Below are 114,091 nucleotides of genomic sequence, written 5' to 3' on the forward strand. Positions count from 1 at the left end.
AGCCGTTTTCCAAGCGGTCCTTGACCACGGCGAGCTTAACTTCGTACGAATAGGTGTGATGATGCGAACCGGCATTGAGAACGGCGTCGGCACCGCCCACGGCATACGCGCGGGCCCACTGACGAGCCGTGGCTTGGGGAATGCCAAGCTCCGCGGCGAGAGCGCGATGACCGACCCCCTCTTGGAGGATCTCGACGGCGCGCTGCCTAACCTCGGGCGCATGCGTGCGAGTCCTAGTTGCTTCCGACATACCTGCCACTTCTTAGCCTTAACCGTTAATCTGCTTTCTTACGTGCAAGTTAGATAGTAGCATTTTACTGTTTGCTCAAAGCAGTTAATTAAAATAGACGCGGCGTTATCTGGGCATTTGGCACCAAATTACGACATTTCTTTATCGATTATTTACGCTGGTAGCTGACTCGCAGCTAATCGTCATTCGCTTGTCAACAAAATTGGCATCTCTTTATGTCCTTTGGTATAGAAGATATAGTTATTAACCCCTCCCCCAATAATTTTGAGTAATCTGCAAGGCAGCAGACGTCCTCACTCCTCATGATTACCGCGCATTGCCATCCACCGGAGCAAAACAAAAGGGCGGGACCTGCTGCGCTTGCAGGCCCCGCACCGATTGACACCCGACGGGACGCAGTCGGGCGAGGCGGATCCGTGCTACCGCCCCGCTTGGCCGCGAAGTTAACTACAGCTCGTTGGCCGCGTGATATGCCGTGCGGATGGCGCTGGCAATGTCGGCGGTGCGCTCGCCCGAGCAGTCGCCCACGCAGGTCACGGGCACCGTTACGCCGTCCAGGTCAAACATGTTGGCCTTGGAACCCACGGCCATCACCACGTAATCGCAGGCGATCTTCACCGGCTCCTCGGCGCCGTCTTCGGCGGTACGCACAGCCTCCACGCCCTCGTCGGTAATGGCGGTCAGGCGGGTCTTCACGTGCTGCTCCACGTTGTGCTCTGCAAAGTCGCTCATAATCAGCGGCAGAATGGTCTCGGACTCGCCCGCGGCAATCTTGTCGAGCATCTCCACGATCGCCACCTCGCAGCCGTGCTGCAGCAGATACTCGGCAGTCTCGGTGCCCACCAGGCCACCGCCAATGACAGCGACGCGGCCGTTGAGCTCCGCCTTGCCGGCCAGCACGTCCCAGCTCGAGACGACCTTCTCCGAGTCGGCGCCCGGAACGGGGATGACCACGTCGTGCGCGCCCACGGCCACAATCGCGGCGTCGGCGGCGTTGAGGTCCTCAGCGGTAGCGGCATGGCTGAGCTCAACCTTCACGCCCAGGCCAGGCAGAATCTTCTCGTAGTACTCGACCGAGCGCATGATCTCGTCCTTGCGCGGAGGCGCAGCCGCCAGCACAATCTGGCCGCCCAGATGATCGCTCGCCTCGTAGACGGTCACGTCGTAGCCGCGCTTGGCCGCCACGCGCGCGGCCTCCAGGCCGGCGATGCCGCCGCCCACCACGGCGATCTTCTTGTCGCCCTCGCCCGGCTTGATGGCGATGGTCGCCTCGTCACCGTTCTCGGCATTAAGCACGCACGAGATGTACTTGCGGTTTTGAATCGCGTCGACGCAACCTTTGTTGCAGTTGAGGCACTCGCGGATGGGCTCACCCGTGGCGGCCTTCAGCGCAATGTCGGGGTCGCACATGAGCGAGCGGCCATAGGCGATGATGTCGGCGGCGCCGTCTTCCAGAATCTTCTCGCCGGCCTCGACCGAAACCACGCGGCCCACGGTTGCCACCGGCACGGAGACCAGGGCCTTGACGCGCTCGGCCACGGGCAGCGTCCAGTTGTAGGGCATGGCGCCCATGGGCGGAATGGTGTCGCCCATGTTGCCGGTGTGGTTGGCCTGTGCGACCTGGATCATATCGATGCCCGCGCCCTCGAGCAGCTTGGCGAACTCGCAGGCCTCGTCGGGCTGTAGGCCGCCCTTGCCGCGCGGCGTGCCGTCGGGGTTCTCCATGATCACGGGGAGCTTGTACTCCACCATCAGCTGCGGCGCGGCTTCCTTAATGGCAGCGACGACCTCCAGCGCGTAGCGAACGCGGTTCTCGAAGGAGCCGCCGTACTCGTCGGTGCGCTGGTTGAGGATGGCCGAGCACAGCGAACCCACCAGACGATCGCCGTGGACCTCGATGGCGTCGATGCCGGCCTGCTGCGCACGGGCGGCCGAGGCAGCGATGGCCTCCTTGATCTGGGTGAGTTGCTCTACGCTCGCCTCGTTCACAAAGTGCTGCATGTCGTGATGCAGCTTGGCGTAGGCCTGGTTGCGGATCTCGTTGGACTCGGCCATCTTGGCGGCAAAGGTCTCCTCGTCGCCGGCGGCCTTGGCCTCCTGCGCGGCCTTGGCGGCAGCCATGGAGCCCATGACCATGCGGCCGACACCGGGCACATCGTACTCGGGGTGGAACAGCTGCAGCGCGACCTTGGCGCCGTGCTTGTGGACGGCATCGGCCAGCGCCTTAAACGTGGGGATCTGGGCGTCGGTTGCCAGCTTGGGCGTGGGGCTTGCGGTCATGACGGGAGCAACGTCGCCGATGACGATGTAGCTCACGCCGCCACGGGCCAAGCGCTCGTAAAAAGCCAGGCTGCGCTCGCCGATGGAACCGTCACGCTCCTCGTAGCCGGTGGTCAGCGGCGGAAACATAATGCGGTTCTTGAGCTCAAGGGGGCCAACCGTAATGGGCTGGAGCAGCTTGGATGCAGGTGTGGTCATGGACATTCCTCTCTTGTAGGCGCGGCGGCGATGATGCCGCGTAGTTGTCTAGAGGATATGGCATGGGAGCACGGCGGCACAACGGAAATCGGCGAATATCAGGTGGCGGCAGGTGGATGGGGCAGAGCGGCCCGTCGGTTCGTCTCAATCTGTAACAGTTACTCGGCAAAACCGGGTCTTACTGTTACAGATCGAGATATTCCCCTCGACCCAACCTCAACAATCTCAATCTGTAACAGCTAGACCCACTTTTGACCCCTACCTGTTACAGATCGAGACAAACCAAACCCGCCTGCTAGAAAATCTCAATCTATAACAACAACTCGGCAAAATCCGTCCCTCGTGTTACAGATTTAGACAAACGAAGACCGTCCTGCCGAAACATCTCGATCTGTAACACCTAGCCGCCCAAATCGGGTCTAGATGTTACAGACCGAGATTTTGTTTGAGAGGCCAAGAATTGGACCGAAAACACGGTCCCGCAATAACAAAAAAGCTCGCCGGCTAGGCCGACGAGCTGCAAGTTCTTGGTCGCGGGGGCAGGATTTGAACCTACGACCTCCGGGTTATGAGCCCGGCGAGCTACCAGACTGCTCCACCCCGCAATGTCTGGGCGCCTCATGTGCGCAAGGAAGAATATTACGTGGGAGTTCGGTAAACGGCAAGGAAAATCTCGTAGAGCATAATTCCTTCATATTTAAACCCCTCAGCCCCTATCATCGTAAACGAATCGCAGCCGAGCGCCGTCGACGGCGCGTATACAATGGTGCGCGTCCTTTTATGCCAACACCGGGAGTAGACATGCTGCTCGCTATCGATATGGGAAACACGCAGACGGCCATGGGTCTGTTTGACGGAGACGAGCTGGTGCAGTCGTGGCGCATGCCCACTGACCGTTCCTATACCGCCGACGAGATCCACGTGCGCCTGATGGGCTTCTTTAAGATGTACGACCTCTCGCTCGACGCGGTCGACGCGATTGCCTTCGCCGGCGTGGTGCCGCAGCTCTCGCGCGAGTGGCACACCGTGGCCGACCGCATCGCGGCAGACGCCATCGTCATCGGCCCGCAGACGGCAGCCGTGACTAAGCTACGCGCGGCACGCCCCCAGGCCGTGGGTGCCGACCGCATCGCCAACGCCGTCGCGGCCGAGACCTTCTACGGCGCGCCAGCGATCGTGGTGGACTTTGGCACCGCGACCAATATCGACGTCATCGACGAGGACGGCTATTACATTGGCGGAGCGATCGCGCCGGGCATCCGCATCTCCATGGACGCGCTTGCCGCCCGTGCCGCCAAGCTCGCCAGCGTGCCGCTCGAGGCGCCCGAGCACGCCATCGGCCGCGACACCGAGGAATGCATCAAGGTCGGCGCCGTGATGGGCGCCGCCGCCATGGCCGAAGGCCTGGTCGCGCGCATGAAGCGCGAGCTGGGGCGCGAGGACGCCACCGTTATCGCCACAGGCGGTCTCGCCGGCATCGTCGCCGGCTCGACCGATGCCTTCGACGTGGTAGACGGTCAACTCACCATCAAGGGCATCTGCGAAATCTACCGCCGCATGCAGGAGCTAGGATAGAGCAGGGGCTTAAGTCGAGCACGTCCGATGCCACAGCCCCCGCAAACGTTCGCCAAGCCTATTCCTCAAAATCGAAAAATTTTCAGTTTTGAGGAATAGGTCCGAGGTGCTACCCCGCAGTCACGCAAAGCCCTCCCCGGTGCAAGCCGAGGAGAGCTTTCGTTGTCATCGTTATCTTTGAGCGCGGGCGCCTCGCGTTACAGTCCGCGAATTCGTACAGCCTCGGGCGGAAACTCCTGCTCGCCGGCATCGGTCTTGATGGTGGCGCGACCCCAGATGTCCAGGCCCGCAAACACACCGACCGCAAGCGGCAAGCCGTTGGGAGACACCGCCGCAACCTGGCGGCCCAGCAGCGGCACCATGTCGAAGTACTCGCCCAGCACGGGAGCCAGCGGCCCTGCGGCGCCCTGCGGCGTGTTGGCAACAACCGCCCAGGCGTCCACGCGGGCCAGCATGGCGGCGGCCAACTCTTCGACCAGCGCTTCGTCGGCCATATCCACGCCAAGCTCGCTCAGCGCCGCACGCTCAATATCAACCGTCACCGCGGCAAACATGCCCGCAGCACCGGCACCGCCGTTGACAGCGACGCGCGCGAGCGACGTCTCAAACGCGGGCGCGCCGCACACGATGTCACTCGGCCACTGGATGCCCACTTTGCCGGCAAGCCCCAGGCCCGGCGTTGCGGCCGTGCCCGCGAGCGCGTCCATCATACCCATTGCGGCCACAAACGGCAGGCCGTGGAAGGCGTGCATGTTCACATCGGGGCGCACGACCAGCGAAAACATCAGCGATGCATCGCCCGCGCTCCACGCGCACCAGCCCGCGGACATGCCCTCGCGGCCCGCGTCGCGCGCCGCGTCGAGCTCGGTGCCAGCGGCAACAGCATTCATCTCGATCATCTACATACGCCCCAATTCGCCCACGATATGGCCCACGCGGTCCTCGGGCTCCTTGACCTCGACGCCGTTGTAGCGGAAGAACCGCGCCGGGTCGTGCATCAGGTCCTCGAGCGGCACCAGCACAAAATCGCGTTCGCCGATCAGCGGATGCGGCAGGCGCAGCTTTTTGCCGCCGTGGGTCTCGCCGTCCATCCACAGCAGGTCCAGGTCGATGGTGCGCGGACCGTTGGCCTTGGCCTTTTTGGAGCGGTCGCGTCCCAGCTCGGCCTCGATCTTCATGAGCTCGTCGAGCAGCACCAGCGGCGCAAGCTCGGTCTTGATCTCGATGACGGCGTTGGCAAACGCGTCCTGGCGCGTCTCGTAGGCAGGCTCGCTCTCGTAAATCTTGGAGGAGTTAGACACGCAGGTGAGTGGAATCTCGGCGATCATCTCGCGTGCGGCGCGGATGTTGTCGCAGCGATGCCCCAGGTTGGAGCCCACGGCCACAAACGCGCGGCGCGGCTGTGGCTTGGCAACCGCCCAGTAGCCGTTCAGGAACTGCGCAAAACCCGCGGCGTCGTGCACGCGCACGATGTTGGCACCGGCCTGGATGGCGCCCAGGCACACGCCAAACGTGGCGGCATCGCGCTCGGCGGCCTCGGTCACGCCCGAGACGGCGCCCACAAAGCGCTTGCGCGACACGGCGCACATGAGCGGATAGCCCAGTGACGCCATCTTGGCAGTCTCGCGCTGGATGACGATGTCCTCGTTAGCCGACTTACCAAAGCCCGGGCCAGGATCGATGCAGATGCGGTCGCGCGACACGCCGGCATGGATGAGCGTGCGGGCCTGGTCGGACAGAAAGCCCATGACGCGGCGCATGATGGGCGCCGAATCGGGCAGGGTGAAGCGGCGGAGCTGCGAGGTGGGCACATAGGCTTCCTCGCGGCGGGCGCTGCGGCGCATCATGGCGGCCAGGCGGTCATTGGACTCCGATGCGGCCTCGGTGGCCTCGGGCGCAGCCTCGGGCGCGGGCGCAACGGTCTCGGCGGCAGCGGCCTGCTCGGCGGCCGGCGTCTCCTGCCCCAGCTCGGTTGCAGACTCGGACGTGGGCTCCGGTTCGCCAAACGGCAACGAGGGCTGCACCACGCCGCCCGGAAGCTTGGCCTCAACCTTGGGCTCACCCAGCAACTTGCCGCGACGGCGGCGAGCCGGCTTCTCAGCCTCACGCGCGGCCTCGGCAGCCGCCTCGCGCGCCTTCTCGGCAACAAACGCCGCTGCCGAGGTATCGAGCTGCACCGTTGCGTGCGTGCGGGCGGGCGCGGCGACCTCGCCGGCATGCATCACGATGACGCCGCAGGTGCTCGTCTTAACAAACTCGACCATCTTGGGATCGGTGAAGCCGGTCACGTCGTTGACGATCGAGGCGCCGCAGCGCACGGCCGCCTTGGCAACCGCCACATGACGCGTGTCGATCGAGACGATGGCGCCCTCTTTGGCCAGCGCGCGCACCACGGGCAGCACGCGGCGAGCCTCCTCGTCGGGGTTGACCGGGGTAAAGCCAGGGCGCGTGGACTCGCCGCCCACATCGATGATGTCGGCACCGGCGTCGAGCATCGCCAGGCCGTACTCGATGGCGGCATCCGGGTCGAAGTGCTCCCCGCCATCGCTAAACGAATCGGGCGTCACGTTGAGGACGCCCATGATGCGCGGACGGTCAAAGCTGAGCTCATACTTTCCGCACCGCCATGTCTTGCTGTCGTTCGCCATGAACATCCTCCTAAAATGCCCACGCCGCCGAGCTTGGGGAGCTGGCGGCGGGGTCGCTTTGCACTCAGTCTTTCTATTGTATCCGCGCGCGCGGGCTAGAACGCAAACGCGGCCGCGATGTCGCAAGAAATCAGCAGGTCGGCATTTGCATCCTGATCGGTGGGAGCAAGATTGCAAATGGCCAGCGTATCGCCGGTAAAGTAACGCGTAAGGCCCGCCGCCGGATACACCACGAGCGAGGTCCCGCCCACAATGAGGGCATCGGCCGCGGCGATGGCGGCAACGGCGCCGGTCAGCACGTGCTCATCGAGCGGCTCCTCGTAGAGCACCACATCGGGCTTGATGCGGCCGCCGCACGCGGGGCACGCAGGCACGCCCGCGGCGTCCTCGTGCTCGCGCGAGCAAATCCACTCGGCGCTATAGACCGCGCCACACGACTGGCAAATGTTGCGATGGACCGATCCGTGCAGCTCAAACACGCGCCGTGAGCCGGCCATCTGATGCAGGCCGTCGATATTTTGCGTCACCACGGCATTTAGCTTGCCGGCGCGCTCCAGCTCGGCCAGCTTGGTGTGGCAGCGATTGGGCTTGGCGCCAAGCGCGATCATCTTGGTGCGGTAGAAGTCGAAGAACTCGGCCGGATGCGCCTCGTAAAAGCTATGCGACAGCATGGTCTCGGGCGGATAGGCAAACTGCTGGTGATACAGGCCGTCCACGCTGCGGAAATCGGGGATGCCACTTGCCGTGGAAACACCAGCGCCGCCAAAGAACACCACGCGCTTGTGGGTATCGAACAGCTCCGCCAGCGCGGCGGAGGCCTGTTTGGAGTCCGTTATCGCCTGCGTCATATGAGTCCTCCGTCCTTGTTGGTCGGGCAACGTCGGGCGACATCCCGGCATGCGGCCTTTGAGTCAGCACGTGCGGAGCCCACCCCGCCCCTGTTGCGCTAATCTTAAGCCTGCAAACCCCGTCGAAAGGACACCATGCCTCAGACTTACACTTTCGCCTCGTGGAACGTCAACGGCCTGCGCGCCGTGCTCAAAAAGGACCCGAGCTTTATCCAGATCGCGCAAGAACTCGACGTCGATATCCTGGCGTTGCAGGAGACCAAGCTGCAAGAGGGCCAGGTCGATATCGACCTGCCCGGTTATCACCAAACCTGGAGCTACGCCGAGCGTAAAGGTTATTCGGGTACTGCGGTCTTTAGCCGCCAGGAACCGCTGCGCACGTTGCACGCCGATGCGCTGCTACCCTACGCTAGCGAGGGCGAAGCGACCGAGCTCGTCGCCCAGGCCGCAACCGAGGGCCGCGTCTGCGCGCTCGAATTCGACAAGTTTTGGTTTGTCGACGTCTATACGCCCAACGCCCAAAATGAGCTCGCGCGCATCGATGTACGCATGGCCTGGGACGATGCCTATCGTAGCTTTTTGAGCGCACTAGAGCGCGAGACCGGCAAGCCCGTGGTGACCTGCGGCGACTTTAACGTGGCGCACGAAGAGATCGACCTTAAGAACCCCAAGTCCAACCGCGGTAACGCAGGCTTTTCGGACGAGGAACGCGGCAAGTTTACCGAGCTGCTCGACGCCGGTTTTACCGATACCTGGCGCGCGGCAAACCCCGACGTCGAGGGCGTCTACAGCTGGTGGAGCTATCGCTTTAATGCCCGCAAGAACAACGCCGGCTGGCGCATCGATTACTTCCTGGTGAGCGACGCAATCGCCGGCAATGTGCGCGACACCGGCATCCGCGGCGACATCTTCGGCAGCGACCACTGCCCCGTCACCCTCACGCTAGAGCTCTAGCCCCAAGTAATTCCTCTAGGGGACAGAGGAAAACAGATCATGTGACCCCTCTCCCCCTATAAGTTGCGGTGGAATAGTTCCTGTTTGGGCAGCAAATAGCCAAAAACAAGAACTATTCCACCGCAAGTTCGTGAGGGAACGCGAAATGCCCTACAGCCCGTATTTCACGACGACACGGTTAATGCGACGGCACCAAGGCTTGTACAAGGCGGCCAAGAACACGCAGGTCGCGAGGCCGTGTGTGATATCGAACGGCACTGCCGTGACAAGACGCGCCACGGCTCCCGCCCACGTGAGCGGCTGCACAAAACCAATGATGTCATACGCGTTGATCACGACGCCATAGAGCAAGCCCGACGCAAAGCCGTACGCCAGTAGCGCCGGCAATCGCACGGTGCCGTCGGCGCGGTCGAACGCGCCCGCATGCGCCAGCGCGCCGCCAACATAGCCAACCAGACCCCAGGCATACATCTGCCATGGCGTCCACATGCCCTGTCCAAAAAAGAAATTGCTGGTCAGCGCTGCCAGCGCACCAACCATGAAGCCGTTGCGTCGACCCAACGTCGCCCCCGCGATAATGGCGATGGCACTCACCGGTTTAAAGTCGGGAATGGGCCCAAACAGGATGCGCCCCGCCGCCGCCAGCGCCGCCAGCACCAACGTGGGCATAATCTGGCGCAAACCCGGACGAGATGCCTCGTAACCCGCAAAGAACAGCGCGAGCACGAGCGCCACCACAACCAGCATGGCAAGCGCTGCCTGCTCAATGCCTGCCAGCAATGCTGCGGCCATTACCGCCGGCACCGCCAACAACAGCGGAATCTCAAGTTTTGTGAGTAGGCGCGAGGCGCGAAAATCCGCCATCCCATCACGCCCTATAGAACACGTTGTCGGCAAAGAAGTCGGCCGGGGACTCCATGCAGGCAATCTCACCGTCAAACATCATGGCAACGTCATCGGCAACCTGCTCGGCAAAATCCAGATCGTGCGTGGCCATGATGACGGTGCCGCCAAGCTTCGCATGGTCACGCAGGGCGCGGGCGATGATGCGGCGGCTCTCCAGGTCCAAGCCCTTCGTGGGCTCGTCAAGCAGCAGCAGCTCGGGGCCGATCAGCAGCAGCTTCGCCAGTGCGAGCAGCTGGCGCTGTCCGCCCGAGAGGTCGTAGGGGTGGCGCGTCTCCAGGCCGTCCAGCCCCAAGCTCGCCGCGCGCTCCCGCGCCACGGTCTCGTCATATCCGCAGGCTGAAGCCCATTCCATCAGCTCGTCGCACACCGTCTCGGCAACCAGCAATGCTTTGGGATTCTGAGGCAGCAACGCCGCCGAGGCCGCTCCGCGCACCATGCGGCCGCGCTGCAGCTTGGCGGTCTTCGCCAGCACCGAGAGCATCGTCGACTTACCGCATCCGTTGCCGCCCACGATCGCATGCACCGCACCGGCCGAAAACGCCACGTCGAGCCCACGCAGCACCCAACCGCCCGCTCGATCGTAGCGAAACCAGCCTTCCGACAAGGTGGTAGCCGACCCGCCGTACATTTTTTGGAGTATTCTGCTTCCATCCGTGCGCGGGAACGCTTCCGAGCCGTTCTCGAGCGACGTTTGCGCCACAAATTCGGACGATTTGTCCAATTCCAAACTTTTTTTCGCGCTCGATACGTCCCCGGGCGGCTCCAGAGAGCCCAAATTGTCCTCACGTCTGCTGAATACTCCGTTTTTTGCACATCGGATGGCACCCCACCCCAACATGTCGTCGGAAAACAGCGATTCTCGGCGTCCCAAAGAAGCCATATCCGCCACCTCGCGCACGCGACCGTCCTCAATCCGGTACGCACACGTCGCGTATTCGAGCATTGGGCGCGGCTGATGCGTCGCCACAACAACCGTGCAGCCCAGCTCGCGATTCACACGAAACAGCGCGTGCAGGAAATTCTTCTCCGCAACCGGATCAAGCTGAGACGTGGGCTCGTCGAGTAGCAGCACACGCGGACGCAGCGCCAGGACGGCGGCAAGCGACAGCAGCTGCTTGCGGCCACCCGAAAGCGTATCGGTATCACGATGAAGCCAGTCCTCCAGACCAAAGAAATAGCTGGTCTCGGCAACACGGCGGCGCATCTCGTCGCGCGACACACCCAGATTCTCTAGGCCAAACGCCATCTCGTGCCACACGGTCTCGCACACAATCTGGTTCTCGGGATCCTGAAACACATAACCCACGCGCTCCGCCGATGCCCGCACATCCATGTCGGCGACGGGCTCGCCCAGCACGCGCAGTTCGCCAGTGCGCTCGCCCGCTGGAGCGATCTCGGGCTTGAGCAGCGACAGCAGCGTCGACTTGCCCGAACCGGTACCGCCAACAAGCAGCGCAAACGCACCTTGGGGAACAGACCAGTCGAGCCCCTCGAGCACCGCAGCATCAGCATCGGGGTAGGCAAAGCTCAGGCTCCGCACCTCAATCGCCGGCGCGGCCGAGCCATATGCCACACCCGCCGCCGAGCTCCTATCCAACCGAGCCATCAGCCAAACCTCTTCTCATCAATCGCGTGCAACGCGCAAGGCAGCACCATCCAGGCAACGTACACGACATAGCCCGGCCACGGCGCCGGCACCGAGAGCTGCGGATAAAACGAATACTGCGTCGTCGCGGTCCACGCCACCGCCACCGCGGCAGCACCAAACAGCGCGAGCCCGACCAGCGCGGCAACGTCGCTGCGCCCCAGTCGATACCGCGCATACGTCGTACGACGCGTCGCGGCACCCCACCCGCGCGAGCGCAGCGCGTCCGCGCGCTCCAGCGAATCTTCCATGCCCCAGCCCATCAACACGCTCGACGCCCGCAGGCGCGAGCGCACGGGATCGGCCGGCGCACGCCCCGGTACATCAATCGCGCCCTGCACCGCCAGCACCGTGCGGCCGCGGCGCAAAAACTGCGGGATAAGCCTCATGCACATCGAGATCATGAGGGCAATCACCGGTGCGGCATTGCCCAGCAGCGCGAGCACCTTGTCGTATTCGAGCATCGACGCCGCGGCCTCAAACCACAGCACGCTCGCCACAAACAGTCCGCCCATGCACAGGCCATATACCATGCTCTCCAGATACACCGCGCGCATACCAATACGGAACAGCTCCGTCGAGCCCGAGGCGCTAAACAGCGGATTGACCAGCGCGATAATCAAAATCACCGGCAGCTGCCAGCGAAGCGCCCCCAACGTGCGCGCAGCACCGCGCGTCGCAAGCCCGTACGCCAGCCCGCCCGCAAGCGACAGCGCAATCAGCACCGGCTGCATCGAGAACATGGTGAGCCCCAGCGTCAGCACTATATAGAGTGCCGGCACAGCCGGATGCGACATCGAGAACGCCGCGACGGGCTCGCCGCCAAACTCCTCTTGTATGTTGTTCACGGGCACCCCCGTCCCCTCGCTCAAACGATAGCTCCGCAGCACCGCCAACGCCGCACGCAAGCAGCACAAACGTCACGCCGTCGGCACCGACATCGGCCCTCACGCATCAATCGTTACGCGCTCAACATATGCCTGCGGTATCATATTGCGCCGTGTATCGTTTCCAAACACACGTCTCTATAACGTAACAGGAGATCACATGGACGCAACCGCAATTATCCTCGCTGCCGGCGAGGGCACCCGCATGAAGTCGAACCACTGCAAGGTTTCGCACAAGATCCTGGGCAAGCCCATGGTTCAGTGGATCGTCGACGCCACCATCAAGGCCGGCTGCAGCCGCGTCGTGGTCGTCATCGGCAGCCACGCCGACGAGATGCGCGCCCTCATCGACGGCGCCTACGCCAGCAGCGCCACCAAGGTCGAGTGCGTCGAGCAGACCGAGCGCCTGGGCACCGGTCACGCCGTGAAGGTCGCGCTCGAGGCCTGCGGCATCACGCAAGGCCCCGTCGTCGTGCTCAACGGCGACCTGCCGCTCATCACCGCCGACACCGTCGCCAAGTTCGCACAGACCGTCGCTACCGGCAAGCTCGCCTGCACCGTCATGACCATGACCCCGCCCGACCCCTTCGGCTACGGCCGCATCAAGCTGGGCGCCGACGGCCAGATCGAGCGCATCATCGAGCAGAAGGACTGCACGCCCGAGCAGGCCGCAACGCTGCTGGAGTGCAACGCCGGCTGCTACGCCTTTGACGGCGCGCAGCTCGCCGCCCACATTAACGAGATCGGCAACGACAATGCGCAATCCGAGTACTACCTGCCCGACATGTTCGAGATCCTCAAAGGCCATGGTCAGGCAGTCTCCATCTTCCACTGCGACGACTACCGCGACGGCCTGGGCGTCAACAGCCGCATCCAGCTCGCGCAGCTCACCGCTATCGCGCGCGACCGCATCAACGAGCACTGGATGGCCGAGGGCGTCACGTTCATCGATCCCACGCAGGCCTGGATCGGCCCCGACGCCGTTATCGGCCGCGACACCGTCGTGTGGCCGCAGACGCATCTGATCGGCCACGTCACCGTGGGCGAGGAGTGCCAGCTCGGTCCCAACAGCCGTCTCACCGACACCACCGTCGGCAGTGGCTGCACCATCGATGAGACCATCGCCATCGAGGCCGTCATCGAGAACGGCGTCGACTGCGGCCCGCGCGCCTACCTGCGCCCGGGCACCCACATGCTCGACGGCTCCAAGGCCGGCACGCACGTGGAGATCAAGAAGTCTACGATCGGCGAGGGCTCCAAGGTGCCGCACCTGTCCTACATCGGCGACACCACCATGGGCTCCGGCGTCAACGTGGGCGCGGGCTCCATCACCTGCAACTATGACGGCGTGCACAAGCACAAGACCGTCATCGGCAAGGACGCCTTCATCGGTTCCGACACCATGATGGTCGCGCCCGCCCAGATCGGCGACGGCGCGCTCGTGGCCGCCGGCTCCGTCATCACCGAGCCGGTCCCGGCCGACGCACTTGGCCTGGGTCGTGCCCGCCAGGTAAACATTGAGGGCTGGGCCGCCGATTACCGCCGCCGTCTGCACGAGGACGACGAGGTATAACGTTTTACCAAGCATCTAAGGAGCTGTTCCCATGGGGGCGGCTCCTTTTTCTATCGTGACCTGCGCAACCGGATGAGTGGTCGGTTCGTGTCCGTTGACGGTAAAGACGTTATCAAGACCCGATTAACCCCGTCGCGCGGTTACAATGCAACAAGGCATCTATATGGCATTCGATATAAAGGAGAAGGGTAATGCCGATTAATGATCCCGAGAAGTCGGAGAATATGCGCAAGTCCATCCGCGTGTATTCCGGTTCCTCCAACCGTCCCCTCGCTCAGAAGATCGCTGAGTACCTTGGGGTCGAGCTTTCGGGCCTTACGCTAAAGCAGTTCGCCAATGGTGAGATTTACGCCCGCTACGACGAGACCGTCCGCGGCGCCGACGTCTTCCTGATTCAGTCCGTGGCCGGCGGCAACGTCAACGACATGCTCATGGAGCTGCTCATCGCCACCGACGCTGCCAAGCGCGCATCCGCCCGCTCCATCACCGCCGTCATCACCCACTACGGCTATGCCCGCCAGGACCGCAAGGCCGGCCCGCGTGAGCCCATCACCGCCCGCCTCGTCGCCAACCTGCTCGAGCGCGCTGGCGTCAACCGCATCATCACCCTCGACCTGCACCAGGGCCAGATTCAGGGCTTCTTCGATATCCCGGTTAACCACCTGTCCGCGCTGCCGCTGTTTGGCCAGTACTACAACGACATGCACTTCGACACCGACAACCTGGTTGTCGTCTCCCCCGATGTGGGCCGCGCCAAGGCCGCCAAGAAGCTGTCCGACATGCTCGGCTGCGACCTGGCCATCGCCCACAAGGGCCGTCCGCGCCACAACGCCGCCGAGGTCATGGGCATCATCGGTGACATCAAGGGCAAGACCTGCATCATCAACGACGACATGATCGACACCGCTGGCACCCTGTGCGCCAACGTTAAGGAGCTCAAGGCTATGGGCGCTGGCGATATCTACGTCTGCGCCACCCACGGTATCTTCTCCGGTCCGGCCATCGAGCGTCTGAACGACGCCCCGATCGTCGAGTGCGTCGTCACCGACGCCATTCCCGTCGAGGTCGGCGGCAAGATCAAGACCATCTCGGTCGCCGAGGAGTTCGCTCAGGCCATCTCCGCCGTTTACCACGAGGAGCCCGTCTCCACGCTCGTCGGCGGCGACTTCGCGCTGTAGTCGCATCGTCCTTGTAACCCGGCGCATCGCCGTCGGAACAGAAGAAACCCCCGCGCTCCCCCTTGCTTCGCAAAGGTCGCGCGGGGGTTTCTTCTGTTCCGACGGCTCGCTCTGCCGCGGCCGCGCTTTTGTCTGGTGGGATTTCGCTGAAGCAAAGCCTCGCCTTCGGCGGGCGTGGTAGCCTTTGTCGTTGATTGAACTATTTGTGTAACGGAAGGACAAATATGGCAGCTGCACAGCCGCTTAAGATTCGCATGGTTGCCGGACTTGGCAACCCTGGCGAGGAATATGCCGAGACCCGTCACAACGCTGGTTTCAAAGCAATCGACGAGCTGGCCCGTCAGGCCGGCGTCACGTACTGGAAAAACCAAGCAGGCGCCGAGGTCGCGCTCATCAACATCAACGATCCCGAGGAAGAGGGCGGTAAGCGCCAGATTGTACTGGTCAAGCCGCAGTCGTATATGAATACCTCGGGTGGCCCCATCTCCAAGCTCTGCCGCGAGTACAAGATCAAGGCCGAGGAGCTGCTCGTAATCCACGACGAGCTCGATATTCCCGCCGGCGACGTCCGCGTTAAGGTGGGCGGCGGCCACGCCGGTCACAACGGCCTGCGCTCCATCATCGACAAGATGGGCAGCCGCGACTTCAGCCGCATCCGCACCGGCATCGGCAACCCTCCCGGCAAGATGGCCGTCGCCGACTACGTTCTTAAGCAGCTGCGCGCCCGCGAGGCCGAGGATTTCCAGGACACCTGCGCCCGCGCGGCCGACGCCGCCGGCCTGGCGATCGTGCACGGCGTGGTCTATGCCCGCGACCATGTCAACGGCGCCGCCTCCGCCAACGGCAAGCACTAAAACCTATCATTTAGGAACAGGTTTATTTTGGCAGGTTTTACCTGCGGAAACGCCCCAGTTGCGGCATCGCAATCAACCGCGCGCCGACATACATGCATAGCACCCCAAAGGGGGCCGGCCTCATCACAACCCGAGGCCGGCCCCCTTTGCCGTTTTACCTGATAAAACTGACCAAAATAAACCTCTCCCCTTTGGTAGGCCAAAGTGGATAAACCCTGCTCCCAACAGCCGAAGACACACGTAAGTGACATGTCCATGAGGGTATAATTTGCACCGTATGTCTGCACAACGCCTGTGCGCGTACGGTTTTATTCGGGCTACCGTCCATTTCCGTGGAGGCACGGTTCGGCGGCCCTAACAAGAGAGGGGTTCTATGTATAAGATCCTGGAGAAGACGCAGTTCTCGGAGAAGGTGTTCAAGTTCCGCATCGAGGCGTCTGCAATCGCCAAGCATGCGCACGCTGGACAGTTCCTCATGGTTCGCGCCAACGAGACGGGCGAGCGCGTCCCGTTTACCCTGGCCGGCTGGAACGGTGACGAGGGCTGGGTCGAGTTCATCTTCATGGTGATCGGCAAGACCACCGAAATGCTTTCCACCTACGAGGCCGGCGAGTCGCTGCGCGACGTCGTGGGCCCGCTGGGCGTTCCCACCGAGATGGCCGAGGGCCCCTGCGCCGTCATTGGCGGCGGCGTCGGCCTGGCAATTGCCTTCCCGGTCGCCAAGCACCTGGTCGAGACCGGTCACGAGGTGCACGCCATCATGGGCGCCCGCACCAAGGACCTCCTGCTCATGGAGGACCAGTTCCGCGAGCTCCTCGACGAGGACCACATCCACATCACCACTGACGACGGTTCCTACGGCGAGCAGGGCGTTGTTACCGCTCCGCTGGAGCGCCTACTGCAGGACAAGGCCGTGAGCCAGGTCTTCTGTGTCGGCCCCGTTCCGATGATGAAGTTCTCGACCCTCACCGCCCAGAAGTACGACACCCCCATCACCGCGTCCCTCAACCCCATCATGGTTGACGGCACCGGCATGTGCGGCTGCTGCCGCGTCGAGGTGGGCGGCGTGACCAAGTTCGCTTGCGTCGACGGCCCCGACTTCGATGCCACCCTGGTCGACTGGGATGACCTTCGTGCCCGCCAGGCCGCTTACCGTTCCGAAGAGGGCGAGTCCCTCAAGGCCTATGAGGAAAAGAGCTGCGCATGCCACTAGTTAACGGTCGTTTCGTTGCCGATATGAAGTCGCCCCGTACCCCCGATAACGAGGAGCCGGCTGCCGAGCGCGCCTGCGACTTCCGCCCCGTCGACAAGGGCTTCACCGAGGAGATGGCGCTGGCCGAGGCCGAGCGCTGCCTCAACTGCAAGAAGCCGTTCTGTGTTGAGGGCTGCCCCGTCAACATCAACATCCCCCGCTTTATCGAGCAGATCCGCGCGAAGGACTTCGGCGGCGCCCTCGATACCATCCGCGAGGACTCCATGCTTCCCGCCATCTGCGGCCGCGTCTGCCCGCAGGAGAACCAGTGCGAGGGCAAGTGCATCCGTGGTAAAAAGTCCGAGCCCGTGGCCATCGGCCAGCTCGAGCGCTTCCTGGGTGACCGCCCCGAGCTCGCCTCCACGCCCAAGATGGCTCCCAAGAACGGCAAGAAGGTCGCCGTTGTCGGCTCCGGCCCGTCCGGCATCACCTGCGCCGGCGAGCTCGCCCGCAACGGCTTTGACGTCACCGTCTTCGAGGCCTTCTTCACCGGCGGCGGCGTGCTGGTCTACGGCATCCCCGAGTTCCGTCTGCCCAAGGCGGTCGTCAAGCGCGAGATTGACGGCCTGGAGGACATGGGCGTCAAGTTTGAGTACAACTCCGTCGTGGGCAACATGGCCACGGCCGAGGAGCTGTTCGAGCAGGGCTTCGACGCCATCTACGTGGCGACCGGCGCCGGCCTGCCCAAGTTCCTCAACGTCCCCGGCGAGAACCTGCCCAACGTCTTCTTCGCAAACGAGTACCTCACCCGCGTGAACCTGATGAAGGCCAACAAGTTCCCCGAGTACGACACCCCCACCAAGCACGGCAAGAACGTCGTTGTCTTTGGTGGCGGCAACGTGGCTATGGACGCCGTCCGTACCGCCAAGCGTCTGGGCGCCGAGCACGCCATCATCGCCTACCGTCGTACCGAGGACGAGATGCCCTGCCGTCGCGCCGAGCTGCACCATGCCAAGGCCGAGGGCGTCGAGGTTCTGCCGCTCGTCTCCCCGCTCGAGTTTGTCGCTGGCGAGGACGGCTCCGTGTGCGCCGTCAAGGTCCAGAAGATGGAGCTCGGCGAGCCCGACGAGTCCGGCCGTCGTCGCCCGGTGCCCATCGAGGGCGCCATCGAGGAGATCCCCTGCGACGTCGCGATTTCGGCTATCGGCACCAACGCCAACCCCTTCGCAAAGAAGATCGGCGGCAAGATGGAGCTCAACAAGTGGGGCTACATCGTCGCTGACGAGGAGACCGGCCAGACCACCGATCCCCGCATCTGGGCCGGCGGCGACATCGTCACCGGTGCCGCTACGGTCATTCTGGCGATGGGCGCCGGCAAGAAGGCTGCCGCTTCCATCACCAAGAGCCTGCTGGGCGAGTAATCACCTGCAGCGCTAGCCACCAAACGGCAAAGTCCCCGTCGAGCACACGCCCGGCGGGGACTTTTTCTATGCCGATCGCCCTACCACCGCAAAGGTGCCTGTCCCCCTTGCGGTGGTTTTGGTCGGCTAGCCTTCGAGCTGCGCCACCTTGTAGCGGTAGGCTGCGGCGATGACGTCCTTGCAGCCTTCGCGGCCCAGCTTGGCGCGGTTGACGACGATGTCTTTACCGCTCGTCATCTTCCACTTGCCGGCGCTATAGCGCTTATAGAACGCCTCGCGCGCCTTCTGCTGCTGTTTGACCAGCTTGGCGCCCTTCTTTTTGTTAAGGCCACGCTTCTTGCGCACAATCTCGACGCGGTCCTCAAAAGGTGCGGTCACCAACACGGCAATGTGGCTGGGGTTGTTACGCAGCAGATAATCGGACAGACGACCTTCGATAATGCAGCTCTCGGTCTCGCCCAGATCCAAAATCACCTGGCTCATCTTTTGGAACAACTTGTCCGAGTACGAACGCGCGTCATAGCGGTCAGGCAGAAACGCCATGTTCTCCACGGCCAGGCGCTCGTCGTAGGCAGCCATCTTGTCGAGCGACTCACCCGCACGCAGCGACGCGCGCACCAGCAGCTCGTTGTCATACAGCGGAATCCCCAGCTCATTGGCGAGGATACGGCCAATCTCGTGGCCCTCGGCGCCAAAGTCGCGCGCGATGGTAATGACCACGGGACTCTTCTTGTTCTCCAGATCGCTCATCGCGATTCCTTTCTAACAAATGAGAAATAGGCGATTCCTGATTCCCATTTTGTCACTTACGACCGTCCTGGTTTCCCAAGTGCGGCAGATTGCCCCGAAAGAGGAGCGCCGCGTACCAAATGTACGCAAGCGACGATTGAGGGGCAAGGTGCCGTGCTTGGGGAAGCAGGACTACGCTGCCACGATACGACGTTGATACGCTCGGACCAGCAGCGAGATACCAAAGTTGAGCACAAAGTACATCGCAAACACCAGGCCGTAGAGCATAAGCACCTGCGACAGGTCGATCGCGTGGGCCATCACCACGTTTGCCGTGTACATGAGCTCGGCCACGTTAATGCCCGAAAGATACGAGCTGTCCTTAATGACGGTCGTGCACTGGCTAAACAGCGCCGGAATGATCGTCTTAAACGTCTGCGGCAAAATGATGTAGCGCATGGTGGCAAAGAAGCCGAAGCCCTGGCTCTGCGCTGCCTCAAACTGGCCGCGCGGAATCGAGTTGAGGCCGCCGCGCACAATCTCGGCCATAACAGCGCTGGTAAACAGCGTAAAGGCGATGGTCGAAATCACAATGTCCAAACCCTGCACCGTAAAGTAGATAAACAGGATCCACAGCAGGTTTGGCGTGCAACGGAACAGTTCGATATAGGCGCTCACCAAAATACGGAACGGGCGGGGCGCATAGCTCTTAACGAGCGCCAGCACCGTGCCAAAGATGAGCGAGAAAAAAATCGACAGCGCCGAGATCTCGATTGTCTTAACAAAGCCGCCCCAAATGTAGAGCAGGTTGGTCGCGTTGAAGATTTCCATGCGCTAGGCCTCCTCTACGTTGTCGAGCCCCAGCTCGGCCAGGCTCACGCCGCGCGGACGCTCCTTGGAGCGGCGCTCGAGCCACTGCACCAGCATGGCGAGCGGAAAGCAGATGATGAAGTACATAAGGCAGCAGACGATGTATCCCTGCAGGTAACCGTACAGACTCACAAAGTTGTCGGAACGGTACATAAGGTCGCCGCCGGCCACGAGCGCCAGCACCGACGTGTTCTTGACCAGGTTGAGCGACTGGTTACACAGCGGCGGCAGAATGATCTTGAATGTCTGGGGCAGCACGATGTACCAGTATGCCTGCGCACGGGTGAAGCCCTGGCTCTGGGCCGCCTCCATCTGGCCGCGCGGAACTGCCTCGATACCAGTGCGGATGACCTCCGAAATGTAGGCCGCGTGATACAGGCCCACACCCAAGAAGCCCAGCACGAACGGCGCAATGCGCACCGGCTGGTCGGCACCGGTTATGGCCTGCAAAAACTGCGGACCGGCCATGTACATAAAGAGCACCTGCACGGGCAACGGGGTGTTCTGGTAAAACTCCACGTACACGCGGCTTATGGCGCGCAGCACGCGCGAGCGAGTGGTAGAGAACACGCCCAGTAGCGTGCCCAGCACCAGCGACAGCAGCAGACCGGCAACGACTACCTGTAGCGTCACGCCAAAGCCCTCCCAGAAGGGCCCCATGTTTTGAAATGTCGTCGACCAACGGTCGGCGTCAAATAATCCTTCGAGCATTTGATTCCTTCCTTGGACGATGCGCCTATACAAGACCCCAGGTCTTGACCTCTTGGTCGAGCCAGCCGTCGGCCAGGCGATCGCAAATCACCTGATCGACCACGGCCGAAAGGTCGCAGCCCTTCTTGGTCGCCACGCCGTAGCCCTGCTCGCCAAACTTGACCTCGGGCTGCAGCAGCTCAACGGTCTCGTTCATGTAACCGGCCAGCGTGGAGCGGTCCATGGCAAAGACGTCGATATTGCCGGCGTCGAGCGAACTCTTGATGATGGGATAGCCGCTAAAGGCCCTAAACTCGGGCTTGCAGCTAAAGCCGTTGTCCTTGATCATCTGCTCGATCAGGCCCTGCGTGGTGGCACCCTGGCTCACACCAATGACCTTGCCATCCAGATCCTCAATCGAGGTAAAGCCCGAACGCTTCTTGACCATGAGTCCCACGTAGTCGGTGCGGTACGGCGTCGAGAAATCCCAGCTCTTCTTGCGCTCGTCGGTGATGGTGTAAGTCGCCGCGACAACGTCAAGTTGGCCGTTATCGATCAGCGGGCCGCGCGTCTTGGGCGTTACGTCGGTAAACTCGACAAGCTCCTGGGCGCGGGCCTCCTTGTAGCTCACGCCAAAGACGGCAGCGGCGATCTGGTAGCACAAATCGACTTCCATGCCCTCAAAGCGGCCCTTGGCGGTGTCGTAATAGCCATAGCCGGGAACGTCCTTCTTAACGCCGGCATTCAGATGGCCACGCGACTTGATGGCCGCAAGCTTGGACCCCTTGTCGGAGCCCTCGCCGCTGGTGGAGTTGCCGCAACCGGTAAGCGCGGACCCCGTCAGCGCAAGCATACCGGCGCCCGCCAGCTTCAAAAAGTGACGGCGCGACACGGCCGCCCTCGTCATATCCGTCATGTCCATCACCGCGCCTAGTGCAGAATCTTGGACAGGAACTCGCGGCAACGCGGGTTCTCGGGGTTATCGAAGAAGTGCTCGGGCGTACCCTCCTCCAGGATGCGGCCGTCCTCCATAAAGATGACGCGGTCGGCCACCTGGCGCGCAAAGCCCATCTCGTGCGTCACGCAGATCATGGTGATGTCCTCCTGCGCGAGCTCAATCATAACGTCCAGAACCTCCTGGACCATCTCGGGGTCGAGCGCCGAGGTCGGCTCGTCAAACAGGATAATAGGCTGCTTGGTGCACAGGGCACGGGCGATGGCGATGCGCTGCTGCTGACCGCCCGAGAGGTTCTGCGGATACTCGCCGGCCTTATGCGCCATGCCGACGCGCTTGAGCGCGGCGATGGCGACCTCGGTCGCCTCCTCCTTGCTCTTCTTTTGCAGCTTGATGGGCGCGAGCGTCAGGTTGCCGAGCACCGTCATGTTGGGATACAGGTTGAACTGCTGAAACACCATGGAACTATACTTGCGAGCCATCTCCAGGTGATTCTTTTTGGTGAGCGGCGTACCGTCGATGACGACCTCGCCCGACGTGGGCTCCTCCAGATAATCGACGCAACGGATGAGCGTCGACTTACCCGAGCCGGAAGGCCCGATCATTACGAGCTTCTCGCCGCGCTTGACGGTGAGATTGATATCTTTGAGCACATGCAGGTCGCCAAAGTACTTGTTGAGATGCTTGATCTCGATCATGTCTGCCATGAATGTCCCTTCCCTGCGTTTACACGAGTTGAACTATTGTACGGAAAGAACCGCGTTTCCGCAGCCCACACTACATTCCCGTAAAGAACCCGCAACCTTCCACCCACTCATTGGGGACAGGTTTAAATGAGTACCCGCTCATTGGGCACTCATTTAAGCCTGTCCCCAATGAGCACCGCCCAGCAAAAAAGGGGCGCGACCGCAATGGTCACGCCCCCTCAGCCTCAACTGTGTACCGCTCGGCCCTTACGCAAGCTTTGCTCCGACGATCTTTGCCGCGGCCGGCTTGTCGAAGTTGCCGCCGGTGGCCTTGCCGAGTGCACCCATGACCTGGCCCATCTGCTTCTTGGACGTAGCGCCCAGCTCGGCGATAACCTGCTCGATCAGAGCCTCGAGCTCCTCGCCCGAAACCTGCGCGGGCAGCAGGCTCTCCAGAATCTTGACCTGCTCGTTCAGGTTGTCGGTACGCTCCTGGTCGGTGCCGGCCTTGATGGACATCTCCAGCGTCTCACTCGTCTGCTTAATCAGACGCTTAATCATGCTGTTGACGTCTTCCTCGGTCACGTCGCGGCGCTCGTTGACCTCGATATTCTTCACCTCGGCCTTAACCTGGCGAATGATGGACAGGCGAACCTTGTCCTTGGCCTTCATGGCCGCGATCATTTCCTTCTGCAGCTCTTCGTTGGTCATCTGCAAATCCTCTCTAATAGCGTGGGCGGCGCTCGCGCGAGCACCGCCCCATGATTACTCAGTCGTCGACGAATCGTCGGTCGAGCTCTTGGTGACGCCCTTCAGACTCACGTTATAGGGTACGTCCTTGGGCATGGGGTTGACGGTGATGTCGGCATCCTTCTTGTACTGCTCCAGCCACTCGCTGTACGCGGTGCTGGCCGCCTGCGTCTTCACCACGTTGGAGACGTACTTTTTGATGTCCTTGGGCACCTGGTTGATGTCATCAACCTGATTATCGACATGGAAGTAGTCGGTGCACTTGATGATGTGGTAGCCATAGGTCGACTCGACGACTTCGCTCACGTCGCCCTTGTTGAGTCCCTCGAGCGCCGTCTGGTAGCTGTCGACAAAGGTGGTGAGCTTATCCCAGCCCACATCGCCCTTCTTCTCCTTGGAACCTGTGTCCTCGGAGTACTGCTCAACGGCGTCCTCAAAGCTCAGCTCACCGGAGTTGATCTTGTCCAGGCACTCCTGCGCCTTGGCCTTGGCGGCAGCCTTGTCCTCGTCGGAAGCGTCGGAATCAACCTTGATCAGGATGTTCGACGAGCGTCGGGCATCGTTGTAGCTGGACAGGTTTTCGTTGATGTAATCGACAATCTCGCTGTCCTTGGGCTTGCTTGTGGGCGCTACCGCATCCTTGAGTTTCTGCTGCGCCAGACTCTCCTTGAGCGAGTCCTTGTAGGTGTCCTCGGTATAGCCGTAGGTCTTGAGGGTCTTCTTAAAGGCCTTGGCACCGCCCGCGCTCTTGCACGCGTCCTTCCAAGCCTTCTCGACCTCCTCATCCGACACCGTCACGCCGTTCTCCTTCTGTGCCTGTTGAAGCAGAATCTGCTGCGTGTAGGAGTCGATGAGTTGCTTGCGGTACTTCTTGGGCGTGAGGTCGTTGTCGACCAGATACTGCGCCCAGTCCTTGTCCTTGGTGTAGCCGTAGGACGTGCGCATGCTCATGATCTGCTTGGTCACGGTGTCCTCGGTGAGGTTGGTGCCGTTGATAGTAGCAGCAACACCGCCGGTCAGCTTGTAGCCCGAGGTGTCCTCAGCCCGCGACATAAGGCCGGAGCACGCCATCGCCGAGACGGAAAGCAGCATCGCCAGCACGCCGATGACCACCAGGACGATCTTGACGGTCTTAGACACGTACGTCTTGCGCTGCTTCTTGCGAGAGCTGGAGGCAGCGCGAGCCTGCTGCTCGGGCGTCGGCGCGGCCTCGGAGTTCTTTTTCTTATTTGCCATAGTCGGCCTTTCGCATAACGAATCGAACAAACGCCATTGTGTCACAACGCGGCCCCCGCGGCACGCTTGGTACATTGGGGGCAGGTTAATCTGCACCATTTTGGTGCAAAGGGGGCAGATGCGGCACTTGGCAGTTGGGGACGTTCTTTATGTGCCGGCAGTTAGGGACAGTCCCCCAAGTGCCGACAGAAAAGGAACGTCCCCCAAGTGCCGACTCAGCCCCACCTTAGAAGTGGCGGCGGATGGCGTCGACCATACCCTGGGGCGTGGTCTGGCCGAGCACGTCGGCTGCGGCATCGGCACCCATAAAGATGTTCATGAGCGCTTGCAGGGCCTCGACTTGGCCGCCCGGCTCGGCAATGCCCAGATTAATGACGATCTGCGCCGGCACCGGAGCGCCCATGCCAGCCATAGCGTTAAATGTCACGGGCGCGGCGGGCTTCACCACCGCGATATAGGGCTTGGCCACAAACCCCGGGTCGGTGTGCGGGATAGCGATGTTGGCCGCCGGCATGGCAAGGCCCGTGGGATAGGCATCTTCACGCGTGCGGACGGCGTCGAGCCAACCGGATGCAATGTAGCCACGTGGTGCAAGCTCGCCCTCAAGCCGCGCGAACACCTCATCCGGCGTCGCACACTCCCAATCAAAAAACACCAGCTCAGGCGTAAACAGCGCTTCGTTATCCGCCATGCGCTCACCTCTCTCTCACCTAGCCATCGGGGACGTTCTTAAATGACTAGTCGTTAAAGAACGTCGCAGGTGACTACCCAAAACAAAGGGTGGCCACGTGCGCCTTGGCGCCAATGACCACCCTGACTACTCGGCTAAATTGTACTGTGCGCCGCTAGCCGCGAGGCGCGTCAATTGCGACCTTGCCGCTCTCCAGCACGTGGACGCGGCCGTCGGCGAGCATTTGCACGACCTCGGGATACAGCACGTGCTCAATCGCGTGGATGTGCTCCTCGAGCGTGTCGACATCCCAGCCCTCCTCAACAGCCAGCGCACGCTGGGCGATGATGGGACCGTTGTCGTAGATCTCGTTGGCAAAATGCACGGTCACGCCAGTTACCTTGACGCCGCGCGCAAAGGCATCGTCAATCGCATGCGCACCGGTAAAGCTCGGCAGCAGCGCCGGATGCAAGTTGACCACGCGGTTGGGAAACGCCGCCAGCAGCGGCGTGTGCACCATGCGCATGTAGCCGGCCATGACCACATACTCGCAGCCGCGTTCGAGCAGTTCGTGCGCGATGATCTCGTCGGCGGCGATGGGGTCGGCGTAGACATCCTTAGACAGCGTGAGCGTCTGGATGTCCGCGCGCTCAGCGCGCTGCAAACCCTTAGCCGAAGGACGGCTCGACACCACAAGCTCAATCGAAGCGTTGAGTTTGCCGGCAGCGATCAGATCGATCAGCGCCTGCAGGTTGGTACCCGAACCGCTGATGAGCACACCGATCTTGAGCGGCTCGGCCGTATCGGTACCGGTCGGACGGGTATAGGGCACAAAATCCAGGCCCTCGGCAGCAGTCATCTGCTCGTTAGCGCTCATCGGAGTACACGACCTTACCGGAGCCCTCGACGCACTCGCCCACGCGGAACGGCTTCTCGCCCAGCGCGACCAGGGCCTCGGTCACGGCAGCCTCGTCCTCGGGGGCGACGATCAGGCACAGGCCAACGCCCATGTTGAAGGTCTTGCATGCCTCGTTGGGCGCGAGCTCGGCCTGGCGCGACACGTAGGTGATGACGGGCGGAACGTCCCAACCCATCTCGGCGCCGTTGCGGGTGACCACGGCGTCGACGTCGTCGGCAAGCGCGCGGTTGAGGTTCTCGGTAATACCGCCGCCAGTGATGTGGGCGATAGCGTGCACGTTGGCGCCGCCGCGCAGCAGCTCCAGAATCGGCTTGACGTAGATGCGCGTGGGAGCCAGCAGGGCGTCTGCCAGCGATGCGCCGCCGAGTTCCTCGAGCGGACGGCTCAGCTCCTCGGCCTTAGCGGCGGCCTCGGGCGTGCCCGGCTTAATGCCGTCGACGCCAATGACCTTGCGCACGAGCGAGTAGCCGTTGGAGTGCACGCCAGTGGAAGGCAGGCCCAGGATCACGTCGCCGGGGCGGACGTTCGCGGGGTCGAGCATCTTGGGACGGTCGACGACGCCCACGGTAAATCCGGCAAGGTCGTAGTCGGCAGGAGCCATAACGCCCGGGTGCTCGGCCATCTCGCCGCCCACGAGCGCGCAGCCCGCGAGCTTGCAGCCGTCGGCCACACCCTTGATGATCTTTGCCATGTGCTCGGCCTCGATGTGACCGATGGCAACGTAGTCCAGGAAGAACAGCGGCTCGGCGCCCGAAGCCAAAATGTCGTTGACGCACATAGCAACCAGGTCCTGGCCCACCGTCTCGTGACGGTCCATAATCTGGGCGAGCACGAGCTTGGTGCCCACGCCGTCGGTACCGCTAATCAGAATCGGGTCTTCCATATCCTTAAGCGCGGCGGCCGAGAACAGACCACCGAAGCCGCCGATGCCGCCGATAACCTCGGGGCGATTGGTGTCCTTAACCATCTGCTTAATCGCGTCGACGGCACGGCCGCCCTCGGCGGTATCGACGCCGGCATCCTCATACGTCACATGCTTGCTGTCGCTCATCTGAGCCTTCCTCTCCCACTACCGTGGCGCCGCGCGGGCGCCAAACGGTGCTCATAGTTGCGTTCATTTCGGCGCGCGCCATAACAACGCGCGCCGCTCAATCAACAAAACAGCAGGTAAAACCTACCAAAATAAACCTATCCCCACATGGCAGGTTTTAGGCCTCACCGTGCTTCTCTTCCCAGCTGCGGTCGTCGTATTTCTCGACCACGGCGTCGTCATCAAAGTGCAACGGCTTGTCCAGGTTGCGGGGCTTAAAGCCCTCCATGAACTTGTCGCGGCCAAAACTCTCGGGAATCGCCACGGGGTAGCGGCCGGTAAAGCACGCATCGCAGTAACCGCCCTTGGGCATGACCTTAAGCAGGCCCTCGACCGAAAGGAAGGCCAGCGAATCGGCGCCGATATACTCGCAAATCTCGTCGACCGTCTTGTTGGCGCTGATAAGCTGCGACTGCACGTCGGTATCGATACCGTAGAAGCACGGCCAGATGACCTCGGGTGAGTTGATGCGGATATGAATCTCCTTGGCGCCAGCGTTGCGTAGCATCTTGACGAGCTGCACCATGGTGGTGCCGCGCACGATGGAGTCGTCGATGACGACCAGGCGCTTGCCCTCGATGTTGTCGCGCAGCGGGTTGAGTTTCATACGCACGCCCATGGCGCGCAACTCCTGCGTAGGCTCAATAAACGTACGGCCCACGTAGCGGTTCTTGATAAGGCCCTCGCCAAAGGGAATACCGCTCTCGTGCGAATACCCCTCCGCGGGCGGCAGGCCGGAGTCGGGCACGCCGATGACCAGGTCAGCCTCGACGGGCTCCTCGTGTGCCAGCTGACGACCCATGTCATAACGGCAGGCATAGACGCTCTTGCCGTTCATGATGGAGTCGGGGCGGGCAAAGTAGACCTGCTCAAAGATGCAGTTTGCGGGCTCTTCGGCGGCAGGCACGCCCTGCTCGGACACCAGACCCTCGGCGCTGATGCGCAAGATCTCGCCGGGACGGACGTCACGGACGTACTCGGCGCCCACGATATCGAGCGCGCACGTCTCGGAGGCGACGACCCAGCCGTCGGCGCGCGTGACATGGACGGCGGAGTCGACCGTCGCGGCACCGTCCTGCGACGGCAGCTGCGAAACGGATGCGGCATCGGCCTGGTCCAGGCCCTCGTCCACCAGCTTGCCCAGCACGAGCGGGCGAATGCCGTGCGGATCGCGGAATGCGTAGAGCGCCTGCTCGTTGATGAGCGTCATGGCGTAGCCGCCGCGCACAAGCTCCATGGTCTTGCGAATGCCCTCGCGCAGGTGGCCCGTACGCTGGGTAAAGTAGCCGATAAGCTTGGTCGCGACCTCGGAATCCGAATTGGAGAGGAACGGCACGCCCAGCTCGATCAGCTGGCGGCGCAGCTCGTCGGTGTTGACCAGAGTGCCGTTGTGAGCAAGCGCGATAATGACGCTGTTGATGGTGGAAAGGTGCGGCTGCGAGGCTTCCCAGCTCTTGGCGCCGGCGGTGCCATAGCGCACGTGGCCCACGGCCAGCTGGCCGGAGAGTGTCGACAGGTCGGCGTTGGAGAACACGCGGTCGAGCAGTCCCAGGTCCTTGCGGACCATAACCGTGCCGCCATCACCCACGGCGATTCCCGCCGATTCCTGGCCGCGATGCTGTAGCGCGCGCAGACCAAAGTACGTCAGTCGAGCCACATCGCGATCGGGTGCCCACACACCAAAAATGCCGCATTCCTCATGCAGCTGGTCGGAGTCCGGATCATACGTCGACATGGTCTTCACCTGTCCCGCGGCACGCTCGGCCGCGCGGATGGTTTCTTGAGACATGGCATCCCCTCAGAGCCTCGTTATTTGGCGTTACCTGCCCTATTATACGCACGGCAAGACAAGCACTCCCGCGCATGAACAGCGCTTTTTAAAAGCCCACCGAGCTTATAATCCGTTTTGCAGCCAAACATTTTATTGGGCAGGCGCCTCGGGACCGACGATCCCGCATGCTTCCGTCGCGACGCGTCTCGCCCGCCGTTAGGGCTTACATTGCTGCAATTGGGTCGTTTGTCCTGTCTTTTAGCAGGTCGGCGGCGTATCCTTGTACCTACAGCAAAACGAGAAAGGTTATGTATGGATCGAAACGAACTCGACCCCAGCGTCCCCAGCGCCACGGAGGTCAAGAAGATCCCCCTCATCATTAAGGTGTACGCCGTCCTGTGCATCCTTTCCGGCGTGGGCACGCTCCCGTCGGTCGGCGCCTTTATGTGGCAGGTCATTACCGCGCTCATCAACGGCAACGCCGTCGACAAACTTGGCGACAACACGCTCGTCGCAGTCGGCCTTATCGTCGCCGGCATCATGCTCTCGGCTGCCAGTGCCGTCATCCTGATCATCTTTGGCCTGGACCTCATCAAGAACCAGCGCCGCAACGCCGCCCGCCTGTCCTACATCCTTATCGCATTTACCGTCGTCGAGCTTTTGGTCGACGTGATGCTCCAGGGTATCGGGCCGTTCTTGCTGCGCCCCGCCATCCAACTCGGCATCCTCGTCGCGCTTTCGGCCACCGTCGACCCCACGCTTCGTCAGGAGCGCGAGCTGCAGCGCCGACTGCAGGAGATGCTCGATCGCGACGCCGCCGACGAGGGTATGCTCGGCCGCGATGAGACCGGCGAAGGCTACATCAAGCTCAACTACTTCAACCTGTTCTGGGTATTCTTTGTCTGCTGCATACTCGGCCTGATCGCCGAGGACATCTGGCACATGACGGTCGACGACCCGGGCGTCTACCAGAACCGCGCCGGCATGCTGTTTGGCCCCTTCAGCCCCATCTACGGATTTGGCGCCGTGCTCATGACCATGGTGCTCAACCGCTTCTACAAAAAGAACCCCATCATCATTTTCCTGGTAAGCGCTGTGCTCGGCGCAAGCTTTGAAGTGTTCGTGGGCTGGTTTATGCAGACCTCGTTTGGCGTAGTCTCGTGGAGCTACTCGCATATGAAGCTCTTTGGCATGCCCGATCCGCTCGCCGTCCTTACCGGCGGACGTACCTGCACGGGCTTTGCCTGCCTGTGGGGCCTGGGCGGACTCATCTGGATCAAGCTGCTGCTGCCGAGGCTGCTCAAGCTCATCAACATGATTCCGTGGAAGAGTCGCTACTCGGCTACTGTCATCTTCACCATCATTATGCTGGTCGATGGCGTTATGACGCTGCAGTCGCTCGATTATTGGTATCAGCGCGTCAACGGCACGGAACCGGATATTCCCGTTGCGCAGTTCTACGGCAAGTACTTCGATAATGACTTTATGGAGAATCGCTTCCAGAGCATGACCATGAGCCCCAAGGATGCGACGCGCGTGTAGCGCCAACCGCGTCCAAAACGCAAAATGCCCGCCGGTATCACACGTACCGGCGGGCATTTTTATAAACGAGTCTTCTATCGACGCAAGCCTCTACGCCTCGCGCTCGACCTCACTCACACATTCGTTCTTGATGGTGCCAACGAGCGCCTGCAGCGCATCGACCACGTGCGGGCGAATGTCCCCGCCGATGAGCACGAGCATGATGTCGTCACCCACGGCGAGTTCGCCGCTTGCCAGCCACACGCGCACATAGCCGATACCCGGCATCGCGCTCGTGGCCTCGATAGCAGCCTGCACCTTCTGAGCATCGAAGCCGAACACCATGCCGCCCACCTTGTGGCCCGGCGCCACGCCATCGGTCTCGACACCGCGCGCCTCGGCCTTGGGCGTCGCACGCACCACACCGTTATGTGTCAGATACATACCGCACGCAGGTGCCGACGAATCGGCCTTGGCCTCGCGCAGCCAAGCATCAACCGAAGGCATCGTTTTGCCATTCTCGAGCATCATTTCTCCCTTACCGTCGTCGAGTAGCCAATTTGGAACGGGGCTTTTTAGCTACTCTCGAACAACTTATTCCTCGACCGGCGTGAGCACCATGACGGCACGCGTGTTGCTCAGCGATAACGAACGACAGGTCACAAGCGTTACGACCTTGGTTGCCGAAGCAGCACGATCGGTGGCATCACTCGCCACGGCAGAAGCCCCGTCGAGCATCTCGGACAGGTAGTTCTTGAGCCCGTCGTCGCCCTCAAAATTGGTCGTGCGCGCCTTGGCATACGTGTCCTCGACAACTTTGGTCGCCAGTGGTCGCAGTTTATACGTAGCATCCCGTGTGATGTAATACACGAACTCGATGCTATCGAACGTTGCCTGATCAGTGGTGTCCGAAATCACGTTGAACATCGACCCGTCATTCATGTGGTGGCCGTAGATCGTGGTCTGCTGGTCAACCATTCCCGGCGCGGTGTCGTCGCTGTCCAAGAAGATCGCACCCGATGCATTGGACGTACCGTCAAACAGCGTGTTGAGGTATTTGGAGTTGTTATTGGTCTGCACCACGGGATAGTTGATGTTGGTTCCCGGCGCGTAAATCCAACCCACAACCTCGGGATTTGTCTGGGCAAGTGCATCGAAGTCGATAATCGGCACGCCGCTGGCGTCCTTATCGCTTACATATTGCTTCTCGATTTTCTGGTACGAATCGCTTGCCTGCTTATAGCCAATCTGAGCATTGATAAAGATGGCAGCGGCGGCAACAATCAGGCCGATGCCGATGATGATGAGCAGAATGGGAATAATGGAGCGGCGCTTTTTGCGCGGCGGCTCGGTGTAATCCGACGGCGCGGCATGCGATGAAGACCGGGGCGGCTTCTTAGCGTTGCTATAAGATGAAGGTCGATATGCGGCTGGCGCGTCCTGTCGACGATGCGTCGCCGGCGTCACGGGGCGCGGCGCGCGCGGCTGCTGAGGAGAGGATGTCCGACCCTGCTGTGCCCCATGGGCAGCACTCGGCTTGGACGGATCGGGGATCTGAGAAGCCTTGAATCGTTTTCCCTGATAGTCGGACATGGCTCTCCTTATACTGCGGCGAAACGGCGGAACGCCTAGGCGTCGGCCATCTCCTGCTTCATCTTCTCGATAACCTTGCGGTACTCGGGGTCGCAAGCGCCTAGAATCTGCGTGGCGTAGATGGCGGCGTTCTTGGCGCCGTTGATGGCAACGCAGGCCACGGGCACGCCCGAAGGCATCTGCACCATCGACAGCAGCGAATCCATACCGCCCAGGTCACTCGTCTTCATAGGCACGCCGATAACCGGCAGCGGCGTAAAGGCAGCCACGACACCACCCAGGTGAGCGGCCTTGCCAGCGGCGGCGATAATCACCTTGATACCGCGATCGGCAGCAGTCGAAGCCCACTCGTGGACCTTCGCCGGCGTGCGGTGTGCGCTCGCAATGACAAGCTCATAGGGCACACCCAGCGCCTCGAGCTCGGCGGTGCAGCCTTCCATAACGCCCAGATCGGACTTGGAACCCATGATAATCCCGACAACCGGCTTTTGATCTGCCATAAACAAAGACCTCCTGTTGAGAGCGGCGACGCGGCGGATCCGCGACCCTTAACTACTGAGAGTAGTATAGCTGCTCCCGTCCCTGCGGTCTTTGTGGCGCTTCGCGGGCGGGCCAGGCTTTATCTTCACTCCGGTTGCTTCGCAAAGTCGTTCAGATAAAGCCTGGCCCGCCCGCGAAGCGCCCTGCGACCTACCGGGGATTGCCATGACGTACGTTGGCTGATGAATTGGAAGGAAAGGTCAACGGAGGCTGAAGGCAATTGGTTCAGCGAAAAACCCTGACGAATCTAATTCGTCAGGGCCCCACCAACGCTCACTCGTCGTTCATCGTTAAAGCTAGATATTCTCTTCCGCCCATTTCTCGAAATCGAGTTCTCGTCTCTGAGCAGTTCGGTAGACTTCCATGTCTTCGCGAGCGCCTACCACTACGATGGCCATCTTTTCTTTAATTCTGATGAGGCGGTACACGATTCGAATGCCACTTCCCCTGAGCTTGATCTTCATAAAGCCAGTCAAATCCGTACCTGCCTTGTTTCCAAGAGGCTTGCCGAATCCACCTTCGTTCTGCGGCAATGGGTTCGTTCTGATTTTTTCTATAGCCTTAAGGACGATCTTTCGTTGGGAGCCGTCCAGACGCTTAATATCCTTGAGAGCATCCGGGTAGAAAGCGACTTCGTACCCACTCATTCAAACTCGACCTCATCCATCTGATCGAGTTCGTCCTGGCTCACACCCAGCTCTTCCATAACATCAGACAGGGAAACAAGCGCATCGTCACTTGCCACAGCCATTCTCTTAAGCGCCAACGTTAACAAGGTGAGGTCCTCCTCCGCTTGCTTCGCTTCCCTATATTCATCGGGTGTAACAATCACAAACGCTGGCTTGTTGTGTTTGAGAACCACAACAGGATTGTCGTCCCCAACCTTCGAAAATGCAGCCGAGCCCTTACCGTGGCTGAAATCGCTAATTGGAACAAGGTTGTCGAGCATCTGCAAAGCAGGCATACATACCTCCTAAAAATGAATTCTTTTTCGAATTCATTTTATCATTCTTTTTTGCTATATTGTACCGCGCAACCGAAACAACCTTTTTAGAATACGAATCCGAGCTTAGAATGACTGTTGGCCCTCGCACCGCCCTTGCCTCTTTTATTACGTCAAGTGGTATACAGCGAAGCAAAATGGCGATCTAAAGTGCGCGGCACTCGCCTCGCATCGCTACAAAAAACAAACTGCTCCCCACCCACTCGGGCAAGGAGCAAGCCTCATTTTTAATCAGACTGAGAACCACGAATGCAGAAACACAGGCGACTTCAGTCCCTTATCGCCGAGAGACGTTATTGTGCAGCCATTTCTTTAAGCTTCTCAGCCATCAACAAACACACGTCTTCCGATTGCGGGTACACGCCAAAATGATCGAAGAAACCATGGTCACATCCGGCATATTCGATGACCTCGACATCGATTCCTGAAGACCGTAATTTTGTAGCCCATTTTTCATCGGGGATACGAAGCGGATCGTATTCGGATGTCACGATAGTCACCGGGGGGAAATCAGTGCAGTCCTCAAGCATTAGCGCAGAAATCAACGGGTCATGAGGAGACATTTTTCCGTGTGCACAAAGTTCGACCATCGGGCCGTCCGAATCGCGAAGATGGTCGATGCGAAAACGCGCAACGTCCTCTTGATCGGCTATCGCAGGAAAATCCTCATATCCCTCGCCCTGTTCGCCCGCAAGGTCGACTTCAGGATAGATTTCGAAGGCATGGGCTACAGCTCCAGCACCCCTGAGCTGAACACACGCATTAGTAAGGCTTCCTCCTGCGGAGTCGCCGGCGACCATTATTTTATGAGGATTGATTCCGAGATCCCCGGCATGCTCGCACACATAATCAAGAGCAAGAACGCAATCCTCGATCTGCCCGGGAAATGCCGTCTCCGGCGCCAAGCGGTATTCTGGATAAACCACCACTGCACCAGACTTTTCGGCGATGAACTCGAGCTGATGTTCAAATTGCAGAACATTCCCCGCCATAAACGCGCCGCCATGCAGGTAAACAAGCGCTGGACTTGCCTTCTTATGATTTGGTGGCGTCCAGACGAATAAATCTATATAGCGATCGGCCGCCTCCATGAGGATCTCATCGCGCTGAACCTCACCATCGAGTAGGCGGTATGTCGGCTTATCCGGGCGATGGCGCATTCCAATAAGGCTCGTCCAGCTCGGAGACATGCTAACATTCCGCATCTTCTTGCGAGATACCTCGAGAATTCGTGGGTCAAGCACATGCTCTCTTTCATCATCAGGAACCGGACGAATTTGAACCTCGAGCCCCCTCTTCTCGGTTATAAACGAGCGACCGGAGATGGCGCCAATCAACGCCTCGTCGTATTGTCTGCCCATCTTAAATCCCCTCTCGGCGATAACGCCAAATCGATATTTCCATAACTTTTGAGATAACGGCTTATGATGTCCTCAGTTGTCGTATATCTATGTACTAAAGAAACTGAAGACCAAGGGGTCCACCATGCCTGCAGCAAAAGACGAGCTCACTCAGCCAGAGCTTCTCTATCAGACCGTTGAAAACGATATCCTCAAGAAAATAGTTTCTGGCGAACTCCCCGGCGGCAGTCAGATTCCCACCGAAACCGAGCTTTGCAAGCAATACAAAGTAAGCAGGATCACCGTAAGACGCGCCGTACAGAATCTCATTGACCAAAACTTGCTCTACCGCCTGCGAGGCAAGGGAACATTCGTAAACCCATCGAAGCTCACCCTGAAACGAGGAACAAGCACCATTTTCAATTTGAGCTCCGACCCCCAATACGGCGATAAAACAACCAAGTCCATCTTGGAAACAGGCTTGATCAAGGCTGATGCCCACATTGCACGGGAGCTCAAAATTGACAACGGAACCGTAGTGCAACGAGTTGCGCGCTTGGTTTATATCGAAAATGCCCCCTGCGCCATCGACACCGTTTATGCAACGCAGGGCACTCTGCCCGGACTACTGGAGCTTCTCACAGACAATGCCAGTCTTTTCGACCTGATCGCCAACCATTACAGCATCGCAACCGGTATTGAGAAGCTCAAAATCACCGCAGGAATAGCGGGGCTCCAAGAAGCAAACCTTCTCGGTTATATCGTTGGAGCCCCCGTGAGCGTTGTCGAGCACGTCACATATGCCTGCGATGAAATGCCGCTCCACTATTCAAAAACCGTTTGGCGAGCAGACGCATCGTCCTTCGAGTTCAGCATCTCAAAAGATGGACGCCTTCTCTAGCCCAAAATCCCCAGGACGCCGAGCACAATACCCGCAGCGAGAATGCCCACAATCTGCCAAATAATTTTGACCTGTTTCTTATTGCAAAGACACATGATCCCGAACGCGCAGAGCGGCAAAAGAGCCGGGAATATCCCATCGAGCGTTTCCTGCAACTTAAACGCGGTGTCGCCGAAGTTAAGAGCGAGCGGAGTGGTAACTGCAACGGTGGTCGCCACCATTCCACCAACTACCATTAGTCCCACAATCGCCAGGCCGGACGTAACTTTGTGCATTACATCAGAATCGTTCAGCTTCGAAATCATGCCACTGCCAAGCGAATAACCATACTGAAGCCCAAACCAGCGGATCAGGATCGTTGGGACATTATAAAGAAGCAGGAACAGGATTGGGCCGAGCAGACTGCCCGAAAGGCAAAGTCCTGTCACAACGCCCGTCGCAATCATGCGAAGCGTACTGGCAATCAGTGAATCTCCAATACCGGAAAGCGGAGCCATAAGCGATGCTTTCATGGCGTTAATTGAGGCGGTGTCAAAGTCCTGATTGTTGGCGTTCTCCTCCTCCATGGAGGCCACAATGCCGGCGACCAGAGGATTAAACGTAACTTGAATATTGTAGAACTCAAGATGACGCTTATATGCCTCGATCCGGTCTTCAGGCTTATCGTATAACCGCTTGATTACCGGAATCATGTCGTAGCAGAAACCAACGTTCATTTGTCGGTCAAAGCTCCACATGATGTTGAGTGGAAAGCTACGCCAAAATAACGCCTTTAAGTCTTTCTTGGTTATTCTCTTATCGGTCGATTTATTTGACTCCGGCGAGAGCTCAAGAACATCATTAGAATTCGTTGTCATCGTCAACCTCCTTAGCGACCGCCGCACTGGCAGGCATAAAAATGTGAGCCATATTGAGAATCCCAATCAGGATCAGCGAAAACGCCACGATACCGATCGTCGGAATGTTTAGATAGGCACTCAGCAAGAAGCCTCCAAAGAATAGGAAGCTCAGCTCCTTGGTGGACAGGATTGACATAAGCTGCGCAAATCCAAGCGCGGGCAGAATACCCGTTGCGATCGTAAGCCCATTCGTAAGCCAATCAGGAATGGCGTCAATCAGTGCCTGAACAGCATCATTTCCAACGTAAAAAGCCACGCCGCAAATCAAGCCAAGCGCAATGATGTAGAGAATTCCATTGGTCCACATAGCGGCTGCAATCGTTTTGGGGTCGTCTTTTTCGGCGCCACGATCAGCCCAGACAGCCATAGGAGGCGTAACAACGCTATACATAAGGCTGTCAAACATGCCGGCAAGCACCGCAGTGGGCATAGCAATAGTCAGAGCGGTCTCGGGACCCGCACCCATAGTAATCGCAAAGGCTGTTCCCAAAACTGAACCAACAATTACGTTGGGCGGCACGGCAGCACCAACCTGCCAGACCCCCATGAACGCGAGTTCGAGCTGGAAACCAACAATAACGCCAGTCGGAATATCACCCAAAAAAATACCGACAATCGCTCCGAGGACAATCGGCCGCTCGACCATCGCAGTACCGAGTAAATAATCCGATCGACCTATCGCAGCGGCAAGACCAACCAGAAAAGCTTGAAGCAGCATATTTCTCCCTCTTCCTACAAATCAAAACTTGTTACGATGCGTTTTTTCTCGCTAGCAACCTGCCTTACCTCGAATTCGATTCCATCAGCCATGGCTTTCTTAATTTCATTAATATCGGATTGGGAAAGGCGCACAGCAGGGCCAAGCTCCTTTACGCTATCCCCCAACGGTCGAGCGCCGCCTAAATTCACAGACGTTATTTTTGGACACGCACGCGCAACTTCACAGGCGTCATGTACATTTCCCGCAACAACAATTAGCTCGTATTTATCCACCGCGCTTCCGTTAAGGGCCACGATGGAATCTTCTACACTTTTGACAACCAATTTGGCATCAGCGGGTTTTGCAATTCGCAGCGCTTGAATTCGCTCTTTGCTTGCGGCGTACTCATCTGAAACCACAAGAATAGCGTTTGCTTCAAGCGTTGGATACCAAGAGAACACGGTCTGCCCATGCACTAACCGGCTATCGACGCGACACAGTTTAATCATTTTGCCCCTTTCTCGACTTGAACACAGACAGTCATCCTTGACTGCTAATGGCATATTACGTCATATGACGTAATATGCCATTACATAATATCTTGAACGGTTGAATATCACCGCTAAATGGTATTTATCTCTAAAAACAGGAGGTGCAATCCGTCTAGACACAGTGCGTCGGGGCGGGAGGGGCCGAGTTTCCTCCTGAGCGACTCTGCTTGCAGCCGGAGCGAAAGGGGGAAATCTCGGCCCCTCCCGCCCCGGCCTGCCAGGTCAACTACACCGTGTACTGCGGCAGGTCCTGCAGGGCGATGACGTCCATGCCCATGTCGTTGGCACTGCCGTGACCCTGCTGGTCCTCGCGCACCGCCTCGATGGCGCTCACGTATGTGTTGGCCGCAGACATCGCGGTCACACAGGTCACGCCGCGGCGCACCGCCTCGGTACGCAACAGATAGCCGTCGCCACGCGAACCCGGACCATACGGCGTGTTGATGATTACCGCGATCTTGCCGTCGGCGATGAGGTCGCCGATGTTGGGACGCTCGCCGTCGTGCGGGCCGCTAATCTTCTCCACGACCTCGCACGTCACGTTGCCGCCGCGCAGCACGCGTGCCGTACCCTCGGTAGAGCAGATGTCAAAGCCCAGGTAGCGCAGGATACGGGCGACCGAAAGGATATGGCGCTTGTCTCGGTCGCACACGCTGATGAACACCTTGCCGCTGCTCGGGTCAGGCAGCTTGTAGTCGATCGCCAGCTGCGTCTTGGCGTATGCCTCGGGATAGCTCTTGGCGATACCCATGACCTCGCCCGTCGACTTCATCTCGGGCCCCAAGATAACGTCGGCACCGGGGAAACGACCCCAGGGCATAACGGCTTCCTTCATGCAGAACCAATCGAGCTGACGCTCGTCGCTCGGCAGGCCCAGGCTGGCGATGGAATCGCCCGCCATGATACGTGCGGCACACTTGGCGAGCGGCACACCGGTGGCCTTGGAGATAAACGGCACGGTGCGGCTGGCACGCGGGTTGGCCTCGATCACGTAGACGGTCTCGCCCTTGATGGCGTACTGCACGTTGACCAGGCCGCGCACGCCCAGCGCCATCGCGATGCGGCGCGTGGTCTCGCGAAGCTTTGCCTGCAGGCTCTCGCTAAAGCTGAACGGCGGGATGCAGGTCGCGGAGTCGCCAGAGTGGATACCGGCCTCCTCGATATGCTCCAGGATACCGCCGATATAGACCTCTTCGCCATCGCACAGGGCGTCGACATCGGACTCGATCGCACCCTCCAGGAAGCGGTCCAGGTACACCGGGTAGTCGGGGCTAATGCGCGCAGCCTCGGCCATGTAATCGCGCAGGTGCTCGGCATCGTAGGCGATCATCATGCCGCGGCCGCCCAGCACGTAGCTCGGACGTACCAGCAGCGGGTAGCCAATGTGTGCGGCAACGGCCTCGGCCTCCTCAAACGAGGTGGCCTGACCCGCCGGCGGGTACATGATGCCCAGCTTGTCGAGCAGGGCGGCAAAGCGCTCGCGGTCCTCGGCAAAGTCGATGGCATCGGGCTTGGTGCCCATGATGTTGACGCCACTCTCCTCGAGCATGCGCGCCAGCTTAAGCGGGGTCTGGCCGCCAAGCGTCACCACGACGCCGTCGGGGCGCTCAACATCGATAACGTCCATGACGTCCTCGTAGGTGAGCGGCTCAAAGTAAAGGCGGTCGGACGTGTCGTAGTCGGTCGAAACGGTCTCGGGGTTGCAGTTGACCATGATGGTCTCAAAGCCGCGGGCCGCCAGCGCGTAGCTCGCGTGCACGCAGCAGTAATCGAACTCGATACCCTGGCCAATGCGGTTGGGGCCGGCGCCCAGGATCATCGCCTTGGGCTTGTCCGCCGGCGTGGTCTCGTCGGGAGCCACGCACTTCTTGGCATCCGGGCTCGTGCGGTAGATGTTCTCGTACGTCTTGTAATGGTACTCCGTGGCACTCGAGAACTCCGCAGCGCAGGTATCGACCGTCTTCATGCTGGGAACCACGCCCAGACCCTTGCGATAGGCGCGCACAAAGCGCTCGTCCGAGCCGGTCAGCGCGGCGATCTCGGCGTCGCTCGTACCGTACTGCTTGAGCAGGCGCATCGCGTCGGCGTCGATATCCTCCACACGCAGGCCGCGGATGCTCTCCTGGACCTGCACCATATCGTTGATACGGTTGAGGTACCACGGATCGATACCGCAGATGGCATGGATGCGAACGATGTCCCAGCCACGGCGCAGGGCCTCGACCACAAAGAAGATGCGATGCTCGGTCGGGGTTGCCACGGCCTGAGCAAGCTCGTCGTCGCTCAGCTTATCGGCACCTTCCTTGCCACCGGCGCAAATGCCCTGGTGGCCATCCTCCAGCGAGCGCATAGCCTTGCCAAAGGCCTCCTCAAAGGTGCGGCCGATCGCCATAATCTCGCCCACGGCCTTCATGCGCGTGGTGAGTGTGGGGTCGGTACCCTTGAACTTCTCGAAGGCAAAGCGCGGCACCTTGACCACACAGTAGTCGATTGTGGGCTCAAAGCAGGCGGGCGTAGCCTTGGTGATGTCGTTGACAATCTCGTCGAGCGTGTAGCCCACGGCCAGGCGCGCGGCGGCCTTGGCGATGGGGAAACCCGTGGCCTTGGAAGCGAGGGCGGACGAGCGGCTCACGCGCGGGTTCATCTCGATGACGATCAGGCGGCCGGTCTGGGGATTCACGGCAAACTGCACGTTGGAGCCGCCGGTCTCGACGCCGATCTTCTCCAGAATGGCGAGCGAGGCCACGCGCATGCGCTGATACTCAAGGTCGGAGAGCGTCTGCGCCGGCGCCACGGTGATGGAGTCGCCGGTATGCACGCCCATGGGGTCGAGGTTCTCGATGGAGCACACGATGATGCCGTTGCCGGCGTGATCACGCATGACCTCCATCTCGTACTCTTTCCAGCCCTCGATGGACTCCTCGACCAGCACCTCGTGGGCAGGCGAGAGCTCCAAGCCCTGGCTCACGATGGAGACGAGCTCCTCGTGGGTGTGAGCGATGCCGCCGCCGGCGCCGCCGAGGGTAAAGCTCGGGCGCAGTACGCAGGGATAACCCACGCGCTCGGCGATAGCCTCGGCGTCGGCCACGCTGTAGGCATAGCCCGAGCGCGCGACCTCCAGGCCAATCTCGGCCATGGCCTCGTTAAAGAGCTTGCGGTCCTCGCCGCGCTCGATGGCGGCCAGGTCGCAGCCGATCATCTCGACGCCGTACTTGTCGAGCGTACCGTCTTTCGCCAGCTCGACGGCGGCGTTCAGACCGGTCTGGCCGCCCAGCGTGGGCAGCAGCGCGTCCGGGCGCTCTTTCTTGATTACGCGCTCGATAAACTCGGCGGTGATGGGCTCGACATAGGTGCGGTCGGCCAAGCCCGGGTCGGTCATGATGGTCGCCGGGTTGGAGTTGACCAGGATGACCTCAAAGCCATCCTCCTTGAGCACCTTGCAGGCCTGGGCGCCGGAGTAGTCGAACTCGCAGGCCTGGCCAATAACAATTGGGCCCGAACCGATAACGAGGATGCGCTTGATGTCAGTACGTTTAGGCATGTTAGTTCTCCTCGGTCTCAGCGGTCTCGGACTCAGCAAAGTTCCAGCCGGCAAGGCGGTCCTTCGCGGTATCGATGTCCAGGTAGTTCTCCTCGCCGTCCATGAGTCGCGTAAAGGCGGTAAAGAGATAGTGGGCATCGGTGGGGCCAGGCGAGGCCTCGGGGTGGTACTGGACCGAGAAGCACGGTGCGTCGAGCAGCTGGATGCCCTCGGCGGTGCCGTCGTTGAGGTTCACATGTGTCAGGCGAATGCGACCAAAGCGCTCGTTCATCACGACCGGCGCGATTCCGCGGCGCACCCAGACGCGCAGATCTCCATCGGCCGCATGCTCGGTCTCGCCGCCGGAAAGCTCGGGGACAAGCTTGCCCAAGCTGGGGAACAGCAGGCCAAAGCCATGGTTTTGCGCGGTGATCTCCACACGGCGGCTTACCAGGTTCATGACCGGCTGGTTGCCACCGCGGTGACCGAACTTAAGCTTTTCCATCTGGGCGCCGCAGGCCAGGCTGATCATCTGGTGACCAAGACAAATACCAAAGACCGGCACCTTGCCGATCAGCTGCTGCACCTGCTCGTAGGTCTCCACCACGGCGTCGGGGTCGCCGGGGCCATTGGACAAAAAGACGCCGTCGGGATTCATGTCGAGCACCTCACTCGCAGGCGTGTCCCACGGCACGACGGTAAGGTCGCAGCCGGCGCGGACCAGCCCCTCCAGAATGCCGCGCTTCACACCGCAGTCGTAGGCGACCACTTTGTGACGGGCAGGAGCGGCAGCCGAAAGCGCAAAGTCATGCGTGGCAGGCAGGTCGGCAGCCACAAACTCATGAGGCGCGGGGCAACTTACGGTCTTGACCAGGTTCTCGCCTACCAGCGTGGGCGCTGCGGCCAGACGCTCGGCAAGCTCGTCGACGTCGAAGATCTCGGTCGAGATAATGCCCATCTTGGAACCATTGTCGCGCAGGTGGCGTACCAGAGCGCGGGTGTCGACGCCCTCGATAGCGACGATGCCGTGGGCGCGCAGATACTCCGGCACGCTGACGGCCGAGCGCCAGTTAGAAGGCGTGGTGCACATGTCGCGAACGATCATGCCGCGCATAGCCGGAGCGCTCGCAGGGCGCACGGCGTCGCCGGGGAAGGCCGACTGGACGTCGGTCTCGTCGATACCGTAGTTGCCGATCTGCGGATAGGTCATGGTTACGATTTGGCCGGCATAACTCGGGTCGGTCATGACCTCAAAGTAGCCCTCGAGCGAGGTATTGAAGCAGACTTCGCCGGTCGCGGTGCCCTCAGCGCCGCATGCACGTCCATAAAAAATGGTCCCATCCTCAAGATACAGGATGCAGGGACCGCAGGTGCCCTTGCTGGTTTTGGCCAGCATACGCTGGCAAAGCTCGCTGGGCGCGAAGGTGCGGGCGGCAGCGCCCGCGGTATGGTTATTCGCCATAATTCTCCTTCCCGGTCTCACAGGACCGGCTTAAAGGTGTGTAGTTAGGCCTCGCGGTATTGTAACCGCAAGCATGCCTCATGGCGTTAATTTCATCGAAATGTTTACGAAATGATAATTATGACTTTCTATGCATAATGTTTTTTAATCCCCGTCCCAAAAAAATCATCCCGCGGGGCTTGTGGCTCACGCGGGATGATGGCGTCTTATTTTTTCTTGTCCTGCTCCAGCAGTTCGGACGGTGTGCGATCGGGCTTGCCGCCGCGGAAAATCTCGCGGCCATGCAGACGATGCTCCAGATCGCGCTCGGCCTTTTCCTCGTCAATCTTGGTCTGGCTCACCACCGGGTCCTCAATCAACGACGACACCGAGTTCACCTGCTTCTGAATGCGCTCGGCGATGGTGTCATCCATACTCACGATGCGCATCTTCCAGTCGATACTCGTGGCGTTGGATGAGCTCTTGGTCCACACGAACGTCAAAATGGCGCTCTGGTGGCCGCGCGCGGGGAACATGCCAAAGAAGGAATCGTGCTGAATGTTGCTATCCTCGTCGATATAGGCGTGAACGTTATACACCACGCGGTCGATCTTATCGTTGAGCAACGCATTGGTCGCAAGCGCCGCGGCCTGAATCTGCCCGTTGGACAGCAGCTCGAGCTCGTTGGCAGACGATGTGTCCAACACCGTCACCTCGACCGTGCCCGTACGCTCATCGGCTTCATCGACGGTAAAGTCGAGCGGGAACTGCGTAAAGCCGTTGCCCCACTCAAGGCCGCCCTTCAGCGCCGTCGAAACGGTATCGACCGAAACGCTCTCGGACAGGTTGGCGGTGTTCAGACGACGCATCACGCCGTAGCCGACCTGCATGCCCACGATCAGCACCAAAATACCGATGACCACGGCCATCGCGGTCTTCGTAATGGTATGACTCACCTGCGAGCCCGAAGGATCGTCCTCGGACAGCGGGTCGATATGTTTTGCCTGGCTCGCGCGGTCCTCGCTGCGCAGCTGCGCTAGCGCCGCTTTGTCACCGCGCTTGGCCGCAGCCTCCTTCTCACGCATGCGCTCGGTTCGCTTTTTGGCAAGCGTGGGATCCAAGACGCCGGATGCATCAATTTCGGAGAATAACTCCGTCACTTCTTCCGGAGTCAAAGGGTTCTTGTCAGCCATAAACTTCCTGTCATATCAATCAGTCGAGCTCGTGCGCACGCGCACCTTCGAACTGCATTCGATAGTAACGGGCATAGGTGCCGCCACGGGCGAGAAGCTCCTCGTGCGTGCCACGCTCCACAACGCGACCATGCTCAACGGTCGCAATCTCATCGGCATGCTTAATGGTCGAAAGACGGTGGGCGATGATAATCGTGGTGCGGCCGCGCGCCAGCTCTTCGAGTGACTCCTGCACCGCCTCCTCGCTCTCGTTATCCAAAGCACTCGTCGCCTCGTCCAAGATCAGGATCTTGGGGTTCTTGAGAAACACGCGCGCGATGGCAACGCGCTGCTTCTGTCCGCCCGAAAGACGGCTGCCGCGCTCGCCCACCACGGTGTCGTAGCCCTGTGGAAGCGATTCGATAAAGGTATCGATATTGGCGCGACGGGCGGCGTCGGCGATCTCTTCCGCCGTAGCGCTCGGCTTGCCGTAGGCGATGTTCTCGCCAATCGTACCGTCAAACAGGTAGACATCCTGCTGCACCAGGCCGATGGCGCGACGCAGGCTCTGCTGCGTTACATCACGCACGTCCTGGCCGTCGATGCTAATGGATCCGGTAGCCACGTCATAAAAGCGCGGCAGCAGCGAACAGGTCGTGGACTTGCCGCCGCCCGAAGGGCCAACCAAAGCGATGGTCTGCCCGGGCTTGATGGACAGGTCCATATGGTCGATAACGGGACGCTCGTCGGCATAGCCCTCGCCCAGCTCGACATCCTCGTAGTTAAAGCACACGTCGTGATACTCCACGGCGCCGGCAGTCACCTGCAGATCCGTAGCGCCCGGCTTGTCCTGGATATCCGGCGCGGTCGAGAGCACCTCGTCCATACGTTTAAAGCCGGCGATAGCCTTCTGATACGTTTCGGCCGAATTGACAAGCGTCTCAAGCGGCGTGCAGAACAGCGAAATATAGAGTGCGAAGGTCGCCATATCGACCGCCTGTAGCTGTCCCTGGGCGACCAGCCATCCGCCCAGCAGCACTACGATCACATAGAGCACACCCGAGAGCAGGCCATACGTCGCGGTATAGACACCCATGGCGTGATACATGTTCTCCTTGGACAAAAGGTAGCGGTCGTTAGAGGCACGGAACTTGGCACGCTCGGTCTCCTCGTTGGCAAAGCTCTTGACCACGCGCATGCCCGCCAGAGAATCCTGCAGCTGTGCATTGATGCCGCTGATCTTCTTGCGGTTGTCGCTAAAGACCTCGCGCATGCGCATGTTCTGCCAAAACATGATGACCGCAAACGCCGCCGTCACCACGGCCATGGCGAGCGCCAGCACCGGGGCGATGGTAAAGAGGATCACAAACGAGCCGATAATCTCGATGCCGCAGATGATGATCCACTCGGGCACGTGATGCGCCGCCTCGCAGATATCGAACAGATCGTTGACCACGCGGCTCATCATGTCGCCCGAACTGTTGCGGTCGAAGTACGCAAAGCTGAAGCGCTCGTACTGGTCAAACAGGTCCTCGCGCATCTTGGACTCCATGCGCGCACCCATCACGTGGCCCCAGTAGCTCACAAAGTAGCGGCAGGCGCAGCGAACGGCATACATCAGCACCAGCCCCACCGCGATCATACCGAGCGCCTGCATAATGGCAGCCTGGCCCTGGGTAAACAGCCCACCGGTCAAATTGCGCAGAATAATAGGAAACGCCAAGTCAATGGCGGCGAGCACCAGAGCGCAAACAGTATCAGCAACAAAAAGCCCCATCTGGGGCTTGTAATACGAAAGAAACCTCTTCAGCATGTGATCCTCAAAGAAATATCAGCAACGTAAGGCCCTGGAACAAAGCAATCAGTAGTACTTGTCCCAGGGCTATCCCCACTCGTTAAAGCTCCGTGCCCCCAAGGCGGTGTGCGATGCTGTCGCAGGCAAGCGCGCCCACGACGGTCTTGGCGTCTTCGATCTTGCCGTCGAGCACGGCGTCGATCAGCTCGTGCAGCGGCACCAGGTCCACGTTGACAAACTCGTCATCATCGGGGTTGGGCGCATCAAACTCGAGCTTGGTAGCCAAGTAAATGTGGATGATCTCATCGCAAAAACCGCAGGACGTGACAATCGACGTCAAAAAGCGAATACGACCAGCCCTAAAGCCCGTCTCCTCATGCAGTTCGCGCTTGGCGCAATCGAGCGGGTCCTCGCCCGGATCGAGCTTGCCGGCAGGAATCTCGACCGTCACGCGGTCGATGGCGGTGCGGTACTGACGCACCAGTACGATCTTGCCGCTCTCGGTCAGTGCCACAACAGCCGCCGCACCCGGATGGCGAACGATATCGCGGGCGCTGCGGCGACCGTTGGGCAGCTCAACCTCAAGACGGTGGACGTCGAGGATCTTGCCCTTCCAGGCGCACTCCTCCGAAAGAATCTTCTCGTGCAGCTCGGCATCGTGCGGGTCGTCATCGCCCAGCACCAGCGCCGGCTCGTCAGCGACCTCGCCACCAGGCTCGCCCTCGGCGTGCCCATACACGCGGCTGTCCTCTTCGACGATCTGCGCGTCCACGAGCTCTTCGTTCTTCTCGTCCATCCGTCTCATTCCTCTCGGATTTTAGGCATCCCAGGCGTCGCGGCCGCGCAGCGCGCGCAGGCCGATGTCGTGACGCAGGGTCTTGCCCTCAAAATCAATCTTCTCGCAGGCCTCGTAGGCAAGGTTGCGAGCGTTCTCGAACGTGTCGCCCAGAGCGGTCACGGCAAGCACGCGGCCGCCATTGGTCACGAGCTGACCGTCCAACACGGCAGTTCCCGCATGGTACACGGTCACGTTCTCCATGGCCTCGGCATCCTCAATACCGGTGATGACCTTTCCTTTCTCGTAGCTGCCGGGGTAGCCCGCGCTCGTCAGGACAACGGCCACGGCCCACTCGTCGCGCCAGTCGAGTTCAATCTGGTCGAGCTCGCAGTTGGCACAAGCCAACATGACCTCGACCAGGTCGTTCTTAAGGCGCGGCAGCACGACCTGCGTCTCGGGGTCGCCAAAGCGGGCATTGAACTCCAGCACCTTGGGGCCGGCAGGCGTGAGCATAAAGCCGCCGTACAGGCAGCCGCGGTAGTCGATACCCTCAGCAGCGAGCTCGGCCACGGTCTGCTCCATGACCTTCACCATGGTGGCGTGCTCCTCGTCAGTCACGATGGGCACCGGGCTGTAGACGCCCATGCCGCCGGTGTTGGGACCAAGGTCGCCCTCAAGCGCACGTTTGTGGTCCTGCGAGGTAGCCATGGGGCGCACGGTCTTGCCGTCGGTAAAGGCCAGCAGCGAGCACTCGGGGCCGGTCAGCATCTCCTCGATGACCACGGTGTTGCCGGCATCGCCGAAGGTGCCGCCAAAGCACTCGCGCACGGCCTCCTCGGCCTGCTCGAGCTCGGTCGCCACGATGACGCCCTTGCCTGCGGCCAGGCCGTCGGCCTTCACGACCAGCGGTGCGCCCTGCTCCCGCACGTAGGCGAGAGCCGAAGCCTCGTCGGTGAACGAGCCGTAGGCGGCCGTCGGAATGACGGCACGCTCCATGAGCTGCTTGGAGAATAGCTTGGAGCCCTCCATCTGAGCGCCCTCGGCACCCGGGCCAAAGCAGGGAATGCCCGCCGCGCGCACGGCATCGGCTACGCCCGCCACGAGCGGAGCCTCGGGGCCAATTACCACGAGTCCGCATCCGTGGCTCTGGGCAAACGCCGCCACGGCCGCAGGATCACAGTCGTCGAGAACAACGTTCTCGCCGCAGCTCGCGGTGCCGCCGTTACCCGGCGCGATGTAGAGCTTGCCGGCGCGCAGTGATGCTGCGAGCTTAGCTGCCAAAGCATGCTCGCGGCCGCCGCTGCCCAACAACAGGATGTCGATGGTTTGAGTGTCCGCCTTCAAGGGTGCCTCCTCTATGGATTAACGGCCCGCTCCGCGCGAGCCCTTTGCAAGCAAATATACCCCTCGGCCGCCCGTCCGGGCTGCAAAGGGGTATATCGCAATAACCAAATAGTCCCGATTACTTCCAGAATCGGTTGATGATCTGCTCGCGACCAGCGCCAACGCCAATGAACGTCACGCGGGTGTGTGCCAGATCCTCGATAAACGCCACGTAGTCCTGAGCCTCCTGCGGCAGCTCGTCAAAGCTGCGGCAACCGGTGATGTCGCACTTCCAGCCAGGGAGCTCCTCGTAGATGGGCTTGGCATGCTCAAAGCGCACCTGATGCTCGGGCACGCTGGTGTAGCGCTCGCCATCGACGTCGTAGGCCACGCACACCTTGATGGTGTCGAAGGCCGAAAGCACGTCGAGCTTGGTCATGGCGATATCGGTGAGGCCGTTGACGCGCGAGGCGTAGTTGGCGATGGGGCCGTCAAACCAGCCGCAGCGACGACGGCGACCGGTGGTCACGCCGTACTCGTAGCCCTCCTCGGTCAGCGTGTGACCGGCCTCGGACTCATAGGAAAGCTCGGTGGGCATGGGGCCCGAACCGACGCGGGTGATATAGGCCTTCATGACGCCCAGCACGCGGTCGACGTTCTTCATGCCGACGCCGGAACCGGTAATGGCACCGCCGGCGGTGCAGTTGGAAGACGTCACGTACGGATAGGTGCCGTGGTCGATATCGAGCAGCGTCGCCTGGGCGCCCTCAAACAGCAGGTCCTTGCCCTCATCGATCATGTTGTTGAGCAGCAGGCTCGTCTCGGTGATGTAGGGACGCAGGCGCTCGGCCATCGGCAGGTACTCGTCGCAAATCTGATCCACGGTGTAGGTGGGCAGGTTGTAGATGAGCTCGAGCTCGGGGTTCACGCGGGCGAGAGCGGTCTCCAGCTTGTCGCGGAACAGCGCCTCGTCCAGCATGTCCTGCATGCGCAGGCCAATGCGGGCCATCTTGTCCTGATAGCACGGACCAATGCCGCGCTTGGTGGTACCGATGTTCTTCTTGCCGAGCTTCTGCTCAAAGGCGCCATCCAGATCGATGTGGTACGGCATGATGACATGCGCGTTGCCGCTAATCTTGAGGTTCTTGGTGGTGATGCCGTCGGCCTCGAACATGTCGATCTCCTCAAGGACAACCTTGGGGTTGACGACGCAGCCGTTACCGATCACCGACACGTGGTCAGAATACATGATGCCGGAGGGCACCTGGTGCAGGCCGTACTTCTTGCCGTTGACGACGATGGTGTGGCCGGCGTTGTTGCCTCCCGAGTAGCGCACGACGGCATCGAAGTCGCCGGCGACCAGGTCGCAAATCTTACCCTTGCCCTCATCGCCCCACTGGGCACCGACCAAAACGGTTGACGGCATGTTTACTCCTTACATTCATGGACTGTCTACGCGCCACGCCGGCACGCAGAAGCACAAAACATTCCCAGTATACCCGTGCAACGGGCGCCTGTCCTACTCCTCGGCATGTGCCCCATCAAGCTCATAGAACTTGGTAGATGCCGGCAGGAACATCAGGTCGACGTCGCCGATCGGGCCCGAACGGTTCTTGGCCACGACGATACGCGTAACGCCCTCGTCGGGTCGATCGTCGCGCGAGGCTTCGGCCTCGTCGGCGGAGCGGTCCAAGAACATGACGATATCGGCGTCCTGCTCGATAGAGCCCGATTCACGAAGGTCGGAAAGCTGCGGACGCTTGCCGGTACGGGATTCGACCTGACGCGAGAGCTGCGACAGCGCGATGAGCGGGATCTTGAGCTCCTTGGCCATGATCTTCAGACCACGCGACATCTCCGAAACCTCGACGGTACGGCTCTCGGAGCGGCGTCCCGGCGGAGGACTCACCAGCTGCAGGTAGTCCAGAATGATGATTGCCTTCTCCTTGTTATGGAGCATTCGGCGGCTCTTGGCGCGAATCTCGGTCACTGTGGTGCCGGGCGTATCGTCAATCAGAATATCGAGCTTGGACAAGGTCTGCGTGGCCTCGTTGATATTGGCCCACTGCTCAGGGCTAATGCGGCCCATGCGGAAGTCACTGATCGAGATCATGGCGTAGGCGCAAATCAGACGCTGGGCAATTTCCTTGCCCGACATCTCCAGCGAGAAGAAGCCGACGGTATAACCAGCAGCGGCAGCGTTGAGCGCCAGATTCAGGGCGAATGACGTCTTACCCACAGCAGGGCGGGCGCCGATAATGATGAGCTGTCCCTCGCGAAAACCCATGAGCATGCGGTCGAGCGACGGGAAGCCCGTGGGCACGCCCGCAGCCTGGCCACCGGCCTGGCACACTTCCTCGGCCTCGTTATAGGCCTCGACCATAAACTCGGTCAGCGTCTTGTAGCTCGACTTGACCTCGCGCGCCGTAACCTTGAGCAGTTTGCTCTCGGCTAGCTCCACGACCTCTTTGGTGTCGGTGGGGGCGTTATATGCCAGCGCGTTGATCTCGTTGGTGGCGCCGATCAGCTCGCGCAGCATCGAGTCGCGGCGAACGATGGCGGCATGGTGCTGCCAGTTGACGAGCGACAAGGTCTGACCCATCAATTCCAAAATGTACGCTTCGCCGCCCACGGCATCGAGCTTGTTGATGCTTCGCAGGTAATCGATCAGTGAGATGGAGTCGATGGGAATGCGGCTGTTGTACATATCGACCATCGCGGTATAGATGGTCTTATGAATGGGCCGGTAGAAGTCATCGGGCTGCAGCTCGACCTGGGCTTCTTCGACCACCTCGGGCGATAGCAGCATAGCGGCCAGTACATTGGCCTCTGCATCTTGGTTTTGGGGAAGACCCAACTTTGAGCCGCGGTCCTCAACCGTCAGCCCGGTCTCCCTATCGTCATATGCCATGAGCATCCTCATTCATATTGCTTGCGAGCATCCATAGTATCAGCCACGATCCCAAAACGCGCCGCGCGCCGCCAATCATCACCGAACCAAACGGATGAACGGTCCTGCATATAGGACTTCGACGCAACGTTCACCATGACACTCACTCAGCGCAAAAAACAAAAGGGCGCCCTGGTTTCCCAGAGCGCCCTTCTTAGAACAAGATTGTTGCGTTGCAGCAAATGCTACTCAGCAGCAGCCTCAGTCTCGACCTCGGCGGTCTCGGCCTCGGCGACCTCAGCGGCCTCCTCGACCTCAGCCTCGGCAGCGAGCTCCTCGGCGGTAACGCCGACGAGAACGACAACCTCGGCCTTGATCTCGCGGTACAGCGAGATGGCAACGGTGTGGGCACCGGCAACCTTGATGGGCTTACCGAGCTCGACGCGCTTGCGGTCGATGTCCATACCGAGCTGAGCCTTGATGGCGTCAGCGATCATAGCGGCGGTAACGGAGCCAAAGAGGATGCCCTCGTCGCCGACCTTGACGTCAACGGTGACCGTCTTGCCCTCGAAGGCAGCCTTGGTCTCGTTGGCGGTAGCCAGACGGACGGCCTCACGCTTGGCGATGTTGTTGCGACGCTCGTCAAGCTGCTTGAGGTTGCCCTTGGTGGCGGCAACAGCGAGCTTCTTGGGGAACAGGAAGTTCTCAGCGTAACCCTGAGCGACCTCTACGACGTCACCCTCGCCGCCCTTGCCCTTGATCTCATCGAGAAGAATAACCTTCATGATGCGTCTCCCTTCTTAGCCGCGGTCGCGGTTGCCACGAGAGGAAACCACGGGGACGGTGTACGGCAGGAGAGCCATCTCGCGGGCGCGCTTGATGGCGTTGGCGATGTCATGCTGATGCTGCGTGCAAGCGCCAGTGACGCGACGGGGCTTGATCTTGCCACGGTCGGTCATGTACTTACGGAGAAGTTGAGTGTCCTTATAGTCGATGAACTCAGTGTTCTCCTTGCAGAACTGGCAGTACTTACGACGCGGCTGACGTGCAGAAAAATCATTAGCCATGTCAAAATACCTTTCATTTGGCAACTTCGGCGAACCGAAGCCGCCTCTCACTCAAAAATAGGTGAACAACCCTTAGAACGGGATGTCCTCATCGTAGACGTCGACCGCGGGCGGTGTGGCCACCGGTGCGGCAGGACGTGCTGCGGGCGCGGGAGCTGCGGGGGCGTAACCGCCCTGATCGTAGCCACCCTGGCCACCACGGGAGCTCATAAACTCGATCTCATCGACGATGACCTCAAGTTTGCTCCGGCGCTGGCCGTCGCGCTCCCAAGAGCTGTAGCGCAGCTTGCCCTCGATCGCGACCTTGTTTCCCTTTGCCAGGAAACGGCTCACGGCCTCGGCGCGGGTGCCGAACATGGTGCAGTCGACAAAGTTGGGATAGTCCTCCCACTCGCCAGTCTGCGCGTTGCGGCGACGATCGTTCACGGCGACGCCAAAGGACAGAACCTGGGTTCCGCCGGCGGTGGCGCGCAGCTCGGGATCGCGGGTGAGGTTACCGGTGATGTTCACTCGATTGATGCTCATAACTCACTACTTCCTCTTGGGGCACAAGCCCAGTCCAAAACGACAGTCTTACTCCTGGTCGTCGCGACGGACGATCATGTGGCGGACCACAGCGTCGGTGATGCGCAGGACGCGATCAAGCTCGGCGATCTGGGTAGGATCTGCGTGGAAGTTGATGAGGGTGTAGTCACCATCGGTGAGGTCGTTGATCTCGTAGGCGAGCTTGCGCTTGCCCCACTCGTCAACGGAGTCGACCTTGCCAGCGCCCTCAGCGATCGTGGTATCGATACGCTTCATAACAGCGAGACGAGTCTCGGGGTCGAGCGACGGGTCAACAAAGAACAGCAGTTCATAAGCCTTCATATTGTCACCTCCTCTGGGCAAATGTGGCTTCAGGTCGTGAAGGTGCGCCTGAAGCAGGAAAAGACTTGGTAATAATATCTTTCAACCTCCTAGGCTGCAAGAATATGCAGCTACAACCTCATGACCTCCACATATGCCCATACTCGCACGACGTTTCATGCGCATTCCAACCAAATGCTGACCAAAAGCTTGACGGATCTGTGGACAAGATACGGTGCCGTGGGGACAAGCTGAGCCAAGTCGCAGGTCAACGGGCGCATGGTTGTGGTCGCAAAATGCATACCAGTGGTCTAATTGATCGCCAAAAAGATTTTAAATTCGTTTGCTCGTGGTCTATAAAGTCCTTTTTTGAGCAATTCGCTTAGCATGATTTTGCTGGTCAGACTGCATGTGTCGCGCGTTTTAGGCACAGCGCGAGACGCTGTTGATCAAAAAATGCCAACTTTTCTGTTTGCACTTTGCGATTCCTCGTGTATACTGACTTTCGCATTTAACGGAGAGTTGTCCGAGTGGCCGAAGGAGCACGATTGGAAATCGTGTAGGCGTCAAAAGCGTCTCCAGGGTTCAAATCCCTGACTCTCCGCCAGTTAATTCCAAAGCAGGCCTTCGAGCCTGCTTTGTTTTTACCCCACGCGGAGGGGTGGCAGAGTGGTTGAATGCGGCGGTCTCGAAAACCGTTTGGCCTGTATAAGGTCACGAGGGTTCGAATCCCTCCTCCTCCGCCATTAGATGGTATGAGCCCCAGCAATGGGGCTTTTTTCTTTTTGGGCACATTTCAATTACGCGCAGGAGGAGGGATTCGAACCCGCCAGGGCGCGGAGCGTAAAGAAGACGCGCCAGTGGCGCGTCTTTAGCGCAGCGCGGTCGGCGTAAGCCGATCGGATAAATTTTGAGCGCTGCTCAAAATTTAGACATCCCTCCTATTCAGCCACGCCCCATCGCGTTCAGCATCAACCCAGATCCCCAAACATGGTACCTACGCCCCCACCCAGTCCCGACCGTTTACCGAGCAATAGGGTCGCCACGCCCGCCAACCATGTACTATGTACGGGCATTGTCTAAACCTGCAATCAGAAGGACCCCATCTTGCCCGTCGTCGCTGCCGTAACCATTACCTCACATGCCTCGGATGCCATGGTCGCTATTCCGTTTTGGCTCGAGATGTTCGCCGTCGTCGCTGCATCGATCTCGGGTGTACTGGTTGCGCGCGAGCACAAGCTCGACCTGGTGGGCGCGGTCGCGCTCGCGGTGGTCTGCGGTCTGGGCGGCGGTCTCTTGCGCGACATGACGTTGCAGGTGGGCAACGTCTACATCCTCAACCAGCCGATGGCACTCCCGCTTTCCATTGCCACGGCAGCCATCATCTATATTTTCCCGGCAATCGTCGACAAACCCGAAAAACTCATTCCCCTGCTCGACATCATCTCGGTCGGCATCTACGCCGCCACTGGAGCAGACAAGGCGCTGGTCTACGGCTTTGCGCCGGCGGTGTGCATCATGATGGGCTTTTTCACCGCGGTGGGCGGCGGCATGTTGCGCGACGGCTTTATGGGCGTGGTTCCGGGCATTTTCCAACGTACTAATTTTTATGCCATCGCCGCCATCGCCGGATCGACAAGCTATGTGTGTCTCGTTATGAGCGGCATCATGAGCAATGTCGCCGCGCTGGTCGTATGCGTTGTCGTGACCATGGGTCTGCGCTGGCTCTCGCTGCGCTTTGACATCAAAAGCCCCACCGAAGAAGATATCGCACGCTTCTTGCACCGTAAAAAGTAGACAGCACGGCACGACCCTTCGAAATGCAACCAAGAGGTTCTTTTAGAGCGCCCACGCGTTGGGTACCCTGTTAGGTATATGCCGAACACCTAACAAAAGGATCAACCATGGCTCTCAATCAAACCGCGGCGGCGCCGTCACACAAGATGCGTCGCTGCCTGCTTATGGCATTCGCGCTCATCGCACTGGCGATCACTGCGCTTCCCACGGCGTCGTTCGCCGGCACGGACACCGCAGGCAACGTACTTGCGACCGACAATGACGCCAATCCGTCCGGCGTCGAAGGTGACCTGTACTGGGCAGGTCAGGCCCTCAACTTGGACGATGCGTCCATCGGCCGCGATATCATCGCCGCGGGCGATACTCTCTCGATCCGCGACTGCACGGTGGGCGGCGCCGTCCGCTTGGCGGCGCGCACCATCGACATTGCCAAGACCACGGTTGATGGCAGCGTGACCGTCGCTGGCCAGCATGTCGTGCTCAATTCCGACAGCACCGCCAACTGTTTTTACGCGATAGGCGAGACGGTTGCCCTGCGCGGCTCTACCAAGTCGGCAGCGCTTGCGGGCGACACGGTGACCATCGATGGCACCGTCGAGGGCGATGTCGAGGTTTGGGCCGACAAGCTCATCCTGGGCAAGAACGCCCACATCACCGGCACCGTGAACGCGCACGTCTCCGAGGACCCCGAGCGTGCCGCAGGAGCCGAGGTAGGCGCGCTCAAGATCGACCGCACCGAGAGCGAGGATACTTCCACCGTTAACGATGTCATCGGCGGTATCGTCGCCGCGGCACTCTCGACCTGCTTTGTCGCTCTGCTGCTCGAGCTCGTCTTTCCGCGCGCGACCGCCAGCGCCGCCGGCATGCTCCACCAGCGCCCCATACCCCTGTGGGTGAGCGGTCTTCTGGGCACGATTGCTATCGTCCCCGCCGTCCTACTGCTAATTATCTCTATCGCTGGTCTGTCGCTTGCCGGAGCCCTCTTGTGCGGCGTTATCGGCATCGCGTTGGTGTCGAGTGCCTTTGCGGGGTGCGCGATCTCCCGCATGGTCGGACACAACCAAAACCGCTACGCCATGGCAGCCGTGGGCGGCGTAATCGCAGGCGCCCTCACGGGGCTTCCCCTCGTAGGTGACTTCATCAGCGGCGTAGCCTTTGTCTTTATGCTCGGCTACGTTATCCAGATCATCTGGCGCAACGCCCACCTCAAGCCGCAGCAGCCGGCTAACATGCCAGGACTCCCCACCGCTTAGCCACCAACCACCACAAAGGTGCCAGGTTACTTTGCACCAACAAACGAAGCGGGGCACTCGGTCATGTCGACCGGGTGCCCCGCTTTTCTTGGAGGGTTCTCTAGTAACTTTTTCAAAACCAATGATCATCAGGTCGGTAGGCCTGTGCGTCACTCGCTACGGAGGCAGTACGCCATTGAGCAAGAAGGGCAATTATTTTTCACGGCGACCTCCTCCCCGCTTGATGACGAGCGCGACAACAATAGCCGCCACTCCGATGGCAGCCAAAGCCGCCACCAGCACCAACGTTCTATCTCCCGTCGAGGGCATAAAGCCTCGACTTGCTTCTTTGCTTGGAGTGTTGAGCACCGACAGTTCAATCGAACCCGTCCCGGCATCAGCGGTATCAACCCGCAGAGGGCTTTCGGCCGACACGGTCACCTTGGGCTTCGCGGCTGCAACCTGTTTAACGTCCAATCCCTCGGACGTAACCGTTACCGTTCGCTTGCCCTCAAAGGCGGTGTATCCCTTGGGAGCCGCGACCTCTTCGACGGTGTAGACACCCGCGTCCACACCGCTCAATTCCACATGGCCGTCCGCGCCCGTGGTGACGCACGCGGCGGCATCCGTCGACCACGAGCCGTCGGTCGTTAGGATGCGCCCGCGGTCATCGATGATGCGCAGCTTGGCGCCCGCGAGCGGTTTATCGTCCGAGCTTGAGCGCTTGATCAGACTGAGTCCCCAGGTGTAGGCGCACGCGTCATCGCTCGGCGTGCGGGTGAAGCCGGCGTCGCCGGACTGGTCGGCGAGAGGAGAGCGCGGGTAGCGCAGGCAGACCTCGTTGGGGTTGCCCTTGGTAGCGCCCCTATTGCAGCTTGCCCCCAACGGCGCATCGTAGACAGCAACCACGCGGGCGCCCGCGGTGAAGGCGTCGACCCCGCCGAGCGCGGCGATGAGGTCGCCGGTGCGCACGGTGAAGGTCTTACCGTCGACCGCCACCTTGGTGGCGCACTGGGCCGTGATGTCGGTCCAGCCCTTCGCGGGCTCGGTGCCGGCGCGGCCGTCCTTGTCGGTCTGGACCGCGTCGAAGCCGCCGTCCGCGCCCGCCGCCACGTACACGCGCATGCTCGCGGCGACCTTGGAGGGGTCGAGCCCCGCGCTCATGGTGTCGACGAACCGCACCGTATAGGTGTCGTAGGCCGTTAGCCCTGCCGGAACCGTGGCCGAGAGGCGCCAGTACAGGTCGTCGGCGACCGTGGCGTCGGCGGCCTTCTGCCAGGCGGCGGTGCCGTCCTCCAGCACGTGCTTGGCGACCTTGGGGGTCGCGGCCTTGGGCTTGACGGTGACGGCGCTGCCGCCCACCAGGGCCATGATCGGCTCGGTGCCGGCCTCGCCCTGGTCGATGGCGTCGTCGTCGGCGACGATGAGCCAGTAGCCACAGGGCAGCTCGGCCGCCATACCCGCGTTGAGGGGAACAGAAGCGGCACCTGCATTGCAAATCGCACAGGCGAGCCTTGCCGCCAGAGCGGTCGACATATGTCCGTCGGCATTCAGCCACTCGGCAGCCTCTTGCGCCGTCGATGCCGAGCTATCAAACCCCGCATCATAAAGAACGGGAAGGACAGCCTGACGAGCTGCATCGCTCGCCCACGCCAAGTCCGTCGCGACCTTTTGATCGGAGCCGGCTTTATCGGTAACAGTTGCCGAAAAGAGCTGGTATGCATCGTATTGCGTCGCGACGTCGCCGCCAATCGTGATGGCTCCGGCATCGGCAGCACGGGCCGTCTCGGGCGACGCGGCAAAAGCGAGGATAGTCGTCATGGCCACCATCATGACGGTCAACAAGCGGCGGTGCAGTTTACTCACGGCGACCATCTCGATCAAGACCACGGTGGCGACGAGCATGCATCCACGTCGCGGCAAAACACAACAGCGAAGCGCCGGCAAGATATGTCATAGTCAAGCCAGCCCCGCCCGCCTCAGGTAGCGTAGTCGAGTACTTGTTGGTAAAGGTCGGCGGATTCTGAGAGCCATCGTTATAGGTAACTAGGGCGTCGAGCTGGTCCGTGCCATTAGTTACCTTAACCGTGACGTTGTACACGGTCCTGTCATAGGTGATGTGATCTTTAACATGGTCGACGGCGCCCTCGGGCTCGACCTCGGAGATGGTGTAGGTATAGGTTCCCGCCTTGTTGTACTTGACGTCAAAGGAGACATTTCCCTTGTCATTATTGGTCACCGTCTGGAGCACCTTGCCCTCGGCGTCCTTGAGCACGAACGAGAACTGCCCCGCCTTGAAAGTGCCACCTTCAAGCACTTTCTTTGCTTTAATAACCGCAGAGCCCGTTAGGCGATTGTCGTAGATCCAGATCTCGTCCTTTTTGTCATCGCCGATGATTTCGGAGTCTTTGACGATGCTCTTCGCTTTATTGAGCTCAGTTTGATACTCCCCATCGTCAGCATTACCCTTAAGCATGATCCACGTGGGCGCCGCCGAGGCATAGCCGTCAGGCGCTTTCGTCTCCACGAGCTGGTAAAGCACGCAATTTACCATCGCCTTGTCTTCTGCGCCAAACGAGATTTTGCCGTTGGCGTCGGTGGGGGCGGCTTCAAACTTAGTCCTTGCATTCTCGATACCCACCGTTGCAACCTGGTCCATATTCACGCTGTAGAGCGTAAACTCCGCACGCTCGAGCGTCGCACCGACCTGCTGGGCGTCATACTTGGTCATCGTGATGCCGTAGCCGTTGCCACCTGCGCTGGCAGAAGCTTTTTTAATTTCCCATGTTTGATCATCAGTCGCAGAACCGTCCTTCACACCCGTAAGCATGGCGGTATTGGATAGAGGAACCTTGTTGCCAGGGTTTCCGGTCGGGATAACCTCATACTCGACCTGGAGGTATTTCTTGTCGGGTACCTTAAGCGTCAACTTCGTACGCGAGCCAGTTTCATCCTTGACCTGCTCCACCTTCGACGAATAGTCCTTATCAGCCAGCGGTGACCAGGCACCATACACCCACTCATAGACCTTAAGCGTCGACGGCACCAGCGTGCACTTGGCATCCATGGTATCGACGAGCTCAAGGAAGTCGGTGCCGTTTTTAAGGGCAACGGCAGACTCGTTAACAAGAACGGTGTACTTAATGCGGTTGCTACTACTGACCTGTTCACCAGTCTTTTTGATAACGTTGTTCTTGATGGTGACGGTGCCACTGCCGGATTCGAACTTCTTGCTTCCCGACTCGGCGCTGGCCTTGTTGGTGAACTTCACCTCGTTTGTGGAGGTATCGAGCTCACCGCGCTTGACCGCCGTCTTGTACGTGAGCTTTGCGTAGCCGGCATAGCTTTCAAGCTCAGTCGTGGGGATGGAGAAGGTGACCGTATTGCCGTTGCGGCTGACGTTGTCGGCGGCGAGCGTCCGACCCGTAACGGCCTCCTTGGCCTCGCCTCCGCGATGAAGCCCCGTATGTTTATCATAGGGGTTCTGCACGAGCGTATACTTTGCGGAATTCGCAACATAGCTCATACCATCCGGAAGGCTGTCAACGATATTCAGCGGTTTCCCGCCCAGCTTTCCAGCTCCATAGTATTCGAACTCGCCATTTGCGCCCTTATTACCCTTTTGGCGGTTTGCATACACCGTCCAGTCGACGATCCAGGCGCCCTTCTCATCCGAGCCGTCAACGGTATGCCAATCGAAGTTCTCAACCCAAGACACCTTCGACTCCGTTTCCGGCTTCTCGACCGCGGGCGCCGTTTCTTGGTTGACAACGTACTTGACGGGTTCGGTGAACGGCCACTGTAGTCTCAGGCCCGGTGCTTCGACCGCTGCGAAGTTTGAGTACCAGCCCGACAGTGCTTCTGATGTGGTGTCGTAGGTGATAACGGCGTAGTCCTCGTTCTCGAGAGCGGCTTTCACGTTGTCGGTAACGATGATTTTGAGGTCGTAGTTTTTCTTTGTTTCATTACCCGGATAGCTGGTCGTTGGTCTCCAGTCGGTGCCCGGAACCAGCTTGGTATTGCCGATTTTAATGGTAATGGAGCTTTCGTCGACACCAAGCTTCTGCGACCATGCCGACTGAAACGTGTCCTTCACCGTCACCTCGCCTGGATGGGCCGCATTGACGATCGCCTTCAGCGCGACCTTCGTCTCCCACGTCGCCCTGCCCGTCGTCGCCGCCTCATCGTATCTCACGAGCCTCTTGGCGATCGGTACAACACCCGTCAGCTGCGGCGTGAAACTGCCATCATCGCTACCGGAAACGGAGCCTCCGCGCTCGATGGCCGCGCTGTTGCGCACAGTGTCGTACGAGCTCGTGTCGTTCATCTTGGTGTGATAAACGATGCAGTAGGTGGCGTACTTATCCTCAAGGTTGTTCGGGAACGTATAGGAAAAGGAATTATCCTTAGGTTCAAGTTTTCTTTCACAAATCTTGACTCCGCTCGCCTCCGAGTCGCCTTTGTAAACCGTAAAGTTGCCCGTATACGTCTGTTTTCCGTCCAGATTATCAGTGAACATGTAGCCGCTCATGTCGCCTTGAGCTTGCCTTGGTTGAGCTTGACCGTCCACTTGATGTCCGACGGCGTGCCTGAGCCATTGGACTTCTTGATCATGTCATAGCCGAATGTAACAGGCTCAGCCGTAGCTGTTCTGTTATCGCTGTCGCTTGAGCCAGCCCAATTCCACGTTGCCGTATTCTCAGCTTTGATCAAATCGCCGCCGTTCGCGGCAACGCCGCTCTTCAGCACCGTATCGTACGTGATCGTGTGGTTGCCCTGGGAAAGGTTGCCCAGGCTGTCGAGGGTTACGACCTGGCCGTCGATCATCGGCTGGGAGTCAAGCTTCTTGCCGTCGAGCTTGAAACTGTCGTTCACAAAGTCGAAGTTGTCGCCCAGCGTATCAGTGAAGCTAACGTCCGTAGCATACGACACTACGGTAAGCGTAACAGTCCAGGTAACCTTGGCCACGCCATCTGTGCCCTGGGAGAAGGTCCCCGACTTCGTCCCCGTGACTTTGCCGTCCTTGGTAGGGATTTTGATCGTTCCCACACCAGGGAACACGACAGATGCGCTGCTGCCTGAGCCGGTGCCCTTGCCTGCAAGCTCGAACGAGAAATTGGCTCCGACATAAATCTCCGCAGGGTTTGACGCAAGCCAGTTTTTGTCAAACGCAAAGATGACCTTATTGTCCTTAATCTTCCACGTGCCAGCCTTGGCGGCAGTGGCTTCCGGACCCTCCATGAGGTCGCCGCCGTCGTTGTCGTCAACGACAATGGTGTCGGGCAGCTTATAGACAGCGATGTTCTTCTCGGGCGTAGGCGCCTTGCCGCCTTTGAATTGTGCCGAGAAAGCTCCATAGAGCGTCGAAGTGGACGTTACGGGATCCTCGAGCTTTTGAGTGTGGTGCTCATCGGTATACAGCCTGACATCAACCGTCGCCGTATCCCCATCGATCGCAATCGGATCGGGCTTCGCAACGTCATCGGCGCGCACGGGGGCTGCGCCGTGAAAAACTGCGGCGGTGAGGCTAATCAAAATGAAGATCAGGGCCGCCATACCAAGCGACCGCGAGCGGTGTGCGTCCATAGTTGTCCCTTAATTCCTACAACACAGTGTGGAATACGGCGAATCGTCGGATCGAACACAAGCCCCAACATCTACGAGAACCTACCTAGCGCATTGCAAGAACCCATTGGGGGCAACTTCTAAGACGGTTCGTCTATACCACATGCATAAAATACAGTATAGATACCAATCATGTAAACCGCTGGTAAAGAGGTCTTTTAATGTAATACCAGTTGATATTTATCTGTTAACGGTTTTGTATCAAAGCGGTTATATCCTGTGGAATTATGTATATGTTTAAACAACTTTACTTTGGCTGGAAAGCCGCTCGGGGGATAACCTCCTCCACCGTGGTGCAAAGTAACCTGTCCCCTTGCACCAAAAAGGGCGCCGACCATTGCGGTCGACGCCCTTTCTTATTGGCGGTTATAAGCCCCAGCGCTTATTTGTTGACCTGGCCGGCGCGGACGGCAGCCTTCTTGCGGTCGGTGGCGTTGAGCAGACGCTTGCGCAGGCGGATGTTCTTGGGAGTGATCTCGACCAGCTCGTCGTCGGCGATATACTCCAGCGCCTCCTCCAGCGAGAAGGTGCGAGGCGGCACCAGCTGGACGGAGATATCGGAGGTCGAGGAACGCTGGTTGCCCAGGTTCTTGGTACGGGCGATGTTGACGACCATGTCGCCAGCCTTGCTGCGCTCGCCCACGATCATGCCCTCATAGCACTCGGTGCCCGGCTCAACGAACAGCTGGCCGCGCTCCTGCAACGTGCCCAGAGCGTAGGCGACGGCCTTCTCGGTGGTCATAGAAATCATGGCGCCGTTCTGACGGTTGCCGATCTCGCCGGCATAGGGACCATACTCCAGGAAGGTGTGGTAGAACACGCCCTCGCCGTGGGTGACGTTCATGATGCGGTTCTTAAGACCCATGATGCCGCGCGTCGGGATTTTGAACTCGAGGTGCGTCACGATGCCCGAGGTGTCCATGCTTGTCATGATGCCGCCGGAGGTACCGAAGACCTCAACGACCTTGCCCGAGTACTCGTCCGGGCACTCGACGACGGCCTGCTCGACAGGCTCCATCTTGTTGCCGTTCTCGTCCTTCTTAAACAGAACGCGGGGACGGCCGACCTGGAACTCAAAGCCCTCGCGGCGCATGGACTCCATCAGGACGGACAGGTGCAGGATGCCGCGGCCAGAGACCTCGACGCCGCTTTTGTCCTCGAGCTCCTCGATCTTCATGGTCACGTTGTTCTCGGCCTCGTTGAACAGGCGCTCCTTGAGCTGACGGGCGCCCACGATGTCGCCATCGCGGCCGACGAGCGGGGAGGTCGAAGCCTCAAAGACGATGGACAGGGTCGGCGGGTCGATCTCGATGGGCTCGAGCTCGACAGGGTTCTCGGGGTCGGTGTAAACATCGCCGATATCGGTGCGGTCAATACCCACGACAGCGGCGATATCGCCGGCGCCGACTTCCTGGCACTCGGTGCGGCCCAGGTAGTCGAAGGTAAAGAGCTGCTTGACGGTAGCGGTGGCGCTGGAGCCGTCGTTCTTCACAACCAGAATCTGGTCGCCCTGGTGGATGGTGCCAGAGTACACACGGCCGATACCGATGCGACCGACGAAGTTGGAGTGGTCGATGGTCACGCACTGCATGGCCAGCGGGGCGTTCTCGTCAACCTCGGGCGCAGGCATGTCGTCGATGATCATGTCGAGCAGCGGGTACATGTCCATGTTGCCGTCGTTGGGGTCAAGGCGGGCAAAGCCGTTCATGGCGCTGGCGTAGACCACGTGCTCCATGGCGAACTCAAGCTGGTCGTCGGTGGCGCCCAGGTCGGCCATAAGGTCGAGGCAGTCGTTGTAGGCCTTCTCGGGGTTAGCACCCGGACGGTCGATCTTGTTGATGACGATCATGATCTTAAGGCCGGTGTCGATAGCGTGACGCAGCACGAAGCGGGTCTGGGGCATGGGGCCCTCAAAAGCGTCAACCAGCAGCAGGGCGCCGTCAGCCATACGCAGCACGCGCTCGACCTCGCCGCCGAAGTCGGCGTGGCCCGGGGTGTCGACGACGTTGATCTTGACGTCCTTGTACTCGATAGAGATGTTCTTGGCGAGAATCGTAATGCCGCGCTCACGCTCCTGGTCGTTAGAATCCAGGACGCGGTCCTCGACCTGCTGGTTGGCACGGAAGGCGTCCGTGGCACGCAGGAGCTTGTCGACCATCGTCGTCTTGCCGTGGTCGACGTGAGCGATGATGGCGATGTTCCTCAGATTGTCTACGCGCATGTAGTTCCCCTATCTTCTATCTATATACAACCGGCACGCGTATGCGACCCGCCCAGCAATGCAACGCTCAGCGGGAATATTGAGCCTTTTACCGAAAACTCGTTTATTTTAGCGATTTTAGATGAGAGGGGTTTCCTCACCTGCAGGTTCAGGGTCGCTCCACATAAAACCATCGCCGGCGCCCATGCCCTCATACAGCACATATGCCGAAAAACCACTCTCGAGCGTGGTTTCGAAGAAGCTCACGAGCAGAGCATCGTGATAGCCGCCGTCAATCTCGACGCAGCCGGTGTAGCCGATGGCATAGCGAGCGATACGGCCCAGGCCCTCGTCCTTAAGACCCATCTTGTGCTCGGAGATAAAGTTGGTGGCCGCCTCGAGGCACGCCTCTTCGCCATCCTCATCGAGCGCCGCCAGATAACGGTTGGAAGCGGCGTCCTCAATTGCCACGACCACGCCAGGGTTTTCACCGGCGGCAAGGTCGTCCAAGAACGCGCCGATCAGATCGCACACCATGGCGTCGAGCTCGGCGGAGACGTTACCGGCGTCCTGCATATCCTGTGCCATCTTTAGACCTTCCCATCGAGTCTGGCGTCGTTACAGTTCTTGTGCCTCGGCGGCGATCCTGGCGGCAGCGTCGCGGGCGCGCATCATGTCCGCTGCGCGCTTGTCGAGCACCTTGATCTGACTGGTCAGCATTACCGCATCGACCACACCCCAGATCACAAGGCCCGTAGAGATCGAAAACCCAAGCGCACCAACTGTACCACGAAGGCGCGAGCAGATTGCCGCGACAAGGACGGAGACGACAACCATCTTGATAAACGAGCCGCGGCGCTCGCGAAGCGTGCGGGCCTGCGTCACATAGGCAATGCGAGCCGCCTCAGAAGCCTCCGAGCGCATCTGGGCCTCGCGGGCGATCGCAGCCGCCTCAGCCGACATACCGCCGGCCATCAGCGAACGCTCCGCAGCCTGGACGCCCCGCATTTAGAAGTCATCGGGGGAGAGCGTATGGACGAACTCGTCGAACTTCTCGAACTCTTGCTCGTCGTCGACTTCCTCGGCATGGGCAGAAACGGTGCCCAGGCGATTCATGATGTCGTCTTCAACGAACATGGGGGCATTACTGCGTACGGCGAGGGCGATGGCGTCGCTCGGACGCGCATCGATCTTATGCTCGTTGCCATCGGCCAACACGACAACCGTCGCGTAAAACACGGGCGGCTCGGCGCGAACGATTTCGATGCGTTCGAGCTTGGCACCCAGGGCGCCAACAGTATCGAGCAACAGGTCATGGGTAATCGGGCGCTCGGCGCGACCGCTATCGATGCCGCGGCTGATGGCAGCAGCTTCAAACGAACCAGTCTGAATGGAAAGGGAACGCAGTGGCGCGGGCGAGTCCGACTTGCTGCAGCGCTCGCGAAGCACGATAAGCGATGGCACGGGACCGGCGGCCATGACGATGGTCTCTATGTCGACACGAACCATGGAACACCTCCGGTACGTAGCGGTTAACACGCGGCAGCTCCACCGCATTGAATAGCTATACTACCCAATCTTTCGCACAGCACACAAAACCAAAATGAGATTTATCGCAGACAAGAAAAAAGCCCCGAGGCAATGCCCCAGGGCTCTTCACAGTTTTGATGGTGGACCTGACAAGATTCGAACTTGTGACCTCCCGGTTATCAGCCGGACGCTCTAACCAACTGAGCTACAGGTCCATCATGGTGGAGGTTAGGGGGATCGAACCCCTGACCTCAGGCTTGCAAAGCCCGCGCTCTCCCAGCTGAGCTAAACCCCCACGGAGACAGTAATAAACACCCCAGCGGCGACTCGGCTCTCGCTGGGGTGTTTATTGCGAAAGAAAGTGGTGGACCTGACAAGATTCGAACTTGTGACCTCCCGGTTATCAGCCGGACGCTCTAACCAACTGAGCTACAGGTCCATCGCGCAAGGGATATATTAGACGAGTCGTTACGCGCGCGTCAACAACTTTTTTGAAAATCTTTGAGGGGTGTCGGCCCCGGCTGCCCGGCGGCATGCGAAGTCGCCTGCTCGGACAGTCCTGCTCGCACAGAGAGCACATTAAGTGCTCTCTGGCTCGTGCGGAACTCGCGATCGACTTCACATGTCGCCGTGCGACCGGGGCGAACACGAGTCCCAAGGTTTTCAAAAAAGCGGTCGGCGCGCAGTGCGCCGACCGCCGATATATGGGGTCTGATATTTTCTACCAGCCAGGGCCTCTTACTCGTCGAGGAGATCTTCTGGCATGTCGTTGCCGTCGCCTAGATCGACAGGGGTTTCTTCGGAAGCAGAGCCGTTTTCTGTGGCTTCGCCTTCGGGCTTTTCCTTGGCTGCCGTCATGCGGGCGACAGCGCATACGCGGTCGTTGTCGTCGACGGTCATCATCTTGACGCCCTGGGTGGCGCGGCCGGTCTGGCTGATCTCGTCGGTCTTGACGCGAATGACCGTCGCGCCCTCCGTCACGATGAACAGCTCGTGTTGCGGGCCCACCGTCTTCATGGCCGCGAGGTTACCCTTACGCTCGGTCATCTGGATGGTGTAGACGCCCTGACCGCCGCGATTCTGCTCCGGGTAGTCCGCGACCGGCGTGCGTTTGCCGTAGCCGCGCTCGGTGATGACGAATAGATCGCCGTTGCCGTTAGTGACTTCCATGCCCAGAACGCTCACGCCGTCCTTCAGACCGATACCGCGGACGCCGCTGGTATCGCGACCGGTGGCGCGCACCTGGTCCTCGGGGAACATAATCGCCTTGCCCGCGGTGGTTGCCATGATAATCTTGTCACCCTCGCGCACGCGACGTACAGCGAGCAGCGCGTCGTCGTCCCTCAGGTTGATGGCGATCAGGCCGTCGCGGCGACTACGGTCGTAGGCGCTCATCACGGTCTTCTTGACCATGCCGCTCTTGGTGGCAAACATCAGGTACTCGTCGGCGGGGAACTCGCGGCAGCTGATGACGCTCGCGATCTTCTCGCCTTCCTCGAAAGGAAGCAGGTTGACGATCGCGGTGCCGCGCGCCTGGCGCGTGCCAACCGGCAGCTCGTGCACCTTCAGGCGATAGACCTTGCCCTTGCTCGAGAAGAACAGCACGTACTCGTGCGTGGACGCGATAAACATCTCGTCGATAACGTCGTCCTCTTTGAGGTTGACGCCCGACACGCCCTTGCCGCCACGCTTTTGGGCGCGATAGGCGGCCACCGGGATGCGCTTGACGTAGCCGGTGTGGGTGATGGTCACGACCATGTCCTCGTCGGCAATCAGATCTTCGACGTCCAGATCCTTCTCGACATGGCTGATCTCGGTGCGGCGCTTGTCGCCGAACTTCTTGGAAATCTCGCGCATCTCTTCCTTGATGACGCCCAGGATTTTCTCCTCGTGCGCCAACAGGTCCTCGTAGTAGGCGATGGCGCGGCGCAAGCCGTCCAGCTCTTCCTGAATCTTGTCGCGCTCCAGGCCGGTCAGGCGGCGGAGCTTCATCTCGAGGATGGCCGTAGTCTGCTCGGGCGTAAAGCCAAAGCGCTCGATCAGGCGACCGCTGGCCTCGGAGTCGGTCTGCGAGGAGCGGATGATGCTGATGACCTCGTCGATATGGTCAAGGGCCATCAGATAGCCCTCGAGGATATGGGCACGCGCCTGGGCCTTCTTGAGGTCAAAGCGGGTGCGGCGGGTGACGACGTCGACCTGGTGGTCGACGTAGTGCTGCAGCATCTCGCGCAGGCTCAGGCATTTGGGAACGCCGTTGACAAGCGCCAGGTTGTTGGCGCCAAAGGTCGTCTGCAACGAGGTGTACTTGTACAGGTTGTTGAGCACGACCTGCGGGATGACGCCCTTCTTGAGTTCGATGACCAGACGGATACCCTTCTGGTTGGACTCATCGCGCATATCCGAGATACCCTCGATGCGCTTGTCGTTGACGAGCTGGGCGATCTTCTCCTGCAGGGTGCCCTTGTTGACCATGTAGGGAATCTCGGTAAAGACCAGGCGGCTACGGCCGGTCTTGGTGGACTCCACATGAGCCTTGGCGCGCACGGTGATGGAGCCGCGGCCGGTCTCGTAGCTCTGCTTAATGCCGGCACTGCCCATGATGATGGCACCGGTGGGGAAGTCCGGGCCGGGCATGATTTGCATGAGCTCATCGACGGTGGCGTCGGGGTTGTCGATCAGGTAGCACGTGGCCTCGATCGCCTCGGTGAGGTTGTGCGGGGCGATGTTGGTGGCCATGCCGACGGCGATGCCCTGGCTGCCGTTGACCAGCAGGTTGGGGAAACGCGCGGGCAGTGCCACGGGCTCGGCGAGCGACTCGTCGTAGTTGGGCTGCCAGTCGACGGTGTCCTTCTGCAGGTCACGCAAGAGCTCCATGGCGGGCTTCGCCAGGCGGCTCTCGGTGTAACGCATGGCGGCGGCGCCGTCGCCGTCGATGTTGCCGAAGTTGCCGTGACCGTCAATGAGCGGCGTGCGCATGGAGAACCACTGCGCCAGGCGGACCATGGCCTCATAGACCGCGGAGTCGCCGTGCGGATGGTACTTACCGATAACTTCGCCGACCGTCCAGGCCGACTTCTTGTGCGGACGGTTGGGGTAGATGCCGCTCTCGTTCATTGCGTACAGGATGCGACGGTGCACCGGCTTTAAGCCATCGCGCACGTCCGGCAGGGCGCGCGCCGTGATGACCGACATCGAGTACTCGATGAACGACTGCTTCATCTCGCGGCCAAACTCCGAAATCTGGAGCTGGCCGCCGTTGATATCCTCGCCGGCCGAGGCGCCGCGATCGACTTCGCCAAAGCTCTCCTCGAGCTCGGCGTCGTCGTCTTCCTCCTCATCATCATCGGCATCGGGGTTATAGGCGTCCGGATCGCCGTCCTCGCCCTGCTCAGCACGGGCAAGCAGGCGCTTCAGATCATCGGGCATACCGGCATCGCCGGCCTCGTCCATACCCTCGTTATTGTTGATATCGTCTGCCACGTTACCTCCTCATGGTTTGCGTGGTCTAATTTGTTCCCTACCACGGAGACGGCTTTTCCAGGTGCCGCAGATTCGCCCGAAAGAGGAGGGAAGCGTACTTGGGTACGCGACCGACGATTGAGGGCGAAGGTGCGGTGGCTGGGAAAGCCGAACAGGTTAGGCATCTAAGAATCGTGCATCATGTGCATGTTTCTCGATGTACTCGCGGCGATAGCCGACCTCGGAACCCATCAGCTCGCGCACGGCGCGGTCCGCCACCACGGCGTCCTCGATCGACACGCGCTGCAGAATGCGGGTCTTGGGGTCCATCGTCGTCGAGGCAAGCTGCTTGGGGTCCATCTCGCCCAGGCCCTTGTAGCGCTGGACGGTATAGCCCTTGCGCTTTTTGGTAATCTTGCCGTCCTTGGCCTTGCCGTCCTCGTCGTTATCGTCGGGGTTCAGGCCCAGACTCTGGATGGTGTCGCGCAGGATCTCGTCTTCGGGCTGGCGGCCGTTGGGATACACGTAGTGGATCTTGTTGCGCACCTTAATGCCAAAGATGGGCGGGCAGGCAACATAGACGTAGCCGGCATCGATCAGCGGACGCATGTACTTGTAGAAGAACGTCAGCAGCAGGATGCGGATATGCGCACCGTCGACGTCTGCATCGGTCATGATGATGATCTTGTGGTAGCGCGCCTTGGTGATATCGAAGTCGCCGCCGTCGCCGGCACTCGTCGTGACGCCGCAGCCGATCGCGGTAATCAGCGACTGGATGGTGTCACTCGAGAACGCGCGATGGTCACCAACGCGTTCGACGTTCAAAATCTTGCCGCGCAGGGGCAGAATCGCCTGGATGTCTCGGCGACGGCCGTCCTTGGCCGAACCGCCTGCCGAGTCGCCCTCTACGATGAAGAGCTCGGTCAGCTCGGCATCGCGCACCGAGCAGTCAGCGAGCTTACCGGGCAGGGACGCCGTCTCGAGCAGGCTCTTGCGGCGGGTCGCCTCGCGCGCCTTGCGGGCGGCATTGCGCGCCTTGCAGGCCTGTTGCGCCTTCTTGACGATCTCGCGAGCGGGCTTGGGATGCTCCTCGAGGTAATCGACAAGGCCGTCGGTCACAATCTTGAGCGTGAGCGCTCGCATATAGGAGCTGCCGAGCTTTGCCTTGGTCTGGCCCTCAAACTGCGGATCGGGCAGCTTGACCGAGATAACGGCCGAAAGGCCCTCGCGCACATCGTCGCCGGTCAGGTTGGCGTCTTTTTCCTTGAGCAGGTTCTGCTTGCGCGCGTAATCGTTGATCACGCGGGTGAGCGCGGTGCGGAAGCCCTCAAGGTGCATGCCGCCCTCGGGGGTGTAGATGTCGTTGGCAAACGACATGACGTTCTCGCCGTAACCGCTATTCCACTGCAGGGAAACCTCGACCTCGCCCATCTTGGCCACAGGTGCGTCCGGATCCGATTTGCCCTCGATGTAGATAGGCTCCTTAAAGGCCTCGGGGACGTCCTTGCCCTCGTTGAGGAACTTGACGAAGTCGATGATACCACCCTCGTAGCAAAACTCCTCCACGTGGAGAGTCGCCTCGCGCTCGTCGGTCAGCACGATCTTGAGGTTCTTATTGAGGAACGCCGTCTCCTGCAGACGGTTGTGCAGCGTATCGAAATCGTAGACGCAGGTCTCGAAGATCTCGTCGTCGGGCCAGAAGGTAACGGTGGTGCCCGTCGAATCCGAGGTGCCCACGACCTCCATCTTCTTGACGGTCTTGCCGCGCGAGAACTCCATCTCGTAGGTGTTGCCGTCGCGACGAACCTGAACGACCACGCGCTTGGACAGTGCGTTGACGACGGAGATGCCAACGCCGTGCAGGCCGCCCGAGACCTTATAGGCCGAATTATCGAACTTACCGCCGGCGTGCAAGATCGTCATGACGACCTCGAGCGTCGGGATCTTTTTAACAGGGTGCTCGTCGACGGGGATACCGCGCCCGTTGTCGACGACCGTGATGGAGTTGTCGGCGTGGACCGTCACCTGGATCTCGGTGCAGAAACCGGCCATGGCCTCGTCGACGGAGTTGTCAACGATCTCCCACACCAGGTGATGCAGACCGCTGGCGCTCGTCGAGCCGATATACATGCCCGGGCGCTTACGAACGGCCTCGAGACCTTCGAGAATCTTAATCTCGCCGCCATCGTAATCGTTTTCGTTTGCCACACGTCCTCCTTCAGTCAAGAAAATGTGTACAGCCTTACTAGTTTATCGTAAAAAAATACCCTCGGGAACGAGGGTATTTGGCTCTACAAGGCCACCAGATGCGATTTAAGGCTCTTTTTTGCTTTGCACGCCCTTGGCCCACTCGGCACTGGCTCTCATGGCGTTCTCGAGGGCCTCGCGCAGTTTTTGGTCTTCGATGGGCGCCACTTGGCGCTCAATCTCGGTGCGCTCGGCATCGCTGAGGTCGGCGTGTGGGGCCGGCGGGCGCTCGGTCGCCGCTGGGCGAAGGCGCTCCTTGGCGGCGGGCGGCGTGTGACCGGGCGCGGTGGTTTTGAACACCAGGCCATCCACATGCGCACCGGCGCGCTCCATGCGCGCGCGGATGATCTCGCGCAACAACGTCATTTCCTGCGTCCACGAGGGCGAGTCGAGATATACCAGCAGCTCATTGGACTCGGGCAGGTAGCGCAGGCCCGTCACATGCCGCCCCTCGCGCGTGCCCGAGCACACCGCGTTCCACGCGCGATAGACCGCGCGCGACTCCTCGGCAGCCTCCATCTGCGCACGGCGCTCAGGCGTTGCAGTCGCCAGGATGCGCTGGCGCTCTGCGTTCAAAAACCCACTGAAGGCGACCGTCTCGCTCTCGCGCTCGTAATTAGCACGTCTCACCCATGCTCACCACCTTGGCTCGATCAAGCAGGTCATCGGTAAAGTATCCCAGGTTGGTCGTGGTTATGACCGTTTGGATATCATCGCCGATCAGCCGCAGAAAAGCACCGCGGCGCTCGCCGTCGAGCTCGCTCATCACGTCGTCCAGAAGCAACAGCGGAGCAGTACCCAGAACATCGCGAGCCACGGCCACCTCGGCCACCTTCCAGGACAGTACCAACGTTCGCTGCTGTCCTTGGCTGGCAAATGAACGAGCGGAGCGACCCGCCACGGTAAATTCAATCTCGTCGCGATGCGGTCCCACCAACGTCACGCCGCGGCGAATTTCCTCGTCGGCGTGCTCATCAAGGGCGGCCAGCATGCGCTCGTACGCCCAGCCCTTCAGCTCTTCGCGATCCTCCACCTGGGGCAAATCCCCCAGCGTGGACGCATAGGACACGTTGGCGGCTTCACCGGACGCCACTTGCCCGTAGGCAGTACGCACATGGCCCGCCAGCCGGTCGAGCAGGGCCAACCGGTGCACGAGCAGAGCCGCGCCCGCGCGGGCAATCGAATCGTTCCACGCGCCGAGCATCTCACGGCAGCACCAGGTTTCCTTGAGCAAGGCGTTACGCTGGGTCACGCAGCGCCCATAGGTGCTCGCAAGATCGGCATAGCGTGCGCTCAGTTGCATGCCAAAGTCATCGAGGGCGGCGCGGCGCACACTGGCGCCCCGCTTAACCATGTCCAGATGGTCGGGGCAAAACAGCACGCTCGGCAGAACCCCGCGCACACCGGCGGCAGAGCATCTCTTGCCGTTGCGGCTAAACGAGCGCTTACCGTCCTCCGCGCTCAATCCCATATCAAGCACGCGGCCGTCGCCCTCGAGCCTCAGCTCGACCTTGCACGAGCCCACGCCGTCATGAACGAGCTCGGCTGCGGTCGGATGCCTAAACGAGGCGCCGCTCGTCAGCAGCTGCAGCGCCTCTATGAGATTGGTCTTTCCCGCCGCGTTGGGTCCCGCAAGTATCGTCACGCCCTCGTCCAGGGCAAGGCGATAGCTCTCGAAACTGCGGTAGTGCGCGACGGAAAGATCGCGGGCGAACATGGTCATGGCGCAGCGCTAGATGCGAACCGGCATGACCAGGTACAGGTAGTTGATCTTGTCGTAGGACTTGAAGATGCCCGCCTGCGAGTAGCTCTTGAGCTCCAGCGTGATCTCCTTCTCCTTGGACAGGGCATTGAGGCAGCCGAAGATGTAGTGGTAGTTGAAGGCGATGGTACCCGACTCGCCCTCGGCCTCGACATCGATCGTCTCCTGCGCAAGGTCCTGGTCATTGGAGATGGAGGACAGGCCCATCTGCCCGTTCTCGACATCGATCTCGAACTTGACGGCGGGGTTGGCGCTCGCGATAACGGCCACGCGCTTGAGGGCGGCGTTAAAGGCGGCGACGTCGATCTTGACGCTCGTCACGCACGAATCGGGGATGAGCTGCTTGTAGTTGGGGTACACGCCCTCGATGCGGCGCGACACGTAGGTGGTGTTGCCGGCCTCAAAGACGACCTGGGTGTCGGTAGCCCCGATCATGATGGTCGCCTGGCTGGCCATGATGTTCAGTGCGTCGTTAAAGGCGTCAGCCGGAACGTTGAGTTCAAAGGAGCCCTCGAGGGTTGAGGTCTCGACCTGCGTATCGCACACGGCCAAACGGAAGGAATCGGTCGCCACCAGGCGCACGGTGTTGTTCTCGACCTTCATGTGCACGCCACCCAGGATGGGGCGGGCCTTGTCGGTCGAGGTGACGCGCCACACGCGGCCGACCATCTCGGACAAGATATCGGTCGGCAGTTCCACGGCGCTCTCGATGGCATAGGCCGGAAACTCGGGGAAGTCATTAGCATCGAGCGTGTTCAGGCGGAAAGAGCTCTTCTCGCAACCAATCAGCACCTGGCGCTCGGACAGCTCAAAGGTGACCGGGGCATCGGGGAGGGTCTTGGTGATATTGGAGAGCATCTTACAGGGGATAACCATCTCGCCCTCTTCTTCGACATGCGCCGCGATGCGATGACGGATCGAGATGGTGTAGTTAGAGGTCTGGAATTCCAAGATGCCGTCTTGGGCCTTAACGAGCACGCCCGACAGGATGGGGAGGGTGGATGCCGAAGCGACACCCTTCATAACGACGCCGATGGCTTGTGTAAGCGAGCTCTGGCTGACGGTGAACTTCATCTTTTAATACCTTTCTATAGATATAAATATCTTAATAATAGTAATAGCACTGACGAAACTGTTGATTACTCCCAAAGACGCAGGCCAGACCCAAAAAGAGAATCGACAGCAACCTGTGTGCAACAGGGGTGGTTTTCCACGTTCAAAACCTGCGCAAAACTTTTCATCACCGCGGGTTGGGTTTTAGACACCTTATGCCCGTGGTTTCGACAAGTTTTCAACAGGTGTCTCTATTTCCCTACGAGCGCAGTGTAATTTTATCGCGCAGCGACTTAAGGTCTTCGGTGACGGTGCGGTCTTCCTGGATCATCTTCTGGACCTTTTTGTAGCTCGTGCTGACGGTCGAGTGGTTGCGGTTGCCAAATTCGGCGCCCACCGCCGTGGTCGTCATCTCGCACATCTCGATGGCCAGGTAGATAGCGATATGGCGTGCTTTGGCGATATTGGCGTTGCGACGCGGGCCGATGAGCTCCTCGTGCGTCACGCCGTACTGCTCTTCGATGACGGACTGAACCGTTTGCACGTTGATCTTTTTGGCCGATGTGTCGAAGTACTGGCTGGCGATGGCGTCGATATCGTCAAAGGTGAGCTCCCCGCCCTCGCGTTCGCGGTCGCCCGCCTCGCCGGCGCAGCGCTCGCAGAAGCTCTCGAGTTCGCGGATGTTGGTGCCCGACACCTCTGCCATGTGCTTAAAGTGCTCATCGGTCAGGTGCCCGCCGTCGCCCCCATAGGCCGCCAGCAGCGAGTCGTCGCCTGCCTCGGGAGCGGCGACGATGGTGTTCTCGTAATAGCGCTGCAAGATCTTGTATTTCATCTCGTAGCTGGGCTCTGCGACTAGGCAGAGCATGCCGGCGTTGAAGCGGCTGGTCAGACGCTCGTCCATGCTCAGGTCCTTGGGGGCGCGGTCTGCCGCGATGACGACTTTCTTGTTGTTGCGGATGAACTCGTCCATGAGCTGGAAAAAGTAGTCCACGCTCGCGCGCTTGCCGATGATGTTTTGGATGTCATCGATGATGAGCACGTCCACGCCGTGGTACGCCTGCATGATGGGGGCGTTGCTCTTCTTTTGGCGGTCGAACTCGGTCATCAGGTCGTCCAGATATGCCTGGGAGTTGGCGTACTTGACCTTGATCTCGGGCGACTTCTCGGCGAGCTCGTTTTTGATGGCAAGCAGCAGGTGCGTCTTGCCCAGGCCCGATTTGCCGTAGATGAACAGTGATGTGCATGTGCCGCGCTCGTCCGCGAGGGCGGCAAACTTGAGTGCCGAGCGATAGGCATGGCTGTTCTCGGGGCCGTAGACAAAGTTCTCAAAGGTAAATTTTGAGTTCGCGGCGAGCGGGGCTCCATCCGTATTCTGCTCGGCCGGCACGGTCGGTGCTGGCATGGGTGAAGCGGGGGTCGCAGCTTGCGTGGATTTGGTCGGCGCTCCGCCCTTCATCTGGTTCATCATGCGACGAAAATCATCGGCCGAGAGCGTGTTCTTGATTGCAATGCCCGAATCCGCGCCCGCCGCTGCGTCGTGAGCGATGGGCATGTGCGTGACGGGTGCGTTCGTTGACGTCGCCGCCGCGCTCGTCAACGGCGCCATGGTTTCACGGGAAACATCGCTGTGCTGGTGCTCGATTGTCGGCACGTCGCTTGCGGAGGCTGGTACCGTCGGGGAAGCAGCGGGAGCCGTGGCGGGCGCCGTCGCGGCAGCGGATTCCGTCGCGGCGCCTTGCGGCGCCACGATGTCGAGCGCAATCGGTGCAAAGGCGATTTCTTCCAGATAAGCCTCAATAGTCGGCTGATGCTTTTTGAGCTGCGCGATGGCAAAGCGCGAGGGGGCCTCGATCGTGAGCGTATCTTCGGTCAGGCTTATGGCGCGCGATTGCCCCAGCATGTTGATGAGGCGTGCATCTTGGCCGTCGCGCTGGCAAAAGGCGATGGCATCCCCCAGGATGATGCTTGCTTCCTCGTCCACTGTCTCTCCCGTTCTTTAGCTCTGAGCTCGCACGCGAGCGGCGCCGAGTTCGGTCAGATGGTATTTCTGGCCATGCTTGATGACCAAGCCGGCCTGCGCCAAGTCATTGAGCGTGCGTGACCAAGTGGGGGCCGAGTTTCCAAACGCCCTCGCAAGATCGGTTGCGCCGCACGCTTGATTTTGCGCCAGATAGCCCAGCGCGGCGTTGCCGCGATCGCTTACGAACACGTCCGGTTGTGGCTGTGCATACTGATTTACTGCATTAGGATACATCATTTGAGCTGCTGGTTGTTGAGAACTCTGCGTCGGCGGCATTTGCTGTTGAAAACTTTGAGGCCACTGTTGGTAAGGCTGCGGAGGCGTCTGCTGGGCCCAGGGGTTGTACTGCTGCTGCGGCATCTGCTGGTACGGCTGCTGATATCCCTGCTGGTACTGCTGCGGGAACTGCTGGCCATACCCCAGTGGCGGCATCTGCTGATATGGATATCCCTGTTGGTACGGCTGATAGCCCATTTGCTGGCCACCCGGCGCCCCCGTCGCCTGCTGCATTGCTGCTGCATCCTGATCAGCCAGTGGCATGGCCTCTGGCATGTTTGGCGGCATCGACATAGATGCCGCCTGGGGTTCTTGTGTGGGAAGCATTCCGGGCTGCTGCATCTGTCCCACGGGGGGCTGCATCTGCTGCGTTGCCACGGGCTGCTGCGCAAAAGCTCCCGGCAGGGGATATGTGGGCTGCTCCGTCTCGGGCCGCACGGCAGCGCCGCGTCCGCCGGCACGCTCGATTTCCTGCACGCGTTTAGGGTTCAGGCTTACCGTAACCACGGTGCCGTTGCCCATGTTGTCCTCGATGGATACGGCACCGCCGGCGTTTTCCAAATACTCCTGCACCATGGGAAACCCTGCTCCGGTTCCACGGATATAGCGCTTCATCTTGCTGTTTGCGCTGGTAACGCCAAAGTCGAAAGCACGTTCCTTGTCGTCGATGCCGGGTCCTTGGTCAGCAAAGCGGATGGTGTCTCCGCCGTCCAGAATCGAGATGATGGGCTCGGCAAAGTGTGCGTGGATAAAGTTTTCGACAATCTCGCGGATGACCATGAGCGAGATATGGCCACCTTGTTCTTTCATGCACTGGTAGACGGTGTTGGTCGTCTCTTCCAAATACGTGCGGACATCTTGCGGATCAATGACGATCACCCGCGGTGTCGACAGCATGTCGTCATAGACGGCGATGCGCGCGGCGTACATGGCTTTTGGCGCCTGCGTGGTCGTCTGCTCGCCTTCCGCACGCTCTTCGCGCACGCCGGTGATATGCTCGTTGTCGGGTGCCGGGTCTCCGGAATCGACCATGGTGTAAAAGTCGTCAGACATGCCGCTCGCAATCTTTCAAAAGGTTTCGAACAAATAGTAGCTCACCGTGCAACGTTTCTCATCTTTCGACAACTTTTCAAAACCTGTTGAAAACTTTGGAAAACGGGCGAAAAGTTTTCAACATTGCCAACATGACCTGTTGAAAACTAGATGAAATATCGTGAAAAGTTGCCATGAGGCGCAAATTTCGGTTGTGCTTATGGGGGAACCGTGTGAACTGCGCAACCTTTTACCTTTGATTTCTTGACATTTGAACATTGATTTCCCTACAATCTTCAAGCTCACGTGTCTATATCTGCGTCCGCGTCCCCGCGGACACTCGAAATGCAGCAGGAGGAACTTAAGATGAAGCGTACGTATCAGCCTAATAAGCGTAAGCGTGCCAAGACCCATGGCTTCCGTGCCCGTATGGCCACTAAGGGTGGTCGTGCCGTGCTCGCCCGTCGTCGTGCCAAGGGCCGCAAGCGTCTCACTGTCTAGCAGCGATACACACATCTCGCATGAAGACTATTAAGTCTCGGCAAGATTTCGAGCATGTGTTCAGTCAGGGGCGTCGTTTCAATCACCCTCTGATTCGAATGACCATATGTGAATCGGTTGGCGAAGGCGACTCCGGAAGGGTCGCCTTCGTTGGTGCTAAGCGACTCGGTTGTGCTGTCGTGCGCAACCGATCTAAGCGTGTGATGCGCGAGGCCGCCCGCAGCTGCGGATTTCCCGTTGCGGGTTATGACATCATCTTGTTTGCAACTCCCAAGACGAGGGTTTCCTCGCCGCAGGAGATGGACAAGGCGTTGCGTTCGCTTATGAAGCGCGCCGGCGTTGCCGGGGAGGAGCGATGAGCAATCACGTTTTGCGACGTGTTGCCATCGCTCCTATTCGCATATATCAACAGGTTATTTCGCCCTTATTGCCTGACGCCTGCATTTATTACCCAACGTGCTCGCAATACGCCGTCCAGGCGATTGAGAAGCACGGTGTTTTGAGAGGCTGCTGGCTTGCCGTGAGGCGCATCGCTCGCTGCAATCCCCTGCACGTCGGCGGTTATGACCCTGTGCCCTAGCGGGCACTCGCTATCGGAGGAAAACTTACATGTGGGATTGGATCGTTAACATCCTTTTCGAGCTGCTCAAGCTCATCCAGACCTTTGCGGTCGACTGGGGCCTGTCCATCATCATCCTGGTGGTCATCATCCGTCTGCTGCTGACGCCGCTCATGCTCAAGTCGACCAAGTCGACGGCTCGCATGCAGGTGCTGCAGCCCAAGATGCTCGAGATCCAGGAGCGCTATGCCGACGATCCTCAGCGCCAGGCCGAGGAGATGCAGAAGTTCTACAGCGAGAACAAGTTCAACCCGATGGCTGGTTGTTTGCCGCTGTTGATCCAGATGCCTGTCCTGTTCGCCCTGTTTACGTTGCTGCGCAACCTGCCGCAGTACTTTAACGACGGCACGTTCTCGTTCTTCAACATCCTGCCCGACCTGACCACCACGCCGAGCGCTTCCTTTGCCGATGGCTTTATGGTTGCGCTGCCTGCGCTGGTCTGCCTGATTCTGTTCGCCGTCCTGACCCTGATTCCGCAGCTCTATATGTCGCGCAACCAGACCGGCCAGCAGGCTCAGAGCATGCGTATGATGGCTGTTGTCATGACGGTCATGATGCTTTGGATGGGCTGGAGCCTTCCCGTTGGTGTTCTGCTGTACTACGACGTCTCGTCTGCTTGGCAGGTTATCCAGCAGATTTTTGTGACGCAGAAGGTTATCGAGAAGGCCAAGGCCGATGAGGAGGAGCGTCTTAAGAACGCGCCGCTGCAGGTTGAGGTCACTCGTCGAGAGAAGAAGCCGCGCCCGCACAAGAAGAAGTAGTGGGATATCAATCTTATTTAGGTACCTAACTTTTGGAGTACGTTATGTCTGAAGAGATCATCGAGGATATGCTTGAGGAGGTTGCCCCGCAGGTCGCGGGCGATTATCCCGAGATTGCACAGCGCTACAAGGCTGGTGAAGAGCTGACCGATGAGGAGCTCGACACCATTGCCGATGTTGCGATTTCCATCCTGCGTTCCATCCTTTCGCACTTCGATGCCGCCAACTCTCCTATCGATGAGTATGAGGGTGACGAGGGTGAGCTGATTCTGGATGTAACGGCTCCCGATCTTGCTGTTCTCATTGGCCGTCATGGTCGCACCCTTGATGCCCTTCAGGTTATGTTCTCTTTGCTGGTGAGCCGCAAGCTTGGCTTTAGGTATCCGGTTGTAGTGGACGTCGAGGGATACAAGAGCCGCCGTCAGGACAAGGTTGCCTCCATGGCTCAGTCTGCTGCCGAGCGTGCCATCCGCACTCACAAGAGTGTTTCGCTTCCGCCCATGAATGCCTACGAGCGCCGACTTGTTCACATTGCACTTCGTGGCAATGATGCGGTCGATACTCATTCTGAGGGTTCTGACCCTGATCGCCATGTGGTGATTGTTGCTCGATAATCTACTCGAGCTTATGCTAGGGGGACGTGGTTTCCACGTCCCCTTTTTTTGTCAAAAGTTCTCGATACGCTGATTTTTGTCAGAAAGGAGCTTCTGTTGTTTGTACTTACCGATCAGCAGGCTGACGAGATGTTGAGTCGCCTAACTTCCTATTGCAAAGAATATTCCTTGAGCGTAACTGATATTGAGCTGAGGAAATGTATCCAGCATTTGGATTTGGTTCTAGAAACAAATAAGACAACCAATCTCACCCGTATTCTTAACGTAGAAGATGCTGCCGTACTTCATATCCTCGACTCACTTGTTTTGCTCCCCTATATCAATAAGGCTCCTGAGGGAGCTTTGCTCGATATGGGAACAGGTGCGGGCTTCCCTGGTATTCCATTAACCATAACCACGCATCGTAAAGCTACTTATATTGACTCTGTTGGCAAGAAGGTTGATGCGGTTAATTCCTTTGTCCATGCTCTTGGATTGAAACATGCTCATGCGGTTCATGATCGTCTTGAAGAATATGCTCGAAGCCATAAGAAGCAGTTCTCCGTTGTAACCGCCCGCGCACTGGCCCCTCTACCGATTCTTGTTGAGTATGCGGCTCCGTACCTGAAGGATGGAGGGCTATTTGTTATCACCAAGGGCAATCCTTCGGATGAGGAGCTTGCTTCCGGCATGTCAGCAGCTAAGATTTGCGGCTTCACTTTGCTTCTGAATGACGCAATTGATTTGCCTGAAGGCTTGGGTCACAGGGAGTTCATTGTTCTTAAGAAGAGTCATTCAGCATCCGTTTCATTGCCTCGTGCAAATGGCATGGCAAAGAAGAATCCGCTTGCCTAGATGTTTCACGTGAAACATAATGGACACTAACAGCTTGCAGTGTTTCACGTGAAACATAGCAGTTGCTATCGATTCGGAATGTTTCACGTGAAACATCCTCCGTTTGACAGCTTTAATACACACCAGGAGGGACCGTGGGATTTCGCGACGTTAAGCGTTCTAAGAGCGCAAAAGACACGCGTATCATTGCAATCATCAATCAAAAAGGCGGCGTCGGTAAGTCAACGACGGCTGTAAACCTTGCAGCAGCACTGGGTGAGCAGGGTCGTAAGACACTGATTGTCGATTTTGATCCGCAGGGAAACAGCACCAGTGGATTCGGAATTGAAAAAGAAGACCTTGATCACTGCATCTATGATGCATTGTTGAATGATGTGCCGGCAGAATCGCTTGTTCTTGATACAAATTGCAAAAAGGTATTCGTAATTCCGGCTACAATTCAGCTTGCAGGCGCGGAAATTGAACTCGTAAGCGCAATTGCTCGTGAAACCCGTCTCAAAGATTTGCTTGAGCCGATTCAGGACGAGTTCGATTTTATTTTCATTGACTGCCCTCCTTCGCTCGGCCTGCTTACTATCAACGCTTTGACCGCAGCAGACAGCGTTTTGATTCCGATCCAGTGCGAGTATTACGCACTCGAGGGCGTTACGAAGCTGCTTGAGTCAATGAAGATGGTCAAATCTCGTCTGAACAAGGGCTTAGACACCTACGGTGTGCTTATGACCATGTATGACTCGCGTACTTCTCTATCGAATCAGGTTGTTGAGGAGGTTCAATCGTACTTTGGTGATAAGGCGTTTAAGACGTTGATCCCCCGTACGGTTAAAATCTCTGAAGCTCCGTCTTTTGGAGAACCGGTAATTACCTATGCACCTCAAAATAAGGGTGCAAAAGCATATATGAACCTTGCAAAAGAGGTGATCAAGCGTGCCTAGTGTAAAGAAACGTGGCGGATTGGGACGTGGACTCAATGCTTTGGTCTCAGAGGCCGAGTATGAGACCGGTGGTTCGGCTACATCGGCTGCAAATACCGCATATGAAACAAAACTACCTATTGAGGATATCGTTCCCAACCCTAATCAGCCACGAATTCATTTTAACGAAACTGAACTTCGCGAGTTGAGCGAGTCAATCCAAGAACATGGAGTTTTGCAGCCGCTTTTGGTTCGCAAGCATGGAAACGGCTATGAGATCATCGCTGGTGAGCGTCGTTACCAGGCGTCGAAGCTTGCTGGTCTTGAGGAGCTGCCTGTCATCATTAAAGAGGTTAATGATGAAGAGATGCTAGCTCTTGCTCTTATCGAAAACCTTCAGCGTTCTGATCTAAATCCCGTCGAAGAGGCTAAGGGCTACCGCCAGCTTATCGATGCCAGCGGTATGACCCAGGAGGCATTGTCGAAGGCGGTAAGCAAGTCACGCTCTGCAATTACAAACTCGCTGCGTCTTCTCGATCTCCCCGAAGTAGTTCAGCAGATGATTTTTGAGGGCAAACTTACTGCTGGTCATGCACGTGCGATTCTTGCAGTTCCCTATGAGGAAGCGCGTATTCGACTTGCAGAGAAAGTTGTTACAGAGGGCCTTTCAGTAAGAGCGACAGAAAATCTTGCTCCGTTGTTTTCTGCCGGAGAGACACCTAAGACGCCAAGGCCTGCAACGCCTCAGTCCTTTAAAAAGGCTGCCCGTGTGCTTCGTCAGGTATTTAATACCAACGTGCGTGTGAAGAGCTCGCGTGGAAAGAATAAGATTGAGATTGAGTTTAAAGACGAGGAAGAGCTCTCTCGTATTCTTGGCGAAATGATTCAGTTTGATCAAGGAGGCCAAGATGAGGAATAAGATTTTAACAGCGATTGCATTGGTGACGACTGTCGCGGCTGGTGCCTTTGCTGGCTATAAGATCGCGACAGACGATGAGCTTCGAGGTCGTTTGCTTCGTGGTGCGCAAGATATCGTCGATACTTCCAAAAAGAAAATGGATGTTATGACAGAAGATGTTGCCATGCGTACTGCTCAGGTAACGAAGAATCCCAAGATTAATCAAGGTTGGGTCAGCAACCAATGGGAAAATGTAGGCTATTAGGTACCTAACAATTACTCAGCATATTTTGAGGGATCCTTGTCTGATTCATGAGACAAGGACCCCTTATTTTGGCCGTAAAAAATGGGACAGGTAGCAGCTGATTCAAAATTAAGGTCAATAAATGAAACGACCCCGGTTGCATATTCCGTAACCGGGGTCGTTCGATGTTTCACATGAAACGTTTTGGGATGCGACTCCCCTATGCGTTCTTCTGAACTTTGAAGCGCTGCTTCAGCTGTCCGCAAGCGGCGTCAATATCGTTACCACGGGAGTTACGAATCGTGGTCTCGATGCCACGGGACTCAAGACGACGCTGAAGATCCTCAACCTTATGAATCGGCGACGGCTTGAGCGGGCTACCCTCGATGTCGTTAAGCTGAATGAGGTTAACGTGGCACAGCGTTCCCTCGCAGAAGTCGCAGAGCGCCTGCATTTCGGGATTCGTATCGTTGACGCCTTCGATCATGGCATACTCATAGGTCGGGCGCCGGCTAGTCTTCTCGGTGTAGAGCTGAAGCGCTTCGTGAAGGCGAAGCAGCGTGTACTTCTTAACACCGGGCATGAGCTTATTGCGCGTCGACTGGATGGCGGAATGCAGGGAAACGGCAAGCGTGAACTGCTCGGGGATGTCGGCAAATTTGCGAATACCGGGAATAACGCCACTGGTAGAGACAGTGAGGTGACGAGCGCCGATACCGATGCCATCGGGGTCGTTGAGGATGCGCAGCGCCTTGAGAACCTCGTCGTAGTTGGCAAACGGCTCGCCCTGGCCCATGAAGACAACGCTCGTGGCGCGCTCGCCAAAGTCGTTGGATACATGAAGTACCTGGTCGACGATCTCTTGAGCGGTCAGAGAGCGCTTGAGGCCGTTGAGACCGGTAGCGCAAAAGGCGCAGCCCATGCCACAGCCAGCCTGGGTGGAAACGCAGACGGAAAGCTTGTTACGACGGGGCATACCGACAGTCTCGACGGAAACGCCGTCGTGGTACTCGAGCAGATACTTGCGAGAGCCATCTTTGGAAACCTGCTTGGTTAGTTCAGTCGGCGTGTCAAAGGCAAAAGCCTCTTTAAGCTGCTCGCGGAAAGCCTTGGGAAGGTTGGTCATATCGTCAAACGAACAAACGTTCTTCTCGAAGACCCATTCGATGAGCTGCTTCGCGCGGAAGGCGGGCTGGCCGAGTTCTGCCACGAGCTCGCGAATATCGTTTTGGCTCAAGTCGCGAATGTCCTGAGATTTAGTCCTGGGATTCATGGAAGCCTTTCGATTTTGGGGAAACGTAGAGGGTATCGCTACAATATGGTATCAGCTGCAGAAATTATAGAGGAGGAGTCTGCCCATGCCGGGTAAAAGCCTAGAGAACATGCACGTAGCGGTCTTGGCGGGCGGTCATTCCGCTGAGCGCGAGATCTCGCTCAATTCGGGAAAGAACGTCGTGGTGGCCTTGAAGGAGGCCGGCTACACTTCGGTGGAGCTGCTCGACACGGCTGCCAATGATTTTATGGTAACCATGGCGACCGGAGGCTTTGACGTGGCGTTTATCGCCATGCACGGTGCCGGCGGCGAGGATGGTGCCATGCAGGGTGCCATGGAGACCCTGGGTATCCCCTACACGGCGTCGGGTGTGCTCGCGAGCGCCTGCGGTGCCGACAAGGAGGTCTCGAAGCTCCTATACGCCAAGGCGGGCATTCCCATTGCTCCCGGCCTGGCGCTCGAAGTGGGCGATGAAGTCGATATCAATCATATCGTCGAGGTTTGTGGCGAGCGCTGCTTTGTGAAGCCGGCCGTCAACGGTTCCAGCTATGGCATTTCCCTGGTCCATGAGCCCTCCGAGCTGCCCGCGGCAATCGCCAAGGCGTTTGAGTACGGCGACAAAGTGCTGGTCGAGAAGTGCATCGAGGGTACCGAGATCACCGTCGGCGTATACGGCGAAGATGACGTGCGCGCCCTGCCGATTGTCGAGATCCGTAAGCCCGAGGACTGCGAGTTCTACGATCTGGACGTGAAGTATGTCGACCCTACGGACATCCATCGCATTCCGGCACAGATTTCGCCCGAGAACTACGCTCGTGCTCAGGAGCTCGCCTGTGCTGCCCATAAGGCACTCGGCTGCTTGGGCATCTCGCGCAGCGATTTTATCGTGAGTGAGGACGGCCCCGTTATCCTCGAGACCAATACTATTCCCGGCATGACCGATACGTCGCTGTATCCGGATGAAATCCGCCACACCGACGACATGACGTTCCCGCAGGTCTGTGACAGCCTGATCCGTATGGGTCTTCGTCGAGCGGGCGTTGCATGCTAATCGAGGACGCGGTTTCATCAGGAACGCCGCAGTTTGTCATCGATTCCTATGCCACGCTTGCCGAGCGCGCCAAAACCCAATCGTTTGGTCTCATCGAGGAAGATTTTATCGTCCTCGATACCGAGACCACGGGTCTTTCGGTGCAGGACAACGAGCTTATCGAGATATCGGCGGCCCGCCTTTCGGGCCGCGAGATCGTCGATCGGTTCGATACCTTCGTGCATCCCAAGCAGCTGATTCCCGCCGAGATTACCGAGCTCACGAGCATTACAAACGCCGATGTGGCAGATGCCCCGTCGGCCGTCGAGGCCGTGGCCGCTCTCGCCGATTTTGTCGGCGGCTGCCCGGTGATTGCGCATAACGTCACCTTCGACCGTTCGTTTATCGAGTCGGTCAAGGGCGGTGTCAACGTCAGCGACATCTGGATCGATTCGCTGGCGCTGTCGCGCATCGCGCTTCCGCGCCTGGCCTCGCATAAGCTGTCTTTTATGGCCGACCTGTTTGGCTGCGATTCGGTGTCGCACCGCGCCAACGCCGACGTTGACGCCCTGTGTGGCGTATGGCGCGTGTTGCTCGTGGCGCTCACCGACTTGCCCCAGGGCCTCATGGCGCGCCTAGCCGACATGCATCCGGATGTGCCTTGGTCCTATCGTCCTATCTTCTCATTCTTGGCAGGGCAGAACCCTGGTTCTATCTTCTCTCTCAGCGCCGCTCGTGCTGACGTTCTCAAGGCCGATCGCGCCGACGATCGGGTGGACGCCGACGAACTGCCGGTCCTCAAGATGCCGAGTCGTGAGGAGATTGAGGCAGACTATGCGCCGGGTGGCCTGGTCAATCGCATGTATCCCACTTACGAGCCGCGTGATGAGCAGATCGCGATGGCGCTCGAGGTCCGCGATGCGCTGGTCACGGGCACTCATCGTGTAATTGAGGCGGGCACAGGCGTCGGCAAATCGATGGCCTATCTGGTGCCTTTTGCCGAGGCGGCACGCCGTAACAACATCACGGTTGGTATTGCGACCAAATCGAACAATCTTGCAGACCAGCTCATGTACCATGAGCTGCCAAAACTTGCCGAGCAACTGGACGGTGGCCTGTCATTTTGCGCTCTCAAGGGCTATGACCACTATCCGTGCCTGCGCAAGCTTGAGCGCATGAGCCGCGGCCAGGTCGAGATTACCACCAAGCGCGATCCGGCGGACACGCTCACGGCGGTCGCGGTCATTATGGCGTACGTCTGCCAATCAGCCGATGGCGACCTCGACTCACTTGGCATTCGGTGGCGCAGCGTCAACCGCCCCGACTTTACGACAGCCTCGCGCGAGTGTGCTCGTCGCCTCTGCCCGTTTTTCCCTGATAAATGTTTGGTCCACGGCGCTCGCCGTCGTGCGGCGCATGCCGACGTGGTGGTCACCAACCATTCCCTGCTGTTCCGCAATGTTGCGGCCGAGGGCAGGATTTTACCTCCGATTCGTCATTGGGTAATCGACGAGGCCCATTCCATCGAGCGCGAGGCGCGCCGTCAGTGGGCGCGCGTGGTGTCGGCGGACGAATCACGCGTTCTGTTTGAGCGCCTGGGCGGCTCGACCACCGGCGCGCTAAGCCAGGTTTCCCGTGATTTGGCAACCTCCGAGGGCTCTACGCTCTATCTGGGCCTTACTGCCAAGGCGACGTCGACGGTTGCGCGCGCGAGCATGGCAATCGCCGACGTGTTCGATGGCGTTCGCGAGCTCGGCCGCCGTGCCCGTGGGGGTTATGACAATGCCAATCTATGGATTGGCCCCGAGCTGCGCGAATCTGACGACTGGCATGATTTCTTACCGTCGGCCTACACTGCCATCGACGCATTGGAACAAGCTGACAAGAGCGTCGACGCGCTGGTGCAAGCCGTCGCCGCCGACAAGCCCGAGGTTGTTGTCGACCTGGGTGATATCTCGCGCCGCCTGCACGAGCTGGCCGAGAACCTCAAACTCATCATTGACGGCACCGATGAACACTACGTGTATTCGCTGCAGGTCAATCGCAGGCTGCGTGCCGGCGGAGAGTCAATGACCGCAGAGCGCATCGACATTGGCGAGGCCTTGGCAACCGAGTGGCTGCCCGAGGTTCACACGGCTATCTTTGCCTCGGCGACCATGACGGTGTCCAAAAGCTTTGAACACTTTAACCACGCGGTCGGTCTCGATCGCATCGGTGCTTCAACATCCTCGTCGCTGCACTTGGACTCGAGCTACGACTTCGATTCGAACATGGCTGTAGTCGTTGCGGGCGATATCCCCGATCCGCGCGATCGTGAGAGCTATCTTACAGCGCTCGAGCGCGTGCTGGTCGACGCCCATCTTGCCATGGGCGGATCGGTGCTCACACTGTTCACCAATCGGCGCGACATGGAAGACCTGTACGCCCGTGTTGAGCCCAAGATGGCCCGTGCGGGTCTGGAGCTCAACTGCCAGCAGCGCAACTCATCTCCTCGTCGCCTGCGCGACCGGTTTATCAACGAGCCGACCTCGTCGCTTTTTGCTCTTAAGGCCTTTTGGGAGGGATTCGACGCCAGCGGCGAGACGCTGCGCTGCGTCATCATTCCCAAGCTGCCGTTCTCGAGCCCCACGGACCCGCTCTCGTGCGAGCGCAACCTGCGCGAAGACCGCGCTTGGGCGCGCTATTCGCTGCCCGAGGCGGTGCTCGAGGTCAAGCAGGCGGCCGGCCGCCTTATCCGCTCGTCGACCGATTGCGGCGTGCTGATTCTGGCCGACCCGCGCCTGGTGACGAAGGGCTACGGAAAGAAGTTCTTAACGTCGCTGCCCACGAGCTCCTACCAGCGCATCGAATCTGCGCAGATCGGGCACTATCTGCAACTGTGGCGTGCACGCCACGAGCGGCGGCGCTAAAGCGGACAGACGAGGGTTTTTGCCATATCGCACAGACGCTTTGACAGGGCGGGGTCATCCAAGATGCGGATGGCTCCGCCCGCTGCGATTATCTGGCTCAGTAGCCAACGCTCGGAGCCGTAATGCACGGTTACCGTTGTCGTGTCTGCCCCGCTGCGCTCGATTAGGGTGATGCCGGCCCAGTCCAGATGCTCCGCCATATCGAATGGCATCAAGAGCTTTGCGCTACGCTGCGTCCGAGCAAGGGAATCGTGGAGGGATGTGACGTCCGGTGCATGAGGCACGACGGAGTCTTCCGTCAAGGCGAGTCCCTCGATTTTATCCATGCGATAGGTGCGCTGCTCATCGACCGCGATGTCCCAGGCAATCAGGTATGTTTGGTCGCCGTTTGCCGTAATGCGCAAGGGGTCGACCAGACGCTCACGTGGCCGTGCATCGTCCATCGAGCGATACGAGATGCGGCAGCGAACGCCGTCCTGAATGGCGCAGCTCAGCTGCTGCCAGTGCGACCCGTGGTTGACGGTGTCAAAGACGCGCTGGTTATAGCCGAGCTCTTCGGGTAGAAGAGCATGCCGAATCCGAGCCGCCGCCTGGGGCTCGATCCCCAACGATTCAAGTTCATGGTTGAGCACAGCGCCCTCGGCGGCACTCAGGCGCAGCGGTAGCACACGACCGGCGTCACCGGTGAGGACCACACGCTCGCCGCGGCATTCGCAGATGATGCGCGCGCCCGATTCTCGGTCCGCGAGCGTCGAGACGATCTCGAGAATCTCGTCGAGCGACACCCCCGTGATGTCAAAGCGACTGCAAATCTCGGTTCGTGTCATGCCGCTCTCGCCGGCGGCGTAGAGGGCCTCCATGATGTCGATGGCGCGCGAGAGTCTCTGCTCGCTGGTGAGTTTACGCACGGGCATACTCGTGCACCGTCCTTTCAATGAGGTGGTTCCACGCCTGCTTGAGCGATTTGGGGGCCATGGGCCTCATGCCGTCCATGGCGTGGGCCATGCAAAATGAGGCGGCGGCTTCGAGATCGCGCACGTCAACGGTCCAGGTCCATCCCACATCGGTGTGTGCGAGCTCACCTCGCCCGCGCGTGAGGCCGTTGATCATATCGATCTGCGTCTGAGGGGCGAATGAGAACGTGGCTGCAACGGGCGGTCGGTCGGCAAAATCGAATTCAAAGAACAGATAGTCGTTGAGATTGAAGTTCGCGGGGATGACGTAGGCCTTCGAAGGACGCCAAGCGCGTACGATACGGTCGCAGCGGAATGTCCTGATGTCGTCGGTGACGTTGTCGAGGCCGCAGAAGTACGCCACGCCCTCGCGCTCGAACATGCCGTAGACGCAGACGGTACGTTCTTTCTGCTCGCCGCGTCCGTTCTGATATAAAAATCGCAGCGCACAACGCTCGGCAAAGGCGCTCCAAACCGCATCGACGGTGGGAGAGCGGCTGATCGGCGCCTCGTCTACCGTCGTCCTGCCGGTGAGATAGGCAATCTTGGAGCGAATATCGGCAAGCGGTGCGGCAAAAGTGGATGAGCCGGCCGCTAGTGTCTGGTCGATGGCGTTGAGCAGGATATCGGCGTCGTCTGCGGTAATGAGGCCGCCTGCCGCAAACGTGTGCTCGCGGTCGATTGTCCACGAGCTTTCCTCGGTCTCCTGCGCGCCGGTGGGGCGAACCTCCTTGATTAAGATGCCGCGTTCGAGCAGTTTGTCACGATCGCGTCGAAACTTGCGCTTATCCGAGTCGATATTGCCCGAGCCATATCCTAGGTCAGAATCCAAGACGATCTGCTCGGTCGTCAGCGGTTCGGGGGAGCTATTGAGCACAAAGAAAAGATTGAGGATGCGCTGAGCCGTTTTATCGAAACTGGGCTCCGAATCCCCCTTTTTAATTGTCTCGGTCGTGTCGCTTGCCGTCATAGAGTCCTCGCATGAGAAGGTGGTTTGCTGCCATGATTTTAGTCCGATATGGAGATTAGGCTATATCCTTGTCCGCTCGGGGCGTTAAGATGGCCCGAATTCGGTCGTTTGCGCTCGCTCGGGGTATACTTTCGACTATATACGGTTCTAATGTGCATGCATTGGGCCTATTTGTCGGATTATGGATGTGGAGCGCACATGGCGAACACCCAGAACTATATTAACCACCTGCTGCAGAACACCGGCATTACGCCGGCGTGCAGCGAAGAAGAGCGCTTGGCTGCCGAGGATATCGCTCAGATCTTCCGCAACCACGGCTTTGATCCCGAGGTTCAGGAGTTCAATGCCCCGGCGCCCAGTAGGTTGGCATTTGCCGTTACCGGTATTCTTGCGTTTGCCGGTGCCCTGCTGATGGGCATCGGCGGCGGTATCGGCTTGGTCGGCACCTTGCTGGCCATTGTCGGCGCCGTTCTTTACGTGCTCGAGCGCACAGGGCACCCCGTGGTTTCGCGCCTGGGCAAGACGGGCGTGAGCCAAAATGTCATCGCCTACCACAAGGCTTCGGGCCCTCTCGCGTCTCCGCGCAACCGCCCGGTGGTCGTTGTCGCACACTACGACTCTCCCCGTGCCGAGCTGCTCGCCCGCGAGCCCTATGCTTCGTATCGTGCGCTCATCGCCAAGCTGTTGCCCGTTGCCACGGTTACCCCCGCTGCCGTTGCCATCCTGCGTATCCTGCCGCTCCCCGGCGCGCTCAAGGTTCTGCTGTGGATTGTCGCGATCCTCGCTTCCCTCGTTGCACTTGCCAACGCGGCAAACATCATCTCTAACCGCCATATTCTTCCCTATACGTCCGGCGCGGTGTGCAACAAGTCTTCTGTCGCCGCTATGCTCGGCGTTATGGACAACGTTGCTCCCTTCCAGGGCGAAAACGAGTTTCCCGACGATGTTCCGTTCGATACCTATTTTGGGGAGCAAAAGCGTCGTGCCGAGGAAATGGCGCGTGCAGCGGCGGAGTATGCCGCGGCCCAGCAGCAAAACGACTACGGCAACACCATCGAGTACGAAGAGCCTACCTACGCCGAGGACGAGTTCGGTCAGCCGATTACTCCCGACACTCAGACCGAGCCCGAACAGGGTGAGGCTTTCGACGAGCAGATCGAGGGCTTTGAGGGTGCGTCTGCCGACGAGACGCTGATTGGCGCCATCGTGCCCGAGGATCAGAATCAGGCTGTCCAGGCTGAAGAGTTCAATGACGAGGTTTCCGCTGCCGAGCCGGTGGAGGAGCCTGTCGCGGCCGAGCCCGAGCCCAAGCTCTATCGCAATGCCGCCGGCAACATCCGCTTTGGTTCGGATGCCATCCGTGCGCTCGGAATGCTTCCCGAGTCCTGCACGCTCGATTACGAGGAGGGCGAGGAGCCGACGTTTGAGCCCGAGCCTGCCCCCGTCGTGACTGCGCCTGCGCCCGCTGTCACCGTGGATGATGAGTCTGCCGCGGTTGCCGCTGCCGAGCCCGAGGCGGTGTCCGCGATCGATCCCGCGGCAGGACTGGACATTTTGGCTCCCGCCGCGCCGGCACAAGACGTTGCGGACGAGTCTGACGACGATTACGTTGAACAGCCGAGGCGCGTGTCTTACGAGAGCGATACTGATTTCTCGGCCGAGATTCCCGCGGCAACGCCCCATGCCGACATTGCATCCGCGTTCTCGTCGATTGGCGCCAGCGCTTCCAACTTCTTTAAGGGTGCACTTGCAAAGGGCAAGAAATTTGTCGACGATTTCGAGGAGAAGCGCGCTGCCGCACGCGAGGCTGCCGAGCAGGAGGCTATCGCTCAGCAGCACGTCGATAGCACCATGTCGTTTGATGCCGCGCAGTTCGATTCCACGATAACGTTTGAAAAGCAGGGCACCGCGATTGCCGAGCCCCTTCCTGTTTCCGATGGACAGGGCGACGCGGCAGACGATGACGAGCCTATTGATGCTGCCGAAATCCAAGATGCCGCCGAGGACGAGTCCGTTGAGGCCAACTCTGACGAAGAGCAATACGCGGCAGCCGAGCAAGATGATTCGACCGAGGTCGAGCAGGAGGAAGTGCCTGCGGTTTCCGAGACTCCCGAGACGGGTGAGTCGAGGCCTTATTCCACGCAGATTTTCACCATGCCGACCCCGAGTGGTTCCGGTGCCACGGTTGCCAATGTCGCTCCCACCCAGGACGAAACGGTCGATTCCCTTATGGCCCAGATTTCCTCCCAGGCATCGCCGCGCCCGCAGATGAATGTTCCCGATCCGGCGTCGGCACCGTCGCCTGCACCTTCCTCGTCTCCGCTGGCTTCGGTCCCCGATCCGTCGCTGCCGTCTATGAAGCAGGCAAACGTTGCGTCTCGCACGTCGCTGTTCGACCTTCCCGACCCCTCCGCACAGGTCAACGATCCCTTTGCTACTGCCCAGGGCCCCGAACCCACATCGGCACCCGTTGCGCCTCCTATGCCCGTTGCGTCGGGCGCACAGCCGATCGAGACCATTTCGGCTCCCGCCCCGGCGGCACCCAAGTCTCGTAAGCGCGGCCTGGGTGGTCTGTTCGGCCGTAAAAAGAAAAACGAGCAGGACAGCATGAGTGACTGGCTGGGCGTCGAAGACGATTACGATGCCAAGAAGTCCGGTCGCGGTATCGGTTCGTGGGATAACTTCGAGGACGATAACGATGGCTGGAAGGGTGGCGCTACGTCTTCCGATGGCGCTTCTTCCGAAGATATGCTCTCGGCTGTCGCCTCTATGGGCGATGATGAGCTGCTCGGTCACGATATCTGGTTTGTGGCAACGGGCGCCTCGGATTGTGATGGCGCTGGCATGAAGGCCTTCTTGGCTTCGCATCGCGATAAGCTCCGCGGCGTATTCTTTATCAATCTTGAATCCGTCGGCGCCGGTAGGCTTTCGGTGGTGACGGTCGAGGGCGAACAACAACTGCTCAAGGGCGATCGCCGTATCATGAACCTGGTCAGCAAGGTCTGCAAGTCGTTCCATGTCGATTGTGGCGCGCTCGAGATGCCCTATGCCAAGACCGATGCCTATGCCGCGCTCGAGGCGAGCCGCCGAGCCCTCACCATCGCCGGTGTGGACGGCACGCGTCTGGCTTGCGCTCGTACCGAGGACGACCTGCCCCACAATGTCAACCCGACGAACATTGCCACGGTATCCGAGGTCGTGACCGAGGTTATCCGCCGTTCGTAGACGGAGCTCTAAGGAGTCAACGTGTTTTCGTATATTAAGCGCCATTGGCCTGTCTACGTGATTTTGACCTTGATTGCCATTGCGTTAGGATTTGGGGCCGCCTACATCGTGGGTGCAAAGGGCTCGACCCCCGCCTCCGCAATCAGCGAAGAGGTGGAGCAAGAACAGAGCACGGGTGCCGATGGGATTCCTGAGTCCGAGCAAGCAATCGTTGATGGTGGATCTTCGTCTGCAGAGTAGATACGGCGATTTACATGATTGAAAGCGGGTGAGCCAGGGGACTGGCTCGCCCGCTTTTTCATCGCGCTAGCGCTTCTTTGGGATCGACCTAAGGCGAGCGAACCATAGGGCTGCGGCACCCGAGGTCAGGAGCGCGGTGATGCAAGCGGCGATGGGAACTGATCCTGTTGCCGGTAAGTCCTGCGGTAGGGTACAGCGTTGAATAACGCTGTCCTCGTCATGTGACTCAAGTTTATCGCCGCCACCGTTGCGGCAAAGATCGACGCGCGCGCTGTTGGTGAGTGCGGTTTGGGGCGTATAAGCCGACGTCGCCTGCATGTGCACGATTGCGCCCCGAGCGTCTGTGCCAAGGATTGCTTTGGCATCGTCAAGGTCGTCGTGCTCATCTTTGAGATCATCGCGGGTCCAAGAATCCGCATCGCTTCGAGTCGTAAAGTCGGCGGCTACCGCACCGTATTCAATTCGAATGCCCGTTACGACGGTATTGGATGCAAGGTCGAGTTCTTTCACCTCGAGTGTGGTGGATTCCGTGGTCGAGACATCCGTCTTCCAGAGGTGCCAGCCGTCGTAATCGACGAGGCGGCAATCCTCACCCAGACTCTCCCTTACTTCGTCGGACTCAAGCCAAGGATTTTCGTGCCCATCGTCAAGTGTCGCGTTTGCCGGCTCATCGACGTCTGTCGAGTCCAACGGCGTCGTGCGATACCACACGTTGCACAGACCATTGAGGTCGCCGATGGCGACGGGGGTTTCGATTGAGACGAATCTCGCCGTGCCGTCTTTGGCGCACTCAAGATCATCGGTAATCGTAAACTCATCAACCCAAGTAGCGGAATCGTTTCGAGCATCGATGGTATAGGAGAAAAGCCCATCACTATTGGTTTGCGTCGTGGCGCGGTTTTTACCATCGCCGTTAGCCAACAGGCCCTTTTCGATAGGTTGGACAAGTTCCTGACGCTTGTCGACCTGCCCCTTGATCTCGATGGGCGCATCCTTCATCGCGACGGATTGGACTTCTCCCGTATCCTTTATTTCAAACGTTATCTCCTCGGCAAGGTCATAGGTCCGCGGAGACATCATTTCGCGCAACGAGTAGGTGCCGGGTGCAAGATGCTCGACGCGGTGCGGCTTGTCGGATGAGGTCCAGGAGTCTATTTCGGTTTTATCGGGACCATATAAGGTGAGTTGTGCGCCTTCCACTTCCTGCTCACCGCTTGCATCGACCTTGGAGATATCAACCTTGGTGTAATCGTCGGATACGTTAAGCCGTGCTTCTACAACGGGTGTTTTCTGGTCGGCATAAGTAAGGTCGACAATATGGGTTGTCCGATCGAGCAAGAAGCCTGCCGGCGCTTGAGTCTCGACAACCTCGTAGCGTGCGGTGCCAGATCCCAGTGGGAGGTTGTCCGCGCGTGCTTCTCCAGTTTCATCCGTCGTGACGGTAGCGACAGTCTCACCGTCGAGCGCGGCAATACTACCGTCGGGGCGCACGATATCACCCGAGGCACGGATCTGAAAGACGGCGCCCGCGAGGCTGCTGTCGTCTATGGCATCGGTTTTAACGATCCTGATGTTTCCGGTCGCGGCGTGGTCATAATACGAGGCGATTGCAACGGGCGTTAGGTTCATGTCGGCGGGTATGTTTACCTCGATCTCTTCGCCGACAAGATAGGGCTCTTTGGCCGAGGTTTCGCGTACATAATAGGTGCCCGGCACGAGCGATTCGGGCAGTGTGACGGTCCCGGTCGCGTCAGTCGTAAAGGTGTCCATTACGTTATGTGCTGGATACCAGCAAGTTTGTGAGACAGGTTCGTGATTGCTGTCGAGGAGTTGGAAGGTGAATCCGGCTAGGGGAACAGAAGCGCCTGTTTGGGCATCGCATTTTACAATCTGGAGATGCGTCGACAGAGCGTGGTTGTCCACGATGTATTGAAGCTCGGCGCCGTCGGAAATCTGATTGGCCCCGACGGTCCATTCCCCTGCACGTTTAAAACCCTCGGGGACGGTTTCCGGAACCTCGCGAACCGTGTAGCCGGCGCGGTCGTATGGGATGGCTCCGTGGACACCGGCGGGTCGCTTGCCTGCGCCGAACCATGCTTCGGGCTGATCTTTGGTGGAGGCAAAGCCATAGACGTTTGTGGTCAGTGTGCCAACAACCTGCTGAGAGCTGTTGCTGACAACCTCAAAGACAACACCTTCCGCCGGCTGCTCCAGGCCGGATTGGTCGCTATTGCCGCAATCCTTGAATTTGGAAATCTCAAGGTTGAACGCAATGGGGATATCGGAAACGCGAGATTCGATCTCGACCACGCCTGAATCGCCGAGCTGGTCGGCTCCAACGGTATAGGTCCAGCTGTCGTTGGATGGCAGGTAGCCCTCGGGGGCTTTTGATTCGTAGATGGTAAAGGTTCCTAAGGGGACATCGGCGAGGGTGGCCCGACCGCTTTCGTCGGTCGTGAGGATTTGCGCCCATCCAGGGGTTGATTGCGACACACACGTGAACTCTGCTCCTGCGAGTGAAGATCCCACCTGGGGGCCGGCATTCGTCACGGCATCGAGTTTTACGATACGCAGGTTGATGGTGCCGGGCTGTTCATCAATGGCGACCTGTCCACCGTCATTCCCCGTGGTAAAGGCAATGCGATCACGACGGGGGACATAGCCGGACGGCGCCTTCGTTTCAACTAGGTAGTATGCTGTGTTGGGCAGAAGTGTTGCTTGCGCTCGACCGTTGCTGTCCATCTGGACGGTGCCGACACGCGCGTCGCTGGCGCTCTCAAAAATATCGAATGTTGCCCCATCAAACTGATAAGTATTGTTTCCACTGGTAATGGCGGCGTTTGCAGACTGCTTTTGGAAGGAAACAGAGACCGCCGGCAGTACATAGAGCATGTCTTGACGTCTGCTGCCGCCCGATACGGTTCCTAGATAGCGCCGCGCGCGGTGCGGGGCGGCTTTGATGCTTCCTGATTTTGCGCTGTCGTGGAGCCACCGCGCAGCCGCCACGACTTCATTGTCGGCGGTAAAGTGCCCACTCTTGGTTTTGCCCTGAGCGGTCGTGTAGGAGTAGGTGCCGTCGACATGGGTAGTGCCGTTGAGCATCCATACGGCAAGCTGGGTTGCGGCGCGGGCGCGATCGGGTGAAAGATGGTAGCCGCCAAACGACGTGGCGGTAGGATATCCGTGACAAACGATTGCCGCGAACTCGTCGTCGAGCCACACCCAGCCTTGATCAAAGTTAAGCCATGGGCCGCCCGGTTTGGTGGGGCCGGGGCGCTCCTGGTTCATGCAGTAGGCAATCGAGGTGTCTTGAGCTTCATACTTGCCGATGAAGAAGGGCCCACAATCATCGCTAATAGTGCGGAAGCCGAGCTGGTCGTAGCCATCGACGGCAAATGCGGCTCCCGGTGCCAGGCAGCCGAAAAGCAGGAAGAGGAGCAGGAGCAGCGGAACTGTTGCGATTGCGCTGTGGACAGAGTGCGTGGGTGCGTTGGACATGGCTGCTCCTTATCCCTCGTGCGTCGCACGGGGAGGCTGCGACGCGTAGGATGAGGCTACCCCCGAGGTTCATGCGGGTAAGTACCGGAGCCTGACCAAAAGCTTGCCCAATTCCTGACAAATTGAGCTCAAATACAACAATCAAGCAAAAGTGCAGGTAGAAGATAGGGAGAACAGGAGGCCAAAGGTCCTCATCTCCACAATTGACGCGATTTTCAAACGAATCTCCATAGCTAAAACAAGCATCGCCACCCTTGTATCGAACAAGACAACCGCGTTATACTATCCCCCACATATGCGGGCATCGCCAAGTGGTAAGGCATCAGCTTCCCAAGCTGACACTCGCGGGTTCGAGTCCCGTTGCCCGCTCCAGTAAAAAGCACAAGCACGGCAGCGTTACGTTGCCGTGCTTTTTACTACCAAGCGCCGGGACTCGAACCCGCCAGGGTGCGAGCGTTAAGCAAACGCGAAGCGTTTGTAGCGAGCAGGCGAAGGCGCCGACAGGCGCCTGAAGCCGGTGCGGATTTGCGAAGCAAATACGCGGACGTCCCGTTGCCCGCTCCATCAGCAAAGGAAGGCGTGGGGACGGACAATTCGGCGGAGTCTTCCCCAACGGTTTCGTGAATCTCGGTATGCCACCGCAGCCGGTGCGTATTTGCGAAGCAAATGCGCAGACGTCCCGTTGCTCGCTCCAATTCCAAAATGTTAGGTTAATGCCCGTTATCGTTACTTGCGCCCGCGCACGGTACAATGGTTGGGTTACGACCAACGTGCCAATAACCAAAAAGGAGCCGCTATGATCGATCGCTATACCCGCCCGGAGATGGGACACATCTTCTCCCTCGAGAACAAGTACGCCATTTGGCAGGAGATTGAGGTCCTGGCCTGCGAGGCTCAGGCGGAGCTCGGCAAGATCGGTATTTCCAAAGAAGAGGCCCAGTGGATTCGCGACCACGCCAACTTCGAGAAGGCGAAGGTTGACGAGATCGAGGAGGTCACGCGCCACGATGTCATTGCCTTCCTGACCAACATGAAGGAATATATCGACGCCGATGTTCCCGAGGGCGAGCCCAAGCCTAGCCGCTGGGTTCACTACGGTATGACCAGCTCCGACCTGGGTGATACGGCTCTGTGCTATCAGCTTACTCAGGCGTGTGACCTGATTATCGAGGACGTTAAGAAGCTCGGCGTGATCTGCAAGCGTCGCGCCTTCGAGGAGCGCAATACGCTCTGCGCCGGCCGCACCCATGGCATCCATGCCGAGCCGATGACCTTCGGTATGAAGTTTGGCTCCTGGGCATGGGAGCTCAAGCGCGATCTCGATCGTCTTGAGGACGCTCGCAAGAATGTTGCCTTCGGTGCCATCTCCGGTGCCGTCGGCACCTACAGCTCCATCGAGCCGTTCGTCGAGGAGTACGTCTGCGAGCACCTGGGCCTGGTCCACGATCCGCTGTCCACGCAGGTCATCAGCCGCGATCACCATGCCTACCTTGCCGGCGTGCTTGCCACTACGGCGGCCACCTGCGAGCGCATCGCGACCGAGGTCCGCAACCTGCAGAAGACCGATACGCTCGAGGCCGAGGAGCCCTTCCGCAAGGGCCAAAAGGGCAGCTCCGCCATGCCGCACAAGCGCAACCCCATCACCATGGAGAAGGTCTGCGGCCTGTCGCGCGTCGTGAAGTCCAACGCCCAGGTCGCCTTTGACAACGTCGCTCTGTGGCACGAGCGCGACATTTCGCACTCCTCTGCCGAGCGCGTCGCCCAGGCAGATAGCTTCATCGCGCTTGACCATATGTTCCAGTGCCTCATTCGTGTTATCGACGGCTTGCAGCTGTATCCGGCTCGCATGATGGCCAACCTCAACAAGACTCGCGGCCTCATCTTCTCCTCCAAGGTCCTGCTGGCCCTCGTCGATACGGGCATCACCCGCGAGGATGCCTATGCTATCGTGCAGGAAAACGCCATGGCTACCTGGCACGAGGTGCAGGATTGTGTCTCCGGCCCCACCTTTAAGGAGCGTCTCGAGGCCGATCCGCGCTGCACCGTCAGCCAGGAGAAGCTCGACGAGATCTTCGATCCGTGGGACTTCCTCACCCGTATCGACACGGTCTTCGACCGCCTGGAGCAGCTCGAGTTCTAACTGATCGATTGGGGACGAAGGTAAACCTTTCGGTTTCCTTTTGACCCCCCCTGAAGTACAGCTTTCCAGCTCAAGCCCCGTTGGTAACTCGTTTTGCCAACGGGGCTTTTGCGCGAGAGTGCTTGGAAAAGCTACATTACAACGGGCGATTTTTAATGCGGGAATGTCGCTTGCCGATAATTTGACTCTTCCGACAAACACTAGCTTGCCAGTCTCAGTCGGGGGGGGGTATCCTTAAGTCAATTTTAATGTGTGGGAGAATACTGCATTTTCACGAGAGATTGGACTTAGGGGAATGAGAAAAGGGCTTTGGAGGATGGCCACAGGCATCTGTGTTGCTTTAACGGCGGCAACGTTTGGGCTGACGGTGGCCGCCCCGCATGCGGATGCTGTCATGCTGGAGTCGCAGGACGGTTCCATGGGTGCATCGTTTCTCCCATACGATTCGTCTACAGGCGATGTGTGGTCAGAATTTGATGTCGCTGTTGGACAGACGGTGAAAGGAAGGCTTTCCTTTTTTAATAAAAATCACGAATGGGCGCCCATTGACCCTAGCGATATCGATATCACATCGTCTGACGAGGATATCGCTAAGGTAAGTTATGAGTCACATAGTTGGGTATTGACAATTAGCCCCACCAAAGTTGGCACAACGACTATAACCATGAAGAGCAAGACCGACGAGAGTTTAAACGGTTCTCTTAAGATTAAAAGTGTGGCTAAAGTCAATCCAATTAAGGTCAGTTTCGTTTCTTACGACCAATCTGGTGCGACGACAAACACCGCAACGCTGGGTTACACGGATGATTGTCCGCAAAAATGCGGGAACACGCATTATGCAATACTAGAGGGGAGAGTTGACGTTCGTCCCGTGGACGAGAGCCGTGCGGCCACATATTTTGTTATTAAGGAAGACCCCTCAAAGGATTCCAAAGTCCAGGCAAGGGTGAATTCGAATTATTCATCATATGGAACTTCCGAGCTAAGCGCTTCTTTGCAACTCGAGGCGTTGTCGAAAGATGCTAAAGAGGCCAAGGTTCTTGTCGACTATTGCAACGGTGAAGTTGAGACGAAGAAGCTATGTGATGTTGTAACCGAGAATCAGGAGCCCGGATTCAATGAGCGTGGGAACAAAAAGCAAAAGATGCTGGTTGGGGACAGCTATTATCTGACTGCCATTCTCAACGTTTCTCCAAATGAAGTACTGAAGGCATGCCAGCGCGCACATTGGGGTGCGGACTTTGGCGCTGTAACCTATTCTCTGGAAAGCAACGATGTCGTTGAGCTTATCGATGGTGAAAACTCGTTTAAGGCAATAAAGCCTGGCACCGTTAAGGCTCATGCTCGTGATGGCCTTGGCAATGACCATCCCTTTGAGATAGAGGTTGTCGACCCTGCGGAAGTGAGCCTTTCGAAGGCTAAGTTTGTGTCGAGCGATTATACATTTCCCTGTGAGGTCAGTTCAGATAGTATATCCAAAGATTGGCTTTGGCTGGAATGTGACAGGGGGTTTGAATATCCAAAGGGCGTGCTGAGCAAAAGCGCTGAGGAATTGATGGACTCCTATGCCGGCGCAAAGTATTCTTTCACTTCAGATAATCCGGATGTCCTCGAGGTAAAAGGACCGATGTTTAATGGTGGCAGTTACTTGGGGTATTTAGTGCCTCATAGTTACGGCGATGCAACGGTTTCAATGTACTTGGGTGGTCGTCTCTGTGACACGATGACCGTTCATATCGTCAAGCCTGGCGAGGAACCTGCAAAAACGACGGTTTCCATTGCGGATGGTTACTCAACATCTATGGACAAGGGCACGACTCAGCAGTTGAAGGCAAAGGTTTCCCCTGACGATAAGGCCAGTAAGGTTGTCTGGTCCTCTTCTAACGAGAGCGTCCTTACCGTCGATGGCAACGGTCTTGTTACCGCTGTCGGTGACGGTGATGCCACGATCACGGCAACGGTTGATGGGGTCTCTGCAACCACGGATACAATTACGGTAACCACTCCGGTCGTAAAGGTCTCGGGCGTCAGCCTCAGCGCGTCGAATCTTAAGCTTGCTGTGGGCGGTGAGCCCTCGACGTTGACCGCAACGGTTGAGCCCAACAATGCAACGAATAAGAATGTGTCCTGGTCTTCGAGCGACCCGGAGGTCGCCACGGTTGCGGACGGCGTCGTGACCCCGGTCAAGGCCGGTGCTGCCACGATCACCGTTACCACTGAGGACGGCGAGTATAGCGCCACGTGCAAGGTGACGGTTATTCAACCTGCAACGGGTATCACACTCGATAAGCAGAAGGTCACGCTTGTGGGCGCTGCAACCGAGCAGCTTAAGGCAACGGTCGTTCCCGCGGAGGCTGACCAGACGGTTGTCTGGAAGTCCAGTAACGAGAGCGTCGCTACGGTCGATCAAACCGGCAAAGTGACGTCTGTTTCCAAGGGCGCCGCGACCATCACTGCTTCGACCGAAGATGGCACCTATTCTCAGGATTGCGCGGTGACCGTCTCTAATCCCGCAACGAGTCTTACAGTCGATCAGTCCTCCCTCAACCTTGCGAAGGGTGAAGAAGGTACCGTAAAAGCCTCTCTTGCCGGAGCCCTGGCAGGTGAGGTCGACGAGACCAAGCTCGCTCTGGATGACACGGGCGCTTCGAAGGCGTTTAAGATTGTCGACAACGGCGATGGCTCCTACACCGTTACCGCCCTCAAGACCGGTTCTGGCTCATTTGTCATCACTGCAGAGTCGCTCTCCCAAACCGTCTCGGTGACCGTGACCAACCCCGTCCAGAAAGTCGAGCTCGACAAGACAAGCCTGTCCTTTACCGTCGGTGATGCCTCCGCAAAGCTCTCCGCAACGGTGAGTCCTGCCGATGCAGACGATACGACGGTGAGCTGGACCTCCAGCGACTCGTCGATCGCTACGGTCAAAGACGGCGTCGTGACGCCGCTTAAGGCCGGTACCGCCACGATCACCGTCACCTGTGGTGACAAAACAATGACCTGTACCGTTACTGTAGCGGCGAGGACCATTGCGGGCGTTGCAGGTAGCGACGGAACGGACGTTAGCGTAAGCGCCGAGAACAATGCCGCTGCCGGCATTGCCCAGAACAACAGCATCTCTCTTGTGGTCGAGGAACCGACAAATCTTACCGACGCCGCCAATGCTACGATTTCCGGCCTTGAGCAGGGGGCTACCAAGGTTGCCGAGAAGCTCGATATCAAGCTTCTCAAGAATGGCGAGGTTATCGAGGACTTCGATGGCATGTCCTTCATCGTTCGTGTCAAGATGACCGCAGCCATGAAGGCGCTCACCAATCTCAAGGTGCTCTACGTTGCCGAGGATGGTTCCACTCAGGCTATGGATACGTGGACCGAGGGCGACTACCTTTGCTTCCGCACGAGCCACTTCTCGACGTACGTGGTGACGGGCGAGGAGGCCAATGGTGAGCCGGTTCAGCCTACGCAGCCCGTGACGCCGTCCCAGCCTAGTCAGCAGACGACGACTAAGGTGACCAAAAAGTCTGTTAAGGCTACTAAGGGCGCGCTCGCCAATACGGGCGACCAGGCCCTTGCGGTTGCCTTTATTGCTACTGTCGCAGGCGTTGCGCTGATCGCTTTCGCTCTTATGCGTAAACGTTTCGAGCGTTAGGGTACCCCGCTCGTCACCCGCATCGACACGGTCTTCGACCGCCTGGAGCAGCTGAGCTTCGAGTAGGGTTAACCTAATTCGACCGCTTGCGGTTGCATTTCGACCATTGGCGCCTTGCCCGTCTTGGGCGAGGCGCTTTTTTATTGCCGCATCAGCCCCGGGTATAAAATGAAATCCGACTGCTGTTTCGATGAAGGGAGGCGTGTGCCTGGACGTACCAAGCGAGCCGCCATCGTCTCGCTTACGCTCATACTTCTTGTTGCCGTCTGTGCGGGCGCCCTGACGTATACCGTTCGAAGCAGCTCTTCCTCCCCGAATGAAGCCGACAAAGACCTCCCGGTACTCAAAATCGGCGTTACGGATAACGACCCCTATGTGTATGTCGATACCACGGGCGATTACGCCGGTATCGATATCGACATCGCCCGCGAGGCCTGCAAACGCGCAGGGATCAAGCCGCAATTTATCGACATATCTTGGAATGACCGCGACCGCCTACTCAAAAACGGCGATATCGATTGCCTGTGGTGCGACTATTCTCCCTGTTATCGCGAGGATAAGTATTACTGGTCTGAGCCGTATTTGACCCTGACGGTTTCGGTCGCCGCCAAGAAAACGAGTGGCATCACGTCCTTGGCGCATCTCGATGGAAGCAAGACCATTGCGGTGATTGCGGGCTCGGTGAGCGAACGCCGATTGCTCGCAGGGGATCTGGATATCTCGCCGGACGTGCAAATCAAATCGTATGGTTCTGCCGAACTCTGCAAAGCCGCCCTCGCCAAAGGGTATGTCGACTGTTGGATGGCGGACGTTCAGTCGCTTGATCGACTCGTTGCCCAGTATCCTGGCGTTTATCGTGTGTTCGCCGACAACGTTATGACGGTTGACCTGGGCGTCGCGTTTGATGATAGCTATGAGGGGGAGTACGTCAAAAACCTCGATACCGCACTGTCCGACATGGATCGAGACGGCACGATAGAGCACATTGTGGACAATTACAAGGCAGGAGCGACGACGGGCGGGCAGGGAGCGGAATCATGACAAATGACGAGCGCCGCTTTCGCCGAAAGAGTTTAGCCGCAGTGGGCATCGGCATCGTGGCCAGCGTTGCCCTACTGAGTCTGCTCTATATGGTTGGCACGCATCGCTGCCTTGATAAAACGCTTGGGTTCGGCCAGGAAACCATGGTGTTTTTAAAAAATGCCTGCGAAAAATATGACCGATATGAACAGGGAAGAAAAACCGAGGCGACGCACAATTTGGATGCGGCGCTCGAGTCGTTTGCGACGTTCTTGCCGCCTGATCGATTTGAAGTCAACGACGATCTGGTCGAGGAATATGTCCATACCGAGAGCCTTTCGGGAATGTTGGTCATGGACGCCGATGGTCATATGGTCGCCCATTACGATATCGACGGCCGCGATCAACTCATGCTGTGGCGAGAGGAGCTGGCCTGTTCGTCGATCGCATCGATGTATCGAGGGTCCAAAGTTTCCTACTCGACCGCTGTCGAGCGCCGCGGTGTCGACTTTGCCGTGAGTGCCGTTCCATACGGTGATGGGGTGGCGTTGGGGTATCGATCCCTTGCGGCTGACCCCGCCGATGACTATTCATACACAATCGCCGACGTCCTTGTGAACAACACGTTCCATCAGAGTCCAACAGTGCTTGTGATGCGCGATGCGCAAATCGTTTCTTCAAACGATTCGACCGTCGATATAACCCTTGCCCGGCTTCTCGCCGATAGCGGAATTGACTGGAAAGACGAGGGCGTAACACGTATCGAATATCGGGGGACCACCTTATATGCCGTGCGTGCGGCATATAAGGACTACCGCCTGTTTGCGCTATATCCCAAATCTGAGGTCATGTCTGACGGGATTTCATTTGTCGCCGTCGGCGTCTTGGTGTGCCTTGCGTTTTGGGTCGTGGTACTGTTGGCTCGAAATATCGCTGACCACCGCAATTTGGTCGAAAAGGATAAACAGCTCGGCATTATCAATGCCATAAGCGCCATCTACGATTCGACCTTCCTTTTGCATCTTGACACCCTCGAGATCGAGGGAATCAATATGTCGCCGGCGATAGCGAAGATGTTTGCCGAGCATAGCGAGGCATATGACTTTATGGACACGGTCTGCCGGGATATCGTGAGCCCCGAAAGCCGCGAAGCGGTCGTGGGGCTCGTAGATATAAGTACGCTTCGTGAACGCATGGAGGGCGTACCGTACTTGGCTGCCGAGGTGCGAGATTGTCGAGGCACTTGGTACTCGCTACAGGTTGTCCCCCAGCATCGCGATGAGCAAGGCCGGTTGGATTCGGTCGTCGTGGCGACGCACAACATATCGATGGTCAAGCATGCCGAGGAGCTGTCATACCAAGATAAACTGACGGGGCTTCGCAACCGCAACTATCTGGAATCGCGTGGAGATAGCCTGGTAAACGAGGACTTGCCAGTGAGCGTGATTATGGTGGACTGTAATTATCTCAAGCGGACCAACGACATTTATGGTCACGAGATGGGGGATGAACTGCTGCGACGGACGGCGTCCGTGCTGCGGCGGGTGGCTGGTGCGGATTACCTGCCGATGCGCGTTGGCGGCGACGAGTTTTTGCTGGTTTGCCCCCATACTGACAACGAGTCTGCGCTCGGGCTGGAACAGGATCTTCGTCTCGGTCTTGCCGCGGTAAGCGATGAGACCCTGACGGTCAGCGCATCGATTGGCGTGGCGACCGTCGAGACGGCTGGAAATACGCTGGCCGATGTATATCGCGTCGCCGACCACAATATGTATCGGGAGAAGCGCATGGTCCACGTACAGGGTGCGGACTGCTAATCTTGCCCCCGCCAGTCCAAGCATCGTAGGATGTTGAATCGGTGCTTGCGATAATAAGTCGGTCCAGGCGGGGATAATAGACGTCTGAAATTTCTTTCTGAGAGGGGATCTCAATGATTAGTTTTGACTACAAGCCGCAGGGCGTATGCGCTCGCAATATCCACCTCAATCTTTCCGATGACGGCAGCAAGGTGCTGGGCGTCGAGTTTACCGGCGGCTGCGATGGCAACCTCAAGGCCATCTCCAGGCTGGTCGAGGGCGCTCCCGCCGATCGCGTAATCGAGGTTCTCGCCGGTAATACCTGCGGTATGAAAAAGACCTCATGCGCCGATCAGCTTACGCGCGCTATCGAGGCCGCTCGCGCAGAGATCGCCTAATGAGCATCGCTGATCGCTTTAAGAATGGAATAACGCGTCGAGGTTTTGTGCTGGGTGGCGCCGCTACCGGTGCTGCTGCCGTACTGGCCGGTTGCTCGAAAAAAACGGGCACGAGTGATGACGTCGCTGGCGAGCCGCAGGTTATCAAGGACGATTCGAAGATTGTCTCGATCACTGATGAGTACGAAGCTGTCGATATCGATCTTGAGCCCGTGGCCTCGTGGACGCTGCCGCTGGGCACGCTGCTGTACTACTGCGATGGAGACTACGCTGCCGCGATGATGGCGCCTGCTTCTGCCCTGCATGCCAATACGCTTGGTGTGCTCAACCTGGGCGATGGCTCGCTTACCACACTTATTGAGGATCCCATTGAGGGAACCGGTTATGCGTTTTATGACGTTCGCGCGGGTGATGGCGTGTTCGCGTGGGTCGAGATGAACTTTGCCAATGCGTCCTGGAAACTCTATGCGCAAAACCTTGCAGGCTCCTCCCTTACCGGCAACGCTGTCGAGCTCGACCGCGGTGGCGAAAACTACGATCCGCCGCTCTTCACAGCGTATGAGTCGTCGGTCATCTGGTATAAGATGCCTTCGTCCGCCGGCACCAAGACGAGTAACGATTCGTACTGCTACCGTCAGTCGCCCAGCGAGTCCAAGCCTGAGACTATTTGGAAGTCAACGGGCCGTTTCGCATCCGCCCCGCGTGTGAGCGACGGCATCCTGACCATCTCGCCCCGCGTGCACAATGATGAGGGCGTCTATTACGGTATGACGGCGATCGACCTGACTGACGGCAACAACACGAAGCGAGCTCAGCTGGTGCTGCCTTCGTCGGTTTCGCCTTTCGAGGCCGTGTATATGGGCGACACCTTCGTGTTCTCCATTGAGGCGACGTATAGCGGTGTGGGTAGCCTGGGCAATATGGGCACCTATATCGGTAGCGAGGGCGGGCCGTACCTCTTCCTTTCGCGTGAGCCGCTCGCGTGCGCCGCGGGAAGGAAAAATAAATACCTGGTTAAAGTTCAGGCGTCGCATTTTTTGATTGACACTTCGGCTAAGACCTACGGCTCGCTTCTGTCGCCCGACCGAGCCTTGGAGTATGGCGATTATCCTGCTACGGCGGGTAAATCGAACTCGTTCTTAACGTACGCAACGGTGCGTAACAGTCAGGGGATTCCCGAGACGGTTACCGCTCGCTTGTTCTCTCTTTAGTCTCCGAGGGGTTAAAAAGGCGTCGACAGGGGAATAAGCGCGTTGTGACTATGAGTACCGCCCGCCGAGCTATCGCACCCATGCGATACCCGGTGGGCTCAGGTGCGTTAAAATGAGCTTGTTCTTAGCTAATTGAGACAGGGGGGCCGTGTTATGGCTTCAGATGCAAAAAAGATTCTGCTGGTCGAGGATGAGAAGGCAATCCGTGACGCTGTCGCTGCCTATCTCGAGCGCGAGGGCTATTTGGTTGTGGGCGTGGGCGACGGCCAGTCCGCTATCGAGGAGTTCGAGAAGCATCAGTTCGACCTGGTCGTGCTCGACCTCATGCTCCCTAAGATTCCCGGCGAGCGCGTTTGCCGCACCATTCGCGACACCTCGGATGTCCCCATCATTATGCTGACGGCCAAGGGCGAGATCGAGGACCGTATTATCGGCCTCGAGCTCGGTGCCGACGACTACCTGATCAAGCCGTTCTCGCCGCGCGAGCTCGTCGCCCGCGTTCGCGCTCTGTTCCGCCGTGCCCATCAGGCCGACGAGCCCGCCGTCGAGGTACTCGACTTCGGCGATCTGGTCATCGATATCTCGGGCCACAAGATCTTGGTCGAGGGCAAGGAAGTCGATCTGACGGCTTCCGAGTTCAAGCTGCTCACCACGCTTGCCCGCCATCCCGGCCGTGTGTATAACCGCATGGAGCTGGTCGAGAAAGTGCTCGGGTATGACTTTGAGGGCTATGAGCGCACCATCGATAGCCACGTGAAGAATCTTCGCGCCAAGCTGGGCGATGATCCCAAGAAGCCCAAGTGGCTCTACACCGTCCATGGTGTCGGCTATCGCTTCGAGGCTCCGGCCAAGACCGATAAGTCGGACGAGAAATAGGGAAATCACATATGACACCTGCGCGCTTTGAAATCGGACAAAAGCACAAGCAGGAGAGCGAGGCGGGTTCCAAGGCTAGTTGGAACACGCCTCGTTCCGATTCACGGCCAACGATGAGCTATCCCTCGCGCATGGCACTTGCTTTTGCTCTGACATCGCTCATGACGGTATTGGTGCTGGTGGGCGTTGTCTCTGTTGTGTGGGGCACGGTCTTTTCGGATTACACACGCTCCAATATCGTCGAAATCGCAAATTCCGCTGCCGAGAAGTTGGCAACCTCATATGAGGAAAACGGCTCTTGGACCGCGGGAGAACTGCGCACGGTCGCAACGTCGAGTTTGGTTTCCGACGATCTGGGCATGCAGGTCGTCAATAAAAAGGGCGTGATCGTTTATGACGATTCCTGGCCCTCGGCAAGCGCCACCGCCGATATACGCGAAAACCAGGCTACGACCGACGACACGAGCGGCAAGAGGGCATCGCATAGCCCGGTCTCGTCTGCTCCAACCGACTCCGATAGCGTTGCTAACGTCGAGATTGTAACGTCTTCCGGCGAGCATGTCGGACAGGTAAAGCTGTGGGCCATCGGCTCCGACGCTCTGCTCACCAAGGCGGACTCTGCGTTTAGGGAGAAGACCTTTAACGCCATGGCCCTCGCCGCGGTTGTTGCAATCTGCATTTCGGTCGTTATCGGATCGCTCGTGTCGCGCATGCTCACCAAGCCGATTCATCGCATCACCAGTACCGCAAAGCAAATCCGTGACGGCGACCTGTCGGCTCGCACGGGACTGCGCGGTGATGACGAGATCGATCAGCTGGGTGAGACCTTCGATGAGATGGCCACTTCGCTCGAGAAGGATATGAAACACGAGAAGCGCCTGACCTCAGACGTTGCACACGAGCTTCGCACGCCGCTTATGGCCATGCTCGCAACGGTCGAGGCCATGCAGGATGGCGTGTATCCCACCGACGATGAGCATTTGGAAACCGTTGCTTCCGAGACGCGTCGCCTGGCTCGTCTGGTGCAGCAGATGCTCGACCTGTCGCGCATGGAAAACAGCACGGCTCCGCTCAACCTTGAGCCGGTGGACATGGTTCCTTTCGTGCGTTCCATCGTTAATGCCCAGGAGCGCCTGTTTGTCGACCGCGATCTGCGCCTGCGTTTTGCGGACGAGACCCAGGGTCACGACGATGTCGTCGAGGCCGATCCCGACATGATCACGCAATGTGTTATCAACCTCATGAGCAACGCCATGCGCTACACCCCCGAGGGCGGTTGGGTCGTGGTGTCGGTGCTCAGTGACCGCAAGCACGTCAGCATTGCCGTTTCTGATACCGGCATCGGTATTGCCAAGGACGATTTGTCGCGCATCTTCGGGCGGTTTTGGCGCGCCGATGCCAGCCGCGCCCGCGAAGCTGGCGGCCTGGGCGTTGGCCTCGCCGTGACCAAGCAGATCGTCGAGCGTCACCATGGCTACATATCCGTGGAGTCGGAGCTTGGAAAGGGTACGACTTTTACAATTCATCTGCCCCGCGAGCACACGGCAGACGCGGCATCTACTACAATGGAGCACTAGCTTTTCGCTATTCGGTGAAGGAGGGGCCGCGTCCCTGCCGCTCCGAGTTTGCGAAAACATGCGGGAAAGAACCCGCATTTCTGTCGTATTTAGGTAAGGAGTGACTCACGTGACAACGATGGAGCGTCGTCCGGATTCCCGTGGCAAGGTTCGTGATATTTACGATGCCGGTGAAAACCTGCTGATGGTCGCCACCGACCGCATTTCTGCGTTCGACTTCATTCTTCCCGACGAGATTCCGTTTAAGGGAGAGGTACTCAATCGCATCTCGGCATTCTGGTTCGATAAGTTTGCCGACATCGTCCCCAACCATCTCGTTTCCATCGACCCGGCGGATTTCCCCGAGGAGTTTGCTGAGTATCGTGACTACCTCGCTGGCCGCGCCATGCTGGTTAAGAAGGCCCAGACGATTCCTATCGAGTGCATCGTCCGCGGCTATCTGACCGGTTCGGGCAAGAAGACCTACGACGAGAACGGCACCGTCTGCGGCATCCAGCTGCCTGAGGGCCTGACCGAGGCTTCCAAGCTTCCTGAGCCGCTGTTCACGCCGTCCACGAAGGCCGAGATCGGTGACCACGACGAGAACATCTCGTTCGAGCGTTGCTGCGAGATCGTGGGCGAGGACATCGCCACGCAGATTCGTGACCTTTCCCTCAAGATCTACAAGGCCGCTGCCGAGTACGCCGCGACCCGTGGCATCATCATTGCCGACACCAAGTTCGAGTTTGGTGTTATTGATGGCAAGGTCACGCTGATCGACGAGTGCCTCACGCCCGACTCCAGCCGTTTCTGGCCTGCTGCCAGCTACGAGGAGGGCAAGATCCAGCCTAGCTACGACAAGCAATTCGTCCGCAATTGGCTCAAGGCCAACTGGGATATGACGGGGGAGACCCCGCACCTGCCCGCCGAGGTCATCGATGGCACGTCCGAGCGCTATCGCGAGGCCTTCCAGATCATCACGGGCTCCCAGTTCACAAGCATGAAGGAGAACGCATAAGTGAGTACCCGTAGCGCCACGAACAAGCGCACGCAATCCCACGAAGTTACCGGGGTTGCGCGCAAGTCTGCCGCATCTGCTAAGCCCGCCCGCCAAGCAGCGAGCTCCGTTCGCGTCGTGCCGGCTTCGTCTAAGGCACGCCGCAAAGAGCTCGAGAAGGGCGAGAACCTCGAGGGCCTCTCTAAAGAGGAGAAGCGCGCCCGCAAGGCTAAGCAGCGCGCCAAGGAGGACCGCATCTATACGGTGTCGAATATCCTCCTCAAGCAGGACGAGGACTACACCAAGCGCCGTCGCATCTGGTGGATTGTGCTCGCCATTGGCATGGTGCTCGTCGTGGCAATTTGGGCCTCGCTGTACTTCGCTCCCGCTGGCATGGTGTCCAGCCCTGTCCAGATGGTCGGCATCGTTTTGTCCTATGTCATCATCCTGGGTGACTTTATCTACGACTTCGCTCGTATTCGTCCCTTGCGCAACATGTACCGCGCGCAGGCCGAGGGCATGTCCGAGAACAAGCTCAACGCTCTTATCGAGCGCGCAGCTGCCGAGGAGGACAAGAAGGACTCCAAGAAGAAGTAGCGTTTGCATACATACTTATCGCTAAGATATAAGGCGCGTCGTTTTTGCGGCGCGCCTTTTTACTGTTCTATAGATAGATGGAGTGGCACATGATTCGAGCTGCCCTGACGGTCGAAGAGGTCCTGGAGGGTATGAAGTCCCTGGAGCCCAAGATTAAAAACTATGCGCGCCTGGTTGTCCGCAAGGGCGTAAACGTTAAGCCCGGCCAGGAAGTCGTCGTTCAGTCTCCGGTTGAGTGCGCGCCGTTTGCGCGCGTGGTGGTCGCGGAGGCCTATGCTGCCGGCGCCGGCCACGTGACGGTCATCTGGGCCGATGATGCCGTGACGAGGCTCACGTACGAGCATGTCGAGAAAAGCTATTTTGAGCAGACGCCCGAGTGGAAGCGCCTGCAGCTGGATTCCCTGGCCCAGGACGGTGCCTGCTTTATCTTTATCGAGGGTGCGGACCCCGCCGCCCTTAAGGGCATCGATCCCGCTAAGCCCGCTGCAGCTTCTAAGGCAAAGAACACGCAGTGCAAAGTTTTCCGCCGTGGACTGGATTACAACATCAATCCGTGGTGCATCGCCGGCGCTCCGGTCGTGGCTTGGGCGCGCGAGGTGTTCCCGGGAGACGCCGATGAGGTTGCAATCTATAAGCTGTGGAATGCGATTCTGCACACCGCTCGCGCCGATGGCCAGGACCCAGAGAGCGACTGGGAACTCCATGACGCCGCATTCGAAAAGAACCTGCGTTTCCTGAACGACAATCGTTTCGACCGCCTGCATTACACCGCGGCAAATGGAACCGATCTGACGATTGGCATGACGAAGGGTCACGAGTGGGCCGGCGGCAAGGGCAAGACGCCCGATGGGCACCCCTTCTTCCCCAACATTCCCACCGAGGAAGTCTTCACTTCGCCCGATCGCATGCGCGCCGACGGTATCGTGTACTCGGCCATGCCGCTCATCCACCACGGCAATAAAGTCGACGATTTTTGGATTAAGTTCGAGGGCGGCCGCGTGGTGGGCTACGACGCCCGCGTGGGCAAGGCAACGCTCGCAAGTATCATCGATACTGACGAGGGCGCTGCTCACCTGGGAGAGGTCGCGCTCATTTCCAAGAACACGCCGATCCGCGAAAGTGGTGTTCTGTTCTACGATACGCTCTATGACGAGAACGCTAGCTGCCATCTCGCGCTAGGTGTCGGTTTCCCCGAATGTATCGAGGGTGGGTATGACATGTCCAAGGAGGAGCTCCTGGAGCATGGTGTTAACGTCTCGAGCACGCACGTTGATTTTATGATCGGCACGGACGACATCGATATTACGGGCATTACGCCTGATGGACGTGAAGTTGTGATTTTCCAGAACGGCCAATGGAGTTGGGAATAGTCCCAGACCGTGGTACAATGCCACCCGCGGGCCGTTAGCTCAGCTGGCAGAGCAGGGGACTTTTAATCCCAAGGTCCAGGGTTCGAACCCCTGACGGCCCACCATGGAATAGAAAGCGATCAACTCCGGTTGGTCGCTTTTTTGTTGCCGGTGCACGGGTTCGAACCCGTCGGGGCTCGGAGCTGAGTAAACGCGTGAGCGTTTGCCAGCGCAGCGCGCAAGGCGCGAAAGCGCCGCAGCGGCCGCCTGCGAAGCAGGCTGAACCCCCGACGGCCCACCCAAAGAAAGGAAAACGAAATGAAAACAGACAGATACGGAATTAGCGGCAGCACATTAAAGATAATAGCGGCCATTTCGATGGTTCTCGATCATGTAAGCAGGATCGTCCTGACCAATGGAATCATGACTCACGCATCGTACAATCAGATATCAGACGAGCAGTGGGCGATTCTAAGCGAGGCTTCGGATGTGCTTCATGTTCTTGGCAGAATTGCATTTCCCTTATTTTGCTTTTTGATAGTTGAGGGATTTTTGCATACTCATGACATAAAGAAGTACCTGCGAAATATGCTTGTCTTTGCAATCATTGCGGAGCCCATATACGATTTCGTTCAAACCGGGCAACTATTCGACCTTCGGCAACAAAATGTTATGTGTGAGCTCCTGCTTTCCTTGGTCTTTTTGATTATTCTGGAAAAGATACAAAGTCTTTCAAAATGGAAGAGGCACATCGCAGAATTTGCTCTGATTGTTTTGATAGCACTGGCAGCTGAATACACTAAACTAGATGGCGGCGTGTATGGCATTCTGCTTGTGGCTGCATTCTATTTATTCCACGACAGCAAGGCCAAGATGTTCTTTGCTGCAGTATGCGCAGTGCTCCTTTCGTCATGCCATATAGTTGGCGGCGGATTTGAGTTCACTACAGCTAATATTTTTAATCCTGATGTTGCTGCCGCGATAATTTCGTTGTTGCTTATCAATCTTTATAATGGCAAGCGAGGGCTGAAGCTGAAATATTTCTTCTACATTTTCTATCCGGCACATCTTGCCCTGCTTTATGGTGTCTCGCTTATTGTTTTGAACTGTCTTTAAAAACTCTCAAACAAGTCTCTGAAAGCAGAAACAAATTGACCCTAAGACTGCTTGTGAATTTCCGGAAGACCTGAGAGATGCGAGGATAGACAACGAGGGCTGCAGAAAGATGCTTCTCAGTTCTCTGGCGGATCGCATGAATCTGTATGAGGATCACTTCCACACACTCATTGATAACAGTGATAAACACGGCAGATCCTCAAAACATGAGACTGCGAAGGTCGAAAGATGCTTCGAAAGCATGAATGGCAGCGAGAAAACGAGTTCGGAAGCACCCTCTGGATGCTCCAGCATAGAATAGAAAGCGGTCAACTTCGGTTGGCTGTCTTTTTTTTGTCGCCCTTTCATGGGTTCGAACCCGTATCTATCTATATATAAGAACGCTTGGCGAACAAAACCCGCCTTTTACCGATGGGAAACAAATAGCTGATGCCTTTGGAGTAAAGTAGCGCTCCAGAGATGACCGATGTCTCAATACTCATAAAACAGCTGGTCATCGCCAATATCAGAAGCTGCTGCTTCGAATACGGCCTCAGCGAAGCAACTGAGGGTTCTATTCATTTGTGAACAAAATATGGAGTGCGCGATTCCCGCCCGCGGGGCCCCTCCGGTCTGGCAATATATCTCCTTGCCGCGCGGCCCGGTCGGACCGGATGGACCGCAAAGCGTGCACCTTGAGAACCGGATACTGCGAGGATGGACACACCAGTTGTGTCGCATCCGGGCAGACATCGAACCATTTGAAATGGTCTAACTTGGATTTGTTTTTCGCAAGGCCGCCGAGAGGCGGCCCCGAGAAATTCCTTTTCCTATACTAGAACCATATGAATCGAACGGAACCGATCAGCTAATAGTTGTGAGGACCGGACGGGCTCGAAGCCCAACATATTTGGACGGAGAGTTCGATCCTGGCTCAGGATGAACGCTGGCGGCGCGCCTAACACATGCAAGTCGAACGGCACCTATCTTCGGATAGAAGCGAGTGGCGAACGGCTGAGTAACACGTGGAGAACCT

94 protein-coding genes, 8 tRNA genes and 1 rRNA gene (1 of these 103 running past the window's edge) are annotated in these 114,091 nt (G+C 58.9%); 41 read left to right on the plus strand and 62 right to left on the minus strand.

Features of this window, described 5'->3' with window-relative positions:
• The 3 genes from AAAX77_RS01030 to AAAX77_RS01040 form a co-directional block, all read right to left on the minus strand.
• Positions 1–250: the 5' portion of a transposase gene (locus AAAX77_RS01030; RefSeq protein ID WP_349104338.1), read on the minus strand. 146 nt of this gene lie to the left of the window's left edge; only the first 250 of its 396 coding nucleotides appear in the window; the start codon lies at positions 248–250; its stop codon lies off the left edge, out of view.
• A gap of 447 nt (positions 251–697) precedes the next feature.
• Positions 698–2,728 carry a bilirubin reductase, long form gene (bilR, locus tag AAAX77_RS01035; RefSeq protein WP_349104339.1) on the minus strand — a complete coding sequence of 677 codons (2,031 nt, stop codon included), beginning with the start codon at positions 2,726–2,728 and terminating at the stop codon, positions 698–700.
• 528 nt (positions 2,729–3,256) lie between these two features.
• Positions 3,257–3,333: transfer RNA gene (locus AAAX77_RS01040), tRNA-Met, on the minus strand.
• Between the two features lie 196 nt (positions 3,334–3,529).
• On the opposite strand from AAAX77_RS01040, the gene AAAX77_RS01045 reads away from it, so the two are divergent.
• Positions 3,530–4,303, plus strand: a complete 774-nt coding sequence (locus tag AAAX77_RS01045; protein ID WP_349104341.1) for a type III pantothenate kinase — start codon at positions 3,530–3,532, stop codon at positions 4,301–4,303.
• 197 nt (positions 4,304–4,500) lie between these two features.
• On the opposite strand, the gene AAAX77_RS01050 is transcribed toward AAAX77_RS01045, so the two are convergent.
• The 3 genes from AAAX77_RS01050 to AAAX77_RS01060 all read right to left on the minus strand — a co-directional run bounded on the left by AAAX77_RS01050 (position 4,501) and on the right by AAAX77_RS01060 (position 7,799).
• Positions 4,501–5,202 carry a hypothetical protein gene (locus tag AAAX77_RS01050; RefSeq protein ID WP_349104342.1) on the minus strand — a complete coding sequence of 234 codons (702 nt, stop codon included), beginning with the start codon at positions 5,200–5,202 and terminating at the stop codon, positions 4,501–4,503.
• A complete protein-coding gene (gene folP / locus AAAX77_RS01055) occupies positions 5,203–6,951 on the minus strand; it encodes a dihydropteroate synthase (RefSeq protein WP_349104344.1) in 1,749 nt (582 codons plus the stop codon).
• A gap of 95 nt (positions 6,952–7,046) precedes the next feature.
• The gene (locus tag AAAX77_RS01060; RefSeq protein ID WP_349104346.1) at positions 7,047–7,799 is read right to left on the minus strand and encodes an NAD-dependent protein deacylase; all 753 of its coding nucleotides are present in this window, start codon (positions 7,797–7,799) and stop codon (positions 7,047–7,049) included.
• Between the two features lie 135 nt (positions 7,800–7,934).
• On the opposite strand from AAAX77_RS01060, the gene AAAX77_RS01065 reads away from it, so the two are divergent.
• Entirely contained in the window at positions 7,935–8,753 is an 819-nt protein-coding gene (locus AAAX77_RS01065; protein WP_349104347.1) for an exodeoxyribonuclease III, read from the plus strand.
• A gap of 150 nt (positions 8,754–8,903) precedes the next feature.
• On the opposite strand, the gene AAAX77_RS01070 is transcribed toward AAAX77_RS01065, so the two are convergent.
• The 3 genes from AAAX77_RS01070 to AAAX77_RS01080 are packed head-to-tail and all read right to left on the minus strand — an operon-like array spanning position 8,904 to position 12,152.
• Positions 8,904–9,617 carry a DUF6580 family putative transport protein gene (locus AAAX77_RS01070; protein WP_349104349.1) on the minus strand — a complete coding sequence of 238 codons (714 nt, stop codon included), beginning with the start codon at positions 9,615–9,617 and terminating at the stop codon, positions 8,904–8,906.
• A gap of 4 nt (positions 9,618–9,621) precedes the next feature.
• Entirely contained in the window at positions 9,622–11,265 is a 1,644-nt protein-coding gene (locus AAAX77_RS01075) for an ATP-binding cassette domain-containing protein (RefSeq protein ID WP_349104350.1), read from the minus strand.
• A complete protein-coding gene (locus tag AAAX77_RS01080; RefSeq protein WP_349104351.1) occupies positions 11,265–12,152 on the minus strand; it encodes an energy-coupling factor transporter transmembrane component T in 888 nt (295 codons plus the stop codon). The genes AAAX77_RS01075 and AAAX77_RS01080 overlap by 1 nt, the downstream gene beginning before the upstream one ends.
• A gap of 199 nt (positions 12,153–12,351) precedes the next feature.
• Here AAAX77_RS01080 and glmU point away from each other — a divergent pair, with 199 nt between their 5' ends.
• From glmU to gltA, 5 genes are all read left to right on the plus strand, one after another.
• Entirely contained in the window at positions 12,352–13,764 is a 1,413-nt protein-coding gene (gene glmU, locus AAAX77_RS01085) for a bifunctional UDP-N-acetylglucosamine diphosphorylase/glucosamine-1-phosphate N-acetyltransferase GlmU (RefSeq protein WP_349104353.1), read from the plus strand.
• 191 nt (positions 13,765–13,955) lie between these two features.
• The gene (locus tag AAAX77_RS01090) at positions 13,956–14,942 is read left to right on the plus strand and encodes a ribose-phosphate pyrophosphokinase (protein WP_089573682.1); all 987 of its coding nucleotides are present in this window, start codon (positions 13,956–13,958) and stop codon (positions 14,940–14,942) included.
• 224 nt (positions 14,943–15,166) lie between these two features.
• Positions 15,167–15,796, plus strand: a complete 630-nt coding sequence (pth, locus tag AAAX77_RS01095; protein WP_006235792.1) for an aminoacyl-tRNA hydrolase — start codon at positions 15,167–15,169, stop codon at positions 15,794–15,796.
• 373 nt (positions 15,797–16,169) lie between these two features.
• On the plus strand, positions 16,170–17,009 hold the full coding sequence (locus tag AAAX77_RS01100; protein ID WP_349104354.1) for a sulfide/dihydroorotate dehydrogenase-like FAD/NAD-binding protein: 840 nt from the start codon (positions 16,170–16,172) through the stop codon (positions 17,007–17,009).
• A complete protein-coding gene (gltA, locus tag AAAX77_RS01105) occupies positions 17,000–18,409 on the plus strand; it encodes an NADPH-dependent glutamate synthase (RefSeq protein ID WP_022094914.1) in 1,410 nt (469 codons plus the stop codon). Before AAAX77_RS01100 ends, gltA begins: the two co-directional genes overlap by 10 nt.
• 126 nt (positions 18,410–18,535) lie before the next feature.
• On the opposite strand, the gene AAAX77_RS01110 is transcribed toward gltA, so the two are convergent.
• From AAAX77_RS01110 to purF, 11 genes are all read right to left on the minus strand, one after another.
• A complete protein-coding gene (locus AAAX77_RS01110; protein WP_349104356.1) occupies positions 18,536–19,159 on the minus strand; it encodes a cytidylate kinase-like family protein in 624 nt (207 codons plus the stop codon).
• Between the two features lie 171 nt (positions 19,160–19,330).
• Entirely contained in the window at positions 19,331–19,969 is a 639-nt protein-coding gene (locus tag AAAX77_RS01115) for an amino acid ABC transporter permease (RefSeq protein WP_055285379.1), read from the minus strand.
• 3 nt (positions 19,970–19,972) lie between these two features.
• Positions 19,973–20,719 (minus strand): amino acid ABC transporter permease, encoded by a 747-nt coding sequence (locus AAAX77_RS01120; protein ID WP_349104357.1) that lies wholly within the window; start codon positions 20,717–20,719, stop codon positions 19,973–19,975.
• Between the two features lie 25 nt (positions 20,720–20,744).
• A complete protein-coding gene (locus AAAX77_RS01125) occupies positions 20,745–21,620 on the minus strand; it encodes a transporter substrate-binding domain-containing protein (protein WP_349104358.1) in 876 nt (291 codons plus the stop codon).
• Positions 21,621–21,628: 8 nt separating this feature from the next.
• A complete protein-coding gene (locus AAAX77_RS01130) occupies positions 21,629–22,360 on the minus strand; it encodes an amino acid ABC transporter ATP-binding protein (RefSeq protein ID WP_349087578.1) in 732 nt (243 codons plus the stop codon).
• Positions 22,361–22,606: 246 nt separating this feature from the next.
• Entirely contained in the window at positions 22,607–23,050 is a 444-nt protein-coding gene (locus tag AAAX77_RS01135) for a GatB/YqeY domain-containing protein (RefSeq protein WP_349104360.1), read from the minus strand.
• Positions 23,051–23,104: 54 nt separating this feature from the next.
• The gene (locus AAAX77_RS01140) at positions 23,105–24,325 is read right to left on the minus strand and encodes a peptidylprolyl isomerase (protein WP_349104363.1); all 1,221 of its coding nucleotides are present in this window, start codon (positions 24,323–24,325) and stop codon (positions 23,105–23,107) included.
• A gap of 226 nt (positions 24,326–24,551) precedes the next feature.
• Entirely contained in the window at positions 24,552–25,016 is a 465-nt protein-coding gene (locus tag AAAX77_RS01145; RefSeq protein ID WP_195193289.1) for a PTS sugar transporter subunit IIA, read from the minus strand.
• A gap of 154 nt (positions 25,017–25,170) precedes the next feature.
• Entirely contained in the window at positions 25,171–25,872 is a 702-nt protein-coding gene (purN, locus tag AAAX77_RS01150; RefSeq protein ID WP_349104366.1) for a phosphoribosylglycinamide formyltransferase, read from the minus strand.
• The gene (gene purM / locus AAAX77_RS01155) at positions 25,862–26,965 is read right to left on the minus strand and encodes a phosphoribosylformylglycinamidine cyclo-ligase (protein WP_055251557.1); all 1,104 of its coding nucleotides are present in this window, start codon (positions 26,963–26,965) and stop codon (positions 25,862–25,864) included. Before purM ends, purN begins: the two co-directional genes overlap by 11 nt.
• 157 nt (positions 26,966–27,122) lie before the next feature.
• Positions 27,123–28,793, minus strand: coding sequence for an amidophosphoribosyltransferase (gene purF / locus AAAX77_RS01160; protein WP_349104369.1), 1,671 nt, complete (start codon positions 28,791–28,793; stop codon positions 27,123–27,125).
• Between the two features lie 294 nt (positions 28,794–29,087).
• Between purF and AAAX77_RS01165 the strand changes: the two genes are divergently transcribed.
• On the plus strand, positions 29,088–30,317 hold the full coding sequence (locus AAAX77_RS01165) for a putative ABC transporter permease (protein WP_349104372.1): 1,230 nt from the start codon (positions 29,088–29,090) through the stop codon (positions 30,315–30,317).
• A gap of 90 nt (positions 30,318–30,407) precedes the next feature.
• Here AAAX77_RS01165 and AAAX77_RS01170 read toward each other — a convergent pair whose 3' ends face one another.
• From AAAX77_RS01170 to AAAX77_RS01195, 6 genes are all read right to left on the minus strand, one after another.
• Positions 30,408–30,824 (minus strand): molybdenum cofactor biosynthesis protein MoaE, encoded by a 417-nt coding sequence (locus AAAX77_RS01170; RefSeq protein ID WP_055285387.1) that lies wholly within the window; start codon positions 30,822–30,824, stop codon positions 30,408–30,410.
• A 66-nt stretch (positions 30,825–30,890) separates the two neighbouring features.
• On the minus strand, positions 30,891–31,889 hold the full coding sequence (locus AAAX77_RS01175; RefSeq protein ID WP_349104374.1) for a sortase: 999 nt from the start codon (positions 31,887–31,889) through the stop codon (positions 30,891–30,893).
• Between the two features lie 35 nt (positions 31,890–31,924).
• Entirely contained in the window at positions 31,925–32,389 is a 465-nt protein-coding gene (purE, locus tag AAAX77_RS01180; protein ID WP_006235810.1) for a 5-(carboxyamino)imidazole ribonucleotide mutase, read from the minus strand.
• A 336-nt stretch (positions 32,390–32,725) separates the two neighbouring features.
• On the minus strand, positions 32,726–33,076 hold the full coding sequence (locus AAAX77_RS01185; protein WP_006235811.1) for a toxin RelE: 351 nt from the start codon (positions 33,074–33,076) through the stop codon (positions 32,726–32,728).
• Complete coding sequence (locus tag AAAX77_RS01190; protein ID WP_055287606.1) at positions 33,073–33,393, minus strand: type II toxin-antitoxin system prevent-host-death family antitoxin; 321 nt, start codon at positions 33,391–33,393, stop codon at positions 33,073–33,075. Before AAAX77_RS01190 ends, AAAX77_RS01185 begins: the two co-directional genes overlap by 4 nt.
• A 332-nt stretch (positions 33,394–33,725) precedes the next feature.
• Positions 33,726–34,793 carry an alpha/beta hydrolase gene (locus tag AAAX77_RS01195; protein WP_055287608.1) on the minus strand — a complete coding sequence of 356 codons (1,068 nt, stop codon included), beginning with the start codon at positions 34,791–34,793 and terminating at the stop codon, positions 33,726–33,728.
• 124 nt (positions 34,794–34,917) lie between these two features.
• Between AAAX77_RS01195 and AAAX77_RS01200 the strand changes: the two genes are divergently transcribed.
• Positions 34,918–35,673, plus strand: coding sequence for a GntR family transcriptional regulator (locus tag AAAX77_RS01200; protein WP_055287610.1), 756 nt, complete (start codon positions 34,918–34,920; stop codon positions 35,671–35,673).
• Here AAAX77_RS01200 and AAAX77_RS01205 read toward each other — a convergent pair.
• The 15 genes from AAAX77_RS01205 to rpsF all read right to left on the minus strand — a co-directional run bounded on the left by AAAX77_RS01205 (position 35,670) and on the right by rpsF (position 52,676).
• The gene (locus tag AAAX77_RS01205) at positions 35,670–36,530 is read right to left on the minus strand and encodes a PTS system mannose/fructose/sorbose family transporter subunit IID (RefSeq protein ID WP_006235816.1); all 861 of its coding nucleotides are present in this window, start codon (positions 36,528–36,530) and stop codon (positions 35,670–35,672) included. The genes AAAX77_RS01200 and AAAX77_RS01205 overlap by 4 nt on opposite strands.
• Positions 36,514–37,290 (minus strand): PTS sugar transporter subunit IIC, encoded by a 777-nt coding sequence (locus AAAX77_RS01210; RefSeq protein ID WP_349104375.1) that lies wholly within the window; start codon positions 37,288–37,290, stop codon positions 36,514–36,516. The genes AAAX77_RS01205 and AAAX77_RS01210 overlap by 17 nt, the downstream gene beginning before the upstream one ends.
• A 14-nt stretch (positions 37,291–37,304) precedes the next feature.
• Positions 37,305–37,781 carry a PTS sugar transporter subunit IIB gene (locus AAAX77_RS01215; protein ID WP_006235818.1) on the minus strand — a complete coding sequence of 159 codons (477 nt, stop codon included), beginning with the start codon at positions 37,779–37,781 and terminating at the stop codon, positions 37,305–37,307.
• A 268-nt stretch (positions 37,782–38,049) separates the two neighbouring features.
• Positions 38,050–41,364 (minus strand): carbamoyl-phosphate synthase large subunit, encoded by a 3,315-nt coding sequence (gene carB, locus AAAX77_RS01220; protein ID WP_349104376.1) that lies wholly within the window; start codon positions 41,362–41,364, stop codon positions 38,050–38,052.
• 1 nt (position 41,365) lies between these two features.
• A complete protein-coding gene (gene carA / locus AAAX77_RS01225) occupies positions 41,366–42,805 on the minus strand; it encodes a glutamine-hydrolyzing carbamoyl-phosphate synthase small subunit (protein ID WP_271748171.1) in 1,440 nt (479 codons plus the stop codon).
• Positions 42,806–43,011: 206 nt separating this feature from the next.
• Positions 43,012–43,977, minus strand: a complete 966-nt coding sequence (locus tag AAAX77_RS01230; protein ID WP_349104377.1) for a hypothetical protein — start codon at positions 43,975–43,977, stop codon at positions 43,012–43,014.
• 19 nt (positions 43,978–43,996) lie between these two features.
• Positions 43,997–45,769 (minus strand): ABC transporter ATP-binding protein, encoded by a 1,773-nt coding sequence (locus AAAX77_RS01235; protein WP_349104378.1) that lies wholly within the window; start codon positions 45,767–45,769, stop codon positions 43,997–43,999.
• A gap of 82 nt (positions 45,770–45,851) precedes the next feature.
• Complete coding sequence (locus AAAX77_RS01240) at positions 45,852–46,547, minus strand: NUDIX hydrolase (RefSeq protein WP_195568396.1); 696 nt, start codon at positions 46,545–46,547, stop codon at positions 45,852–45,854.
• A 21-nt stretch (positions 46,548–46,568) separates the two neighbouring features.
• A complete protein-coding gene (purD, locus tag AAAX77_RS01245) occupies positions 46,569–47,873 on the minus strand; it encodes a phosphoribosylamine--glycine ligase (RefSeq protein WP_349104379.1) in 1,305 nt (434 codons plus the stop codon).
• A 118-nt stretch (positions 47,874–47,991) separates the two neighbouring features.
• Entirely contained in the window at positions 47,992–49,278 is a 1,287-nt protein-coding gene (locus AAAX77_RS01250) for an adenylosuccinate synthase (RefSeq protein ID WP_148345680.1), read from the minus strand.
• A gap of 93 nt (positions 49,279–49,371) precedes the next feature.
• On the minus strand, positions 49,372–50,763 hold the full coding sequence (gene dnaB / locus AAAX77_RS01255) for a replicative DNA helicase (protein WP_022094074.1): 1,392 nt from the start codon (positions 50,761–50,763) through the stop codon (positions 49,372–49,374).
• Between the two features lie 224 nt (positions 50,764–50,987).
• On the minus strand, positions 50,988–51,527 hold the full coding sequence (rplI, locus tag AAAX77_RS01260) for a 50S ribosomal protein L9 (protein ID WP_022094073.1): 540 nt from the start codon (positions 51,525–51,527) through the stop codon (positions 50,988–50,990).
• Between the two features lie 15 nt (positions 51,528–51,542).
• Positions 51,543–51,809: a 30S ribosomal protein S18 gene (gene rpsR, locus AAAX77_RS01265; protein ID WP_006235829.1), complete on the minus strand. Its 267-nt coding sequence runs from the start codon at positions 51,807–51,809 to the stop codon at positions 51,543–51,545.
• 72 nt (positions 51,810–51,881) lie between these two features.
• Complete coding sequence (ssb, locus tag AAAX77_RS01270; protein ID WP_006235830.1) at positions 51,882–52,334, minus strand: single-stranded DNA-binding protein; 453 nt, start codon at positions 52,332–52,334, stop codon at positions 51,882–51,884.
• A gap of 48 nt (positions 52,335–52,382) precedes the next feature.
• A complete protein-coding gene (rpsF, locus tag AAAX77_RS01275; protein ID WP_006235831.1) occupies positions 52,383–52,676 on the minus strand; it encodes a 30S ribosomal protein S6 in 294 nt (97 codons plus the stop codon).
• Between the two features lie 495 nt (positions 52,677–53,171).
• Here rpsF and AAAX77_RS01280 point away from each other — a divergent pair.
• From AAAX77_RS01280 to AAAX77_RS01295, 4 genes are all read left to right on the plus strand, one after another.
• Positions 53,172–53,262 (plus strand) — tRNA-Ser (locus AAAX77_RS01280).
• A 48-nt stretch (positions 53,263–53,310) separates the two neighbouring features.
• Positions 53,311–53,401 (plus strand) — tRNA-Ser (locus AAAX77_RS01285).
• 361 nt (positions 53,402–53,762) lie between these two features.
• On the plus strand, positions 53,763–54,452 hold the full coding sequence (locus AAAX77_RS01290; RefSeq protein WP_260699557.1) for a TRIC cation channel family protein: 690 nt from the start codon (positions 53,763–53,765) through the stop codon (positions 54,450–54,452).
• A 107-nt stretch (positions 54,453–54,559) separates the two neighbouring features.
• Entirely contained in the window at positions 54,560–55,705 is a 1,146-nt protein-coding gene (locus tag AAAX77_RS01295; RefSeq protein WP_349104382.1) for a polymer-forming cytoskeletal protein, read from the plus strand.
• A 192-nt stretch (positions 55,706–55,897) separates the two neighbouring features.
• Here the strand turns inward: AAAX77_RS01295 and AAAX77_RS01300 are convergent, their stop codons facing one another.
• The 17 genes from AAAX77_RS01300 to AAAX77_RS01380 all read right to left on the minus strand — a co-directional run bounded on the left by AAAX77_RS01300 (position 55,898) and on the right by AAAX77_RS01380 (position 76,891).
• Positions 55,898–57,589, minus strand: coding sequence for a SpaA isopeptide-forming pilin-related protein (locus tag AAAX77_RS01300; protein WP_349104384.1), 1,692 nt, complete (start codon positions 57,587–57,589; stop codon positions 55,898–55,900).
• Positions 57,543–60,215 carry an FctA domain-containing protein gene (locus AAAX77_RS01305; protein ID WP_349104385.1) on the minus strand — a complete coding sequence of 891 codons (2,673 nt, stop codon included), beginning with the start codon at positions 60,213–60,215 and terminating at the stop codon, positions 57,543–57,545. The genes AAAX77_RS01300 and AAAX77_RS01305 overlap by 47 nt, the downstream gene beginning before the upstream one ends.
• Positions 60,212–61,270 (minus strand): hypothetical protein, encoded by a 1,059-nt coding sequence (locus AAAX77_RS01310; protein WP_349104387.1) that lies wholly within the window; start codon positions 61,268–61,270, stop codon positions 60,212–60,214. The genes AAAX77_RS01305 and AAAX77_RS01310 overlap by 4 nt, the downstream gene beginning before the upstream one ends.
• 421 nt (positions 61,271–61,691) lie before the next feature.
• Positions 61,692–63,530, minus strand: a complete 1,839-nt coding sequence (gene typA / locus AAAX77_RS01315) for a translational GTPase TypA (protein WP_349104389.1) — start codon at positions 63,528–63,530, stop codon at positions 61,692–61,694.
• A gap of 117 nt (positions 63,531–63,647) precedes the next feature.
• The gene (locus tag AAAX77_RS01320; protein WP_089572580.1) at positions 63,648–64,097 is read right to left on the minus strand and encodes a hypothetical protein; all 450 of its coding nucleotides are present in this window, start codon (positions 64,095–64,097) and stop codon (positions 63,648–63,650) included.
• Between the two features lie 30 nt (positions 64,098–64,127).
• A complete protein-coding gene (locus tag AAAX77_RS01325) occupies positions 64,128–64,517 on the minus strand; it encodes a hypothetical protein (RefSeq protein ID WP_349104392.1) in 390 nt (129 codons plus the stop codon).
• The gene (locus tag AAAX77_RS01330) at positions 64,518–65,018 is read right to left on the minus strand and encodes a bifunctional nuclease family protein (RefSeq protein WP_346979423.1); all 501 of its coding nucleotides are present in this window, start codon (positions 65,016–65,018) and stop codon (positions 64,518–64,520) included.
• 159 nt (positions 65,019–65,177) lie between these two features.
• Positions 65,178–65,254, minus strand: a tRNA-Ile gene (locus AAAX77_RS01335).
• 4 nt (positions 65,255–65,258) lie between these two features.
• Positions 65,259–65,334, minus strand: a tRNA-Ala gene (locus AAAX77_RS01340).
• A 67-nt stretch (positions 65,335–65,401) separates the two neighbouring features.
• A tRNA-Ile gene (locus AAAX77_RS01345) sits at positions 65,402–65,478 on the minus strand.
• A gap of 299 nt (positions 65,479–65,777) precedes the next feature.
• Positions 65,778–68,489 carry a DNA gyrase subunit A gene (gene gyrA / locus AAAX77_RS01350; protein ID WP_349104444.1) on the minus strand — a complete coding sequence of 904 codons (2,712 nt, stop codon included), beginning with the start codon at positions 68,487–68,489 and terminating at the stop codon, positions 65,778–65,780.
• A 186-nt stretch (positions 68,490–68,675) separates the two neighbouring features.
• Positions 68,676–70,706 (minus strand): DNA topoisomerase (ATP-hydrolyzing) subunit B, encoded by a 2,031-nt coding sequence (gene gyrB, locus AAAX77_RS01355; RefSeq protein ID WP_349104395.1) that lies wholly within the window; start codon positions 70,704–70,706, stop codon positions 68,676–68,678.
• A gap of 105 nt (positions 70,707–70,811) precedes the next feature.
• Positions 70,812–71,375: a DciA family protein gene (locus AAAX77_RS01360; protein WP_349104398.1), complete on the minus strand. Its 564-nt coding sequence runs from the start codon at positions 71,373–71,375 to the stop codon at positions 70,812–70,814.
• The gene (gene recF / locus AAAX77_RS01365) at positions 71,362–72,468 is read right to left on the minus strand and encodes a DNA replication and repair protein RecF (protein ID WP_349104401.1); all 1,107 of its coding nucleotides are present in this window, start codon (positions 72,466–72,468) and stop codon (positions 71,362–71,364) included. Before recF ends, AAAX77_RS01360 begins: the two co-directional genes overlap by 14 nt.
• 9 nt (positions 72,469–72,477) lie before the next feature.
• Positions 72,478–73,581, minus strand: a complete 1,104-nt coding sequence (gene dnaN / locus AAAX77_RS01370) for a DNA polymerase III subunit beta (RefSeq protein WP_022094338.1) — start codon at positions 73,579–73,581, stop codon at positions 72,478–72,480.
• A gap of 238 nt (positions 73,582–73,819) precedes the next feature.
• Positions 73,820–75,544, minus strand: a complete 1,725-nt coding sequence (locus tag AAAX77_RS01375) for a DnaA/Hda family protein (RefSeq protein WP_349104402.1) — start codon at positions 75,542–75,544, stop codon at positions 73,820–73,822.
• Positions 75,545–75,559: 15 nt separating this feature from the next.
• A complete protein-coding gene (locus AAAX77_RS01380; protein ID WP_349104405.1) occupies positions 75,560–76,891 on the minus strand; it encodes an ATP-binding protein in 1,332 nt (443 codons plus the stop codon).
• A 366-nt stretch (positions 76,892–77,257) separates the two neighbouring features.
• Between AAAX77_RS01380 and rpmH the strand changes: the two genes are divergently transcribed.
• The 9 genes from rpmH (at position 77,258) to AAAX77_RS01425 (ending at position 82,297) form a co-directional block, all read left to right on the plus strand.
• Positions 77,258–77,392 carry a 50S ribosomal protein L34 gene (rpmH, locus tag AAAX77_RS01385; protein WP_019127408.1) on the plus strand — a complete coding sequence of 45 codons (135 nt, stop codon included), beginning with the start codon at positions 77,258–77,260 and terminating at the stop codon, positions 77,390–77,392.
• 20 nt (positions 77,393–77,412) lie between these two features.
• On the plus strand, positions 77,413–77,751 hold the full coding sequence (rnpA, locus tag AAAX77_RS01390) for a ribonuclease P protein component (protein ID WP_006236191.1): 339 nt from the start codon (positions 77,413–77,415) through the stop codon (positions 77,749–77,751).
• Complete coding sequence (gene yidD, locus AAAX77_RS01395) at positions 77,748–77,972, plus strand: membrane protein insertion efficiency factor YidD (protein WP_082421942.1); 225 nt, start codon at positions 77,748–77,750, stop codon at positions 77,970–77,972. The genes rnpA and yidD overlap by 4 nt, the downstream gene beginning before the upstream one ends.
• A 29-nt stretch (positions 77,973–78,001) precedes the next feature.
• Positions 78,002–78,772 carry a YidC/Oxa1 family membrane protein insertase gene (locus AAAX77_RS01400; RefSeq protein WP_195444049.1) on the plus strand — a complete coding sequence of 257 codons (771 nt, stop codon included), beginning with the start codon at positions 78,002–78,004 and terminating at the stop codon, positions 78,770–78,772.
• 44 nt (positions 78,773–78,816) lie between these two features.
• A complete protein-coding gene (locus tag AAAX77_RS01405; RefSeq protein ID WP_022093802.1) occupies positions 78,817–79,386 on the plus strand; it encodes a R3H domain-containing nucleic acid-binding protein in 570 nt (189 codons plus the stop codon).
• Between the two features lie 96 nt (positions 79,387–79,482).
• Positions 79,483–80,220: a 16S rRNA (guanine(527)-N(7))-methyltransferase RsmG gene (gene rsmG / locus AAAX77_RS01410; protein ID WP_229030414.1), complete on the plus strand. Its 738-nt coding sequence runs from the start codon at positions 79,483–79,485 to the stop codon at positions 80,218–80,220.
• Between the two features lie 134 nt (positions 80,221–80,354).
• Complete coding sequence (locus AAAX77_RS01415) at positions 80,355–81,155, plus strand: ParA family protein (protein ID WP_022093800.1); 801 nt, start codon at positions 80,355–80,357, stop codon at positions 81,153–81,155.
• Entirely contained in the window at positions 81,148–82,053 is a 906-nt protein-coding gene (locus AAAX77_RS01420) for a ParB/RepB/Spo0J family partition protein (protein ID WP_349104409.1), read from the plus strand. Before AAAX77_RS01415 ends, AAAX77_RS01420 begins: the two co-directional genes overlap by 8 nt.
• Positions 82,043–82,297 (plus strand): hypothetical protein, encoded by a 255-nt coding sequence (locus tag AAAX77_RS01425; protein WP_117564012.1) that lies wholly within the window; start codon positions 82,043–82,045, stop codon positions 82,295–82,297. The genes AAAX77_RS01420 and AAAX77_RS01425 overlap by 11 nt, the downstream gene beginning before the upstream one ends.
• 199 nt (positions 82,298–82,496) lie before the next feature.
• Here the strand turns inward: AAAX77_RS01425 and rlmN are convergent, their stop codons facing one another.
• A complete protein-coding gene (gene rlmN / locus AAAX77_RS01430) occupies positions 82,497–83,549 on the minus strand; it encodes a 23S rRNA (adenine(2503)-C(2))-methyltransferase RlmN (RefSeq protein ID WP_349104412.1) in 1,053 nt (350 codons plus the stop codon).
• Positions 83,550–83,634: 85 nt separating this feature from the next.
• On the opposite strand from rlmN, the gene AAAX77_RS01435 reads away from it, so the two are divergent.
• Together AAAX77_RS01435 and AAAX77_RS01440 are read left to right on the plus strand one after the other, a co-directional pair.
• Positions 83,635–84,600 carry a D-alanine--D-alanine ligase gene (locus AAAX77_RS01435; RefSeq protein ID WP_349104415.1) on the plus strand — a complete coding sequence of 322 codons (966 nt, stop codon included), beginning with the start codon at positions 83,635–83,637 and terminating at the stop codon, positions 84,598–84,600.
• A complete protein-coding gene (locus AAAX77_RS01440; RefSeq protein ID WP_349104416.1) occupies positions 84,594–87,488 on the plus strand; it encodes a helicase C-terminal domain-containing protein in 2,895 nt (964 codons plus the stop codon). Before AAAX77_RS01435 ends, AAAX77_RS01440 begins: the two co-directional genes overlap by 7 nt.
• Here AAAX77_RS01440 and AAAX77_RS01445 read toward each other — a convergent pair.
• Positions 87,485–88,402: a WYL domain-containing protein gene (locus tag AAAX77_RS01445; protein ID WP_349104418.1), complete on the minus strand. Its 918-nt coding sequence runs from the start codon at positions 88,400–88,402 to the stop codon at positions 87,485–87,487. The genes AAAX77_RS01440 and AAAX77_RS01445 overlap by 4 nt on opposite strands.
• Entirely contained in the window at positions 88,389–89,411 is a 1,023-nt protein-coding gene (locus AAAX77_RS01450) for a WYL domain-containing protein (RefSeq protein ID WP_349104420.1), read from the minus strand. The genes AAAX77_RS01445 and AAAX77_RS01450 overlap by 14 nt, the downstream gene beginning before the upstream one ends.
• A 198-nt stretch (positions 89,412–89,609) precedes the next feature.
• On the opposite strand from AAAX77_RS01450, the gene AAAX77_RS01455 reads away from it, so the two are divergent.
• Positions 89,610–92,636 carry a hypothetical protein gene (locus tag AAAX77_RS01455; RefSeq protein WP_349104423.1) on the plus strand — a complete coding sequence of 1,009 codons (3,027 nt, stop codon included), beginning with the start codon at positions 89,610–89,612 and terminating at the stop codon, positions 92,634–92,636.
• Positions 92,637–92,657: 21 nt separating this feature from the next.
• Positions 92,658–92,876, plus strand: coding sequence for a hypothetical protein (locus AAAX77_RS01460; protein WP_022094153.1), 219 nt, complete (start codon positions 92,658–92,660; stop codon positions 92,874–92,876).
• A 66-nt stretch (positions 92,877–92,942) separates the two neighbouring features.
• Here AAAX77_RS01460 and AAAX77_RS01465 read toward each other — a convergent pair whose 3' ends face one another.
• Positions 92,943–96,374, minus strand: a complete 3,432-nt coding sequence (locus AAAX77_RS01465; RefSeq protein ID WP_349104425.1) for a SpaA isopeptide-forming pilin-related protein — start codon at positions 96,372–96,374, stop codon at positions 92,943–92,945.
• Positions 96,375–96,671: 297 nt separating this feature from the next.
• On the opposite strand from AAAX77_RS01465, the gene AAAX77_RS01470 reads away from it, so the two are divergent.
• The 15 genes from AAAX77_RS01470 to AAAX77_RS01540 all read left to right on the plus strand — a co-directional run.
• A tRNA-Gly gene (locus AAAX77_RS01470) sits at positions 96,672–96,746 on the plus strand.
• A gap of 424 nt (positions 96,747–97,170) precedes the next feature.
• Positions 97,171–98,514, plus strand: a complete 1,344-nt coding sequence (gene purB, locus AAAX77_RS01475; protein ID WP_117766381.1) for an adenylosuccinate lyase — start codon at positions 97,171–97,173, stop codon at positions 98,512–98,514.
• Positions 98,515–100,174: 1,660 nt separating this feature from the next.
• Positions 100,175–102,160 carry an Ig-like domain-containing protein gene (locus AAAX77_RS01480; RefSeq protein WP_349104428.1) on the plus strand — a complete coding sequence of 662 codons (1,986 nt, stop codon included), beginning with the start codon at positions 100,175–100,177 and terminating at the stop codon, positions 102,158–102,160.
• A 204-nt stretch (positions 102,161–102,364) separates the two neighbouring features.
• Positions 102,365–103,201 carry a transporter substrate-binding domain-containing protein gene (locus AAAX77_RS01485; protein WP_349104430.1) on the plus strand — a complete coding sequence of 279 codons (837 nt, stop codon included), beginning with the start codon at positions 102,365–102,367 and terminating at the stop codon, positions 103,199–103,201.
• A complete protein-coding gene (locus AAAX77_RS01490) occupies positions 103,198–104,997 on the plus strand; it encodes a GGDEF domain-containing protein (protein WP_349104433.1) in 1,800 nt (599 codons plus the stop codon). Before AAAX77_RS01485 ends, AAAX77_RS01490 begins: the two co-directional genes overlap by 4 nt.
• A 113-nt stretch (positions 104,998–105,110) precedes the next feature.
• The gene (locus tag AAAX77_RS01495) at positions 105,111–105,374 is read left to right on the plus strand and encodes a TIGR03905 family TSCPD domain-containing protein (protein WP_349104435.1); all 264 of its coding nucleotides are present in this window, start codon (positions 105,111–105,113) and stop codon (positions 105,372–105,374) included.
• A complete protein-coding gene (locus AAAX77_RS01500) occupies positions 105,374–106,585 on the plus strand; it encodes a hypothetical protein (RefSeq protein ID WP_349104438.1) in 1,212 nt (403 codons plus the stop codon). The genes AAAX77_RS01495 and AAAX77_RS01500 overlap by 1 nt, the downstream gene beginning before the upstream one ends.
• Before the next feature lie 153 nt (positions 106,586–106,738).
• Complete coding sequence (locus tag AAAX77_RS01505; protein WP_349104439.1) at positions 106,739–107,461, plus strand: response regulator transcription factor; 723 nt, start codon at positions 106,739–106,741, stop codon at positions 107,459–107,461.
• 11 nt (positions 107,462–107,472) lie between these two features.
• On the plus strand, positions 107,473–109,038 hold the full coding sequence (locus tag AAAX77_RS01510; protein ID WP_161160479.1) for an ATP-binding protein: 1,566 nt from the start codon (positions 107,473–107,475) through the stop codon (positions 109,036–109,038).
• Between the two features lie 118 nt (positions 109,039–109,156).
• Positions 109,157–110,035: a phosphoribosylaminoimidazolesuccinocarboxamide synthase gene (locus AAAX77_RS01515; protein ID WP_035136481.1), complete on the plus strand. Its 879-nt coding sequence runs from the start codon at positions 109,157–109,159 to the stop codon at positions 110,033–110,035.
• Positions 110,036–110,611 carry a hypothetical protein gene (locus AAAX77_RS01520; RefSeq protein WP_022093792.1) on the plus strand — a complete coding sequence of 192 codons (576 nt, stop codon included), beginning with the start codon at positions 110,036–110,038 and terminating at the stop codon, positions 110,609–110,611. It abuts the gene before it with no gap.
• 89 nt (positions 110,612–110,700) lie between these two features.
• Positions 110,701–111,981: an aminopeptidase gene (locus AAAX77_RS01525; RefSeq protein WP_349104440.1), complete on the plus strand. Its 1,281-nt coding sequence runs from the start codon at positions 110,701–110,703 to the stop codon at positions 111,979–111,981.
• Between the two features lie 28 nt (positions 111,982–112,009).
• Positions 112,010–112,085: transfer RNA gene (locus AAAX77_RS01530), tRNA-Lys, on the plus strand.
• Positions 112,086–112,278: 193 nt separating this feature from the next.
• Positions 112,279–113,076, plus strand: a complete 798-nt coding sequence (locus tag AAAX77_RS01535; protein WP_349104442.1) for a TraX family protein — start codon at positions 112,279–112,281, stop codon at positions 113,074–113,076.
• A gap of 890 nt (positions 113,077–113,966) precedes the next feature.
• Positions 113,967–114,091, plus strand: a 16S ribosomal RNA gene (locus AAAX77_RS01540); the annotation flags it as partial.

The organism is Collinsella sp. CLA-ER-H6 (assembly GCF_040092305.1).
Lineage (GTDB): Bacteria > Actinomycetota > Coriobacteriia > Coriobacteriales > Coriobacteriaceae > Collinsella.

What these genes read in the sequence shown, in the direction of transcription:
- bilR (WP_349104339.1), bottom strand. Translation starts at nt 2,728, where the DNA reads ATGACCACACCTGCATCCAAGCTGCTCCAGCCCATTACGGTTGGCCCC.
- AAAX77_RS01045 (WP_349104341.1), top strand. Translation starts at nt 3,530, where the DNA reads ATGCTGCTCGCTATCGATATGGGAAACACGCAGACGGCCATGGGTCTG.
- AAAX77_RS01050 (WP_349104342.1), bottom strand. Translation starts at nt 5,202, where the DNA reads ATGATCGAGATGAATGCTGTTGCCGCTGGCACCGAGCTCGACGCGGCG.
- folP (WP_349104344.1), bottom strand. Translation starts at nt 6,951, where the DNA reads ATGGCGAACGACAGCAAGACATGGCGGTGCGGAAAGTATGAGCTCAGC.
- AAAX77_RS01060 (WP_349104346.1), bottom strand. Translation starts at nt 7,799, where the DNA reads ATGACGCAGGCGATAACGGACTCCAAACAGGCCTCCGCCGCGCTGGCG.
- AAAX77_RS01065 (WP_349104347.1), top strand. Translation starts at nt 7,935, where the DNA reads ATGCCTCAGACTTACACTTTCGCCTCGTGGAACGTCAACGGCCTGCGC.
- AAAX77_RS01070 (WP_349104349.1), bottom strand. Translation starts at nt 9,617, where the DNA reads ATGGCGGATTTTCGCGCCTCGCGCCTACTCACAAAACTTGAGATTCCG.
- AAAX77_RS01075 (WP_349104350.1), bottom strand. Translation starts at nt 11,265, where the DNA reads ATGGCTCGGTTGGATAGGAGCTCGGCGGCGGGTGTGGCATATGGCTCG.
- glmU (WP_349104353.1), top strand. Translation starts at nt 12,352, where the DNA reads ATGGACGCAACCGCAATTATCCTCGCTGCCGGCGAGGGCACCCGCATG.
- AAAX77_RS01090 (WP_089573682.1), top strand. Translation starts at nt 13,956, where the DNA reads ATGCCGATTAATGATCCCGAGAAGTCGGAGAATATGCGCAAGTCCATC.
- pth (WP_006235792.1), top strand. Translation starts at nt 15,167, where the DNA reads ATGGCAGCTGCACAGCCGCTTAAGATTCGCATGGTTGCCGGACTTGGC.
- AAAX77_RS01100 (WP_349104354.1), top strand. Translation starts at nt 16,170, where the DNA reads ATGTATAAGATCCTGGAGAAGACGCAGTTCTCGGAGAAGGTGTTCAAG.
- gltA (WP_022094914.1), top strand. Translation starts at nt 17,000, where the DNA reads ATGCCACTAGTTAACGGTCGTTTCGTTGCCGATATGAAGTCGCCCCGT.
- AAAX77_RS01110 (WP_349104356.1), bottom strand. Translation starts at nt 19,159, where the DNA reads ATGAGCGATCTGGAGAACAAGAAGAGTCCCGTGGTCATTACCATCGCG.
- AAAX77_RS01115 (WP_055285379.1), bottom strand. Translation starts at nt 19,969, where the DNA reads ATGGAAATCTTCAACGCGACCAACCTGCTCTACATTTGGGGCGGCTTT.
- AAAX77_RS01120 (WP_349104357.1), bottom strand. Translation starts at nt 20,719, where the DNA reads ATGCTCGAAGGATTATTTGACGCCGACCGTTGGTCGACGACATTTCAA.
- AAAX77_RS01125 (WP_349104358.1), bottom strand. Translation starts at nt 21,620, where the DNA reads ATGGACATGACGGATATGACGAGGGCGGCCGTGTCGCGCCGTCACTTT.
- AAAX77_RS01130 (WP_349087578.1), bottom strand. Translation starts at nt 22,360, where the DNA reads ATGGCAGACATGATCGAGATCAAGCATCTCAACAAGTACTTTGGCGAC.
- AAAX77_RS01135 (WP_349104360.1), bottom strand. Translation starts at nt 23,050, where the DNA reads ATGACCAACGAAGAGCTGCAGAAGGAAATGATCGCGGCCATGAAGGCC.
- AAAX77_RS01140 (WP_349104363.1), bottom strand. Translation starts at nt 24,325, where the DNA reads ATGGCAAATAAGAAAAAGAACTCCGAGGCCGCGCCGACGCCCGAGCAG.
- AAAX77_RS01145 (WP_195193289.1), bottom strand. Translation starts at nt 25,016, where the DNA reads ATGGCGGATAACGAAGCGCTGTTTACGCCTGAGCTGGTGTTTTTTGAT.
- purN (WP_349104366.1), bottom strand. Translation starts at nt 25,872, where the DNA reads ATGAGCGCTAACGAGCAGATGACTGCTGCCGAGGGCCTGGATTTTGTG.
- purM (WP_055251557.1), bottom strand. Translation starts at nt 26,965, where the DNA reads ATGAGCGACAGCAAGCATGTGACGTATGAGGATGCCGGCGTCGATACC.
- purF (WP_349104369.1), bottom strand. Translation starts at nt 28,793, where the DNA reads ATGTCTCAAGAAACCATCCGCGCGGCCGAGCGTGCCGCGGGACAGGTG.
- AAAX77_RS01165 (WP_349104372.1), top strand. Translation starts at nt 29,088, where the DNA reads ATGGATCGAAACGAACTCGACCCCAGCGTCCCCAGCGCCACGGAGGTC.
- AAAX77_RS01170 (WP_055285387.1), bottom strand. Translation starts at nt 30,824, where the DNA reads ATGCTCGAGAATGGCAAAACGATGCCTTCGGTTGATGCTTGGCTGCGC.
- AAAX77_RS01175 (WP_349104374.1), bottom strand. Translation starts at nt 31,889, where the DNA reads ATGTCCGACTATCAGGGAAAACGATTCAAGGCTTCTCAGATCCCCGAT.
- purE (WP_006235810.1), bottom strand. Translation starts at nt 32,389, where the DNA reads ATGGCAGATCAAAAGCCGGTTGTCGGGATTATCATGGGTTCCAAGTCC.
- AAAX77_RS01185 (WP_006235811.1), bottom strand. Translation starts at nt 33,076, where the DNA reads ATGAGTGGGTACGAAGTCGCTTTCTACCCGGATGCTCTCAAGGATATT.
- AAAX77_RS01190 (WP_055287606.1), bottom strand. Translation starts at nt 33,393, where the DNA reads ATGCCTGCTTTGCAGATGCTCGACAACCTTGTTCCAATTAGCGATTTC.
- AAAX77_RS01195 (WP_055287608.1), bottom strand. Translation starts at nt 34,793, where the DNA reads ATGGGCAGACAATACGACGAGGCGTTGATTGGCGCCATCTCCGGTCGC.
- AAAX77_RS01200 (WP_055287610.1), top strand. Translation starts at nt 34,918, where the DNA reads ATGCCTGCAGCAAAAGACGAGCTCACTCAGCCAGAGCTTCTCTATCAG.
- AAAX77_RS01205 (WP_006235816.1), bottom strand. Translation starts at nt 36,530, where the DNA reads ATGACAACGAATTCTAATGATGTTCTTGAGCTCTCGCCGGAGTCAAAT.
- AAAX77_RS01210 (WP_349104375.1), bottom strand. Translation starts at nt 37,290, where the DNA reads ATGCTGCTTCAAGCTTTTCTGGTTGGTCTTGCCGCTGCGATAGGTCGA.
- AAAX77_RS01215 (WP_006235818.1), bottom strand. Translation starts at nt 37,781, where the DNA reads ATGATTAAACTGTGTCGCGTCGATAGCCGGTTAGTGCATGGGCAGACC.
- carB (WP_349104376.1), bottom strand. Translation starts at nt 41,364, where the DNA reads ATGCCTAAACGTACTGACATCAAGCGCATCCTCGTTATCGGTTCGGGC.
- carA (WP_271748171.1), bottom strand. Translation starts at nt 42,805, where the DNA reads ATGGCGAATAACCATACCGCGGGCGCTGCCGCCCGCACCTTCGCGCCC.
- AAAX77_RS01230 (WP_349104377.1), bottom strand. Translation starts at nt 43,977, where the DNA reads ATGGCTGACAAGAACCCTTTGACTCCGGAAGAAGTGACGGAGTTATTC.
- AAAX77_RS01235 (WP_349104378.1), bottom strand. Translation starts at nt 45,769, where the DNA reads ATGCTGAAGAGGTTTCTTTCGTATTACAAGCCCCAGATGGGGCTTTTT.
- AAAX77_RS01240 (WP_195568396.1), bottom strand. Translation starts at nt 46,547, where the DNA reads ATGGACGAGAAGAACGAAGAGCTCGTGGACGCGCAGATCGTCGAAGAG.
- AAAX77_RS01250 (WP_148345680.1), bottom strand. Translation starts at nt 49,278, where the DNA reads ATGCCGTCAACCGTTTTGGTCGGTGCCCAGTGGGGCGATGAGGGCAAG.
- dnaB (WP_022094074.1), bottom strand. Translation starts at nt 50,763, where the DNA reads ATGGCATATGACGATAGGGAGACCGGGCTGACGGTTGAGGACCGCGGC.
- rplI (WP_022094073.1), bottom strand. Translation starts at nt 51,527, where the DNA reads ATGAAGGTTATTCTTCTCGATGAGATCAAGGGCAAGGGCGGCGAGGGT.
- rpsR (WP_006235829.1), bottom strand. Translation starts at nt 51,809, where the DNA reads ATGGCTAATGATTTTTCTGCACGTCAGCCGCGTCGTAAGTACTGCCAG.
- ssb (WP_006235830.1), bottom strand. Translation starts at nt 52,334, where the DNA reads ATGAGCATCAATCGAGTGAACATCACCGGTAACCTCACCCGCGATCCC.
- rpsF (WP_006235831.1), bottom strand. Translation starts at nt 52,676, where the DNA reads ATGAAGGCTTATGAACTGCTGTTCTTTGTTGACCCGTCGCTCGACCCC.
- AAAX77_RS01295 (WP_349104382.1), top strand. Translation starts at nt 54,560, where the DNA reads ATGGCTCTCAATCAAACCGCGGCGGCGCCGTCACACAAGATGCGTCGC.
- AAAX77_RS01300 (WP_349104384.1), bottom strand. Translation starts at nt 57,589, where the DNA reads ATGCTCGTCGCCACCGTGGTCTTGATCGAGATGGTCGCCGTGAGTAAA.
- AAAX77_RS01305 (WP_349104385.1), bottom strand. Translation starts at nt 60,215, where the DNA reads ATGAGCGGCTACATGTTCACTGATAATCTGGACGGAAAACAGACGTAT.
- AAAX77_RS01310 (WP_349104387.1), bottom strand. Translation starts at nt 61,270, where the DNA reads ATGGACGCACACCGCTCGCGGTCGCTTGGTATGGCGGCCCTGATCTTC.
- typA (WP_349104389.1), bottom strand. Translation starts at nt 63,530, where the DNA reads ATGCGCGTAGACAATCTGAGGAACATCGCCATCATCGCTCACGTCGAC.
- AAAX77_RS01320 (WP_089572580.1), bottom strand. Translation starts at nt 64,097, where the DNA reads ATGGCACAGGATATGCAGGACGCCGGTAACGTCTCCGCCGAGCTCGAC.
- AAAX77_RS01325 (WP_349104392.1), bottom strand. Translation starts at nt 64,517, where the DNA reads ATGCGGGGCGTCCAGGCTGCGGAGCGTTCGCTGATGGCCGGCGGTATG.
- AAAX77_RS01330 (WP_346979423.1), bottom strand. Translation starts at nt 65,018, where the DNA reads ATGGTTCGTGTCGACATAGAGACCATCGTCATGGCCGCCGGTCCCGTG.
- gyrA (WP_349104444.1), bottom strand. Translation starts at nt 68,489, where the DNA reads ATGGACGAGGCCGGCGATGCCGGTATGCCCGATGATCTGAAGCGCCTG.
- recF (WP_349104401.1), bottom strand. Translation starts at nt 72,468, where the DNA reads ATGACCATGTTCGCCCGCGATCTTTCCGTCGCGCACTACCGCAGTTTC.
- dnaN (WP_022094338.1), bottom strand. Translation starts at nt 73,581, where the DNA reads ATGAAGTTCACCGTCAGCCAGAGCTCGCTTACACAAGCCATCGGCGTC.
- AAAX77_RS01380 (WP_349104405.1), bottom strand. Translation starts at nt 76,891, where the DNA reads ATGGTCGATTCCGGAGACCCGGCACCCGACAACGAGCATATCACCGGC.
- rpmH (WP_019127408.1), top strand. Translation starts at nt 77,258, where the DNA reads ATGAAGCGTACGTATCAGCCTAATAAGCGTAAGCGTGCCAAGACCCAT.
- rnpA (WP_006236191.1), top strand. Translation starts at nt 77,413, where the DNA reads ATGAAGACTATTAAGTCTCGGCAAGATTTCGAGCATGTGTTCAGTCAG.
- yidD (WP_082421942.1), top strand. Translation starts at nt 77,748, where the DNA reads ATGAGCAATCACGTTTTGCGACGTGTTGCCATCGCTCCTATTCGCATA.
- AAAX77_RS01400 (WP_195444049.1), top strand. Translation starts at nt 78,002, where the DNA reads ATGTGGGATTGGATCGTTAACATCCTTTTCGAGCTGCTCAAGCTCATC.
- AAAX77_RS01405 (WP_022093802.1), top strand. Translation starts at nt 78,817, where the DNA reads ATGTCTGAAGAGATCATCGAGGATATGCTTGAGGAGGTTGCCCCGCAG.
- AAAX77_RS01425 (WP_117564012.1), top strand. Translation starts at nt 82,043, where the DNA reads ATGAGGAATAAGATTTTAACAGCGATTGCATTGGTGACGACTGTCGCG.
- rlmN (WP_349104412.1), bottom strand. Translation starts at nt 83,549, where the DNA reads ATGAATCCCAGGACTAAATCTCAGGACATTCGCGACTTGAGCCAAAAC.
- AAAX77_RS01435 (WP_349104415.1), top strand. Translation starts at nt 83,635, where the DNA reads ATGCCGGGTAAAAGCCTAGAGAACATGCACGTAGCGGTCTTGGCGGGC.
- AAAX77_RS01440 (WP_349104416.1), top strand. Translation starts at nt 84,594, where the DNA reads ATGCTAATCGAGGACGCGGTTTCATCAGGAACGCCGCAGTTTGTCATC.
- AAAX77_RS01445 (WP_349104418.1), bottom strand. Translation starts at nt 88,402, where the DNA reads ATGCCCGTGCGTAAACTCACCAGCGAGCAGAGACTCTCGCGCGCCATC.
- AAAX77_RS01450 (WP_349104420.1), bottom strand. Translation starts at nt 89,411, where the DNA reads ATGACGGCAAGCGACACGACCGAGACAATTAAAAAGGGGGATTCGGAG.
- AAAX77_RS01455 (WP_349104423.1), top strand. Translation starts at nt 89,610, where the DNA reads ATGGCGAACACCCAGAACTATATTAACCACCTGCTGCAGAACACCGGC.
- AAAX77_RS01465 (WP_349104425.1), bottom strand. Translation starts at nt 96,374, where the DNA reads ATGTCCAACGCACCCACGCACTCTGTCCACAGCGCAATCGCAACAGTT.
- purB (WP_117766381.1), top strand. Translation starts at nt 97,171, where the DNA reads ATGATCGATCGCTATACCCGCCCGGAGATGGGACACATCTTCTCCCTC.
- AAAX77_RS01490 (WP_349104433.1), top strand. Translation starts at nt 103,198, where the DNA reads ATGACAAATGACGAGCGCCGCTTTCGCCGAAAGAGTTTAGCCGCAGTG.
- AAAX77_RS01495 (WP_349104435.1), top strand. Translation starts at nt 105,111, where the DNA reads ATGATTAGTTTTGACTACAAGCCGCAGGGCGTATGCGCTCGCAATATC.
- AAAX77_RS01500 (WP_349104438.1), top strand. Translation starts at nt 105,374, where the DNA reads ATGAGCATCGCTGATCGCTTTAAGAATGGAATAACGCGTCGAGGTTTT.
- AAAX77_RS01505 (WP_349104439.1), top strand. Translation starts at nt 106,739, where the DNA reads ATGGCTTCAGATGCAAAAAAGATTCTGCTGGTCGAGGATGAGAAGGCA.
- AAAX77_RS01510 (WP_161160479.1), top strand. Translation starts at nt 107,473, where the DNA reads ATGACACCTGCGCGCTTTGAAATCGGACAAAAGCACAAGCAGGAGAGC.
- AAAX77_RS01515 (WP_035136481.1), top strand. Translation starts at nt 109,157, where the DNA reads ATGGAGCGTCGTCCGGATTCCCGTGGCAAGGTTCGTGATATTTACGAT.
- AAAX77_RS01525 (WP_349104440.1), top strand. Translation starts at nt 110,701, where the DNA reads ATGATTCGAGCTGCCCTGACGGTCGAAGAGGTCCTGGAGGGTATGAAG.
- AAAX77_RS01535 (WP_349104442.1), top strand. Translation starts at nt 112,279, where the DNA reads ATGAAAACAGACAGATACGGAATTAGCGGCAGCACATTAAAGATAATA.